The 114,029-nt window shown below is 57.1% G+C and carries 109 protein-coding genes (1 of these 109 running past the window's edge); 69 read left to right on the plus strand and 40 right to left on the minus strand.

From position 1 onward, the window contains the following. The 3 genes from CHB83_RS11895 to CHB83_RS11905 form a co-directional block, all read right to left on the minus strand. On the minus strand, positions 1-405 hold the 5' end (the start) of the coding sequence (locus tag CHB83_RS11895; RefSeq protein ID WP_089332774.1) for an ATP-dependent DNA helicase. It extends 1,020 nt beyond the left edge of the window; the window shows 405 of its 1,425 coding nt (coding positions 1-405); its start codon is at positions 403-405; its stop codon lies off the left edge, out of view. 177 nt (positions 406-582) lie between these two features. Continuing rightward, on the minus strand, positions 583-2,817 hold the full coding sequence (locus CHB83_RS11900) for a tetratricopeptide repeat-containing sensor histidine kinase (RefSeq protein ID WP_089332775.1): 2,235 nt from the start codon (positions 2,815-2,817) through the stop codon (positions 583-585). A gap of 102 nt (positions 2,818-2,919) precedes the next feature. After that, on the minus strand, positions 2,920-3,372 hold the full coding sequence (locus tag CHB83_RS11905; RefSeq protein WP_089332776.1) for a PaaI family thioesterase: 453 nt from the start codon (positions 3,370-3,372) through the stop codon (positions 2,920-2,922). A 133-nt stretch (positions 3,373-3,505) separates the two neighbouring features. On the opposite strand from CHB83_RS11905, the gene CHB83_RS11910 reads away from it, so the two are divergent. The 4 genes from CHB83_RS11910 to coaD all read left to right on the plus strand — a co-directional run bounded on the left by CHB83_RS11910 (position 3,506) and on the right by coaD (position 6,259). Further along, positions 3,506-4,114, plus strand: a complete 609-nt coding sequence (locus CHB83_RS11910; RefSeq protein WP_089332777.1) for a DUF4126 domain-containing protein — start codon at positions 3,506-3,508, stop codon at positions 4,112-4,114. A gap of 95 nt (positions 4,115-4,209) precedes the next feature. Next, positions 4,210-4,719, plus strand: coding sequence for an NUDIX domain-containing protein (locus CHB83_RS11915; RefSeq protein WP_089332778.1), 510 nt, complete (start codon positions 4,210-4,212; stop codon positions 4,717-4,719). Positions 4,720-4,839: 120 nt separating this feature from the next. Beyond that, positions 4,840-5,712, plus strand: coding sequence for a DUF3822 family protein (locus tag CHB83_RS11920; RefSeq protein ID WP_089332779.1), 873 nt, complete (start codon positions 4,840-4,842; stop codon positions 5,710-5,712). 73 nt (positions 5,713-5,785) lie between these two features. Then, complete coding sequence (coaD, locus tag CHB83_RS11925; protein WP_089332780.1) at positions 5,786-6,259, plus strand: pantetheine-phosphate adenylyltransferase; 474 nt, start codon at positions 5,786-5,788, stop codon at positions 6,257-6,259. Positions 6,260-6,282: 23 nt separating this feature from the next. Here the strand turns inward: coaD and CHB83_RS11930 are convergent, their stop codons facing one another. Together CHB83_RS11930 and CHB83_RS11935 are read right to left on the minus strand one after the other, a co-directional pair. Next, positions 6,283-6,735, minus strand: a complete 453-nt coding sequence (locus CHB83_RS11930) for a hypothetical protein (RefSeq protein WP_089332781.1) — start codon at positions 6,733-6,735, stop codon at positions 6,283-6,285. Positions 6,736-6,787: 52 nt separating this feature from the next. Further along, the gene (locus tag CHB83_RS11935; RefSeq protein WP_045687711.1) at positions 6,788-7,489 is read right to left on the minus strand and encodes an NUDIX hydrolase; all 702 of its coding nucleotides are present in this window, start codon (positions 7,487-7,489) and stop codon (positions 6,788-6,790) included. Positions 7,490-7,789: 300 nt separating this feature from the next. Here CHB83_RS11935 and CHB83_RS11940 point away from each other — a divergent pair, with 300 nt between their 5' ends. After that, positions 7,790-8,293 (plus strand): metallophosphoesterase family protein, encoded by a 504-nt coding sequence (locus CHB83_RS11940; RefSeq protein ID WP_089332782.1) that lies wholly within the window; start codon positions 7,790-7,792, stop codon positions 8,291-8,293. Between the two features lie 144 nt (positions 8,294-8,437). On the opposite strand, the gene CHB83_RS23815 is transcribed toward CHB83_RS11940, so the two are convergent. Further along, the gene (locus CHB83_RS23815) at positions 8,438-8,608 is read right to left on the minus strand and encodes a hypothetical protein (RefSeq protein WP_173664780.1); all 171 of its coding nucleotides are present in this window, start codon (positions 8,606-8,608) and stop codon (positions 8,438-8,440) included. A 96-nt stretch (positions 8,609-8,704) separates the two neighbouring features. On the opposite strand from CHB83_RS23815, the gene CHB83_RS11945 reads away from it, so the two are divergent. The 4 genes from CHB83_RS11945 to CHB83_RS11960 all read left to right on the plus strand — a co-directional run bounded on the left by CHB83_RS11945 (position 8,705) and on the right by CHB83_RS11960 (position 12,539). Further along, positions 8,705-9,736, plus strand: coding sequence for a threonine aldolase family protein (locus CHB83_RS11945; protein WP_089332783.1), 1,032 nt, complete (start codon positions 8,705-8,707; stop codon positions 9,734-9,736). 175 nt (positions 9,737-9,911) lie between these two features. Next, entirely contained in the window at positions 9,912-11,177 is a 1,266-nt protein-coding gene (locus tag CHB83_RS11950; protein WP_089332784.1) for a cation:proton antiporter, read from the plus strand. 28 nt (positions 11,178-11,205) lie between these two features. Next, positions 11,206-11,850 (plus strand): metallophosphoesterase, encoded by a 645-nt coding sequence (locus tag CHB83_RS11955; RefSeq protein ID WP_089332785.1) that lies wholly within the window; start codon positions 11,206-11,208, stop codon positions 11,848-11,850. 59 nt (positions 11,851-11,909) lie between these two features. Beyond that, positions 11,910-12,539 carry a DNA-3-methyladenine glycosylase family protein gene (locus tag CHB83_RS11960; RefSeq protein ID WP_045687715.1) on the plus strand — a complete coding sequence of 210 codons (630 nt, stop codon included), beginning with the start codon at positions 11,910-11,912 and terminating at the stop codon, positions 12,537-12,539. Here the strand turns inward: CHB83_RS11960 and CHB83_RS11965 are convergent. After that, on the minus strand, positions 12,536-12,823 hold the full coding sequence (locus CHB83_RS11965; protein WP_045687716.1) for a hypothetical protein: 288 nt from the start codon (positions 12,821-12,823) through the stop codon (positions 12,536-12,538). The genes CHB83_RS11960 and CHB83_RS11965 overlap by 4 nt on opposite strands. 12 nt (positions 12,824-12,835) lie before the next feature. Further along, positions 12,836-13,756: a DUF58 domain-containing protein gene (locus CHB83_RS11970; RefSeq protein WP_089332786.1), complete on the minus strand. Its 921-nt coding sequence runs from the start codon at positions 13,754-13,756 to the stop codon at positions 12,836-12,838. Between the two features lie 346 nt (positions 13,757-14,102). Here CHB83_RS11970 and CHB83_RS11975 point away from each other — a divergent pair, with 346 nt between their 5' ends. From CHB83_RS11975 to CHB83_RS11985, 3 genes are all read left to right on the plus strand, one after another. Further along, entirely contained in the window at positions 14,103-14,450 is a 348-nt protein-coding gene (locus tag CHB83_RS11975; protein ID WP_045687718.1) for a DUF3276 family protein, read from the plus strand. A gap of 281 nt (positions 14,451-14,731) precedes the next feature. Continuing rightward, entirely contained in the window at positions 14,732-15,829 is a 1,098-nt protein-coding gene (gene ychF / locus CHB83_RS11980) for a redox-regulated ATPase YchF (protein WP_089332787.1), read from the plus strand. Positions 15,830-15,855: 26 nt separating this feature from the next. Then, positions 15,856-16,065 carry an alkylphosphonate utilization protein gene (locus CHB83_RS11985; RefSeq protein WP_045687720.1) on the plus strand — a complete coding sequence of 70 codons (210 nt, stop codon included), beginning with the start codon at positions 15,856-15,858 and terminating at the stop codon, positions 16,063-16,065. 225 nt (positions 16,066-16,290) lie between these two features. Here the strand turns inward: CHB83_RS11985 and CHB83_RS11990 are convergent, their stop codons facing one another. The 3 genes from CHB83_RS11990 to CHB83_RS12000 all read right to left on the minus strand — a co-directional run bounded on the left by CHB83_RS11990 (position 16,291) and on the right by CHB83_RS12000 (position 20,782). After that, positions 16,291-17,730 (minus strand): M48 family metalloprotease, encoded by a 1,440-nt coding sequence (locus tag CHB83_RS11990; RefSeq protein WP_089332788.1) that lies wholly within the window; start codon positions 17,728-17,730, stop codon positions 16,291-16,293. Between the two features lie 126 nt (positions 17,731-17,856). Further along, positions 17,857-19,137 carry a cation:proton antiporter gene (locus tag CHB83_RS11995; protein WP_045687721.1) on the minus strand — a complete coding sequence of 427 codons (1,281 nt, stop codon included), beginning with the start codon at positions 19,135-19,137 and terminating at the stop codon, positions 17,857-17,859. Positions 19,138-19,432: 295 nt separating this feature from the next. Further along, positions 19,433-20,782: a type IX secretion system plug protein gene (locus CHB83_RS12000; RefSeq protein ID WP_055562257.1), complete on the minus strand. Its 1,350-nt coding sequence runs from the start codon at positions 20,780-20,782 to the stop codon at positions 19,433-19,435. A gap of 194 nt (positions 20,783-20,976) precedes the next feature. Between CHB83_RS12000 and CHB83_RS12005 the strand changes: the two genes are divergently transcribed. The 7 genes from CHB83_RS12005 (at position 20,977) to CHB83_RS12035 (ending at position 28,722) form a co-directional block, all read left to right on the plus strand. Next, positions 20,977-22,656, plus strand: coding sequence for an alkaline phosphatase PhoX (locus CHB83_RS12005; RefSeq protein WP_089332790.1), 1,680 nt, complete (start codon positions 20,977-20,979; stop codon positions 22,654-22,656). After that, positions 22,653-23,570 carry a leucine-rich repeat domain-containing protein gene (locus tag CHB83_RS12010; protein ID WP_143437124.1) on the plus strand — a complete coding sequence of 306 codons (918 nt, stop codon included), beginning with the start codon at positions 22,653-22,655 and terminating at the stop codon, positions 23,568-23,570. The genes CHB83_RS12005 and CHB83_RS12010 overlap by 4 nt, the downstream gene beginning before the upstream one ends. After that, on the plus strand, positions 23,570-25,393 hold the full coding sequence (locus CHB83_RS12015) for a cytochrome c peroxidase (protein ID WP_089332792.1): 1,824 nt from the start codon (positions 23,570-23,572) through the stop codon (positions 25,391-25,393). Before CHB83_RS12010 ends, CHB83_RS12015 begins: the two co-directional genes overlap by 1 nt. Positions 25,394-26,015: 622 nt before the next feature. Continuing rightward, positions 26,016-26,459: a hypothetical protein gene (locus tag CHB83_RS12020; protein ID WP_245855336.1), complete on the plus strand. Its 444-nt coding sequence runs from the start codon at positions 26,016-26,018 to the stop codon at positions 26,457-26,459. Further along, on the plus strand, positions 26,459-26,992 hold the full coding sequence (locus CHB83_RS12025) for a hypothetical protein (protein WP_089332793.1): 534 nt from the start codon (positions 26,459-26,461) through the stop codon (positions 26,990-26,992). Before CHB83_RS12020 ends, CHB83_RS12025 begins: the two co-directional genes overlap by 1 nt. Continuing rightward, positions 26,970-27,680, plus strand: coding sequence for a metallophosphoesterase (locus CHB83_RS12030; protein ID WP_045688269.1), 711 nt, complete (start codon positions 26,970-26,972; stop codon positions 27,678-27,680). Before CHB83_RS12025 ends, CHB83_RS12030 begins: the two co-directional genes overlap by 23 nt. Positions 27,681-27,750: 70 nt before the next feature. Next, positions 27,751-28,722: a hypothetical protein gene (locus tag CHB83_RS12035; RefSeq protein ID WP_089332794.1), complete on the plus strand. Its 972-nt coding sequence runs from the start codon at positions 27,751-27,753 to the stop codon at positions 28,720-28,722. Between the two features lie 125 nt (positions 28,723-28,847). Here CHB83_RS12035 and CHB83_RS12040 read toward each other — a convergent pair whose 3' ends face one another. Further along, positions 28,848-30,758, minus strand: a complete 1,911-nt coding sequence (locus tag CHB83_RS12040; protein ID WP_089332795.1) for an ABC-F family ATP-binding cassette domain-containing protein — start codon at positions 30,756-30,758, stop codon at positions 28,848-28,850. Positions 30,759-31,087: 329 nt separating this feature from the next. On the opposite strand from CHB83_RS12040, the gene CHB83_RS12045 reads away from it, so the two are divergent. Further along, positions 31,088-31,789, plus strand: coding sequence for a transglutaminase domain-containing protein (locus CHB83_RS12045; RefSeq protein WP_089332796.1), 702 nt, complete (start codon positions 31,088-31,090; stop codon positions 31,787-31,789). A gap of 67 nt (positions 31,790-31,856) precedes the next feature. Next, positions 31,857-32,399, plus strand: coding sequence for a hypothetical protein (locus CHB83_RS12050; RefSeq protein ID WP_089332797.1), 543 nt, complete (start codon positions 31,857-31,859; stop codon positions 32,397-32,399). A 113-nt stretch (positions 32,400-32,512) separates the two neighbouring features. Here CHB83_RS12050 and CHB83_RS12055 read toward each other — a convergent pair whose 3' ends face one another. Continuing rightward, positions 32,513-34,141, minus strand: coding sequence for an amidase (locus CHB83_RS12055; protein ID WP_089332798.1), 1,629 nt, complete (start codon positions 34,139-34,141; stop codon positions 32,513-32,515). 191 nt (positions 34,142-34,332) lie between these two features. Here CHB83_RS12055 and CHB83_RS12060 point away from each other — a divergent pair, with 191 nt between their 5' ends. Continuing rightward, the gene (locus CHB83_RS12060; protein ID WP_089332799.1) at positions 34,333-35,355 is read left to right on the plus strand and encodes an SMP-30/gluconolactonase/LRE family protein; all 1,023 of its coding nucleotides are present in this window, start codon (positions 34,333-34,335) and stop codon (positions 35,353-35,355) included. Positions 35,356-35,461: 106 nt separating this feature from the next. On the opposite strand, the gene CHB83_RS12065 is transcribed toward CHB83_RS12060, so the two are convergent. Beyond that, complete coding sequence (locus CHB83_RS12065) at positions 35,462-37,618, minus strand: DUF748 domain-containing protein (protein ID WP_179225520.1); 2,157 nt, start codon at positions 37,616-37,618, stop codon at positions 35,462-35,464. A 118-nt stretch (positions 37,619-37,736) separates the two neighbouring features. On the opposite strand from CHB83_RS12065, the gene CHB83_RS12070 reads away from it, so the two are divergent. The 3 genes from CHB83_RS12070 to CHB83_RS12080 all read left to right on the plus strand — a co-directional run bounded on the left by CHB83_RS12070 (position 37,737) and on the right by CHB83_RS12080 (position 39,524). Further along, positions 37,737-38,294: a DUF1572 family protein gene (locus CHB83_RS12070; protein WP_045688261.1), complete on the plus strand. Its 558-nt coding sequence runs from the start codon at positions 37,737-37,739 to the stop codon at positions 38,292-38,294. A gap of 21 nt (positions 38,295-38,315) precedes the next feature. After that, the gene (locus CHB83_RS12075) at positions 38,316-38,930 is read left to right on the plus strand and encodes a 2'-5' RNA ligase family protein (protein ID WP_052695160.1); all 615 of its coding nucleotides are present in this window, start codon (positions 38,316-38,318) and stop codon (positions 38,928-38,930) included. Positions 38,931-39,056: 126 nt separating this feature from the next. Continuing rightward, the gene (locus CHB83_RS12080; protein WP_089332801.1) at positions 39,057-39,524 is read left to right on the plus strand and encodes a hypothetical protein; all 468 of its coding nucleotides are present in this window, start codon (positions 39,057-39,059) and stop codon (positions 39,522-39,524) included. A 93-nt stretch (positions 39,525-39,617) separates the two neighbouring features. On the opposite strand, the gene CHB83_RS12085 is transcribed toward CHB83_RS12080, so the two are convergent. The 3 genes from CHB83_RS12085 to CHB83_RS12095 all read right to left on the minus strand — a co-directional run bounded on the left by CHB83_RS12085 (position 39,618) and on the right by CHB83_RS12095 (position 41,719). Next, on the minus strand, positions 39,618-40,379 hold the full coding sequence (locus CHB83_RS12085; RefSeq protein WP_045688259.1) for an SDR family oxidoreductase: 762 nt from the start codon (positions 40,377-40,379) through the stop codon (positions 39,618-39,620). A 72-nt stretch (positions 40,380-40,451) separates the two neighbouring features. Continuing rightward, complete coding sequence (locus CHB83_RS12090) at positions 40,452-40,871, minus strand: helix-turn-helix transcriptional regulator (protein ID WP_045688258.1); 420 nt, start codon at positions 40,869-40,871, stop codon at positions 40,452-40,454. Between the two features lie 95 nt (positions 40,872-40,966). Further along, positions 40,967-41,719, minus strand: coding sequence for an OBAP family protein (locus CHB83_RS12095; RefSeq protein ID WP_236705072.1), 753 nt, complete (start codon positions 41,717-41,719; stop codon positions 40,967-40,969). A 200-nt stretch (positions 41,720-41,919) separates the two neighbouring features. Here CHB83_RS12095 and CHB83_RS12100 point away from each other — a divergent pair, with 200 nt between their 5' ends. The 3 genes from CHB83_RS12100 (at position 41,920) to CHB83_RS12110 (ending at position 45,029) form a co-directional block, all read left to right on the plus strand. Further along, complete coding sequence (locus tag CHB83_RS12100) at positions 41,920-42,819, plus strand: helix-turn-helix domain-containing protein (RefSeq protein WP_089332802.1); 900 nt, start codon at positions 41,920-41,922, stop codon at positions 42,817-42,819. An 88-nt stretch (positions 42,820-42,907) separates the two neighbouring features. Next, positions 42,908-43,756 carry an SDR family NAD(P)-dependent oxidoreductase gene (locus CHB83_RS12105; RefSeq protein WP_089332803.1) on the plus strand — a complete coding sequence of 283 codons (849 nt, stop codon included), beginning with the start codon at positions 42,908-42,910 and terminating at the stop codon, positions 43,754-43,756. Between the two features lie 220 nt (positions 43,757-43,976). After that, entirely contained in the window at positions 43,977-45,029 is a 1,053-nt protein-coding gene (locus CHB83_RS12110; protein WP_236705073.1) for an N-acetylmuramoyl-L-alanine amidase family protein, read from the plus strand. Between the two features lie 51 nt (positions 45,030-45,080). Here the strand turns inward: CHB83_RS12110 and CHB83_RS12115 are convergent, their stop codons facing one another. Beyond that, on the minus strand, positions 45,081-45,410 hold the full coding sequence (locus tag CHB83_RS12115; protein ID WP_045688253.1) for a hypothetical protein: 330 nt from the start codon (positions 45,408-45,410) through the stop codon (positions 45,081-45,083). A gap of 119 nt (positions 45,411-45,529) precedes the next feature. On the opposite strand from CHB83_RS12115, the gene CHB83_RS12120 reads away from it, so the two are divergent. Next, the gene (locus CHB83_RS12120) at positions 45,530-46,213 is read left to right on the plus strand and encodes a hypothetical protein (RefSeq protein ID WP_179225521.1); all 684 of its coding nucleotides are present in this window, start codon (positions 45,530-45,532) and stop codon (positions 46,211-46,213) included. Positions 46,214-46,307: 94 nt separating this feature from the next. Here CHB83_RS12120 and CHB83_RS12125 read toward each other — a convergent pair whose 3' ends face one another. The 6 genes from CHB83_RS12125 to CHB83_RS12150 form a co-directional block, all read right to left on the minus strand. Further along, positions 46,308-47,279 (minus strand): deoxyhypusine synthase family protein, encoded by a 972-nt coding sequence (locus CHB83_RS12125; RefSeq protein ID WP_089332805.1) that lies wholly within the window; start codon positions 47,277-47,279, stop codon positions 46,308-46,310. Between the two features lie 134 nt (positions 47,280-47,413). Then, positions 47,414-47,908, minus strand: a complete 495-nt coding sequence (locus CHB83_RS12130) for an STM3941 family protein (protein ID WP_089332806.1) — start codon at positions 47,906-47,908, stop codon at positions 47,414-47,416. A 16-nt stretch (positions 47,909-47,924) separates the two neighbouring features. Continuing rightward, positions 47,925-48,461 carry an ATP-dependent protease subunit HslV gene (gene hslV / locus CHB83_RS12135; protein ID WP_045688249.1) on the minus strand — a complete coding sequence of 179 codons (537 nt, stop codon included), beginning with the start codon at positions 48,459-48,461 and terminating at the stop codon, positions 47,925-47,927. 203 nt (positions 48,462-48,664) lie between these two features. Then, positions 48,665-51,235 (minus strand): TonB-dependent receptor, encoded by a 2,571-nt coding sequence (locus CHB83_RS12140; RefSeq protein ID WP_089332807.1) that lies wholly within the window; start codon positions 51,233-51,235, stop codon positions 48,665-48,667. 303 nt (positions 51,236-51,538) lie between these two features. Next, the gene (locus tag CHB83_RS12145; protein WP_089332908.1) at positions 51,539-53,290 is read right to left on the minus strand and encodes a pyruvate dehydrogenase complex dihydrolipoamide acetyltransferase; all 1,752 of its coding nucleotides are present in this window, start codon (positions 53,288-53,290) and stop codon (positions 51,539-51,541) included. A 329-nt stretch (positions 53,291-53,619) separates the two neighbouring features. Next, positions 53,620-54,243: a histidine phosphatase family protein gene (locus tag CHB83_RS12150; protein ID WP_089332808.1), complete on the minus strand. Its 624-nt coding sequence runs from the start codon at positions 54,241-54,243 to the stop codon at positions 53,620-53,622. 207 nt (positions 54,244-54,450) lie between these two features. Between CHB83_RS12150 and CHB83_RS12155 the strand changes: the two genes are divergently transcribed. From CHB83_RS12155 to CHB83_RS12185, 7 genes are all read left to right on the plus strand, one after another. After that, complete coding sequence (locus tag CHB83_RS12155; protein ID WP_045688247.1) at positions 54,451-54,885, plus strand: hotdog fold thioesterase; 435 nt, start codon at positions 54,451-54,453, stop codon at positions 54,883-54,885. Beyond that, the gene (locus CHB83_RS12160) at positions 54,882-56,105 is read left to right on the plus strand and encodes a chorismate-binding protein (RefSeq protein WP_089332809.1); all 1,224 of its coding nucleotides are present in this window, start codon (positions 54,882-54,884) and stop codon (positions 56,103-56,105) included. The genes CHB83_RS12155 and CHB83_RS12160 overlap by 4 nt, the downstream gene beginning before the upstream one ends. 89 nt (positions 56,106-56,194) lie before the next feature. Beyond that, the gene (menD, locus tag CHB83_RS12165) at positions 56,195-58,171 is read left to right on the plus strand and encodes a 2-succinyl-5-enolpyruvyl-6-hydroxy-3-cyclohexene-1-carboxylic-acid synthase (RefSeq protein WP_089332810.1); all 1,977 of its coding nucleotides are present in this window, start codon (positions 56,195-56,197) and stop codon (positions 58,169-58,171) included. 73 nt (positions 58,172-58,244) lie between these two features. Then, complete coding sequence (menB, locus tag CHB83_RS12170) at positions 58,245-59,069, plus strand: 1,4-dihydroxy-2-naphthoyl-CoA synthase (RefSeq protein WP_089332811.1); 825 nt, start codon at positions 58,245-58,247, stop codon at positions 59,067-59,069. A gap of 198 nt (positions 59,070-59,267) precedes the next feature. Beyond that, positions 59,268-59,780: a hypothetical protein gene (locus CHB83_RS12175; protein ID WP_089332812.1), complete on the plus strand. Its 513-nt coding sequence runs from the start codon at positions 59,268-59,270 to the stop codon at positions 59,778-59,780. Between the two features lie 146 nt (positions 59,781-59,926). Next, a complete protein-coding gene (locus tag CHB83_RS12180; RefSeq protein WP_179225522.1) occupies positions 59,927-60,283 on the plus strand; it encodes a DUF6370 family protein in 357 nt (118 codons plus the stop codon). Positions 60,284-60,726: 443 nt separating this feature from the next. Then, positions 60,727-63,258, plus strand: coding sequence for a hypothetical protein (locus tag CHB83_RS12185; RefSeq protein WP_089332813.1), 2,532 nt, complete (start codon positions 60,727-60,729; stop codon positions 63,256-63,258). Between the two features lie 109 nt (positions 63,259-63,367). On the opposite strand, the gene CHB83_RS12190 is transcribed toward CHB83_RS12185, so the two are convergent. Continuing rightward, complete coding sequence (locus CHB83_RS12190) at positions 63,368-63,586, minus strand: hypothetical protein (RefSeq protein WP_045688668.1); 219 nt, start codon at positions 63,584-63,586, stop codon at positions 63,368-63,370. Positions 63,587-63,753: 167 nt separating this feature from the next. Here CHB83_RS12190 and CHB83_RS12195 point away from each other — a divergent pair, with 167 nt between their 5' ends. From CHB83_RS12195 to CHB83_RS12205, 3 genes are all read left to right on the plus strand, one after another. Then, positions 63,754-64,203, plus strand: coding sequence for a hypothetical protein (locus tag CHB83_RS12195; protein ID WP_055562535.1), 450 nt, complete (start codon positions 63,754-63,756; stop codon positions 64,201-64,203). 51 nt (positions 64,204-64,254) lie between these two features. Further along, complete coding sequence (locus CHB83_RS12200) at positions 64,255-65,379, plus strand: AMP-binding protein (RefSeq protein WP_089332814.1); 1,125 nt, start codon at positions 64,255-64,257, stop codon at positions 65,377-65,379. A 152-nt stretch (positions 65,380-65,531) separates the two neighbouring features. After that, on the plus strand, positions 65,532-65,966 hold the full coding sequence (locus CHB83_RS12205) for a hypothetical protein (protein WP_089332815.1): 435 nt from the start codon (positions 65,532-65,534) through the stop codon (positions 65,964-65,966). A gap of 73 nt (positions 65,967-66,039) precedes the next feature. Here the strand turns inward: CHB83_RS12205 and CHB83_RS12210 are convergent, their stop codons facing one another. Continuing rightward, positions 66,040-66,720, minus strand: a complete 681-nt coding sequence (locus CHB83_RS12210; protein ID WP_143437125.1) for a hypothetical protein — start codon at positions 66,718-66,720, stop codon at positions 66,040-66,042. Between the two features lie 186 nt (positions 66,721-66,906). Here CHB83_RS12210 and CHB83_RS12215 point away from each other — a divergent pair, with 186 nt between their 5' ends. Together CHB83_RS12215 and CHB83_RS12220 are read left to right on the plus strand one after the other, a co-directional pair. Beyond that, the gene (locus tag CHB83_RS12215; protein WP_089332816.1) at positions 66,907-67,368 is read left to right on the plus strand and encodes an ABA4-like family protein; all 462 of its coding nucleotides are present in this window, start codon (positions 66,907-66,909) and stop codon (positions 67,366-67,368) included. Positions 67,369-67,380: 12 nt separating this feature from the next. Then, complete coding sequence (locus CHB83_RS12220) at positions 67,381-68,256, plus strand: hypothetical protein (protein WP_089332817.1); 876 nt, start codon at positions 67,381-67,383, stop codon at positions 68,254-68,256. 126 nt (positions 68,257-68,382) lie between these two features. On the opposite strand, the gene CHB83_RS12225 is transcribed toward CHB83_RS12220, so the two are convergent. Continuing rightward, positions 68,383-69,927, minus strand: a complete 1,545-nt coding sequence (locus CHB83_RS12225; RefSeq protein WP_089332818.1) for a hypothetical protein — start codon at positions 69,925-69,927, stop codon at positions 68,383-68,385. Positions 69,928-70,360: 433 nt separating this feature from the next. Here CHB83_RS12225 and CHB83_RS12230 point away from each other — a divergent pair, with 433 nt between their 5' ends. The 17 genes from CHB83_RS12230 to CHB83_RS12310 all read left to right on the plus strand — a co-directional run bounded on the left by CHB83_RS12230 (position 70,361) and on the right by CHB83_RS12310 (position 88,461). Next, positions 70,361-71,266 (plus strand): branched-chain amino acid transaminase, encoded by a 906-nt coding sequence (locus CHB83_RS12230; RefSeq protein ID WP_089332819.1) that lies wholly within the window; start codon positions 70,361-70,363, stop codon positions 71,264-71,266. 73 nt (positions 71,267-71,339) lie between these two features. Continuing rightward, positions 71,340-73,064: a dihydroxy-acid dehydratase gene (ilvD, locus tag CHB83_RS12235; protein ID WP_089332820.1), complete on the plus strand. Its 1,725-nt coding sequence runs from the start codon at positions 71,340-71,342 to the stop codon at positions 73,062-73,064. Next, positions 73,021-74,784 carry a biosynthetic-type acetolactate synthase large subunit gene (gene ilvB, locus CHB83_RS12240; protein WP_089332821.1) on the plus strand — a complete coding sequence of 588 codons (1,764 nt, stop codon included), beginning with the start codon at positions 73,021-73,023 and terminating at the stop codon, positions 74,782-74,784. The genes ilvD and ilvB overlap by 44 nt, the downstream gene beginning before the upstream one ends. 118 nt (positions 74,785-74,902) lie before the next feature. Further along, entirely contained in the window at positions 74,903-75,535 is a 633-nt protein-coding gene (ilvN, locus tag CHB83_RS12245; RefSeq protein WP_245855337.1) for an acetolactate synthase small subunit, read from the plus strand. Positions 75,536-75,795: 260 nt separating this feature from the next. Continuing rightward, positions 75,796-76,863 (plus strand): ketol-acid reductoisomerase, encoded by a 1,068-nt coding sequence (gene ilvC, locus CHB83_RS12250; RefSeq protein WP_089332910.1) that lies wholly within the window; start codon positions 75,796-75,798, stop codon positions 76,861-76,863. A 70-nt stretch (positions 76,864-76,933) separates the two neighbouring features. Then, the gene (locus CHB83_RS12255; RefSeq protein WP_089332822.1) at positions 76,934-77,689 is read left to right on the plus strand and encodes a class I SAM-dependent methyltransferase; all 756 of its coding nucleotides are present in this window, start codon (positions 76,934-76,936) and stop codon (positions 77,687-77,689) included. 37 nt (positions 77,690-77,726) lie between these two features. Then, positions 77,727-78,998, plus strand: coding sequence for a threonine ammonia-lyase IlvA (gene ilvA / locus CHB83_RS12260; RefSeq protein WP_089332823.1), 1,272 nt, complete (start codon positions 77,727-77,729; stop codon positions 78,996-78,998). Positions 78,999-79,388: 390 nt separating this feature from the next. Next, positions 79,389-80,555 carry a 2-isopropylmalate synthase gene (locus tag CHB83_RS12265; protein ID WP_089332824.1) on the plus strand — a complete coding sequence of 389 codons (1,167 nt, stop codon included), beginning with the start codon at positions 79,389-79,391 and terminating at the stop codon, positions 80,553-80,555. Positions 80,556-80,714: 159 nt separating this feature from the next. Further along, positions 80,715-82,109 carry a 3-isopropylmalate dehydratase large subunit gene (leuC, locus tag CHB83_RS12270; protein WP_089332825.1) on the plus strand — a complete coding sequence of 465 codons (1,395 nt, stop codon included), beginning with the start codon at positions 80,715-80,717 and terminating at the stop codon, positions 82,107-82,109. Between the two features lie 62 nt (positions 82,110-82,171). Next, on the plus strand, positions 82,172-82,771 hold the full coding sequence (gene leuD / locus CHB83_RS12275; RefSeq protein WP_089332826.1) for a 3-isopropylmalate dehydratase small subunit: 600 nt from the start codon (positions 82,172-82,174) through the stop codon (positions 82,769-82,771). After that, the gene (gene leuB / locus CHB83_RS12280) at positions 82,759-83,883 is read left to right on the plus strand and encodes a 3-isopropylmalate dehydrogenase (RefSeq protein ID WP_089332827.1); all 1,125 of its coding nucleotides are present in this window, start codon (positions 82,759-82,761) and stop codon (positions 83,881-83,883) included. The genes leuD and leuB overlap by 13 nt, the downstream gene beginning before the upstream one ends. A 209-nt stretch (positions 83,884-84,092) precedes the next feature. Beyond that, on the plus strand, positions 84,093-85,037 hold the full coding sequence (locus tag CHB83_RS12285) for an alpha/beta fold hydrolase (RefSeq protein ID WP_089332828.1): 945 nt from the start codon (positions 84,093-84,095) through the stop codon (positions 85,035-85,037). A gap of 12 nt (positions 85,038-85,049) precedes the next feature. After that, complete coding sequence (locus CHB83_RS12290; protein WP_045689857.1) at positions 85,050-86,114, plus strand: sensor histidine kinase; 1,065 nt, start codon at positions 85,050-85,052, stop codon at positions 86,112-86,114. A 27-nt stretch (positions 86,115-86,141) separates the two neighbouring features. Then, positions 86,142-86,603, plus strand: a complete 462-nt coding sequence (locus tag CHB83_RS12295) for a DoxX family protein (RefSeq protein ID WP_089332829.1) — start codon at positions 86,142-86,144, stop codon at positions 86,601-86,603. 49 nt (positions 86,604-86,652) lie between these two features. Continuing rightward, positions 86,653-87,186 carry a flavodoxin family protein gene (locus tag CHB83_RS12300; RefSeq protein WP_089332830.1) on the plus strand — a complete coding sequence of 178 codons (534 nt, stop codon included), beginning with the start codon at positions 86,653-86,655 and terminating at the stop codon, positions 87,184-87,186. A 45-nt stretch (positions 87,187-87,231) separates the two neighbouring features. Then, a complete protein-coding gene (locus CHB83_RS12305) occupies positions 87,232-88,017 on the plus strand; it encodes a LytR/AlgR family response regulator transcription factor (protein ID WP_089332831.1) in 786 nt (261 codons plus the stop codon). A 12-nt stretch (positions 88,018-88,029) separates the two neighbouring features. After that, on the plus strand, positions 88,030-88,461 hold the full coding sequence (locus CHB83_RS12310; RefSeq protein WP_143437126.1) for a hypothetical protein: 432 nt from the start codon (positions 88,030-88,032) through the stop codon (positions 88,459-88,461). Positions 88,462-88,463: 2 nt separating this feature from the next. Here CHB83_RS12310 and CHB83_RS12315 read toward each other — a convergent pair whose 3' ends face one another. The 6 genes from CHB83_RS12315 to CHB83_RS12340 all read right to left on the minus strand — a co-directional run bounded on the left by CHB83_RS12315 (position 88,464) and on the right by CHB83_RS12340 (position 96,338). Continuing rightward, positions 88,464-89,261, minus strand: a complete 798-nt coding sequence (locus tag CHB83_RS12315; RefSeq protein ID WP_245855338.1) for a LytR/AlgR family response regulator transcription factor — start codon at positions 89,259-89,261, stop codon at positions 88,464-88,466. A 57-nt stretch (positions 89,262-89,318) separates the two neighbouring features. Then, a complete protein-coding gene (locus CHB83_RS12320) occupies positions 89,319-90,440 on the minus strand; it encodes a sensor histidine kinase (protein WP_089332832.1) in 1,122 nt (373 codons plus the stop codon). Between the two features lie 212 nt (positions 90,441-90,652). Next, positions 90,653-91,351 (minus strand): hypothetical protein, encoded by a 699-nt coding sequence (locus CHB83_RS12325; RefSeq protein ID WP_089332833.1) that lies wholly within the window; start codon positions 91,349-91,351, stop codon positions 90,653-90,655. A 259-nt stretch (positions 91,352-91,610) separates the two neighbouring features. After that, positions 91,611-92,384 carry a phosphodiester glycosidase family protein gene (locus CHB83_RS12330; protein ID WP_245855339.1) on the minus strand — a complete coding sequence of 258 codons (774 nt, stop codon included), beginning with the start codon at positions 92,382-92,384 and terminating at the stop codon, positions 91,611-91,613. 92 nt (positions 92,385-92,476) lie between these two features. Then, complete coding sequence (locus CHB83_RS12335) at positions 92,477-94,678, minus strand: TonB-dependent receptor (protein WP_089332834.1); 2,202 nt, start codon at positions 94,676-94,678, stop codon at positions 92,477-92,479. Between the two features lie 214 nt (positions 94,679-94,892). Then, entirely contained in the window at positions 94,893-96,338 is a 1,446-nt protein-coding gene (locus CHB83_RS12340; protein WP_089332913.1) for an aldehyde dehydrogenase family protein, read from the minus strand. 144 nt (positions 96,339-96,482) lie between these two features. Here CHB83_RS12340 and CHB83_RS12345 point away from each other — a divergent pair, with 144 nt between their 5' ends. Both CHB83_RS12345 and bla read left to right on the plus strand, forming a co-directional pair. Further along, positions 96,483-96,932 carry a DinB family protein gene (locus CHB83_RS12345; protein ID WP_052695459.1) on the plus strand — a complete coding sequence of 150 codons (450 nt, stop codon included), beginning with the start codon at positions 96,483-96,485 and terminating at the stop codon, positions 96,930-96,932. 115 nt (positions 96,933-97,047) lie between these two features. Continuing rightward, entirely contained in the window at positions 97,048-97,854 is an 807-nt protein-coding gene (bla, locus tag CHB83_RS12350; RefSeq protein WP_089332836.1) for a subclass B1 metallo-beta-lactamase, read from the plus strand. A gap of 92 nt (positions 97,855-97,946) precedes the next feature. On the opposite strand, the gene CHB83_RS12355 is transcribed toward bla, so the two are convergent. Together CHB83_RS12355 and CHB83_RS12365 are read right to left on the minus strand one after the other, a co-directional pair. Next, positions 97,947-99,242, minus strand: coding sequence for a tetratricopeptide repeat protein (locus tag CHB83_RS12355; RefSeq protein WP_245855340.1), 1,296 nt, complete (start codon positions 99,240-99,242; stop codon positions 97,947-97,949). A gap of 401 nt (positions 99,243-99,643) precedes the next feature. Further along, positions 99,644-100,048 (minus strand): hypothetical protein, encoded by a 405-nt coding sequence (locus CHB83_RS12365; protein WP_089332838.1) that lies wholly within the window; start codon positions 100,046-100,048, stop codon positions 99,644-99,646. A gap of 139 nt (positions 100,049-100,187) precedes the next feature. Here CHB83_RS12365 and CHB83_RS12370 point away from each other — a divergent pair, with 139 nt between their 5' ends. After that, positions 100,188-101,060, plus strand: a complete 873-nt coding sequence (locus CHB83_RS12370; RefSeq protein WP_045689517.1) for a helix-turn-helix domain-containing protein — start codon at positions 100,188-100,190, stop codon at positions 101,058-101,060. A gap of 175 nt (positions 101,061-101,235) precedes the next feature. After that, positions 101,236-102,357, plus strand: coding sequence for a hypothetical protein (locus CHB83_RS12375; RefSeq protein ID WP_089332839.1), 1,122 nt, complete (start codon positions 101,236-101,238; stop codon positions 102,355-102,357). A gap of 116 nt (positions 102,358-102,473) precedes the next feature. Here CHB83_RS12375 and CHB83_RS12380 read toward each other — a convergent pair whose 3' ends face one another. Further along, positions 102,474-103,139 carry a T-complex 10 C-terminal domain-containing protein gene (locus tag CHB83_RS12380; RefSeq protein ID WP_045689516.1) on the minus strand — a complete coding sequence of 222 codons (666 nt, stop codon included), beginning with the start codon at positions 103,137-103,139 and terminating at the stop codon, positions 102,474-102,476. A gap of 177 nt (positions 103,140-103,316) precedes the next feature. Between CHB83_RS12380 and CHB83_RS12385 the strand changes: the two genes are divergently transcribed. Both CHB83_RS12385 and CHB83_RS12390 read left to right on the plus strand, forming a co-directional pair. After that, on the plus strand, positions 103,317-104,543 hold the full coding sequence (locus CHB83_RS12385) for an MFS transporter (protein ID WP_218823173.1): 1,227 nt from the start codon (positions 103,317-103,319) through the stop codon (positions 104,541-104,543). Positions 104,544-104,578: 35 nt separating this feature from the next. Then, complete coding sequence (locus CHB83_RS12390) at positions 104,579-105,241, plus strand: head GIN domain-containing protein (RefSeq protein ID WP_179225523.1); 663 nt, start codon at positions 104,579-104,581, stop codon at positions 105,239-105,241. A 190-nt stretch (positions 105,242-105,431) separates the two neighbouring features. Here the strand turns inward: CHB83_RS12390 and CHB83_RS12395 are convergent, their stop codons facing one another. Continuing rightward, complete coding sequence (locus tag CHB83_RS12395) at positions 105,432-106,766, minus strand: erythromycin esterase family protein (RefSeq protein ID WP_089332842.1); 1,335 nt, start codon at positions 106,764-106,766, stop codon at positions 105,432-105,434. Positions 106,767-107,107: 341 nt separating this feature from the next. Between CHB83_RS12395 and CHB83_RS12400 the strand changes: the two genes are divergently transcribed. From CHB83_RS12400 to CHB83_RS12420, 5 genes are all read left to right on the plus strand, one after another. Then, positions 107,108-107,812 carry a LytR/AlgR family response regulator transcription factor gene (locus tag CHB83_RS12400; protein WP_089332843.1) on the plus strand — a complete coding sequence of 235 codons (705 nt, stop codon included), beginning with the start codon at positions 107,108-107,110 and terminating at the stop codon, positions 107,810-107,812. A 105-nt stretch (positions 107,813-107,917) separates the two neighbouring features. Beyond that, the gene (locus CHB83_RS12405) at positions 107,918-109,255 is read left to right on the plus strand and encodes a serine hydrolase domain-containing protein (RefSeq protein WP_089332844.1); all 1,338 of its coding nucleotides are present in this window, start codon (positions 107,918-107,920) and stop codon (positions 109,253-109,255) included. A 133-nt stretch (positions 109,256-109,388) separates the two neighbouring features. After that, positions 109,389-110,240, plus strand: coding sequence for a hypothetical protein (locus tag CHB83_RS12410; RefSeq protein ID WP_179225524.1), 852 nt, complete (start codon positions 109,389-109,391; stop codon positions 110,238-110,240). A gap of 68 nt (positions 110,241-110,308) precedes the next feature. Continuing rightward, positions 110,309-110,884, plus strand: coding sequence for a pseudouridine synthase (locus CHB83_RS12415; RefSeq protein WP_045689510.1), 576 nt, complete (start codon positions 110,309-110,311; stop codon positions 110,882-110,884). A gap of 423 nt (positions 110,885-111,307) precedes the next feature. Next, a complete protein-coding gene (locus CHB83_RS12420; protein WP_045689509.1) occupies positions 111,308-111,766 on the plus strand; it encodes a cold-shock protein in 459 nt (152 codons plus the stop codon). A gap of 91 nt (positions 111,767-111,857) precedes the next feature. Here CHB83_RS12420 and CHB83_RS12425 read toward each other — a convergent pair whose 3' ends face one another. The 3 genes from CHB83_RS12425 to CHB83_RS12435 form a co-directional block, all read right to left on the minus strand. Next, positions 111,858-112,991: a putative sensor domain DACNV-containing protein gene (locus CHB83_RS12425; protein WP_089332845.1), complete on the minus strand. Its 1,134-nt coding sequence runs from the start codon at positions 112,989-112,991 to the stop codon at positions 111,858-111,860. Between the two features lie 205 nt (positions 112,992-113,196). Beyond that, the gene (locus CHB83_RS12430; RefSeq protein ID WP_045689508.1) at positions 113,197-113,652 is read right to left on the minus strand and encodes a hypothetical protein; all 456 of its coding nucleotides are present in this window, start codon (positions 113,650-113,652) and stop codon (positions 113,197-113,199) included. A gap of 92 nt (positions 113,653-113,744) precedes the next feature. Then, positions 113,745-114,023, minus strand: coding sequence for a hypothetical protein (locus CHB83_RS12435; RefSeq protein WP_089332846.1), 279 nt, complete (start codon positions 114,021-114,023; stop codon positions 113,745-113,747). Positions 114,024-114,029 lie beyond the last annotated feature (6 nt).

A 114,029-nucleotide genomic window follows, 5' to 3' on the forward strand; every position in this document is an offset into this window, starting at 1 on the left:
TTCATCAGAAATCATGGATGCCTCATCCACAATGAACAGCGTATCCTGGGCCCGATTGGGCTGGCGCTGGAAAGTAAGCCCCTGGCTGGGCGTACCGCTGGTTTGGCGGTAGATCTTCTTGTGAATAGTGCTGGCCGCAACCCCCGAGTAGGTACTCATTACTTTGGCGGCGCGTCCTGTGGGGGCCATGAGCGTGTATTTGCGGCCCATGCGGTGTAGCCATTGCACCAAGGCACTCACCACAGTAGTCTTGCCCGTACCAGCGTATCCGCGTAGTACAAAGGCTTTGCGGCCGGGAAGCTGGTCCTTCAGGAAAACATCCAATTGCTGAAACAGCAACGCTTGGTCCTGGGTGGGCTCGTAAGGGAAATAGTCGCGGACGGAAGGGGTTCTGACAGAAAGCATAGCAGTGTAATCGGTAGAACAAAGCTACGCCGGTTTAAGCTCCGACGGCGCCTCCTGAATTTTTCTCCCCAAATCCTCCTAGCGGCGCTGGCGCTGCTAAGTTCTTACTTCACGGAGTACGTGCTGGCAGTACCTGATGTAGCTACGGAAGCTACTCTTCGCCACTTCAGGGGGACGTTAGGCGGGGAGACGTACCACAAATTCGGTGTACTCCCCTTCCCGCGAAGCTACGCTGAACGTACCGCCGTGGGCCTTCACAATGTCGTGGCTGATGGACAGCCCCAACCCAGTGCCTTCTCCAATGGGCTTGGTAGTAAAGAAGGGCTGAAACACCTTCGCTTGCACTTCCGACGCAATACCGGGGCCATTGTCGCGCACCCGCACTTCTACCCATCCTGGCTCAGCGTGAGTACTAAGGCTAATGGTAGGCTGGTAAGTGGAGTCGCCGGCCAGTTGGTGCTGGCACACGGCATACAGGGCATTGGTGCATAGGTTTAGCAACACTCGGCCCATATCGGCAGGTACTACGGGCACCAGCGGCAGATTGGAGGTCAGCTGCATATCAAACACAATGCTATCTACTTCTTCGGCAGGTACGTGGCTTTGGCAGGCTAGCTGCAGGTATTCAGAAATGAGTGCATTCAGGTTAGTAGGCTCGCGCTGTCCAGTGCCAGCCCGGGAATGCTCTAGCATGTCTTTGATGATGGAGGAAGCACGCATACCGTGCTGACTGATTTCTTGTAGGTTCTGCCGCAGCCCCGATAAGATTTCCTGCTCTAGTCCCGCGTTCTTTCCTGCGTCTCGGTGGTTTATATCATCCACCATACTGGTACTTACCTCGGCAAATTTCTTCATGAAGTTGAGGGGATTTTGCAGTTCGTGGGCAATACCGGCCGAGACCTCGCCCACGAAAGCCCATTTCTCAGACTGGACCAGCTGGTTCTGCGTCTTGCGCAGCTGCTGTAAGGTCTGCTTATGTATTCGCAACTGCCAGTAAATGAAGCCCCCCAAGCTACCTACTACTACCAATGCAATTAGCGAAACCGCCAGTAGTATGTTGCGCTGCTGTAGGCGTACTGCTTGCACTGCCCGCTCCTGCCGCAGATTGGCTATTTGCGCATTCTGTGCCTTTTCTATCCGCTCGCCGTCGTACTGCGCAACGTTGTAGCTGCCCCGGGCGGCATTGAGCGTATCAGAAAGAATGAGGTAGTCGCGGGCGTATTGCTGCGCAACGGCATCTTGCCTCCGCTTGCCATAAAAATCAAACAACCGGCGCATGTAGCGCCACTTCAGCACGGTGAGCTTAGCGGCCGTAGCTTCCTGTAACGCCCGTTGCCAATACTTTTCAGCTCGCTGGTAATCGTGGATAGATTCGTAATACTGCGCCCAAGCAGCATCCAGCTCAAACTCGCCTTGGCGGCGTCCCGTAATAGTCATGGGTAGGGAGTCTGCTAGATGCTGTGCTTCTTGCAGTACCAATACAGCTGGCTCAGGGTTGTGCATGGCCACTAACACCACGCTTTTCTGCACCAGTCCGTAGGCTTTTTCCTCCTGCCGGTTTAGGGAGGCCCGCCCCCGCACCGACAAGCCCAGATTGGCGTATTCAAGCGCTTTGGTGTAATTCTGCTGGAGTAAGTAAAGCTTAGAAATATTACGATAGGTATAGGCATCTACCCCTCTGCCACCCTGCTTGGCATACTCCTGCGCCAGCGTAATAGACTGCAATAAGTACTCTAGCGCCTTGCTAGTATTGCCCCACTCAGCATAATTGGCCCCGGCTACCTTCAATTCACTGATGTAGTAGCTGCGGTTAAAGTTCTTAAACAGCTCGGCCGACTGCAAAAAGTTGCTGATGGCCTGATCATAGGCCCCCTTACGGCGGTAGTACCCCGCCACGGACACGTAGCAGGCCGCCATGTTTTCTTGCGCATTATGAACGCGGTAATACGCTAACTTATCACGATAAAATTCAAATCGCTCTTCTATTTGATGGAGGCGGTTGAAGAGTGGTGCTATTTCAATGAGGATGGTAGGAATAGGATGACCAACGCGGTCAAATAGCTGTACGGCTTGCTTCACGTGGTGCAAGGCCTTGACGTTAGATTCGGGAATATTTTCGTCCCAATAGCGCATCGTCAGCTCCAACTGGCGGTACGGAGCGTCGTCGAGAGCGTGCAGCTGACGATTGAGCTTGTACAGTTCAGCAAATACGCCCAAAGCCTGCCGCCGCTCCCGGCTTTCATCCAAGCGGGTAATGTCGAGCAGATGTACAATCGTGCGTAGGCGGGCTGTATCGGTGCGTTGAGTAGCTAGGATATGATAGATAGAATCGGTTTCGGCATCCCAGTACCCGCGCTGTGCCAACAAAGGAATGCTGACTAGTAATAATAAAATGGTAATGAGATACTTCATACGCGAGAATATCGACCAGTGCTATCACGCCACACCGGCAAGCACGCTAACTCGTATGCCGACGCTACTGAGGCATACAGAGTGCAAGCACTAGCAAAAGTACTATTTTTCTCCGTCTTTACCCGCTGACTCTACTACTGCCATCGTGGCCGTAGCTTTGGCAATCAGCAGATTGTCGCACCACACCTCCGCCTCACAAAAATGCAAGCGGCGCCCCGCTTTTAGCACCCAGCCCACTGCCCGCAGGGTGCTTCCAATACCGGGACGGAGGTAGCTGGTCTTAAGTTCTGCTGTCACTACCCCCGTACCATCGGGAACTAAGGTTACGGCGGCAAATCCAGCTACCAAATCAGCCATGGTAGCTACTAGTCCTCCGTGCGTAAACCCACTGTGCTGCTGATGCTGCTGCTGTAAGGTAAGGGTAGCCTCCACGCGGCCGGGCTCAATCCGAGTGAGGTCGGCCCCAATATGATGCATAAAATGCTGGCGCTGCAACTTGAGGCGGATACGAGATTCTAATGATTCGTTGGGAGAAGCGGATTGTAAATCAGTCATACCTCGTAAAGATACTGGCCTAGGTGTAGGCCCACCAAATGCTGGGTTTGCGTATCTTACTAGGGCCTAGCAGGAATATTGTTTCCCTGCGCCGCTTCAGTTCTTCCCACGTATTTTGCTACTGCCTTTCTCTATGGAACAGTTCGATTATCTGCTGGCTGTTGCCCTGGGGCTGGGGCTGGCTGCTTGCAGTGGCTTCCGGGTATTTGTGCCCTTGCTGGCTGCAAGCTTGGCGTACCGCACAGGTTACCTGACGCCTGCGGCGGGGTTTGCCTGGCTAGGCAGCTGGCCGGCCGTGGCAGCACTGGGCACAGCCACTGTGGCCGAGCTTCTAGGGTACTACGTGCCAGTGGTCGACAATATTCTGGATACAATTATGGGTCCGGCATCTTTTATTGCGGGCACTATCCTCATGACGTCCGCGCTACCTGACATGGCACCCATGGTACGCTGGAGCCTGGGTATCTTGGTGGGCGGCAGCACCGCGGGCCTTATCCAAACGGGCACTACGCTGCTACGGGCAGGATCTACGGCCACGACTGCGGGCCTGGGTAACCCCGTCCTAGCCACCCTAGAAAACATACTGGCCATTGTGGGGTCCATCTTAGGGTTGCTGCTGCCATTGTTGATGGCCGTGTTGGCACTAGCGGGGGTAGTATGGGTAGGGAGTCGGCTGCGCCAATGGCGCCGACGGCGGGCGGCCCGTAGGGCGTCGGCAGTGTATCCGGAGCCAGCAGGCTAAGCATCTAAAGTGTGCTATATTTCAACCCGATGCCCCACCTTTGCCGTACGCAGGGGTCCGGCACCTGCATACTATAGGCCGGCCACTGCTTACTAATGGCTGACTTTCCTCCTTCTTCCCCCGATTCTTCTCTATTGCGTGCGTATGCCGGCCAAGCCCGGGTGCGCGTTTGTGGACTACTGGTGCGCGATGGTGCACTACTGCTAACTGCTCACCGAGGCATGCTGCCCAATAGTCTTCCGTTCTGGTCTCCGCCCGGTGGAGGGTGGCAATTCGGAGAAACCCTGCAAGAATGCCTACGCCGGGAGTTCCGCGAGGAAACTGGCCTGGACGTGACGGTAGGACGCTTTTTGCACTTGCACGAGTTCCGAAGCGCCAGTCTTCAGGCATTGGAGCTTTTCTTCGAGGTACTAGCGGTAGATGCTGCCGCGGTTCCGCAGCTAGGAACTGACCCTGAGCATACTACCTCTGACCAGCTACTAACCCAGGTAGAATTCGTTCGGCCCCGGCACTTAGGGCTGCTACTGCCTACCCAGGTGCACCCGGTTTTGCGCGACATTATCAGCCCCGATGACGTGTTCATTCCTCAGCTACGCTTTCAGTAGCTTAACGGGCAGCGGCCCTGATTCTGTGCTCTAGCAGGCCTCCTTTGCTGGGCTTTTGTACCTTTAGCGGCCCGTTATTCGCCTGCCATCGTGTCTGTGTCTGCTTTTCCCGTTGCTCCCATGTCTGCTGCTGTTTCCTTGCCTGCTGCCTTATACCGCTTGCGCGATGAAACGCTGGCCCCTGATCAGCTAGCTGCGTACAACTTATATCTTACGGCTGGCTCCACCGGACTGCGCGTGGGTGTGGCCGATGTGCGCCGTAATAAGTTCGTGGTGCTAGAAGATTACCCCGCCGTACCGGCCGTATCATTGGCTGCGCAGCTGCAAGCCCTTGCCACGCAGCACGACCTAGTAGGGCAAGCTGGCTGGAACCGCGTACGGCTGGCAGTGCAAAACCGCTATTTCACGCTGCTGCCCGCGCCTTTGTTCCGAACTGGTGATGAGAGTGCCTATTTACAGCTCCACCACACTCTCGATACCCAGCACGAAACTGTAGGGCACTATACCCACTCCAGCCTCGATATCGTCAGCATTTTTGCGGCGGAGAAAGCCTTGTCAGAGTGGTTTCACTACACCTACCCAAGCGGGCAGTTTCTACACCAAACCAGTGCCTTGCTTACGGGCGTAGTACACCAGAGCGAGCAGGCTGCCCCGCGGCGCATTTACCTCAGCATTGGGCAGCAGGAAGTGACGCTCCTGGCCGTGCGCGATAAGCGCCCGGAGTTCTGCAATGTCTTCCCGTTCAGCACGGCCGAGGACCTTATTTACTACACCATCTTGGTTATGCAAGAGCTACAGCTCAACCCCGACCAAGATGCAGTAGTAGTCTGGGGCGACCTGATGCACGACTCGGAGCTGTTTACGGTGCTGCGCAAATACATTCGCAACATCCGCTTCGGCAATCGTCCCTTCGACGTAGGCTATAGCTACCGCCTCAACGACGTTTTTGAGTACCGCTTTTTTGAGCTATACGCCCTGCATCTGTGCGAATAACTTATTAGCACGAAAAAGATCTGCGGCCTCTGGCATCAGCCATTAGTACTCTTTTTTCACTCCCTCTCCCATTCTGATGCGTATCGCTCTATTTCCCGGCTCCTTTGATCCTTTTACTAACGGGCACCTTGATGTAGTGCGACGTGGAGTGACGCTGTTCGATGAGGTAATTGTAGCCATTGGCAACAACAGCAGCAAACAACGCTATCTACCTATCCAGCAAATGGTGGGGTTGATTGAGGGAGTATTTCATAACGAGCCTAGAGTGACTGTACGCACGTACAAGGGACTTACCGCGGACTTTGCCCGTGAAACTGGAGCCCGGTTCCTGCTGCGCGGCCTGCGCAACACCACCGACTTCGAGTATGAGAATACCATTGCCCAGGCTAATCGGCACGTAAACCCGGAGCTAGAAACGGTTTTTCTGATTACCTCACCTGCTCTAGCGGCCATCAGCAGCACTATTATCCGCGAGATTCATCGGTTCGGGGGTAATGTGAACGACTTTGTACCGTTTTCGCTCCCTGCCTTCCAGCAAGACAACTAGCAGTAGGTAGCGGCAGCTGCTACCTACTTGCGGGCGACTATCCGCACCCCCAAAATAGCCTGGCTACTCTCCGGGTGAGCCACGGGCAGGATGATATAGTCTGGGTCCGTGAGGCTCAGATTGCCAGCGCGTAGCAGTTGGTCTTCGTCACTGCCAATGAGCACTAAGTCGCGCACTTTACGGGTGCGGGCATTAAACGTGACAACGATTGTGAGGCCATTGCGCTCGAACGTGTTGACCCAGTCTTCCCCGTTCGTCTTCTGCATCTGCTCACTAGTAGGCTCTATGCCAACTTCCTGATCCTTGGTTTCCTTCGGCGGCCCGAGGGAACGGCGCACTTGGTCAATGGTGTGCCCAATGAGCAGGGGCACATCAAGTGTAGCCGCCCGGGTCGATTCTGTACGGGTAGAGTTCGGATTGTTGTTCTCGGTTTTGGTTTGTGTGCCTGTGCAGGCGCCCAAGCCAGCTAGTAACATTAGGGGGGAAAGGTAATAGCAGGGGCGCATAAACAAACAACAAAACGTAACGCTACTTCATGGACTCGTGGTCGGCAGGGGCTTGGCCAGCTGTTTCGCTGAGGTAATGCCGTACGACCAAGGCAATGCTGGCATACGACTCGTCTAGAACAGCTAGTGCCTGCTGAGGCGTCATCCACCGCACTTCCTCAATGTACTCTTCAGCTTGGGGCTTCATCAGCGAGTCGTCTAGACACCGCATGATATACCAATTCGTTTTTTTGAGAATTTTGTTGCCGTTGTAGGCGTAGGAGTGCCAAGTACTAGGCAGCTTTTCTCCTAGTTCAATCTGAATGTTGCATTCCTCCTCTACCTCGCGCAAGGCGCCTAGGGAAGGATCCTCTTCCTTCTTAAGCTTGCCCTTAGGCAAATCCCACTTGCCAAGGCGAAAAATCATCAGCACTAGGCCATCTTTCACTACCAAGCCACCAGCTGCCTTCACAATCTTGAACTGATCCTTCAGGTGCAGGATCAGGCGGTTTTTCTTGCGGGCCAGCAGCGTCAACGAGCGTAGCTTTTTCAGCTTCTTCACTTCCATTAGCCGTAGCAGCCGGTCAATGAATACGTCCGTAACGTCACGTACGAGCACATCCCCTACTAAATCCTTGGAAATAAACTCATCCTCCGGATTTAGAATCAGGTCGTACTTGTGCTTGTATATCTTCTCGCTGTTCTTTTTGATAATCAGCGGAATATCGTTGATGAAAACGTTCATCGCGGGGGTAATCTGGAGGGCAAAAACTAAGACCGGTCTGCTGCAAAGCACAGCATATTTCCCCGAAAACGAAAACGTCTACTGGGTCGGGCAAGATACGGGATGTCTGCCGTTGTGTTGTGTAGATGTTAAGAGGAAGTGCTAAGCCAGGAAATGTAGCACTAAAGGAGGCTGCTTTTGGAGGTCACGCGTAGCACTTTTGCGCCGCCAGCAACCCACTACTGCTCACCCCATAACCTCGTATACGCGTATCCAGCCACTCTACCTGCTACCTACGCTGCTTGCGTTTACCTTCACCTCATGAAAAAAATTGGCCTACTCTCTGACACTCACAGCTACCTCGACGACCGGATTCTGCATCATTTGCGCGAATGCGACGAAATTTGGCACGCCGGTGACTTCGGAACGGCCGCCGTGGCAGAAGAATTATCCGTCTTAGCGCCCCTGCGCGGGGTATATGGCAACATTGATGGCCGCGACGTGCGCCTGACGCAGCCCTTGGTACAGAACTTTGAGCTGGAAGGCCTACGGGTACTTATGACGCACATTGGGGGCTATCCAGGCCGCTACAGCCCCGAGGCGAACCTGCTGGTGCGGCAAGAACGGCCCGGCTTGTTTATCAGCGGCCACTCGCACATTCTAAAAGTTATGCCCGATCCTCGGCTGGGCTTGCTTCATCTTAACCCAGGGGCAGCGGGCCGCCACGGCTTTCATAAATTGCGTACGATGCTGCGCTTTGAGGTAGAAAATGGCAAGGTGCAGCAGCTGCAAGCCATTGAGCTAGGGCCGCGAGTAGGAAAGTAGAAGATACCCCTAGCTGTTAGCCCATGGGGAGAACGGCCTACCAGGGCACAAAAAAGCGCCTTCTCGGCGAGAAAAGGCGCTTTTGAAATTTCTGACTGGAGCCCACCGACACCGGGGGGAGGGACGCCAGACGCGAAGTCCGGGTTAGGCGGCGGCTTCGGTCTTGGCTGCGCCCTGGGGGAAACGGGCTTTCAGCTCCTCAACGTCTACGTTCTTCAGAACGGGAGTGAGTAGCAGTTGCTTGATGATGCGCTGCTTGTTGTTAGCGCGGGCAATGTTCTTGCGGTGCTTCCGCTTCAGACGGGTAACGCTCATTTTTCCGGGTCGGTTTAGGTCTTTTGTAAATGAGGGGCAAAAGTAACGACTAAATTTGAAACCGGGAAACCTTTCCCATTTTTCCCTTCCAACCTGATGACTGATTCCTTGATTGATCTGCGCTCTGATACCGTGACGCGCCCTACCCCAGCCATGCTGGAAGCCATGTTCCGCGCCCCCGTCGGCGACGACGTATATGATGAAGACCCCACGGTGCGGGCACTAGAGCAGGAAGCTGCTGCCCGCTTTGGCTTGGAAGCCGGTTTGTTCTGTCCTTCCGGCACCATGACCAACCAAATTGCCATCAAGGCTCACACTGAGCCACTATCGGAGGTTATTTGTGAGCAGAACTCGCACATCTACCTCTGGGAAGTAGGCGGCATTGCTTTTCACTCGGGGGCCTCAGTAGCGCTACTGCCGGGCCGGCAAGGGCGTCTCACGGCCGCTCAGGTAGAAACAGCCATTCGGCCGGTTAACATTCACTACCCTACTACCAGCCTCATCTCGCTTGAAAATACCCACAACCGCGGCGGGGGTAGCTGCTACGATCTGGCCGACATTGCCGCCATTGCGGAGGTGGCCCAGCGCCACAGCATTCCCCTGCACCTAGATGGCGCCCGCATTTTTAACGCCTTGGTAGCTACGAGCCAGGATGCAGCAGAGTATGGCCGCCTGTTCGACACAATTTCGGTGTGCCTATCCAAGGGCCTGGGCGCTCCGGTTGGTTCGGTGCTGCTGGGCAGCAAGCAGTTCATTCAGAAAACGAAGCGGATTCGTAAAGTCATGGGTGGGGGTATGCGCCAGGCGGGCTACCTCGCCGCAGCAGGTCTCTATGCCCTCGAAAACAACGTGGACCGCCTAGCCGATGACCACCGCCGTGCCCGCCAACTAGGTAGCACCTTAGCTGCTCAGCCGTACGTGGCCGAGGTGCTACCGGTGGAAACCAACCTGGTTATTTTCCGCCTACAAGACACCCTTCCTGCCGAGCAATTCCTGTCGCACCTAGAGCAACAGGGTATTAAGGCCTCTTCATTCGGGCCCCAAATGATTCGATTCGTCACGCACCTAGATGTGGACGACGCCAAAATCAGCCGGGTAGAAGAAGTACTAGGCACCATGGGTCAGTAAGCTCCGGACAACACGTCCTTGCCAGACCGCGTACCGTTGACAGACTTGGGCTACTCCGAAGTACGGAGTGGTTTCCGATTAGCTAGCTGACCCAACGGTGCGCGGTTTCCTGGTATTGCAGGCGCGCTCAAACCTTGGTAATCAGCTTACTTCTTTCTGATTACTAACTGGTTGCATGGAGCTATATAATACGTTTGCAGTACTGCTTGTGGTAGCGGCCTTGTTTGGCTACGTCAACCACCGCTTCTTGCGGCTCCCCTCCACTATTGGCCTCATGATACTGGCCCTGCTCTCCTCGTTGGTAGCCATTGGGCTGGGCCGCTTGGGGGTCCCGTGGGTAGTAACGGTAAGTCAGCTGGTACAGCGCATTGACTTTCATACGGTGCTTATGCAGGTGATGCTTAGCTTCTTGCTGTTTGCTGGCGCCTTGCACGTAGACGTTCGCACTCTGGGCCAAGAAAGGCTTCCCGTTGCCATACTGGCCTCCGTGGGCACTCTGGTTTCTACGGTGCTGGTAGCGGGTGCTATGTATGGCCTACTCCCTTTGTTTGGGCTACCCACCGAGTTTATTTATTGCCTGCTGTTTGGTGCCCTCATTTCTCCCACCGACCCCATTGCGGTACTGGGCATTCTGAAAGAAGCTCGCATTCCAGCTTCTCTGGAAATCAAGATTGTGGGTGAGTCGCTCTTCAATGATGGTATTGCGGTAGTGGTCTTCGTGAGCTTATTTCAGATTGCTCAGGCTGGTACCAGCGGCGACCTAAACACCATTGGCATGCTGTTTCTGCGCGAAGCAGTAGGAGGCATGGCCTTGGGGGCAATGCTCGGCTACGCCGGTTTCTGGGCTCTGCGTAGCATCGACCACTACCAGGTAGAAGTGCTTATTACCCTGGCCCTGGTGACGGGGGGCACGGCGCTAGCTACGGCGCTCCATACATCTGGCCCCCTGGCCATAGTAGTGGCAGGCCTAATTGTGGGAGACAAGGGCAGACGGCACGGCATGTCGGACCTTACTCGGGAGTACCTGGATAAATTTTGGGAACTGCTGGATGAAGTGCTTAACGCCATGCTCTTCGTACTGATTGGCCTTGAGATGCTGGTGCTCAACATTAGCCGCACCGTGCTACTCGTGGGCGCGTTAGCAGTCTTGGTTGTACTGCTGGCACGGGCTATATCCGTAGGAGTACCCTTGGGCCTACTTCGCCGGCGCTATCACTTTGACCGCTCCACGTTGCGCATTCTTACCTGGGGCGGCTTGCGGGGTGGCATCTCCGTGGCGCTGGCCTTGTCCCTCACCCCAGCCATGCCCCGCGACCTATTGGTGGGCATTACGTATGTAGTAGTGGTGTTCAGCATCGTGGTGCAGGGGCTTACTATCGGGCCGTTGGTGAAGAGGTTAGGGCTCAGCACCACCGCTGATTCTTCGCCCGCTTCGCATTAGCGTCTATTGTTACACTTGTTGGTTGGGTATGAATCTGTTTGTGATTGGCGATGTGCATGGGTGTTTCCACACCCTACAGGAACTGATAAAACACTGGCAACCGGCTACGGAACTACTGGTGCAAACCGGCGACATAGTTGACCGGGGCAATTATTCCCTGGAATGCTTAGAGCTGGCCCGCACTCTTGAAACCCAGGGCCCAACTGTGTTTTTGCTCGGCAACCACGAGCACGAAATGCTGAAACACTACGCCCCTAATGGCCCAAACGCTAATTGGTTGCGTTGGGGCGGCCGCGTTACGGCCCAGCAGTATCAAGGCCGCCCGTCACTCTTACAAGAGCACCTAGCCTGGATCAAACAGCATCCTCTATTCTGGACAAACGAGCACTTGCTCATTAGTCATGCTGGCTTTGCCGATACACCCAATCCACTTGACCTAGATAACGCTAACGGCGTTTTGTGGCGGCGGGGGCCACTCACTAATAAGGGCAAACGCCAGATTATCGGCCACACGCCTACCCAAGGCCAGCCAGCGTTTGACCGCGTGGCCAACGTGTGTAACATTGACACCGGGGCGTATCTGGGGCAGAACCTCACGGCGCTGCGCTTGTCTGCTACGGGGGAGCTGCTCGACGAATTTTTCGTTCCTACGCTCCCTATCGATATTGCCTAGTGCTGGCAGGGTCACCCCTCCCTAACTGATAATCTGATAGCTTACCCGTCTCCTCGTCCATGCCTACCTCTCCTGATGCCCTGCATCACCTTGCCCAAGCCGACCCCGTGATGGCTCGGCTCATTGCGCAAGGGCAGCCTATCATTCCCGCTCCGCACGAAGACTTATACTTAGCGCTGCTTCGGGCTATCGTAGGCCAGCAAATATCTACCAAGGCAGCGGCGGCCATCTGGCGGAAGGTGCAAGCCTTATTCCCGCCCGATGGCTACCCCGAGCCAGCCGTCGTGCTACTGCTCACGGATGAGGACCTACGGGCTGCGGGCATTTCGCGCCAAAAAGCAGGCTACTTGCGAGCCATTGCCGACTTTGCCCAACGCAACCAGCTAGACCACGCTCACCTGAGCCAACTCGACGCCGAAAGCTTCACTACCCACCTCACGCAAATAAAGGGCGTAGGACGCTGGACTGCGCAAATGCTACAGATGTTTGCCTTAGACCAACCCGACGTATTTCCCGAGGGCGACTTAGGAATTCAGAATGCCATGCGCCGCCACTACGAGTTGCCCGAAACTGGTCGTGCCCTACTGCGCCGCATGACGGAGCTAGCCGAGCCCTGGCGGCCCTACCGCACCTTGGCCAGCAAGTACTTGTGGCAGTCTTTAGATAATACGCCGGCAGAGTCGTACTAGCTGATTGGGTCGGTGGGTGAAGGAGAAACTCCCGACTTAGGCCGGCGGGAGGCTCTTTCCGCTTGGCGGCGGGCGTCTTCTTCTGCCTCGGCCTGCCGGCTCTCCCGGCTTACGAGGGCCATAATCAAAAACACCGACACGAAAGGCAACACCAAGGCTATCAGCAGCCAGCGCCAACCCGAGCGGCCGTACATGCGGGCAACATAAACGGTTATAAGAGCCGGCAGCAACAACGCTAGTGCGGCGGCCAGGATGGTAATACCCGAGGGGTTGTGCAAATTCATATGGTTCTCTTCTTACCGTACTTTCCCGCGCTTCACTAGGTAAGCGTAGAGCACTTTATCGAACGGTTCACGAATATCGACGGGCACAAAATCAATCTTATACTGCCCGCACCGCAACGCTAGCTCGTGCTCGTATTGTTGCATGGCGGCGCGGTACTGCTCGCGCACTTGGTTGGGCTGCAACTTTACCAGTTGACCCGTTTCCAAGTCTTCAAACACGTAGGGCCGGTCAGAAAAGCTAAAGTCTGCTTCGGTGGCCCGATCCATCACGTGAAAGAGAAGCACCTCGTGGTGCTGGTGGCGCAAGTGTTGCAGGGCAGCCAGCGCCTCGGCCTGTTCTTCCGGAGCTCGGCCCAGCATATCTGAAAACAGCACCACCAAGGAACGCTTCGGAATTTGCTGGGCAATCTGATGAATAACTCCAGCTACATCAGTTGTGGCCTTGCGAGCGGACACCGTGCGTTCCAACAGCTGCTGTAGTGTAAGAAGCAAGGTGTGCCGATGCGTACTGGTGGAGCGCACGGGAGTTTGCAGCTCTACTTGCTCAGCAAACGTAACGAGCCCAACGGCATCGCGCTGCTTTTGCAAGAGTGTAGTAATAGCCGCCGCGCACAAAATAGAGAAACGCAACTTGTCGTGTCCCGGCGCTGGGTAGTACATGCTCGGGCTCACGTCTAGCAGCAGGTGGCAGCGCAAGTTGGTTTCTTCCTCGTAGCGCTTTACAAAGAGCTTATCCGTGCGGGCTAGCACCTTCCAATCGAGGTGGCGGGTGCTTTCGCCGGGGTTGTAGAGGCGATGCTCGGAGAACTCCACCGAAAACCCGTGGTAGGGCGACTGGTGTAGTCCCGTAATGAAGCCTTCTACGAGCTGCCGCGCCAGAAATTCTAAGTTTTCAAAGGAGCGGACCGCCGCCAAATCGAGGGGTTGAGCCATATAGGTTAGAAAGCAGGGAAGAACAAGGTACGCCAGAACCCGGACACTGCACCCCTACCCTGCTACATGCAAGAGAGTAGCGCCTGTATTTGTTCCCCGTGCTAACCCAATATGATTTTAGAAGGATATACAGAAAAAAAGATATAATCTTGTTTTTATCCCAGCTTCGGTTTTTGCCGTTTAAATGCATCCAGCGGCTTTTTTGAGCCATACGCGTACTTTTTTGTGTTTATTTGGCCGTAAAACAGTAAATTGCCAGACTTAAAATTTTTATATCTAACTGAAACGCTTTATTTTGCGCTGAACTTCAACCATCTTAGAATAATAAAATTTACCAGAAGGCCCTGTGGAAGACCGTCACGACCAGGAAGAAATTTACTCCCAACGCATTAAGGCTGGCAAGCGCACGTACTTTTTTGACGTAAAAGCCACCCGCGGCCAGGATTATTATCTGACCATCACAGAAAGCAAGCGTCGTTTGCGCGACGATGATACTTTCTCCTACGAGAAGCACAAGATCTTCCTTTACAAGGAAGACTTTTTGAAGTTCGTGGATGCCTTGCAGGATGCCGTAGATTACGTCCGTGAGGAGTTGCTAACCCCCGAGGAAGTGGCCGAGTTGGACCGTCCTCGCCCTGCCTACGACGCTGATGGCCGCGATGGTGGCTATAGCCGCGCTGAGGAGAATTATTAACCTTTTAATTCGGAAGTCTAGCGAAACACTGTCTACTACGCTGTTTTATTACCGCTTCCCACCGCACGGCGCGCCCGGTTTCAGCCATGGCGCGCCGTCGTGGTTTGTGAGGCACTTCACGTTACTTGTCCTTCTTTCACTGGTTGCTGCCACCGGCCGACGCCAGCGAAGGGAGGACAAGTTGTTTAGCCCGTGCTTTCCCCAAAAAAGCCCCGTACCTTTGCCCCTCGAAGTGGGCCGCGGGCCTACTTCACCATTCCACTACTTCACCATTTCAGTATATGGGTCTCCGCTGCGGTATCGTCGGCCTGCCGAACGTCGGCAAATCCACGCTTTTCAACGCTCTTTCCAATGCCAAGGCCGAGTCGGCCAACTACCCCTTCTGCACCATTGAGCCGAATGTGGGCGTGATTACGGTGCCCGACGAGCGGCTTCAGATTTTGGAAGCACTCGTAAACCCCAAGCGGGTACTGCCAACCATCATTGAGTTCGTAGATATTGCGGGTCTCGTGAAAGGTGCTTCTAAGGGCGAGGGTCTGGGCAATAAATTCCTGGCTAACATCCGCGAGGTGGATGCCATCATCCACGTGGTGCGCTGCTTCGACGACCCCAACATTGTGCACGTAGCCGGTGGCGTTGACCCAGTATTCGACAAGGATGTTATTGACACGGAGCTGCAAATCAAAGATTTGGAGAGCGTGGATAAGAAGCTGGCCAAGGCCGAGCGTAGCGCGAAGAGCGGCGATGCGCAGGCCAAGAAGGAAGTAGTAGCCCTACAGCGCTTCAAGGAGGCGCTGGAAGCGGGCCAAAATGCCCGCGCCGTGTCGGCTACCCCCGAGGAACTGGAAGCCGTAGCCGATCTGCAACTCCTCACCATTAAGCCGGTTATCTACGTGGCCAATGTGGACGAGGCCAGCATCACTACGAGCAATGCCCACACGGCAGCTCTCCAGGCCCACGTAGCCCAGGAAGGCGCCGAAGTAGTACTCGTATCGGCAGCCATTGAGTCGCAGATTGCGGAGATGGAAGACCCCGAGGAAAAGGAAATGTTTTTGGCCGAGTACGGCCTCACCGAGTCGGGCCTGAACCGCCTGATTCGGGCATCCTACTCCCTGCTCAACCTAATTACTTACTTCACGGCTGGCGTACAGGAAGTACGTGCCTGGACCATTCATAAGGGCGACAAAGCCCCCGCGGCCGCTGGTGTTATCCACTCCGACTTCGAGAAAGGCTTTATTCGCGCCGAGGTAATCAAGCTGGCCGACTACCAAGAGTACAAGACGGAAGTGAAGATTAAGGAAGCTGGTAAGATGGCCGTAGAAGGCAAAGAGTACGTGGTGCAGGATGGCGACATCATGCACTTCCGCTTCAACGTGTAACAACTGACGGGCTAACCTCTGGCATCATGGAAGTAAAAGATAGCAACGGCAACCTCCTCGCGGAAGGCGATTCGGTTACCATCACCAAAGACCTGAAAGTAAAGGGCATTGCGCAGGCCCTCAAGCGCGGCACCGTCATCAAGAACATCCGGCTTACCAACAGCCCCGCCGAGATTGAAGGCAAAGCCGGCGGAACCGTTCTGGTCATCAAAACAGAGTTCCTGAAGAAGGCATAACGCCGTTTCTCTCGAAGTTCTATAGGAAAAGCGCCCCGGTCGACTAGTGCGGCCGGGGCGCTTTGAGTTTATGCTAATAGGTGGGAGTCATCAACATCTAACTGAATAGCGCATCCGGTTGAACTGAACTCCGAAAAGGAACAGACGAGCATCCAATTGGTGATAGAAAAGCCACACCTCAAAACTTGAGGTCTGGCTTTTCTAATGCGTGTAACAGCCAATAAACTACTTGCCTACCACTTTAAACAACATGCCCGCCGTCATTTTATCGGTGGTTTTCATACCATTCAGAATGGCCATTTCCTCGTAGCGCTTCGACGGAACGCCATTGGCCGCAAGAGCTGAGGCCAGCGTTTGGCCAGCTTTGGCAGTTTTGATGCGCACGCGCTCAGGTTGGCGGTTGATCTTGTTGGCATCGGTGAGGCGACGGAAGCCCTGGGCCACATTCTGGAAAGTACCACCATAGGTGTTCAGCGTACCGGGGCCGCAGAGCCCAACCAAGGCGTAGAGCGTTTGGCCGTCTTGGATGACGTAGGACAAGGTGCTGGCCGTGATGCCCTGCTGGCCGGTTTGCTGATCTTGCCCTACCTGGTCACCTTGGATTACCACGGCAGGGAAGCTATTTACGGTGGTGCGGCTGGCTTGGGCATTTTGAAGCTTAAGCTGCTGGGCCAACGCCTGCGCCGTTTCATCCAAGGACTTATTGCCGGCGGGTAGGAGCACTATTACGGCTTTGCCGTTGGGCTCGGCCATCTGAAACTGGCTGGGCGAATTCTGCGACTTCCAACCCTGGGGCACAGGAAACTGGAATTTCAGGTCGGGGTGGTAGAAGACGCTATTTTCCACGTAGCCCTCGCGGGGGTTGTCGCCGTAGGGCAAGCCCTCAATCATGCGCAAGTACTGGTCGCGGTTGACGGCTAGCTGCCGACCGGCCTGCTGCTCGGCTTGCTGGGCCAACTTTTTCACGTTCTGGTACCGGTCGGCGGAGTTGGGGTGTGATGACAGGAATGTGGGCACTGTGGCGACACCACTGCTTTGCTCGGTGCGCTGCAAAGTCAGGAAGAAATCAGCCATAGAAGACGGATCGTACCCAATTTTACTGGAGTACTTCACGCCCAGCTTATCCGATTCGTTTTCGTCGTCGCGGCCGTATTTGAGCAGGCCGAGACCTACTACCTGCGAGGCCGGCTGAGCTAGGGCCGCAACGCGCCGTGAGAGTATGGAGCCCAGAATGAGGGCGCCATTGGCAATGGTGGAGCGGGTTTGCTGCTTTTGGCCGTGGCGGGCCGTAATGTGGCCTATTTCGTGGCCGAGAACTCCACTAAACTGAGCTTCATTGTTGAAGTGGGCCATGATGCCCCGCGTGAAGTACACGTGCCCGTCGGGGGTAGCAAAGGCGTTAATGATGGGTGAATCGACAATGGTAAACCCTTTGACATCAGCGGGACGGTCGGATATCTTGCCCATCTGCATGCCCTTGCTATCAATGTAACTCTGAAGCTTGGAGTTATCGAGCAGGCCAAACTGGGCAATTACCTGTGGGTCGGGTTGGGCACCCTGTACGGGTAGGGAGGTACGGGGAGCGGGTAGCCGGGAGCCTCCCAGAGGCAGGAGAAGCGCTAGCGTAGCGCCGGTACGCAAAACGGAGGTGAGGATGGGTTGCATGGAGAGAGAGCTAGTGGTGGTAACAGGAGTAGGAATACGCCTGCAACGAAGCGCGGCGGCTGCAAGGTTACAGAAGCGCTACTTCGCTTATCCATATAGACCAATTCCATGCCGATTTGGCCGCGTCTACTTTTCTGCCTCCTGACGCATCTGCTCTTCCAGCTCCACCGCAGTAAGGCGCCCGTGCCGACGGTCGAGCCAGTCCATCACGGGGGTAGCCAGCACGCCGTGCAGAACAATGGAGGTGAGCACCGTGAAGCCCGTGATGGCCCACAGCTCTTTGCCATCGGCAAAATGGGCTTCGTGCATAGCAAATGCCAGGTAGAAAAACGAGCCGATGCCTCGGATACCGAAAAAGGAAATTACCAGTCGCTCGGGCCACGACACGCGGCTTCGGCCCAGGGTCAGAATACCACCTAACGGCCGTAGCAACAGCAGCAGAAAGAGGCCTAGTGCGGCTCCGGTCCAGGTGAGAGGAGCCAGCAGGCCACGGATAATGGCCCCGCCAAACAGAATGAGAATCACCACAATAAGCAGGCGCTCCAACTGGTCGGTAAACTCGTGCATTTCGGTGTGGTACTCATGACTACGCTCGTGGGTGCGCAACGTCACGGCCGCCACGAATACGGCGAGGAACCCGTACCCGTGCAGCAACTCCGTGAGGCCGTAGGCGGTGAGCGTGACGGCCAGAGCTACAAAGCCGTAGGCATCGGGGTTTATCTGGACGCGGTGCGGCAAATCGAAGATCAAAAACGAAAGAACCTTGCCCGCCAGCCAACCAGCCAGTACGCCCATGCCCGTGCGGTACAGCACGTCCATCCAGGCCCAGTGCAGCAGCCGATCTGATAACGGCAATGCAGCTACGGGCAGCAGCACCAAGGCCAAATGCACAAACGGGAAGGCCAGGCCGTCGTTCAGGCCCGCCTCCCCGGTAAGGGAAAAGCGTACGTTGTCTTCGCCGCCTTCGCCCGGCTTTCCCACTTGCACGTCGCCGGCTAGTACGGGGTCGGTAGGGGCCAGCGTGGCGGCCAGCAGCACGGCCGAAGCCGGTACCAGCCCGCCCAGGCGCCATGCTACCACCGTGAAGATGGCAATGGTAATAACCATGAGTACTAGCACCAGCTGCAACGGAGCCCGCCACCGCCACAACGAAAACTTGCGGTCAATCTTAAGGCCCGTGCCCGTGAGGGCCACCGTTGCGCAGATTTCGGTGAGGTGCATGGTAAAGGTGGAGTGCTCCACCGGATTGGGGTTGGGCAGGCCTAGGGGCAGCCCAAACACCAGCATGCCTAGCCCAACAAACAAGATGGGGTAAGACAAAGGAAATTTTCTCAACAAGGATGGCAACCAGGCCACGCCCAAAATAGCCACGCCTAGTATTACCAGAATCAGATTATAGTGCGACATGCAAGCAGATCAGAGGGGAGTAAGACCTTTTCTTACGCAAGCCTCTCTCTGCCGGACACCTCTACCCTATCGTACGCTCACGCTTAGAGTAACTGACCTACCCGCCCGCCTGGCCCCTATGCTGCCGCTGGCGGTATCTCCATTCTATCCTACTGGCCTCTTCTCGATGGTTCATGCAAAGCTTCCCGGCCAACCTACTTTATGCCGGGCGTGTAATGCAAAAGCCCCCGGACACCACTTCAGTTACTTAAAGTGGTGTCCGGGGGCTTTTGAGTAAGCCGAGCAAGGAAAGCCTTTACGGATTCCGGCTATTGACATCGATGCTCTGGTAGCCGATAAGCAAGTCGGTACGCGTGCCCGGGGGGCGGTAATACACGAGCAAGTCATACTGGTTTTCGGTTTCCTGGTGGCTACCCTCCCAGTACACGCTATTGGCTCCCTGGGCAGTTTGCACGGCATAGAGGTAGTTGTAGTAACCCTGCTTGAGCAGCGCCCCGCCGGTGTACTCGCCGGTGGCTGCGTCGTAGGTTAGCTTGTACTCATCCTTCAGCTGCCAGTCGGACAGGGCGCCTACCACGTACACGGGCCCTGGCGCAGCCTGCGGCGCGCGCAGGTGAAACGCTACGTTGAGGTAGTCAGCATTGGTAGCACCATTGCCGTACTCCCGGCTTTCAATTACACGCTGTCCATTAATGTCCTCATATTGGGAGTATGACTGGCCGTTGCGGGTGGCTTCGGGTTGCAAATCGGCGGTGCGGGGCGAGGCATTGGCATCTACCCGCGCCACGCCTACTCCTACCGAGCGGAACGTGCGCAAGTCAAAGAAGCGAAACTCGCTCAGGGCGGGGAAAGCGTTTTCGAAGTTGAAGTACTGGTAGTCGAGCTGGCGTTCGGCATCGCGCACGAAGGTGGGGCGCAGGTTATACTTGGCATTGTCCCACCGGAAGTTTTGGCGCAACACCACCTTTACTTCCTGGGCCGGATTGATGAGCTGCATGTTATAGCGAATCCCAAAGTCGATCTGCTGTAGAGTATAGCGCTCCTGCCCCGCTACCGGAATGCCCTGCTTCATGCTGATGGCCAGGGCCCCTTGGTCGTAAACCAGCACCCGCCGCGACAACAGCGGCGTACCGCCCGTGCCCTGAACCACCCACAAGTAGTTGCCCGAGAGTTTCACCTGGGGCATCTGTAGCCTGTAATGGTAGTAGGGCACCTTGGTGGCATTGGAAGCCCGGTAGTCGGTGATAGTTTGCTCGTTGATTTCGTTTAGAAACTGCATGTCTGTCAGCACCGAGGGCTGCCAGTTCACGTCGCAGTGCACCAGTTTGGCCGTGAGGCGCTCCCCCTGGCTACCCAGCACATCAAACTCCAGCAGGACGGGCTGGCCCTGGGCTAGCGGCACAATGGGGGGGTTGAAGATTTCAGTAACCTGCCCGGTAGGCACGTAGCACTGCACGGTGCGCACGTTGGGGTTATACACGTAGTCCTCGTACCGCAGGGTCTTGTCGGCGTAGTACTCGGTGGCGGGAGCTTGCCCAACAGTAGCGGGCCTGCGGGCAGCGTTTGGATCAGTAATGGGCGTACCCAGCGGCACGCAGGCGGTGGCAGCCAGGGCTAGGGTAGCAGAAAGAAAACGGTAGCGCATAGCAACGAATGTAGGCGTTAGGCCCCAGATACCAGCGAAACTCAGGGCACGAGATAGTGTGATACGGCTCCATTCTAGCACTATTCCGGCATCTAGTAACCTTCTATTCATAATGCCTTCATGCAGGCTTGATCTAGCCATAAACCAGACAACACACTAGGTTTCGTACTTGCGGCGCACTTCACCCAACCCCTATGAAACCTACTTCTACTCTACTTTTAGCAGCTGTACTGAGCGGCGGGCGCGCACTGGCGCAGGCTCCATGCCCTACCCTACCGGCCGACCACATCAGCCGGTTTACATCCGTGGAGCCCTCCACTCAGCCCCAAGACCTACGGTTGCCGACTACCCATGCCTTCCAAGTATTGGCCCAAGGTGGTGATGCCTACACCAACGCGACCGAGGGCAATATGCTGGAATCGTTTGACTTTACGGGGTATGCCCCCATTAGCGGAAGCAGCACCAACGGCTACCTCTCTATCAACCACGAGGGCTCCGGCACTACCTCGGGCGTGAGTATGCTCAGCCTGAACTTTAACGCTGCCACCAAGCTGTGGAATACATCGGCCAAGCACCCGGTAAACTTTGGGCCTGTAGTCGGTACAATCAATAACTGCTCGGGCACTGTTACGCCCTGGAGCACTATTGTAACCTGCGAGGAAAATCTGGGCCCAACGAATCCCGTCGATACCAATAATGACGGGTACATGGACTCCGGCTGGAATATAGAAATCGACCCCGCGACCCGCGCAGTAAAGGACCAGGATGGCAACGGCACCCCCGATAAGCTCTGGATGATGGGCCGCCTGAAGCACGAGAACATTGTGGTGGCTCCTGATCTGCGCACGGTCTACGAGGGTGCCGATGACGGTTCCGCCAACAGCTTCGTGTACAAGTACGTAACCGACACCCCCGGTCAGCTTGGCAAGGGTAAGCTGTACGCTCTGCAACTGAGTGGGGCCATCGGCACGGCTACTACTGGCACCTGGATTCAGATACCAAACGCTACCCCCACGGAGTGCAACAACACCACGGTAGCGGCCAGAGCTCTGGGCGCTACCAGCTTCAACGGCGTAGAAGACATTGAAATCAGTCCGCTGACGGGCCAAGTCTATTTCACGGCTAAAGGCCCCGGTACTATCTACCGCTTCACCGATTCGGGTGCCGTAGGTACTACTGTCAGCAACTTCGAAATATTTGCCGGCAACTCTCCTACGGTAACCAACCAAGCCTATACCATCAACTACGGTTCGGGCTCTATCTCGGAACTCTGGCGCACCGGCAACGACAACCTGACGTTTGACTCTCAGGGCAACCTGTACGTGTTGCAGGATGGTGGCCGCAACCACATCTGGCTCATCAAGCCCTGCCACACCCAGGCTGCTCCCGCCGTAGAGCTGTTTGCCGTGACGCCCGCGGGCTGTGAGCCAACGGGTATGACCTTCTCGCCCGACGAGCGGTTCATCTTCGTCTCTATGCAGAGCCCAGATGAGAAGAACACGCTGGCTACCACTGATGCGGCGGGCCGGCCGGTTGTATTCAACAAGTCTACAGCCTTAGTTATTGGCCGCAAAGGCACCTTAGGCACCGCTACCGCCCTGGCTACTGCCAAACCCGAGCTACACAAGGCAGATGTGTATCCGAACCCCGTAAGCACGGAAGAGCTGACCATCCGACTTTCGAACCGCCAGCGCGAGGAGGCTACCGTAACGGTGTACAACGCCTTGGGCGCCCGCGTTCTAGACCAGTCGGCTACTCTGAACCAGGGAGAAAATACGCTGAAGCTGCCCGTGAGCAAGCTGCGCAACGGCTACTACAACTTGGTTATCAAAACGGCTACCACCACCACTACTCGTTCGTTCATTAAGCAGTGAGGCCCCGCTTAGTATTCTTTCTCTCCGTACTCGTTGTTGCCCTGCAGTCTTTGCAGGGCAACACTTGTTTGGCGCAGTGCGCCACAAAAATCTCTTTCTCTCTGACTACGGCCCTCACCCAACCAGCCTGCGTTACGGAGCTGAACCTGCGGGGCCAAAACTTGGAACTGCTGCCCCCGAGCCTAGAGCGGTTGCAGCGGTTGCGCCTGTTGTTTGCCCACGAAAACCACCTGCGCCATTTGCCCAGCAACCTCGCGCAGATGGACAGCTTGCGGGTGCTGTTCGTGAACAAGAATAGCCTGCTGGACTTGCCCCCAGCTATTGGCAACCTACATCGGCTGCGGCAGCTGCAAATAGAGCAGAACATGCTTACGGAGCTACCGCCTAGCATTGGGGGGCTCGACAGCTTACGCTACCTCATGGGCGCCTACAACAACTTTACCTCTCTGCCCGAGCAGCTAGGGCAACTGGCGCGGTTAGAGTACTTTGATGTCTCGCACAATCAGCTGCTGTTTCTGCCCGCTTCCCTGGGCAGCTTGCGCAGCCTCCGCTACGTGTACCTGAACGACAACAAGCTGCAAAGCCTGCCAGCACACTTTGCAGACCTTACCCAGTTGGAAGAACTGAATCTGTCCAACAATCAGTTAGAGGAGCTGCCGGCCAGCCTTGGTAGTTGCCAGAACCTTAAGGTGCTTATCCTGTCCGGCAACCAGCTCAAAACGCTGCCGAAAAGCCTGAGTAAGTTGCAGGCCTTGGAAATGCTCATCCTCAACGACAATCAGCTCACGGCCCTGCCCCGTTCCCTGCGCAAGCTCAAGAAGCTGAAAACTGTCATTGTGAAGCAAAACGCTTTTACCCCGGCGGCCCGGCGCCAAGCCGAAACGGCACTACCGGGCGCTAAACTCTACTTCTAATGCCCTCCCGTTTGATTCGCTACTCGGCAGCTAGTGGCCGCTTATGGCTGCTAGGCTTTTCGGTGCTGCTGTTTTCGTTTGCTCTCCTGCGCAAAACGCCCGCCGAGCAGGTGAAAGTGTACTACGATGCTCATTTGCACCAACTGCACAATGCCCTCACCCACTTCCAGGAGCGTGCCTACCAGGCCGACACTATTGTACTCCGCACCGAGTTTGCGGCTTGCCGGCGGGAATATAAGGCCTTGGAATTTGCGGTGGAGTACTACTACCCGCACGCGGCGGGCCGCATCAACGGGGCGGCCTTACCCGAGACCGAGCCAGGGGAGCCGGGCGAAGTAATTCCGCCTAGTGGATTTCAGGTGCTGGAAGAATACGTGTACGCCGCCCCCGACGAGCGCGCTACCCGTGACCTTATTTATCAGGAGCTCGACAACCTGCTGTTCCAAGTGCGCCAGCTAGAGCAGCAGGCGCCCCACTTAAGCTTTTCCGACGCCGAGGTATTCAACGCCGTACGGCTGAACCTGTACCGCCTAGCGGCCAAGGGCATTTCCGGCTTCGACTCACCAGCGGCGCACGCCTCCTTGCCAGAAGCCGCCGTTACGCTGCAAGCCACGCGGGAAGTGCTGGCTTTGTATGAGGTGCCCGCAGCCCTGACTTCGCAATTGCGCCGCTGTGAAGCCACCATAGCGGCCCCCAGGCAGGACTTCAACTCCTTTGACCGAGCTCGGTTTTTTACGCGCTGCTTCAACCCAGCGCTGGCCGCGCTGCACCAGGCGCAATTACAGCTACGCATACCTTTCGTGCGGGACCGACGCGCCGTGCGGCCAGATGCGGCGAGCTTTTTCGTAGCTGATGCCTTCAACTCTTCCTTCTTCGCCCCTACCGATGCGGCGGCACCTACTCCCGCAGTGCTAGCCTTGGGCCAGGCTTTATTCAAGGAGCCTGTGCTATCTGGCAAAGCGGGGCGTTCTTGCGCCAGCTGCCACGAGCCCAGCCGCGCCTATACCGATGGGCTGCGCGTGAACAGTTCTCTCCTGGCCGATGCTGGCCTAGAACGCAATACGCCTACCCTCCTCAACGCGGCCCTCCAACCCGACCAGTTCTACGACAGCCGGGTGCATTTTCTGGAAGACCAAGTGCACGCCGTGGTAACCAACAAGGCTGAAATGGGGGGTCAGCTCAGTCAAGCACCTGCTCTACTCCGCAAGAAGGCAACATATGCTAAGCAGTTTGCCAAGGCATTCGACAAGGAGAAGCAACCCATTACCGAGCGCAACATCCGGCGCGCCGTGGCTGCCTACGTCCGGTCCCTAGTCGGCCTCAACAGCCGCTTCGACCAGTTTCTGCGCGGCGACACGGCGGTGCTGAACAACCAGGAAATTTTGGGTTTCAACGTCTTTATGGGGAAAGCGCAGTGCGGCACCTGCCACTACCTGCCCCTGTTCAACGGCACCGTACCACCCCTCTACGACAAAACAGAAAGTGAAGTGCTCGGCGTGCCGGCCACCACCGATACCCTGCACCCAAGGCTGGATGCCGACCCTGGCAAGTTTTTGCTTTATGGCGTGGCCCACCAGCGGCACGCCTTCAAGACGCCCACCGTCCGTAATGCTGCCCGCACCGCGCCCTACATGCACAACGGCGTGTACCAGACCCTGGAGCAGGTGCTCGACTTCTACAACAAAGGCGGTGGTGCAGGCCTGGGCTTAGAAGTACCTAACCAAACCTTAGCCGAAGACCGCCTAAACCTGAGCACTACCGAACAGCAGGCCATCGTTGCCTTCATTAAGGCCCTGAACGACACGCGGGAAGTGGCGTATTGACTTTGACGCAAAAAGCTTTTGCTAGCTACTTTCAGCACTTCACCTTGCAGCGGTTATTCGAGTTATTCTAACTCAGTACAGGAGCCGTGTGGTAGTAACGCGCCCCGTAGCAGTACTAGAATTCTGGCACTGTTACGGGGCGCGTGTTTCTTGTAACTTCTGAAGCTACAAAACTGCCCTTACTAGGCTGCGGTGACAGAAAACGATTTATAATAGGCTATAAGCACAAGGCCAGTATTCCCCGACTGCGCTCGGAATGACGGCCCGTATTGGGCAGGCGCCAACAAGGCCTGGGATAAAGACTCAGCAGGCGAAGTCTGGCCTTCCGCAGCCACTGTGGACCAGTAGAATACAAGCTGCGCCAGCCAGTACCGGTTTTCAACTACTCGCTTGGCAGTTGCTGAAAATTACATTTACTTTGAAACACAAAGTTCTTTTACAAAAAGAACTACTTCCTTCCTCTATCCAAGAAATCCGAAAATGGAAAAGCAGGCGCCCCTACCCGTGCCTTCACACTATTGGCCGTAACACTTCCTAACCCGCGTAATTCTTTTATAAAATGCTCTCGCTCAAATCGTATCGGTCTTATATTTCCTTGATCTTACTCTTTGTCCCGCCTGTCTTGTTTGGCCTTCTATTGGTGGTGTTTCAAGGCAACGACAAGTTGAGGCTTACTCGTGAGCTGCCTTACTTACCCTGGCAATTCTTGGTTATGGGTGTTGCAGGGGCCATTGCTACGGCCGGTGGCGTACTAGACTGGCGCTACCACCGCAACCCGCTCAACTTAAAAATTCCTAAAAAAGAGCGGGACGCCGAAGCGGCGGCGCTGGGCCTGGGCGGCGTGCCAATGTTTGTGCTGATGTGGCTGGCCATGATGCAGTCCAACCCCGCCACCTGGCTAATCCCCATCTTACTGGTGTTGATATACACCGTAGTGGCTATCAGCTACGATGAGTTCGTTTTTCACATCAAACGTTGCGGGCCGCTGGAAACCGCCTATCATCGGATGCTGGTGTTTGGCAACGGAGTTGCCTGGTTGGCCTGGTTTCATTTTATCTTCTGTTGATGACGGTCGGGCGCTTGCTAAGCGAGAGTAAAAGGCAGTTCGATAAGCGGCCAGCGCAAGTACAGCAGGTTTTTTCCAGCAATATGTTTGCCGTGGGTGCCCGCTGGATGTTCGAGAAGCTGCACGAAGACGACGAATTGGGAGCTGTAGCGGTATTTGATCCTTCTATCAATTTCAGGTATTACGGCTATTTGAAGTACGGCACTAGCTTGCTGGCTTTCCTAACTTCTTGCTTCGCCTTCGGAAAGCTGCACTTGTTGCTGATGCCGCTGGCGGTACTGGTTTTTTATGTATTCGAAGTGCATTTCCTGTTTTTGTTTCCCTTGCTGCTTGACCGGGTCGAGAACCCCATCCTAACAAGCATCAAACAGACCTACCTAACTGGCTTCATTAAAGCCCTGCTTTGGGTGTTCATCATAGCCATGTACATGCTGTCGGGGCTGCTGAACCCTCGAAATCCGTGGCGCAAATGGCATATCGGCTGTTTATCAATTGTACTCTGGTATAGGTATGAAGTTAGAGATAGGGTATAACCATGACTTTGAGGTGCGGGAAGAAACCTACCTGACCGCCACTGGACCCAACTTCACTGTCCTCTACCTCTCCGATCTGCACCTGACTCGTTGGAGCGGCCCCACCATCAGCAAACTCGAACAAACCATTACCCGGTTGAATCCTCGAATACTGTTGCTCGGCGGCGACTATGTGGATTGCGCCAAAGGCCTCCCGCACTTCGCCCGGCTCATGGAGTTCCTGGCGAACCGGGAGTTGGTATTTGCAGTGGCAGGAAATCATGACGTTTTCTTTGGCGTAGAGCGGCTGAGACAGTTGGCCGAACGCAACAACCTGGTATGGCTGACGGATACGGCGGCTGACATTACGCTCGATGGTCACCAGGTCCGGATTTCCCCTGCCCCCACTACCGAGCGGGTTGAGGGTTTGGGTTTTAGCATTCTATGCCTGCACAAGCCCCTTGACATAACCACGCTAGGTTGCCCTCCCGAGTTGGTATTCGCCGGCCATTTACACGGTAGCCAGTTTGTGTTTTGGCAATCCACCAAGGGCCTTTTTCCTGGCAGAGTATTCTACCGGTGGAATATTTTAAAAACCACGGTCGGCCGTAGCCTCTACCTCATCAGCAAAGGCTTAGGCGACACGCTACCAATACGGTACAATTGCAAGAAGGACGTTGTTTTCGTGACCGTCAAGCGCTTAGCCTGAATTCAAACATTCAGTCCAACAGCTATCAGGTACAAGTAATTAAAGCCTCCTACTCCTATTTACAAGCCCTATGAAATTCTTACTTGCCGTTACCCTGGCCGCCGTGTACGGATTGCTAATTCGGTTATTGTTTGGCTCCGCGAATGGCTTGCTGGAAATTATGAGTGTCACCTTCCTGTTTTTGGTGCCCTCGCTCATCGGATTTCTAACGGTTATACTGATGCCAGCCAGAAAAATAACTTCTGGCACCGCGGCCTTCTTTACGCCCTGGCTTACCAGTTCAGTACTGCTGGTAGTTACTATACTGCTGAATATGGAGGGTACTATCTGCTGGCTGATGGCTTTCCCAATTTTCGCGGTAGCCGCCGGCGCTGGGGGCGTATTGGCCTACTGGCTGCGCAAGCCTAAACCCAAAGACCTGAACGCAAACAACTGGCAACGGCCTAACACGCTGCAGGTGTCCTTGGTGTTTGTTGTGCCATTGCTACTGGGTGCCGTTGAGGGAGAAAAAGCGTTAGCACCCAAGCAAATGGTCATTGAAAGGGCCGTAATCATCAACGCGCCAGCTGCGGACATTTGGAAGAAGCTAATTAGCAACAAGCATCTAGGCCAGCACACAAACAAAACGTCTTTTTCGACGCTGCTCGGCTTTCCCAAACACGTGAGCACTACCCTGGACACGCTGCTTGTTGGCGGCACCCGAATGGCTTATTACGAAAAAGGCCTGTACTTCAAGGAAACCGTAACCCAGTACCAGCCGGAGCGCCTGCTCGTGCTACGCGTCGATGCCAATCCCAACGCCACTCCTGCGGCTGTCATGGATGAGCACATCTTGATTGGAGGCAAGCACCTCGACATTCTGGAAGATGTGTATGACTTGCGCCCTCTACCTGGGGGCCGCACCCGGCTGGCACTCTCAAGCCGGTTTTACATTAACACCCCTTTCAACTGGTACGCTGGTATCTGGGCGCACTACTTAATGACTGACATCTTGGAGGGCGAGCTTAATCTGATTGCGGAACAAGCACCGACTACCCTGTAGGTAGGGTAAAGCAGAAGAGTTGCGAGAAAGGCGCCCGAGCGCAAAGCCCGAAAACCTTGAAAATAAAACGCCCCGCCGAAAGCACGTAGCTTTCGGCGGGGCGTTTTACTATGCGAAACTGCTGGCTACATCTCGGCCAACATTTCCCAACGGTCGTTAAGTTGAGCCAGTTCTTTCTTCACCTGCTCAAATTTTACGGTCGCGTCTTTTAGCTGAGCGGTGTTTTGGTAAATCTGGGGGTCGGCGAGTTGCTTTTCATAAACGGCCAACTCCTTTTCACGCTCATCAATCTTGGCCTCTACCTCTGCCAGCTCCTTCAACGCCTTTTTCTGATCGGGTGAAGGAGTTTTGGCGGGCGAAGCTTCCACTTTTTTCTCCTCCTTGGGCAGCGGCTTAGGTGCAGACGGCGAAGGCAGGCCCGCTTTCTTGGCTGCCTTTTCCCGGTCTTCCTGCCACTGCTCGTACTCGGCGTAGGTGCCGGGGTATTCCTTCAGTTGGTAGTCTTCGATGTACCAGATCTTGTTGGCCACGTTCTCCACAAAGAACCGGTCGTGGCTGATGACGATGTAGGTACCTTCATACTGATCTAGGGCCTGAATCAGGATGTTCACCGACTGCATATCCAAGTGGTTAGTCGGTTCGTCAAGCAGCAGGAAGTTAGCTTCCGAAATCAGGGTTTTGGCCAGGGCCACGCGGCTTTTCTCGCCCCCGCTGAGCACCTTGATTTTCTTGTACACCTCGTCGCCGGTGAACAGGAAGGAACCCAGCACTGAGCGCAATTCCATTTCGGTGCGCTTCGAGCCGGCCTCAATCATCTCCTGCAGAATCTCGTTCTCAATGCGCAGGCTTTCTAGCTGGTGCTGCGCGTAGAACGACATGATGACGTTGTGACCCAACTGGTGGTTGCCGTTGGTGGGCGCCTCCTGGCCCGCCACCAAGCGCATCAGCGTGGACTTGCCCTTACCGTTGGCCCCAATCAGGGCAATTTTGTCGCCCCGCTCGATGTGCACGTGGGTGTCTCGGAAGATGAGCTTTTCGCCGTATTTCTTGCCCACGTGCTCCATGCGCAGAATGTGGCGGCCGGGAGTCACGGTGAAGTTGAATTTGATGTTCACGCGGGCATCGTCGGCGGCCACATCCTCGATGCGCTCCAGCTTATCCAGCGCCTTCACACGGCTCTGGGCCTGCTTGGCTTTGCTGGCCTTGGCCTTGAATCGCTCAATAAACCGCTCGGCTTGCCGAATTTGAGCTTGCTGGTTTTCGAAAGCGCCTTTCTGGATGGCGTTGCGCTCTTCCTTCTCTTCGAGGTAGAACGAATAGTTGCCCGCATACGGCACCAGCTTGCCGCCCGTCACCTCCACGGTGGTGTTGGTGGTACGGTCCAGGAACTCCCGGTCGTGGCTCACAATAATAACGGCTCCTTCGTACCCGGCCAGGTAGTTTTCTATCCACTTGATAGACGGCAAGTCCAAGTGGTTGGTGGGTTCGTCGAGGAGCAGCAAGGAAGGCTGTTGCAGCAGGATTTTAGCCAACATCACGCGCATGCGCCAGCCACCCGAGAACAGTTTCAGCGGCCGTTGCAATTCCTCCGTGGTGAAGCCCAGACCTTCCAGGATTTCTTCGGCGCGGGCCTGCATGGTATAGCCGCCCAGCGCCTCGAAGCGCTCCTGCAGATTGGCCAGCTTCTCTACCAAGTCGTCGGTATAGTTGGTTTCAAACTCCAACAGCACCTCGTCGATTTTTTTCTGCACATCCAGTGCCTCAGCAAAGGCCTGCATGGCCACGATCAGAATTGATTCGTGGGAGTCGTAGCTGAGCAAATCCTGGTTTAGAAAACCCAGGCTTACCTCCTTACTCATGGAGATACTCCCCCCATCGGGCTTGTATTCGCCCACCAGAATACGCAGCAGCGTGGATTTGCCCCGGCCGTTCAGCCCAATGAGGCCAATCTTATCCTTGGGCTTGATATGGAGGCTGGCTTTGTCGTAGAGCGTACGCGAGCCGAAATGAAAGTCGAGGTCGGTAATGGAAATCATCCTACTTTGCTATGAAGCTGCAAAGGTACGAGGTTTAAGTAGAGGAGCTTTATGTACGCTGCCCTAAAGAATACAAGATACCCGTTGGGCACCCCCTCCTGATACTAGAGCTGCCGTACTGTGCTGTTGAAACTTGTACGAGCGTTTACATGTCGGGCATAGAGAGGGGCAGTACCAACCAAGGCCCCTTACCTCTCCTGATAGTACCGGCGCCCTAGCACTGGGCTGCCAAGCACCATCTGCGTACTCATCCCTTACGTATCTGCTGATGGTAAATACTTGTTATATAACAAGATATACAGGTTTAGTTCGTTGGCGCAAAGAGTTGCATGAAACACTTTATTCTCTGGGTAGCACTGTTCCTGCCGCTGGGCGCTTCAGCCACAGATACGCTGAACATCCGGCTGTACCGGCACGCGCTGGAAGCTCCCGAAACCCGAAACGTTCCTAGCTTGGTTACCTACCTCGTGGAAGCCGCGCGTACTAAGCAGGAGCGGGCTGAGGTTATCTTCTACTGGATAACGAGTCACATTGCCTACGACCTTAGCTCGCAGGAGTACAGCACCTATGCCCACGTGGCGGCTGAGACGACCTTGCGCCGACGTAAGACTATTTGCTCGGGCTACACGCAGCTATATGCAACCATGGCGAGCTACGCGGGCTTGCAGTGCCGCACCATCATTGGCTACACCACTACCCCGTATCAGAGCGGCTCCCACGCCTGGAATGCCGTACTGCTTGACAACCGGTGGCGCTTAGTAGACGCTACGTGGGGTAGTGGCGGCACGGTAGCCGGAACAGCTACCTTCGTTCAGCAACTAGACCTGCGCTACTTATTTGCGGACCCCGACTTTCTGCTTACCACGCACCTGCCCAACGATAGTCGCTGGCAATTGGCTGCCAACCCAATCAATCTGGGTATTTTTCGGGGGCAGCTTTGGCAGCGCAAGCGAGAAGTCCTGTATCAAGACGAAGCATACTTGGCCTTCTCGCAGCGCACAGCCCTCCTGCTAGAAAAGAATCTTAACTGAGCTGCTTCCGCGGGCCCTCCCTACTAGGCAGTACTAACCGCTTGGGCCTACCCTCGTACATCTGCGCATGAACCGTCGTCTTTTCCTACCCTTCGCTCTTCTCCTAAGCCTTGCCGCCGGTTGCCGTTCCGAGCAAGAAACCGCCGTGGCGGAAGCCCGCGACACCGTTCCATCGAACCTGAACCGGGAGGTTTCGAAAACCGAAAAAGTAGGCAAAACGGCCCGGAGCCATGCCTACATTAAGCGCTTCTACCAAGAACAAGGCGACTACTTTGTAACGGTGGATTACATTCAGTACCTAACTGGCAATGCCGCCATAGCTGCCGCCCGCCGCCGGGGCGACGCAGCCGCGGACGTGCAAAACGGCGACACGGTGTACTCTGTCTTCAATGACTACTACATCATCAACGACGACACCAAGCAACGCATCTTGCAGCTGAGCCCGGAGGCCGCCTTTATGCTGTGGGATAAGTCGGCGGCACTCCGCCGCTACACCGCTACTCCCGCCGAAGTAATGGCCCTCGATACGGCTCTTCTGCGCTACGCCCCATTCATTGTGGAAACCAAGCGGGGAATCGTAACCAACCTCACGGAGCAGTTTATCCCGTAAGCTTGCCCCCTTTTCAACCCACTGCGGGCCGTACCACCTAGTTGTAGTTCCCGGCATTTGCGCCAGTATAGAACCACAGCTAGGGCGTACGGCCCGCCTTTTTAGGCTACCCCCTACCCTACAAACGGCGCCTTGAACGTTGGCGCGGTGCGTTTCTTAGATGCTTGCTCGTAGGCGTACGCCAGGGTCAACAATGGGCCCTCCTGGTAAGCGCCACCCACAAATGAGAGGCCCACGGGCAGCCCGTGCACCTGGCCCATGGGCACCGTAATGTGTGGGTAGCCCGCCATAGCTGCCGGCGATGAGAAGCCCGGCCCACCTCCGGAGTCGCCGTTAATCAAGTCGATGCACCGGGCGGGAGCATTGGTAATGGCTACGAGGCCGTCGAGCTTGTTTTCGCGCAGTACCGTGTCAATAGCGGTGCGGGCGCCCTGGTGCGATTTGCGCAGGGCGGCCTGGTACTTGGCACTTTCCAGCCCCTCCAGCTTGTCGGAAGCTTCCAGAATTTCCTGCTGGAAGAAGGGCATGGCTTTGGCCTTGTTCTCGGTGTTGAAGCGAATGACGTCGGTGAGGGTTTTTACGCCCGCCCCGGCCGTAGCCAAGTACTTGTTTACCCCGTCTTTGAACTCGTAGAGCAGCACGTCGTACTCCGCTTCGCCCAGCGGATCGGTCAGCTTTTCTACCTCTACTTCCACCACAGTAGCGCCCTGCGCCTTGAGCAGTTCCACGGCCTGTTTCAGCAGCGGAATGGCATCGGAGGCTCCCTTCAGGTGACCCTTCTCCACGCCTAGGCGCTTGCCTTTGAGTCCGTTCGGGTCCAGGAAGGTAGTGTAGTCGGGCTGGGTTTTGCCGGCGCTTTCCTTGGTTACGGCGTCTGCCGCATCTTCCCCGGCCAGCGGGCCCAGCAGAATAGCCGCGTCGCGAACGGTACGCGTCATGGGCCCTGCGGTGTCCTGGGTGGCCGATATAGGGATGATGCCGCTCCGGCTCCATAGGCCCACGGTAGGCTTGATGCCAACCAAACCACTGCACGAGGCCGGCGACACAATAGAGCCATCGGTTTCGGTACCAATGGCCAGGGCGCACAGGTTGGCCGAGGCCGCCGCACCCGAGCCGGCGCTAGAGCCGCTGGGCGTTCGGTCGAGGATGTAGGGGTTTTTGGTTTGGCCGCCGCGGCTGCTCCACCCGCTGGTGCTGCGCGTGGAACGGAAGTTTGCCCATTCGCTCAGGTTGGTTTTGCCCAGCACAATAGCCCCAGCCTCGCGCAGCTTTTTAATAATAAACGCATCCTGCTGGGCTTTGTGGCCCGCCAGCGCTAAAGAGCCGGCAGTAGTTTGCTGTTGGTCGGCCGTGTCAATGTTGTCTTTGATGAGCACCGGAATACCGTGCAAAGGTCCCCGGAGCTTGCCGTTTTTACGCTCTTGGTCCAGCTGATCGGCCAGCTTCAGGGCGTCGGGGTTGGTTTCAATAACGGAGTTCAGCTTGGGGCCTGCTTTATCGAGCTGCTCGATGCGCTGCAAGTACAGCTCCGTGATGCGGCGCGCTGTGAGCTGCCCACTTTTCATCTTCTCCTGCAAGTCGGTAGCGGTGGCTTCGTGCAGTTCAAAGCTGGTGTCAGCGCCATCTGCGTCGGCTTCCTCAGGTTGGTTATTGTTGGGGGTAGTAGAGCAGGCGCCTAGAGAAACGGTAGATAGGGCCAGGCCGGCTAACGAGCCGTTACGCAGGAAAATTCGACGATTCATGCAGCAGTTCAGATTTAGGCCCTCAAGATAAAAGCCAAAGGACGGCCAGCAGCTATTCTTTCGGGTAAAAGAATTCTGCTACCTGTGCCGCGGCCGCCAATGGCAGAAAATGCCCGTCATTTTACACTTACCCGGGTGCTAGTCTGAGCGTATGTAGCTGAACACTACATCTTCACTCCACTGCACTCCTCATGTCTATTCTATCCGCTTGGCCCCGCGCTACTTCGCAGCTCACTTCGGGTGCCCTCCTGCTCCTCGTCTTGCTAGCTGCCCCCGGCTGCTCCGACGATGACGACGACCCGGTTACGGATGCGGAGGGGCCCGACTTGGTGAGCTTCACGCAGCCCAACCTGTATCCTGAGGGGGTACAATACGACGCTAAAAACAAGTACTTCCTGGTTGGCTCGCAAACGGCCGGGGCCGTGGGCATGGTGCACGAAGATGGTCACTACATGCAGTTTGCCGACAATGCTGCCCTAGTTTCCAGCATTGGAATGAACTTGGATGAAGGCCGCAACCGCCTGCTGGTAGCCGTGTCAGACCCAGGCTATAATGCCCAACGCACCGCAGCTGCCACGCAGCGCAAGCTCGCGCGCCTGGTCATCATCAACCGCGACAATGGGCAAGTGACAAGCACCGTAGACTTGGGCGGCTTAAAGCCCGGCCAAAACCACTTCGCCAACGACATTGCCGTGGATGCCCAGGGCAACGCCTATATAACAGACAGCTTTTCGCCGGTCATCTACAAAGTGGATGTGCAGGGTGTGGCTAGCATTTTCCTGGAAAATGCACAGCTAGCGGCTCCTGCGGGTTCTTTTGGGCTCAACGGCATTGTCTACCATCCCGATGGATACTTGCTGGTAGCTAAATCCGACGAGGGCGCCATCTTCAAGATTCCCCTGACTAACCCGGCTGGGCTTACCAAGGTCACGATTAGCCAAGATTTGAAGGGCATTGACGGTATGCTACTTCTCGACAACACTACCCTGCACGTGGTAACCAACGCCCAAGCCAAAGTGTACCGGCTAACTACCGCCACTGCCTGGACTGCGGCCACGGCTACGGGCACCTTCACCACGCCGCCTCAATACCCCACTACCCTGGCCCGCCGATCTGCCGCCGAAACCTATGTACTGTACTCTAACCTGAATGCGCTGCAAGCCAAGCAAAACCCGCCGGTATCCCAGTTCAGCATCGCAAAAGTGAAGTTCTAGGCCTTTTGGCGGCAAACCATGTAAGCCCCTACTGCTCATGCAACACCAAAGGTGCTAGGCGAGTAGTAGGGGCTTTAGATTGGAACTGTAGTGCCGGAGCAGCGGCTTATTCGCCTTCACTCAAGTTACGGGCTATCTTCTTGGGAATACCTACGCTGTTGAGTGCGCCGCTTACCAGGCCCTGCCGCCACAGCGTAAACACTGAGTAGCGAAGCTCCCGGCGCGACAAAATCTGGCCTTCTTTGAGCGGCTTACCAGGTTTGCGCGGGTTGTTGTCGCGGACGGCAATGCCGTTGATCAGCGACGTTTCTACGCGCTTCAGCAAACCGGCCTTGTTATTTTTGTTGAGCAATTGCAACTTCAAATCCGTGTACTCGCCCCACATGGTACCCACAGCTTGCTGCTGATCTAGGCGCATCTGAAACCGGATGCGCTGCACGGTGCCGCTACGGAAAGCCACGCCACGCGTGGGAATGGTCATGGGGTTCAGAATACCCAGCGAGGCCGTAGTAAACACCCCGCTTAAGGTGTGCCTGCCGGTGGGGTCGAGTAAGTTGGCCCGCAAGCTCAAGCGGGCAGCACATTGGTTTTGCAGCCGGCCACTCGCCTCGCCCGTGAGCGGATGGGCAGCACTCATGCGGCGCGGGTCGTTGCTGAAGTTGCGGAGCGTAACGGCCAGTTGGTTAATGGACAGGGTGCCGGGCTGAGGGTCACGCGGGGAGCGGTACACCATGTTCACCGTACCCCGCCGAATGCGTACCCGGTCAATGGAAATCTGGAAGGGTAACGCGGCTAGGGCCTCCGGCGTCGCCACCGACTGCTTGGGGTTCTGCGCAAAACGACCATCGCCGGTGGTGTGCACCAAGCCGTTACGCAGGGTCAGTTGGCGGGCAATAAGCTGATGGTCGCGCAAGGCCTTGTGGTAGTTGAGCCCCGCTACGGCTAGCTCCGACAGCCGCACCACGATACGCGATACAGCATGTTTTTTCCGGCGGGACATTTTTACTACGTCCATGGTGGGCGTAAGGCCCAGGTTGGTCAGGTGGAGTTGCTGGGTGCGTGTATCGGCCCGCAGTGCTTGCCAGGCTAGCGTATAGTAGGGTGCATCAAGCGTAGCGCGCATGCGGCCGGTCTGCACCGCCCAGGCACGGGCATAATACAGTGTACTATGGTTACGCGGCAGCACCTGCACATCGGTTGCTTGCAGGCGCACATTGCGCAGAGTGGGCGCTTGGTCTAGCCCGTCAAGGCGCATGGTCTCGTTGCGGAAAAGCATGTGCCCCAGGCGGAATTCTGTGAAATATGCGGCTAGTAGCTCGTGCAGGGGCGGCGGCGGTGTGGCGGGCAGGGTCAGGGCCAAGTGCGTCAGTGTGAGGCGGAGCGAATCGGCCCGAAACCGCCGCCGCGCCAGCCCTGCCACATCCAGACCCGTCAGGGCCAGGTGTGGCACCACCGTTTGCACGCGGATAGCGGCCGTACGCTGGGCGCTGATCGGCGTGCCCGGATGTACCACCGCCGAATCCAGCGTGAGCTTCCCTGTTTCCGAGGACACTTGCCCCCGCACAAGGCGTAGCGTATGGCCGGGCACTTGCACTACCAAGCCTCGCACTTGCCCGGCCACTGCGGCCGCGTAGCCTAGGCGGCCGGAGTCGGAAGCACCGGCAGCGTTTAGCAGCACGTCACGCAGCACCACAGTGCTTTGGCCTACCTGCACCGTGGGGTGCAGTAGCTGTCCATAGCGTACCTGCGTATGACGCACAGCTAAGCTCCTCAGACGAATGCCCGCCACCGGCAGCCGGACATGTAGCGGTTGGGAAGAAGCTGTTTTGGGGAGGGCTGCCAGATGGAGGTTCAGAGAATCGAGCCCGATACTATCTATGGGTACTAGGTTACGGCGGAGCAGTGCTACCAGCCCCACCCCTACTACATCCAGCCGGCCCAGGCGCAGCTGCAAACGGGGCAAGGAAGCTGTATCGGGCGAAGTGCCAGCGGCGGTGCGCAGGCGGATGTTGCGCAAGTGTACTGTTCCTTGCCAGAGCTTGGTGTCCAGACTGCCAATGCGTAAGAGGTAGCGGCCCTGGCTTTGCCGGGCTACTTGCTGCTCGGCTTGCCGGCGCAGCCAGGGGTCAAGGAGCTGGCTGGCAGCTAGGAGTAGCCCACCTAATACCAGCCCAATACCTAGCAACCACCATAGCCAGCGGTGCTGGGTAGGGCGCTTGGGTGGGGGCGGCTGGTGTATAGGAAGCGCAACAGTTGGCAGCACGGCAACGAGAATAAGCCTATGTAAACGGGGGCGGCGGGGCGAAGTTGGTAGTGCATTGGGGCCGGAACCCCTATCTTCGCTAGTATCGTAGGGAAGTGTGCGCCTAACCATATCTGATATGCCTGATTCTACTGCGCTGGCTGAGGCCCTGCTGGCGTCTTTCCGCCACAGCTTCCGTACCTATAAGAACCTGTCTGATGGGGCCCTGGCCCAGCTCAGCCCCGAGGAGTGGCTGCACGTAGCGGCTCCTGGCAGCAACAGCCCCGCCGTCATCGTACAGCACGTAATTGGCAACCTCCGCTCCCGCTTCACCGATTTTCTAACCACTGATGGGGAGAAGCCTACCCGGCAGCGCGACCAAGAGTTTGTGCAACCTGACTCGCTAACAGCAGTGGCTACGTTGCAACAGCAGTGGAACCCCGCCTGGCAGATTCTGTTTGACTTGCTCGACACCCTTCAGCCCGCCGACTTGCTACGTACCGTGACCATCCGGGGCGAAGCGCACACGGTGCTGACCGCTTTGCAGCGGCAGGTGGCCCACTATGCCTCGCACGCCGGGCAACTGGTGCTGCTGGGCAAACAAATACGAGGGCTCAATTGGCAAAACTTGAGCGTACCCCGTAATCAAAGTGAATTGTTTACCGCCGCCGTGCAAGCGCGCGCCAACCACTCGTAAGTGTTACCAGTATCTGATTCCATGCTCGCCATTACTTCTCTTCTGAACAGCCAGAGCGCCGAGCGGATCAACCGCCTCATCAAGAACCTGGAAACCGAGTTTGGCCTCGACGACGTGCAGGCTACCCCCGATCCGCACATCACCTACCAACTGGCGGGGGTGCGCAAGCTCTCGGCCCTAAAGCAAGTACTGCGTGATGTAGCCCGCACCACCCGGCCGTTTGTGGCCCACACTACTGGCCTGGGGGTATTTCCGGGTCCCAATCCCGTCATCTATATTCCGGTGTTGCGCTCCGACGACCTCAACCTACTGCACCACCGCATTTTGCAGGCTACGGCCCCGCTGTGTCTGCGCACCGACAAGTTCAGCGGCCCCGACTGCTGGCTGCCCCACATCTCGCTAGCCTTGCATGACACCACACCCGAGCTGCTGGGGCCGGTACTACAGTACCTCAACCAGCAAACATTCAACCTGAAGCTCGTCATCAACAACATCGCCATTCTGCGCCAAGAAGGTGAGTTGTTTGTGCAGGAGAAGAGCTTCCCGTTTGAGGCCCATAAGCACGACATCGTTCCTACCCTGTTTGAGGAGTCAACCACCCAAACTCAGGAAGATAACCAGGGCTTGTCTTGCTGACATGGGTAGGCGGCCTAGGCAGCCCCAACCGACCAACGGCATTGTTCGCGCATTTTTCGGCGACGTAGGGCAACAATTTCAGCCCCGCCCCCGACCTTTGCCGCTCTCAATCACCTTTTCTTTTGTATGACTTCATACTCCATAATTCTTGCGCTACACTCCTGGACGCGCTGGCTCGTTCTCATTTTCGGGCTGATTGCCGTATTCCGGGCTTTCGCCGGCCGCCAGGGCCGCCCCTGGACCGGCGCCGACAATGGCATGGGTGCCGCCTTTGTGGGCTCCATGCACTTGCAACTGCTACTAGGCCTTATTCTGTACTTCGCGTTGAGCAAGGTAGGCCTGAAGGCTTTTGATCAAGCGGGTGCGGCCGTGATGAAAAATGCAGGCAGCCGCTTCTTCGCCGTAGAGCACTTAGTAGGAATGATTCTGGCTGTAGTAGCTGCGCAAGTTGGTCGCACGCTGTCCAAGAAAGCCGTTGATCCTGTTGTGAAGCACAAAAAAGCCTTCACGTGGTTTCTGATTGCCCTGATACTGGTATTGCTGATGATTCCGTGGGGCATCTGGAACCCAGCCCGCCCCCTGTTTCGGTTCTAACCCGTACTGATGACTACACAAAAAAGCCTCCTGGAACTCACTCCAGGAGGCTTTTTTGTATTCTAGCCGGTAGAAGCCTACTGAGAGAGCAGGCTACACAAACATTCCGCCCGAAGCTTCTAGGCGCTGGGCATTCAGCCATTGGCCTTCTTCGGAGCAGAGAAAAGCCACCACACCGCCAATATCCTCAGGTTGTCCTACCCGGCCCAGGGCCGTTTGCGACGCTACGAACTGGTTTAGGTGGGCGTCATCGCGCACCCGCCCCCCGCCAAAGTCGGTAGCAATGGCGCCGGGTGCTACCACGTTGGCCGCAATACCGCGCGCCCCCAGCTCCTTGGCTTGGTAGCGGGTCAGTACTTCAATGGCTCCTTTCATAGTGGCGTAAGCTGAGGAGCCCGGCAGTGCAAAGCGAGCTAGGCCTGAGGAAACGTTGACAATGCGCCCACCGTCGGCGAGCAGCGGCAGGGCTTTTTGCGTTAAAAAGAAGGGGCCCTTCAAGTGAATGGCCACCATCTCGTCGAACTGGGCCTCAGTGGTGTCGGCGAAAGGAGCGTAGAGTGCTACCCCGGCATTGTTGATGAGGAAGTGAAACTGCTCGGCCTGGAAGGCGTCGTGCAGGGTAGTGCGTACCTGGGCAAAGAAACCGTCGAAGCTGTTGCTGTTGGCTACATCCAGCTGCAATGCCGCCGCCCGCCGGCCCAGGCCCTGAATTTCGGCTACCGCGGCAGCGGCTTCATCCTTGTTGCTGTGGTAGGTAAGCAGAACGTCGGTGCCCTTACGGGCGAGGCTCAGGGACATATCTCGGCCCAGGCCGCGGCTGCCGCCAGTTACCAGGGCTATCTTGTTTGTACTCATAACTTTCTTGGTTGAGGTGAACGGGGCAAAGGTGCCGCGCTGTGCTCCAGAAAGTATGGTGAGTAGTTCAGTTTAAATGGTGACAGTTTCCGAATGGGCGGCCCGCTGCTCGGCCCACACTTGCTCGCGGTACTGCTTGGGGGTGCACCCCGCAAAGCGTTTGAAGAACTTGGTGAAGTTGGACGGGTCGTAGGTCAGATTGGCGGCAATATCGGCCACGGAGCGCGCCGGGTTACGCAACAGTTCCCGCGCAACCTCCAGCAGCCGAGCCTCAAAATAATAGCAGGGCGGGTGGCCCGTTGTAAGCTTGATGGTATTACTTAGGTGCGTGGGGTGAATGTGCAGCTGATCGGCCAGGTCACGGATTTCCAGCATTTCCGTTGCCCGTCCGGCTACCACATCCTCAATATGCTGGTCGACCGCGCGCAGAAAGTCAGCCGTTATTTCGTGCTGGCGGGCCAAGAGTTTCTTAGGAATTGGAGTTGTTGCCATACCGTGAAGAAGCAAAAAGCTTCGGAATTGTTGTAGCCCCCGGGTTCCTGCTCTGCTCTTGTCTCGGCTGCCGCGGCCAGTAGTGGGCCCGTGCTTTAGTGCTGGTGCCCACTGCCTGCCTTGTCGGAGACTACGAACTGCCGTACCTCACCCTTTTCCCAGGCATCGGCGCCGGACAATACGGGGGGTGCCTGAATATCGGCCCGCTGCTGGCGTTTCTTGGCGCTGGAAACGCCCAGGCGTCGGTCGCGCTGCCCTACCATAGCCGTGTCCGTTTGGCCATCTTTGGTAAAGCCCATCATCAACTGCGGGCTACCGTAAGGAAGCTCTTTGTCGCGGTCGGTGTGCCAGGTATGGAGGGTCTTGCCGTAGGTGCTCACTACCTGTTCCATCAGCTCATGCTCGGCCGCGTCGGGTAGGCCCGGCGCTACCAGCGTCCCCGATTTTACTTCGTAGGCGTGGCTGTGCCAGAGCTTTTTTTCCTCTGCAGGGAGCTTCTCAAACAGCCGCCGCGACACGATGTATTCAATACCCATAATCTTGGCGCCGGGGCCGTTGCCATCGTAAATCACGCACTGGGTCACGTCCTCATTTAGTTTCTGGCAGAAGTGGTGCGCCTCCATTTGGGCTTTCTGGTTGCCATTATAGAAGTGAAATCCATCAAGGTAGATGTCGAGCTGACGTAGTGGAGCTTTGCCCTGAAGGATATCGGCCCCGGCTTCCAGCACAGTTGTCTTGGCTGATTTCTCGGCGCCCGGCGCTTGCACGGGCGACTTAGTGTTTTGGTCGCCGCAGCTTGACACCAGCACCAGCAGCAGACCGCCGGCCAGAAAGGATTGCATCGTCATATCGGTAGTAGGTAGTATTCTAGGACGTACGCGCTGGTGCAGGCCGTGTTATGGCCGCGCTTGGCTTAGGCGGCCAACAAGTGCCTGTTCATTGTGAAAGAGCAGGATGCCACCAGAGAATAGTATACGCAACCTCACCTCTCCGCTACCCAGCCTACCCTAGTACCATGCCCGCCATTTGATTTACGTAACTTTACTTCATGCACAAGTCTCATAGCCTCCACGACTTTTACCAGCAGAAAATCCATTGGCTGCCCGATACCCTACGGCAGGATATTGGCCACTTCAACGTGTTTCGGCTCGATGACTTTGTGGGACCCAGGGCTTGCCACCTACCCTACAGCCGCAAGGACTTCTACAAGATTACCCTTGTTACGGGCCGGAGCAACTACCACTACGCCGACAAAACCCTTGAAATCAGGGGCAACGCGCTGCTGTTTGCCAACCCTATGGTGCCCTACGACTGGGAACCGCTCGACGACGACCTAACGGGCTACTTCTGCATTTTCACGGAGGCCTTTCTGCAGCGGCATCTTGTTGGGGGCGTAGAGCTACCCATGTTTCAGCCCAGCGGGCAGCCCTTGTATACGCTCACTAATGAGCAGCTTCTTGCTACTCGCCAGCTATTTGAGAAGATGACGGCGGAAATAGATTCCGACTACGCGTTCAAGTACGACTTACTGCGCAACTACGTCTTCGAGCTAGTGCACAGCGCCATGAAGCTACAGCCTGCTACCACACTCTACCGGGGCAGCAGCGCCGCTACCCGCATTGCTTCCCTGTTTGCCGAGCTGTTGGAGCGTCAGTTTCCCATCGAAACGCCAGGGCAGCAGGTGCGCCTGCGCAATGCCCACGCCTTTGCCGGGCAGCTAGCCGTTCACGTCAATCACCTCAACCGCGCTCTGAAGGAGGTAACTGGCAAAACCACTACCCAGCTCATTGCGGAACGCCTTATACAGGAGGCCTACGCCTTGCTCAAGCACACCGATTGGAACGTATCGGAAATCAGCTACTGCTTGGGATTCGAGGAGCCGGCGCACTTCAACAACTTTTTTCGGAAGCACGCCCGCACCACACCTACTGCGCTACGCGTTGTTTGATTTTCGCAAGCATCTGTTTGATTATAGTAAACCCCTGGGCCTGCCCTGAATCTAGCTTTGCCCTACCCTATACAAACAGATCAACCGTATGAAGACCAATAACATCTGGTTTGTGACCGGCGCCTCCAAGGGCCTCGGCCTGACCTTAGTACAGCAACTTCTGGCCCGCGGCTACGCCGTGGCGGCCACCTCCCGCAACCTCGAACAGCTCAAACAAGCCGTGCCACCTCATGCGGGCCGCTTCCTGCCCCTGCATATGGACCTTGGCAACGAGGAAAGCATACACCAAGCTATTGCCACCACCATCAGCACGCTAGGTGGCCTTGATGTGGTAGTAAACAATGCCGGCTACGGCCAAGTGGGTGCCCTAGAGGAGCTATCAGACCAGGAGGCGCGGGGCAACTTCGACGTGAATGTGTTCGGGTTGCTGAACGTGCTGCGCCACGCTACTCCGCACCTACGCAGGCAGGGGTCCGGCCGCGTGTTCAATATTTCCTCCGTCGGAGGCTTCACGGGTAGCTTTCCGGGCTTTGGCATCTACTGCGCCACGAAGTTTGCCGTTGCAGGCCTCACGGAATCGTACGCGGCGGAGGTGCAGAGTTTTGGCGTGCAAGCCAGCGTGGTGTACCCTGGCTACTTCCGCACCAACTTCCTAACGTCCGATTCGCTCGGCACGCCTACCCACCCCATAGCGGCCTACCAATCGGTGCGGGAAACGCAGGAACAGCACGAGCAGCAGATCAACGGCAATCAGCCCGGCGACCCAGTCAAAGCAGCCGCCACCCTGATTCAAGTCAGCGAAGCTACCACTCAGCCCGTGCATCTATTTTTGGGCGAAGATGCCTACCAACTTGCCGAGCAAAAAATGGCTGCGGTACAACAAGATATGCGTCAGTGGCAAGCAGTGGCTACTGCAACCGGATTTACGGTGTCCTAACCCCTGCCCTTTCACAGCGCCTAAAAAAGGCCCGCGGCGTAGCTGCGGGCCTTTTTTGTTCGTATTGTGAAGATTTACTGCCTTTTTTGTAGTAGCGTATCTCATTTAGCGGCTTCTTGGCTTCTCCAGCCCGAGGCAGTTTGGTTAAGGTATGCGTGGCCCCACCCTAGCTAGGCTGGGGCTAGCCTTTCTTTGATTTTCTCACCTCACGTTCCTGCTTTTGCGCTCAGTTGTCCTCATCGCTCTGCTCTTTCTGATTTCCACGGGAGCCTTTTGCCAGGCCAAATATCGGCGGGCAGTTGCCAAGCCAGGCGACGGAGTGAATACGCTGCTCTACCGCAACGGCTTGAACCCAAACCAGCACCTGCGGCAGTTTCAGCAGCTCAACAGGGCTAATCTTACCAAGCGCAACGGCCTCATTATCGGACGGACGTACTTGCTTCCCCACCGTTCGGCGCCGAAAGTTGCCGCCCGAAAACCGGCTGCCCGTAGCACGGCCTCGCGCGCCGCTACTTCGCACGGACTGAGCACTACCCCCATGCTGCCCTCCAAGCTCTTCGGACCCAAGTACAGCCCCGTACCTGTCCGCGACCGGGCCCTGCGCGGGGCAGTGTACTACCTCTCGCCCGGCCACGCCGGCCCCGACCCCGGCGCCATTGGCCAATATGGCAGCTACAAGCTGTCGGAAGACGAGTACGCCTACGATGTGACGATCCGGCTGGCTCGGGTGCTGATGGAGCACGGTGCTACCGTGTACATGATGGTGCAGGACCCTAACGACGGTATTCGCGACGAAAGCGTGCTGAAGATGGACTACGACGAGCTAACCTACCCGCAGCAGCGCATTCCGCTCAGCCAGCTCGGCCGCCTGCGCCAGCGCATTACGCAGGTAAACAAGCTCTATGCCCGCCACAAAGGTGCCTACCAGCGCCTACTGAGCCTGCACGTAGACAGCCGCAGCGCCGGTCAGAACATTGACGTGTTCTTTTACCACCACCAGAACAGCCAGGCCGGCTTGCGCCTGGCCAAGAACATCCATAAGGTGTTTACGGCCCGCTACAAGCGCGCCCAGCCTACCCGCCCCTATTCCGGCAATGTGTCGGTGCGCAGCAGCCTCTACGAGGTGCGCACCAGCCACGCCCCGGCCGTATTCATGGAGCTGGGCAACATCCGCAACAGCAAGGACCAGCGCCGCTTTGTGGTGGCCGATAACCGCCAGGCCCTTGCCAACTGGATCTATGAGGGCCTGCTGGCCGACTATACAGGTCGTTGAGTTGTGAGTTGCCGGTTGTCAGTTACCGGACACTGTTGCACTGGCAACTGACTACGGGTTCATGAGCAGGAAAAGCAGGTTGTGGTACAGAATGCCTTGCTCTCCGTCGTGGATGCCGTCGAGGCCGGCGTCTTCCATTAGCGCCTCAATTTCCTCGTAGTCCTGCAGAAAGTCAATTTCTATATCGTTGGAGTCCGGCACCTGGGTATGCGCCACGTAGCGGCGGCGCTTTTCCAGCGTGATAAACAGCTTTTGTGTTTTTGTTTGGGCAATGAGCAGCGCCGGATGCTCCTGAATGGTGCCGTCAGCCGCTTTCGTGTAAACGGTCGTTTTTTCGTCTGGGGCGGCGTGCTGCAGGAAGCTAGCGGGGTCTAGAGGCATGGTAGGGAGGCAAGGTGATGGTGCCGTAAAGATAGGCCCGTAGGTATACCTCTGATTTTGTCCTACTAAATCAGCGACCGGATGGCATTACCTTATGCCAGTAAAACAACACCGCAAACGTGGCCGCATATATTCGTGGTTTCATGCTGTTCTCTTACCTAGCTTTCGCAATGCAGGCCACACAATCTGAGCGTTTTCCTGCTAAGCCGGAGCCCTTTGGATATAAGTTGACATGGCTAGCCGTCAGAGATGCCGACCCATTTGAGCTTTTGCACGCCGTAAATGTTGACCAAGGCACTGTTTTTTCGGCTAATTGGTATGGTGGCTTAGACAAAGTGTACCGATGGAACGCAACTTTCATCACGCCTCCTGTTGATGACTGGACTTTTGTCATCAACCCTATTTTGAGCGGGCTTTCAGATGAGAAGACTTTGACTTTCTTACAAAAGCTAAGCGCCCAGTTTGCTGAAGTACAGTTCTATGGTAACCATCGGGTGGCTAATTATGGTGCTTGGGGACGTTTTGTTAATGAAGAGGCCATCAGACTTTTCAGTACCGGTGAAGCCATTGAGCTAGACCAAGGGCAACGGACAGAAATTGAAGAACAAATCATTGAGAAGGGGAAGCAGTCATTTATAGAGGACAGTCCCGATGACTTGGAGCAACTTGCTGATTCGTTCTTTCTAGGTGATGAAGACGACGTAATGGAAATGGCTGGTTTGTGGAGTATAAATCCACAAACTCTGGACAATCAGCCGGAGACTTTCGCATTAGGGCTACTGATTGTTCCTAAGATTAGTTAGTAAGCTTGATTACCAGGCAGACTTACCAGTCAAATTAAAAAAGCCCGCCGCTGAAATCAGCGGCGGGCTTTTTACTTATTGCTTCAGGCAGCAATTACTGGCCTAGCACCATGGCAAATACAAGCGGCGCAACGATGGTAGCGTCCGACTCGATGATGAACTTGGGCGTATCCTGACCCAGCTTGCCCCAGGTGATTTTCTCGTTCGGTACGGCACCGGAGTAGGAGCCGTAGGAAGTCGTCGAGTCCGAAATCTGGCAGAAGTAGCCCCACAGCGGCACCGAGGTGCGCTGCAAGTCCTGGTGCAGCATAGGCACCACGCAGATGGGGAAGTCGCCGGCAATGCCGCCACCAATCTGGAAGAAACCTACTTTGCTTTCCTCGGTAGCCTGGTTGGTGTACCAGTCGGCCAGGTAAATCATGTACTCGATGCCGGTACGCACGGTGTGTACGTTCTTGATATCACCGCTGATAACGTGGCCCGCGAAGATGTTGCCCAGTGTAGAGTCTTCCCAACCGGGGCAGATGATCGGCAGGTTTTTCTCAGCGGCAGCCAGCATCCAAGAGTCCTTGGGGTCAATCTGGTAGTACTGCTCTAGCTCGCCCGACTTCAGGATCTGATAGAAGAACTCGTGAGGGAAATACCGCTCACCAGCTTTGTCGGCTTGCTCCCAGAACTTCAGTACCGAGTGCTCCAGGCGGCGCATGGCCTCTTCTTCCGGAATGCAGGTATCGGTTACGCGGTTCATGTGGCGTTCCAACAGAGCCTGCTCGTCGGCAGCCGTCAGGTCGCGGTAGTGCGGTACCCGCTCGTAGAAGTCGTGGGCTACCAGGTTGAAGATATCCTCTTCCAGGTTGGCACCGGTGCAGCTGATGATTTGCACCTTGTCCTGACGGATGAGCTCGGCCAGCTGGATGCCCATTTCGGCGGTGCTCATGGCACCAGCCAGGGTAATCATCATCTTACCACCTTCAGCCAGGTGCTTGTTGTAGCCTTCGGCGGCATCAATCAGAGCAGCAGCGTTGAAGTGGCGGTAGTGGTGCTTGAGGAAGTTCGTTACGTTCATTGAGTCGTGTGTTCTGTACTTATGGGTGTGCGGTTTACAATCAAATATTAGCTCGGAATCGTTCAATAAGGTTGCCCTATATCGTAGATTCTGAATAGCGTGCTATTGTGGCTGGGTTGCTCACAAAAACAGGCCTAGGATGAAAGCTGAGCAGCAGCGCTTTGCTTCAGGATGTACTCCAGTAGCTGCTCTGGGTTCAAGTCAACGCCGCTCAGGTTAATGGACAACGGCGTAAACCCCAATGCCGCGTTGGCGCTAGCCAGCTTGCGCTTCAAAGGTGGCAGACGGTTCAGGTAGGCCTGTTCATCTTGCACCTGTAGGCAGATGAAGTACTCGTGGTTGATAGACCGTACGTAGGCATCAGTGATGTCGGTCCAGGGAATGAGGCCTACGCCTAACGTGCGGTCCAGAATACCTTCGTCAGTAATTTGAAGGCGAGGCCGGGTATCAAAAAACTGCCAGGCCCCAACGGCAGCACCGGTGCCAAAGAATAGAATGGTTACTAGCCCCTGGCCCCAGTAGCCCTTGCTCACAATCATGAATACCCCCATGGCTACAAAAGCAAGCGCCCCTAGGGTGAGCAGCGCATGCCGCTTGCGCGAGTTGTAGTAAATCAGGTCTTCAGTCATGACGCGTGGGAGTGGCCTAGCTAGGCTGCTCAATCATCAGGTTGTGGTTGGTGTAGATGCAGATGTCGGCGGCAATGTGCAGGGCATCTTCTACCATTTGGCGGGCGGTAAGGTGAGGCGCGTGCTTCTTCAGGGCCAGCGCGGCAGCTTGGGCGTACATGGCCCCCGAGCCGATGGCGGCTACGTCAGAATCGGGCTCCAGCACGTCGCCGGTGCCGGCAATGATGAGTAGCTCGTCTTTGTCAGCCACCACCATCATGGCTTCCAGCTTGCGCAGGTATTGGTCTTTGCGCCATTCCTTAGCCAGTTCAATGGCCGCGCGGCGCAGCTGACCGTTGTAGCCGCTTAGCTTTTCTTCAAATTTGTCGAGCAACATGAACGCGTCGGCAGTGGAGCCAGCAAAGCCGGTCACTACTTTGCCGTCGTGTAGCTTACGAACCTTGCGCACGTTGCTTTTGGCTACGTGCTTATCCATGGTCGCTTGGCCGTCGGCGCCAAGAGCAATTTCACCGTTGTGGCGGATGCCTAGCACGGTAGTGGAGCGAATTCTCATTCGGGTACAACTGTTTCGTGAATCTATAGAGCCACAACATTTTGCGTCTCCCCCGCTCGTTGGCGTGCGTACGCCTGGGCACCTAAGAACCATCGTGCTAACGGAGCGCCCACGGGCGGGGCTCTCCCCCTCGGAGAAAAAGGAAATCAGCTGCCGGATAGACCACCGGCAGCTGATTTCCTTTTTCTAACACAAAATGGTGCTTAGAAACGGGCCTGCAATTTAGCAAAGTAAAATCGGCCGTTCGAGCCCATTTGTACGGGGTCCCAAGCGCCGCCCGTTTCCGTAACCTGTGGGTTGAAGAAGGAGGGGTACTTATTGAACAAGTTGGAACTGCCTACCGAAAGCTGCAAATGACTGGTGAGAGCATAGCTCAACGACAGATCAGTAGTAGTGCGGGAATCATATACCTGCTCCATGCCATCGTAGTCGATGAGTTTCACCTCCGCAAACCGCACGAACCGTAGCAAGGCTCCGAAGCGGCCCATCTGGTAGTCGAACGTGAGGTTGATTTTGGATGGTGGCGCGGAGGCCTTTACGAAGGCCTGCTCCCGGGGACCAAAAAAGTCGTCTTCCCGCCCGGCCAGTCGGCCAGAAGTCTGCACCCGGTCGATACGCAGGCGGTTGAAGTTAGCGGCTAATGTGGAGTTCAAACGGCCGGTATTCAGCCCCAGCGTATGGCTCAGCACCACATCCAACCCCAACGACTTGGTAGAAGCCGCGTTGGCAAAGAACTGCGCCTGGCCCACATTCAGGGCCTGCAAATCGGCCCCAATGACGGGGTCGTCGGCCGAGAACTGACTGGTTAGCACTACCCGATCGTCAATTTTAATGTAGTATCCGTCCAGCGTCAAGCTCAGCGAGGAACCAATCCGGCTGGTCAACCCAATATTGGCGCTGTTGGACGTTTCCTGCTTGAGGCTTGGAATCCCCAGTTTGCGCGTAACGGCGCTGTTGTTGCGGGCCAGCAGCACTTCCACGGGTTGGCCCTGGATGAAGTTAGTGAATGTGGAGTTGAAGTTGACCTGCGCTAACGAAGGGGCTCGGAACCCAGTGCTATACGTACCGCGCAGGGTCAGGAACTCGGTTAGGTTGTAGCGGGTAGAAACTTTGTAATTGAGCGTGCTCCCAAAGTCGCTATAGTGCTCGTAGCGAAGTGCAGCAGCTACTAACCAGCGCTGGGTTACATTTAATTCGGCATCAACATACGCACCCAAATTATTGCGGTTGGCCTTGATAGCGTCGGTAGGTTGGTAGCCTGGGAAACCCTGAGAGCCGGCTGCTTCCCGAAGCGAATCGGGTGTTCCGGCGGGGTCATAGTTGCGGTAGGAAGCTTCTTCACCGGCAAATAGGGAATACCACTCCTGCCTGAACTCGGCTCCTACGGCTACGTTGAAGCCTTGTAGTACTGTTTTATAATTGCGCGTTGCACTCAGCCCTATCACATCTTGCTGCAATTGAAAGCCACCCGCTTTAAAGGAGGTAGGTGAGCTGGCTCCCAAGGAAGCATTCAGGGTATTCTCCACGCCGTATTCAAAGCGGTTAGACCCAAAGTTGTTGCTCAGGTCTAGTTCCCAGGCGCCTAGCTTGGTCCGTAGCCCTACTACCGCGGAACCGTCCCAGATGTCGCTGGTGATGATAGGGTCAAACCCGTTGGGGTAGATGGCCGGCACGTTGCGGTCATCGTCGGCAAAGCGCGTCCAGGCGTAGGAGTCGCCTCGGCGCTTATTTAGCCCGCCAAAGGCGTACACCTGGGCATTTTGACTTACCGGGAAGCTGGCATTAAGGTAGGCCGCCGCGTTTTTCACTTGCGGGTCGCCGTATTCCCGGCGGGCTATTCCATCGGGAGAAGGTACGTTGGCACGTTGCGTGTGCTGGCGCTGATTGTAGTCGAGGGTGGCATTTACGAAGCCGCCTTGCTTGCCTATCCCGATGCCGTAGTTAACGTTGGCGTTGAAATTGCCGCCGTCAAATTTCTGGTCATCGAAGCGGTATTTTGCGTCGTAGGCCCCGTAGTTGGTGCTTACGGTCAACTCGTCAACCGTCTTCTTGAGCACAATATTGATAACGCCCGCAATGGCGTCGGAACCGTACTGAGCCGCTGCACCATCGCGCAGAATCTCAATGCGCTCAATGCTGGCCGCCGGAATGACGTTCAGGTCGGTACCGGTGTTGCCGCGCCCCCGCGACCCAAATAAGTTCACCAGCGCCGACTGATGCTGGCGCTTTCCATTCACGAGCACCAGGGTTTGGTCGGGCCCGAGGCCGCGCAGGGAGGCGGGGTCCACGTGGTCGGCCCCATCGGAGCCGGTTTGGCGGTTGGAGTTGAACGATGGCGCCACGAATTGCAGCAGCTGGTTTACATCAAGCTGCCCGGTTTTGGCCGTCACCTCCCGAATGTCAATCACATCCACCGGCGAGGGAGAATCGGTGGTGGAGCGGTTCTGGCTGCGCGAGCCCACAATCTGTACCTCGCCCAAGCCCGTAGAAGCGTCGGCCAGCGTCACGCTTACTTCGCTTCCAGTTGCTGTTACCTCTTGGGTAGCGTAGCCGATGGAGCTGACCACCAAGCGGGCACTCGTCGTTCGGGTCCGTAGCGTAAAGCGGCCGTCGTTGCCGGTAGCAGTACCGTTGTTGGTGCCCTTCTCCACTACCGTAGCCCCAATAACTGGCTTGCCCGCACTATCCACAATCTTTCCCGTCAGTGCCTGTTCTTGTGCAAAGGCACTAACACTAGCTACACACAAGGTTATTGCCAGTATATTTTGCTTCATACTTCTTACTCGATTGAACGCTTTACAATCGGGTGCCGCCGGCGTAGCTCCCACCATCGGTAAGTATAGAGCATTTCAAATAGAATCTTGCTATCGGAACAGTAGGTTGCAGAATCTTCCTACCCTGGCCTGAGCAGAAAGGAGGCCTACCCACTCTGCTATTGCAGCCACTGGGTCGGGGGTTTCGTAAAGGCGCTGTGCTCCCGCGCTACCCTTGCTTTCCAGCGGATGCTACTAGGCTACAACAAAAAAGCCGGCCCAAGTGGGCCGGCTTCTCTGGTACTAAATCTTTATGGGCACTGCTCAGATGAGCATGCGCATGGGGTCTTCCAGCAGGCTTTTCAGCGTCTGGAGGAAGGCGGCACCAGAAGCACCATCCACCACGCGGTGGTCGCACGAGAGAGTGACTTTCATCACGTTGCCAATGGCCAGTTGACCGTCTTTCACTACAGCCGTTTGCTTAATACCACCTACTGCCAAGATGCAAGCATCTGGGGGGTTGATGATGGCCGTGAATTCTTCGATGCCGAACATCCCCAGGTTGGAGATAGTGAAGGTGCTACCTTCCCACTCACTTGGCTGGAGCTTCTTGCTCTTGGCTTTGCCGGCCAGCTCTTTTACCTCGTTAGCAATAGTCGAAAGACCTTTGCCATCGGCGTTACGCACTACGGGCACTAGCAGTCCTTCGTCCACGGCCACGGCCACCCCAATGTTTACCACCTTGTTCTGACGAATTTTGTCGCCAAGCCAGGAAGAATTGATGGTTGGGTGCTGCTTCAGGGCCACTGCTGATGCCTTGATGACCATGTCGTTGAACGACAGCTTCACCGGCGACAGCGCGTTGAGTTGCGTGCGCACTTCCATAGCGCGGTCCATCAGGATTTCCATCGTCAGATAGAAATGCGGGGCCGTGAACAGGCTCTCCGACAGACGACGCGCGATAACCTTGCGCATCTGCGATACGGGGGTATCTGTATAGGTACCTTCGGCGGCCACCGGAGCAGACGCGGCAACTGGGGCCGGGGCCGGAGCCACGGCTTGCGGCTGCTCGGGCAGGGCGGCCTGAATGTATTCCGACTGGGTATTGGTAGCCTGGGCAGACTGAGAAGCGGCGGGCTGGGCAGCAGGAGCGGCCGAAGGCTGGGCGCTTTCCAGGTCGCGGGAAACAATGCGGCCGTTTTCGCCGGAGCCTTTCACCGTGCTCAGGTCAATGCCTTTGTCTTTGGCAATGCTCTTAGCGAGTGGCGAGGCAAAGATGCGGCCACCGTTCTGAGCCGGGGCAGCTTCGGCCGGCGCGGGGGCTGAGGTAGTAGCAGCGACGGGGGCAGCTTCAGCAGCGGCCGGAGCGGGAGTGGCACTGCCACCCGACTGGCCACCGAGCAGGGCCTGCACATCGGCTCCTTCTTCACCAATGATGGCCAAAACACCGTCTACTGGAATAGCTTCTCCCTCTTTCGGGCCGACGTACAGCAGGGTGCCGTCTTCGTAGTTATCTAGCTCCATGGTCGCCTTATCGGTTTCCACTTCCGCCAGGATGTCGCCAGACTTTACTTTGTCGCCTACCTTCTTGAGCCAGGAGGCAATAGTGCCTTCCGTCATCGTATCGCTCATTTTGGGCATGCGGATGATAGTCGCCTTCTTGCCGTTGCCGGCTGGGGCAGCCGGCGCAGCGGCCGGAGCCTGAGCTGCTGGGGCAGGCGCGGGCGCGGTGGCAGGTGTGGGAGCCGGAGCGGGGGCTGCTTCTTGCTTAGGAGCTTCGGCTGGGGCAGGCGCCGGAGCGGCTCCACCGCCGTTGAGCAGGGCCGAAATATCTTCGCCCTCTTTGCCCACAATAGCCAGCAAACCGTCTACGGGCACAGCATCGCCTTCCTTCGGGCCGATGTGAAGCAGGGTGCCGTCCTCGTAGTTTTCGAGTTCCATCGTAGCCTTGTCGGTTTCAACTTCGGCCAGGATATCCCCGGATTTTACTTTGTCGCCTACTTTTTTGAGCCACGAGGCGATGACCCCTTCAGTCATCGTGTCGCTCATTTTGGGCATTTTTATGAGTTCGGCCATCTGCGTCTTCGTTGGGTTGAGTGGGGCCAAAATTAGCCCGAATTTTTGGGGGTGCAAACTAAACCCCATCTTCTACTACTGAGCGCAAAACAGCGAATCTTCGCCTGAGTAAGCGCCCACTAGTTTAGCCTATACCTCTTTAGGGAAGAGTTACAGCCAATACTATCCTAATCACTTGAAAGTTACCCGCTCGGCCAATCCCTTGCAGCCCGCTGGGGGCTGTGTGCTACGTCTCTGTCCTCTTGGCGATTAACCAAAGCTACCCTTGTACCTCTAGGGGCTAACCTACTCCCTACCTCGTTCAGCTGCAGTTAGCCGTTGCGCTGCCTTTAACGAGCTTCTTGCAAGTGGCGCGTATCCAGGAAGCTGCGCACGGTGAACATGGAGCCGGTATAGTCGAGCTGGTATAGACACAGATTATGATGCTCAAAAGAATCCATTTGGCTGAGGGGGTAGCCCAGCAATTGGCAGAGCAGTACTCGCATGGCCCGGCCGTGCATGCACACTAGCACTGTTTCTTCCTCGGGACGAGAGGTAAGCAGTTCTATTGCGGGTCGTTGGCGGGCGGCTACATCGTCGGGGCTTTCGCCCCCTTCCATGCGCGCGTGGGTACGGCCCGCCCGCCAGTCCTGCAGCACGTTGTGGTACTCCTCGTCTTCCTCCGGCGTGATGCGTGTGCCCTCGCGGGTGCCCCAGCAAATTTCATTGAAGCCAACATGCTGCTCGTGCGGCAACCCCAGGTCCAAGAACCCCTGCACCGACTGGTGGGTGCGCTGTAACAGGGAGGTGTAGACTTTATCGAAGGGGACGTGGCGATACGCCGCAAAAAAGCGCGCTGCCTGCCGCTGGCCCGCTTCGTTTAGCGAAGAATCGACGCCGCTGCCCTGCACGATGCCGCGCACGTTAAAATCGGTTTGCCCGTGGCGGATAAGGTAGATTTTTTTGACGCTCACTTTCCCGCTAGTTTTGCTGTTCCTGCCAGTAAAGTACGGTCTTTTTGCACGTGCGGACGCGTGCTTACTACTATAGTTTTTCATTCTGCCCTTGCTTCTACCTGGTAAGGACGTCGGAACATCCTGCCCCGATCTTGTTACTATCCAATTGAGGTGGCCGGCGCCCATGTGCACTACGGCTACTTATTGCCCTTACCGCCCTCCCTTATGACACTGGAGCAACTTAACCAGTGGGTGAGCAACCGCCCTACCCTAGCCGACGCCCTCGGTATTGAACTCACCGCCCTCACCGACGAATACTTGGAAGGCCGGATGCCCGTGGATGGGCGCACCCACCAACCCATGGGCCTGTTACACGGCGGCGCTTCCGTGGCCTTGGCAGAAACACTAGGCAGCGTGGCCGCCGCCACCAAAATAGACCCGACCAAGCAGGCTTGCGTGGGCCTCGAAATCAATGCCAACCACCTCAAGGGCGTGCGCGACGGCTACGTGCTGGGCCGCGCCACCGCCTTGCACGTAGGGCGCAGCACTCAGGTGTGGGAAATTCGGATTACGCACGAAGAAACGGGGGCCCTAGTGTGCATCAGCCGCATTACCATGGCCGTTATTGATTTGCCTGCCGCCAAGCCTCAACAGGCATGAGCAGCTTACAGCGCATTGCCTGGCGGCCCCAACTGCCAGTTGCGGACCGCTTACGCCGACTAGTCGCGTTGGCTCTGACGAGCGGCCGACCGGTGGCGCTGTGGCGGCTGCCCGGCGCCCAACACCCTAGGCTGTGCTTAAGCCTTAAGGTCGACGCTGCGTACGTAGGCTTGCCCCCGGCCCTGGAGTCTACGGCACCGGCTGGGTTTGCCTTTTTCCCTTTCCGCGACTCCGACCACAACCCACCGCTCTTCTTCCCGGCCGATTTGTTTTTCGACTTGGCTCGGCCGGAAGAAATCTTAGTGAGCCCTTCGGCAGCGGCGCGCTTACCCGAGCTGCGCCAGCGCTTCGCGGCACTGCCGACGGCTACTGAGCTGCCCTGGCATGTAAGCCAGCAGCCCATTCCTACCCCTGCCTCCCAGGCCCAGTACGAAGCGCTGGTAGCCGCCGGAGTAGACGCTATTGCAAGCGGCACCGTACAAAAAGTGGTATCGAGCCGGGCTGTGCGGAGGCAACTCCCGAGCAACTTTGATGCGCTAGAAGCCTTTGAGGAACTACAGGAGCGCTACCCCAATGCGTTCGTGTCACTTGTGAGTGCGCCGGGGGTAGGAACCTGGCTGGGCGCTACCCCAGAGGTGCTGGCCGAAATTACCGAAGACCATGTGTTCCGCACCATGGCCCTGGCTGGCACTCAGCCCCTGCTGCCAAACCTCACGCCAGCTACGGCGGCTTGGGCGCATAAGGACCTGGAGGAACACGCCATGGTAGCCCGCTACATTGTAAACTGCTTTAAACAGTTGCGCCTGCGCGAGTACGATGAACGAGGGCCGCGCACTGTGGTAGCCGGTCAGCTCCTGCACTTGCGCACCGACTTTGCCGTGCACCTAGACCAAGTGCCGTTTCCTACGCTGGGCACCGATATGCTGCGGCTGTTGCACCCCACTCCTGCCGTGGGCGGCGTGCCCAAGCAGCCGGCCCTGGATTTTCTGCGGCGTCATGAGGGCTACGACCGGGCCTATTACGCCGGTTTTCTCGGGCCGGTGAATCTGCCAGATGTTGGAGTGGCCCGCCTGTACGTAAATCTGCGCTGTTTGCAGCTGCGGCCTCAGGAAGCCATTTTGTATGCTGGTACGGGTCTAACCATCGACTCCGACCCCGCCCGCGAATGGCAAGAAACCGAATTGAAGCTACGTACCGTAGGAGCCATCTTACACGAATGAGTTGATTGGTTGAACCCACGTAGCAGCTCAGCCCCTGCTTTACCGTAGACTGCTCGGCACCTCACTCTTGACTCCCTATTTCGCTACCCATGTCTTCTCTCCAAGCTGTTCATAACATTCCTGAAATTTGTGCCCAGCTGGGCGTTACGGACGTGGTGCTTTCGCCGGGCTCCCGTTGCGCGCCCCTCACAATTGCCTTTGCCCGTCACCCAGACATTACGGTACGAACGGTGCCCGATGAGCGAGCGGCAGCATTCATTGGCTTGGGGTTGGCCCAAACCCAGCGCCGCACAGTAGCCTTGGTCTGCACCTCTGGTACGGCTGGCCTAAACTATGCTCCGGCCGTTGCGGAAGCGTATTTTCAGCAAATCCCATTGGTGGTTTTCACCGCCGACCGCCCCCCGGAGTGGATAGACCAGCTCGATGGCCAGACGATTCGCCAGGCCGATTTGTACGGTGCCCACGCCAAAGGAACGTTCAGCTTCCCCGCCGACGCTTCACACCCCGATGCGCAGTGGCACGCCACCCGCCTTGTGTCGGAAGCTATTGGCTTGGCGGAACAGTATCCGGCCGGACCAGTGCAGGTGAATGTACCCCTGCGGGAGCCGTTCTACCCTAAGGCTGGGGAGGAACTGCGCTTCGAGCCTGTAAAGGTAACCCGCGAGCTGCCCGGCCGCTCTCAGCTACCCGCCTCGGTACTGGCTGAGCTACGCGACGCTATTCGCACGACGAGCCGCGTGCTAGTAGTAGCCGGCCAGCACCCCGCTGCTCCCGATTTGCTGCGTGCGCTACGCCAGTTTTCGGCGGCGTACCAAGTGCCTGTGGTGGGCGACCTGATTGCGAACCTGCACTTGCCAGCTGCGTCTGATTTCGACCAGCGCGTGCGCTTTTTGGGGCGCCAAGATGTGTTTATGGCTGTTCCAGAACCGGGCCTCAAGGAAGCGCTAAAACCAGAACTGCTCATCACCTTCGGGCAGTCGCTTATTTCCAAAGCCCTCAAGCTTTACCTGCGGCAGGCCAAGCCGGCCCAGCATTGGCACGTGCAGGCGGCGGGGGCAGTGGCCGATACGTTTCAGTCGCTGACGAAGGTAGTACGGATGGAACCTGCCGATTTCTTTGCTGCGGTACTAGCCGAAGAGCAGTCAAGCTCCGCCGGTAGCACAGGCGTCACCGAAGCACTCGAGCCAGGCGCAATTCCTAGTGCCACCCCCGTCTCAGCTGATACGCTTTCGGTAGCTGCCGCCCGGGCCGAGGGGTCGGGCTTCGAGCCCAGCAACCCGGTTGCTCAAGACGCAACCCGGGTGGCACCGGCTCCTACCCTAGCTGAGCCGGTACGTTTGACCTGGCCTGCCAGTGCCCGCCACCTCAGCGCTGCCGATACCCTAGCTAAAGCGGCTTATCTCAAACCTTGGCTAGCCGCTGAAAACTGGGCCACGGATTTCTTGCAGCAGTTTATGCAGCAACCCAACCAGCCGTTTAATGAGTTTACGGCCATCTACCAAACGCTGCACCAGGTACCCGACCGCGCTGCTTTGCATCTGGCAAACAGCATGGCTGTGCGCTATGCCAACATTTTGGGGGTACCGGCGGGTCGTATGATCGAAGTATTCGCCAACCGAGGAACCAGCGGTATTGATGGCTGTACCAGTACAGCCATTGGCGCGGCCCTGGCCCGACCAGATCGGCCGGTAGTGCTGCTCACTGGCGACGTGGCTTTTTTCTACGACCGGAATGCCTTTTGGCACAACTACGCTACCCCGAACCTGCGCGTGGTGCTGCTGAACAATCACGCGGGCGGCATTTTCCGCCTCATTGACGGCCCTCGCCAGCAGCCCGAACTAGAAGAGTTTTTCGAAACGCGCCAGGTTCTCACGGCCGAAAATACCGCCCGCGACTTCAACCTGCGCTACGTTGCCGTTTCATCCTTCGCCGAGCTAGAGTCGGCGCTACCCACTTTCTTTGCACCAGAATCTGGCGCGAGCCTACTTGAAATTACCACCCACAGTCCTACCAACGCTGCCTTCTTTGAACAATACCGCGCGGCGGTAAAGTCATCTTTTGCTTAATGGCTTACGCCCGTCGTCTGTCGCTTATGCGGGATGACGGACAGTAGCGGACGTTTTTCTTACTCTACCTAATATGGCCGAACAACTCACCTGGACCCCCATCAAGGAGTTCCGCGAAATCCTTTTCACACAGTCTGGCGGTATCGCCAAGATCAGCATCAATCGTCCGCAGGTTCACAACGCCTTCACGCCCCTCACGGTGCAGGAGATGATTGAGGCCATGCACATCTGCCGTGACCGAACCGACATTGGCGTGGTTATCCTCACGGGTGAGGGTGGCAAGGCTTTCTGCTCGGGCGGCGACCAGAGCGTACGTGGCCACGGCGGCTACGTGGGCGACGATGCCATGCCTCGCCTTAACGTGCTGGATCTGCAAAAGCTTATCCGCTCCATTCCCAAGCCCGTGGTAGCCATGGTAGCAGGCTGGGCCATTGGCGGCGGCCACGTTCTGCACGTAGTCTGCGACCTGAGCATTGCCGCTGACAACGCCCGCTTCGGCCAGACCGGCCCCAACGTAGGCTCCTTTGACGGGGGCTTTGGGGCTAGCTACTTGGCACGCGTGGTGGGACAGAAGAAGGCGCGCGAGATTTGGTTTCTCTGCGACCAGTACGATGCCCAGGAGGCCCTTGATATGGGCCTCGTGAACAAGGTAGTCCCCCTCGACAAGCTGGAAGAAACTACCGTGGCGTGGTGCAACAAAATTCTGGAAAAGAGTCCCTTAGCTTTGCGGATGCTGAAATCGAGCTTCAACGCGGAGCTTGACGGGCAGGCTGGCATTCAGGAGCTAGCCGGCAATGCTACCCTGCTATACTACCTCTCTGAGGAAGCCAAAGAAGGCAAGAACGCCTTCCTAGAGAAGCGCAAGCCCGACTTCTCGAAGTACCCTAAGTTCCCATAAGCGCAGACATATTCCCCAAAGAGGCCCACACAGCATAGTGTGGGCCTCTTTTTTGTGTAAACCCTAACTGCTTAGCAGCTATTTTTTTGGTCTACGCTATGGAATCTAAGCCTATATTACGTCGGCACTAGAGCGGGCGTATCAACGACAGTTCAGCATCTGCGCACAAGAGTGCTACTCCTATTTTACCAGAAGTTAATGGCCGAGTACCTAGTAAACTCTACCGATGCCCTAACCTTCACGGTGCTAGCGAATGCTACCGTGCTGGGCACCTTGAAGTACGCAGAGTGGTTTTCCTTCGAATCCGTTTTGACGCTGACCGATGGCACCTCACTTCGCATTGAGCCCAAGGGCTTCTGGGGCACCACTGTTGAGGTAAAGGACCAGACAGCGGTAGTGCTCAGCTTCAACATGCACTGGAACGGTAACATCGTACTAAAATCCAGGCTAGGCGGCACAAACAAAGCATTCGTAGTTCAGAACCGGGGAGTGCTCAAAAACGACTTCGTGCTGGTTGATAAAGAAGGCCACGAGTTGCTCACCATCCGGCCTACTCTTAAATGGAACAAAGCCAACTATGATTACACGGTAACCAGCACCGAGATTTTCGAAACCCTGGAGGTGAAGAACATTCTCCTGCTAGTAGCCATCCACTGCACCAATTACTATATGTCCATGATGTTTGCATCGGCTATGATTGCTACTATGTAAGCTTTACCAGGAGGCCACGCCACCCCATACCATCCTTTCCGGCGAGTGCGCACTGGGGGCCACGGCTTCTTCATAAGCAGAACGAAGCAAATACTTGGGCCGTATATTCGAGCCTATCAATTGGACTGATCACCTTTTTCTCCGGTATGAAAGCACTGCTGTTTGCCCTGGTTATGAGTACTGCCGCGGTGTCGGTGGGACACGCCCAAGCGGTCCAAAGCCAGCCGGCTGCTCCTAGCACCCCAAAGCAGGTGCAGTTGGTAGAAGCCGCGTGCGGTCAGTGCCGGCTGGGCCTCCCAGGCAAGGGATGCGACTTAGCCGTGCGCATGAACGGGAAAGCTTATTTCGTGGATGGCACAACCATTGATTCCCACGGCGACGCGCACGCTCAAGATGGCTTCTGCAGCGCCATTCGTACGGCGCAAGTGCAAGGAGAAATAGTAGACAACCGCTTCAAGGCAACCTATTTCAAGTTGGTGCCAGAGACCACCAAAAGCAAGTAGGCAGCCAGAACCCTCTACCTCTTGCAGCCTATGAAGCGCTACTTATGCGCTATTCACCTCACAGGCTACTTACGTCAGCTATTGGGCCTCCAACAGCTCTCTTGGGGCCAATGCCCAAGTAAAACCAACGCGCAGTGCCACCCAAGTTGGGTAGCGCTGCGCGTTGGTTTTTAAGAATAAATCATCGACCCGCACACCGCGCAAGCTTCGTACTAGCTATTCCCTGGTTGGTTTGAATATGGGTTACTTACGAGTAGGTGCTAATTTTTATGGCCGCGTCTGGCAATACAAGTTGCAACTATCATCGTTTAGCCGTGACACATTAAGTACTTCGTCGAACATCCGTATCTGTGCTTTGCGCTACATGCGGTTCATACTTTCCACTAGTGCCTTTACACTTTTCTCTTAAAAGAAGCGGCTGGACACTCGTTCTCTGGTTTCTTTTGCGCCCAGCGCTACTACCTGCTGCCCCAGCCGCCAAAGATGTACCCAACTATCGCGTGCGGGTGCGCATACTTAGTGTGCAAGGCAAAGCACCCGCTCCAACCCAGCAATTTGATTTCTCACTGACGGGTAATCCCCAGGGCGCGCGCTTTTCTGGTCCGGCTTGGAGCAACTGGATACCCTCTACCCGAGCCGGTATTGACCAGATTCTGGCAACGTACAACAACGCCAATAACCCGTTCTGGCAGGTAACCACCGGCTTATCAGTAACGCCGGTAGCAGTTGCGCCCTTTCCATCCGTTAAGCTCCAAGTACAGTCTGCCATAGAGGGTGGAGAGGTTAGCACTACGCCCGCGGAGCTGTTTGGCCCCACCGTGGGCCTTATTTTGTGGCAGAGCGCAGACAAGAAAATTCATATTGACACCTACACCGGGCATGGCCGGCGCGTGTACGACCAAGCGCTGAAAGCGGCTTTTCTTCCCGAAAACCAACGCCCCAAGAAGATTCTGTTCGGAGAGCGGTACATCGGCTCAGATAATGATGTACTAAGCTGGCATGAAGGAATAAAGCGGCTGTGTGGTATCGGGTTTAACACCTTGCATCCGGTACCGGCAGCGCTTACTTCCACTGTGCGGGCTGCAGGCATCCGGAAAATATGGGGGGCCGTTTATAATCCACCTGGGTACGCGTTCAACTTCACTCCACAACGACACACGGAGTTCGTGAAGTTTGTTCAGGACCAAATCGCGCCTCAGCTGGCTTCGGGTTGGACAAAGGAAGAGATTGGCTTTTGGGTCACCAGTGATGAGCCTGGTTGGTACTATCCAGCCAGGTACGATGAGTTCAACAAAGATCCAGCGGCCCTAGCGGCATTTCATAGCTACTTACGGGCGCGGGGCCTTACCCCTGCTGCCCTGGGCAAATCGGATTGGAACCAAGTTGAACTCATTGGCCGGCAGCAGTACCGCGACCTGCCTTCGCGCCGCCTGTTCTACTGGTCAAACCGCTTTCTACCTTGGGCATCCGCTCGCTTTTTTGGGGAGGTAGCCAAAGCTTACGAGGAAGTAATCAGGCCTAAGGTGCCCGTGCTGGTTAACTTCAATAACTTCATGGGCTTGGCGTATCAGCCAGGTCCCGTAGGAAACAACAATCAAGGCAGCAACCCCAATGCAGCAATGGGCCAGCACGACTGGCTTGAGTTTGGCCGGGAACGGGGAACAACGGCCATTGCTACGGAAGACTGGTTTGGGGATGACATGGCCCCGCAATGGTCGTTCTACGCCTCTCGCCTGCGAGCGGCTTCTGAGCTAGGACAAGTAGGGATGGGAGCCTTGGTAATCCCCCGAGTCTCGGGCCAGCGCCCGGCTGGGATGGCGCAGAAACTGCTAGCCCTAGTAGGCCACGGAGCCAAAACCATCCAGTTTTTCACTTATGGGCCCGAGTATGCCTTTCCGGGAAACTGCTATTCAGAGAACCTAGCCGTTTTCAAACCTCTTGCTACTGGCATGCGACTGGTAGCTAAAGCAGAAGACCTCCTGTTTCCGGGGAAAATGAAGACTTCGCCGGTTGCCATCCTAACCCCCCAAAGTTCGCCTTTATGGGATTTAGAGGAATATAAGAATCCGCCCCGGATTATTGATGGCACCAACCCGTACATGGATGCTGGCCGCATGGGGTATATGGTGGAGATGCACGGCCTTTTTCTGGCCTTGCAGCACAGCGCCATTCCCGTTCGTTTCGTGGATGAGCAAAAGCTTACGGAGCCTGATTTTCAATCCACGAAAGTGTTATACGTAACCGCCCCCGAGTTACCTGCCGAGGCGGCAGAAGGTGTGCTTCGATGGGTGCAGAAGGGTGGCACCTTGGTTATGGCTGCCGGAACAGCAGGCTTTGACCGGTACCACCAACCCCTGCAAACCCTAGAGCAAGCAGCGGGCGTACGGCCGGCAGCCCCCATTCGGATGCCTGCTTTTCAGTATGCCGACGCGAAAGTAACTGGGCAGCTTACCTCCACTACTACTGCTTTGCCCGTGTTTGGGGAGAGAGAAAAGCTTGAATTATTAACCCGCGGAGCCAACCAGGCCCGGCTGGCGCTTCGCTTCACGGATGGCACTCCTGCCCTCACGGAAACGAAAGTAGGCAAGGGGCGGATTCTGCGTTTTGCCTGTTATCCAGGTCTTTCCTATCGTCATTCCGCAACCGAAAATACAAATGGACTGCCCAGTGGCTTCTCAGAAGGCTGGCGCCAGCTGATTGTCCAGCCCGTTCGGGATGCGGGAGCAGAGCTACCCGTTCACGTTAGCAAGCCCCTGGTTGAAGCGCCCGCACTCTATAGTTCCACTGGAGTAGCCGTAACCCTCTTAAACTGGCGGGGAACGGCGCAAGAAGTACGGGTAACCGTGGCCGCAGACCGTCCTGTGCGCCGGGTACAATCGGCGGAGCGGGGTCCGTTACGCTTTCAGCAAAGTGGCAATAAGGTCACCGTTGACCTTCCTCTCGGGGACGTAGATGTCCTACAGATGTACTATTGAGGCATACTGAAGTCTACTACCATTTTGCACAGCTACAAAAAGCCCCACGCCTCCTTTTCTACTAGAAATGGAACGTGGGGCTTTCTGACTATAGCTAGGTGCTTACTCGTTAAAATATCGACCCATAGGCGGCACAGCCTTCGCACCAGCCAAAGAAGTTGCGTAGCCGCTCGTTCTTGATGCGCTTCTTTAGCAGCTTACGGGCCTTGCGGGCGGCCTCCTTAACGGGAGACGCAGTTGGAGCGGCTACGTGGTTGCGGAGCGTGAGGTAGCGCCGAAATACAAACGTACGGACCAGGGCAAACGGACTCGGTGCGGTGGGGTGCATGGCGTTTGGAGGTTGATGACTCTTTTAAGATACAACTTTATCTCACTAAAAGTCAACGACAACCTGATTACGTGCTTTGCTAGGGAGCTTTGCCAAGCTACGCAGTTATATAGGTGCGGCAGCGCCGCCAACGCTATTTCCTATCTATTCTTCTTAGTCTACCAGCCATGACAAACGCGGAATTTCACTTGGCCATTGGGCGCATTCGGCGTCTTCACTGGATGCATTTTCCCGTGCAGGCGCTTGTCATGCTGGGCGTGGTGCTGGGCGCTAGTAGCCAGGTCGGCGTAGGCTCTGGGAGCCAAACGCACTTGGCCTCGTGGCCTGCGTTGGTGCTGCTGGCGGCCTTGGTGCCCGTAGTAAGTATGCTGCTCTACATCATTTCTCGGCGCCTACGACCCAACATACGACGGCTAGCCGAGGAAAATATGCGTATTTACCAAAGCCGAATCTTCCTTCGCAACAGCTTACTTAGTTTGCTTGGCTTGCCGCTGCTGGCTTCCTACTTCCTCACGCGGGAGGTGCTAGAGCTGCTAGCCTGTGGTGCGCTGCTGTTGGGAATGTGCTTGGCAACGGTTCCTACAGCCAAAGAGTACCAACGCTGGCTGCTTCGCTAGAAGCCCGCTTCTGTGCTTGGTTTGATTTGCTGCCTTCTCTATTTGTTTTCCATGACTGCCGACTCCGACCTCCTACCTGTTTCCTTACTTCTTAACGGCCGCGAATTCTTCTACGCCGACATCCAGCAATATCCTGCCAACTCTCCTACCGACCTGAACGGCTACGAAGCCCGCGTACTCGACTTCTGCCGGCAATGGCTGAATGGAGCCCAGGAGTTCGGGCTGCGCACCTCGGGCTCTACCGGCCAACCGCAGTCCATTACAATGTCGCGGCGGCAACTGGAAGCTTCGGCCCGCCGCACGGGCGACTACTTTGACCTGGGCCCCGGCGACCGAATGCTGGTATGCTTAAACTGTGAGTTTGTGGGCGGACTGATGATGCTGGTTCGCGCTTTCGAGCGGCGCATGCACCTAACCATTGTCGAACCACAGGCCGACCCGTTGGCACTTGTGCCCCCCAAAGCAGAGTTCGATTTCACATCTTTTGTACCCCTGCAATTGCGGGCGGTGCTAGCGGCTGGTCATACCTCCCGGCTAAACCGCATGAAAGGTATTTTGGTGGGCGGGGCAGCAGTAGAGAAGAGTTTGGAACGCGAAGTGCAACAGCTGCGAGTGCCCGTGTACGTAACCTACGGCATGACGGAAACGGCCTCGCACATTGCTCTGCGCCGCCTCAATGGTTCCGCGCCCACTCCCTACTACCACGTTCTGCCCGGCATTCACGTGGCCCAAGATCAGCGCGGGTGCCTCACCGTGCGCGCCGACGTAACCCAAGACCAGCTCATCACCACCAACGACCGAATTCAACTGGTAGATGCGCACACGTTTGAATGGTTAGGCCGCGCCGATTTTGTCATCAATAGTGGTGGGGTGAAGGTGCAGGCTGAGAAGGTAGAACTAGTACTGGAGGTAGCTCTTACTGAGCTCAACCTTGGACGTCGAGCCTTCGTGGCTGGCCGGCCCGACAAACGCCTAGGCGAGCAGGTGACGGCCTATTTGGAAGGGAAGGCTCTCTCCACTACGCAGCAGCAGCAACTACAAGAGCTTCTTAACCAGCGCCTCGATAAGTACGAAGTGCCACGGGAATACGTAGCTGTTCCGGCCTTCAGCACTACTGCATCGGGTAAATTAGACCGTCTTTCTACCATTCGCAGCTTAACAGCGGCACCACTCTAGCGCAACGGCGGCAAGACTTTAGGTGGCTATGTATGGGTAGGCGTGTGGACAATTGCTGCCTGCGCCTACCCATACATAGCCGTTGAATTCTATATTCTGCCCAGAATGCTATAAGATTGTCAGATGCTTTTCACTCTCCCTTGCTTTTGTGCATGAAACAACTCCTTACCTCTCTATTACTGGCCGGTGCCATGGTAGCTTCCCAGCACTCTGCCTTCGCTCAGCAGGCGCCCTCCGTACGGCCGCTACAAAACGAACCCGTACGTTATGAGTACTGTGAGCTGATGCACACGGGGGCGTTAAGCAAAGGCAAACCCGAAAAGACCAAGACCGATGACATTTACGTGGACTTCGGCTATGGCTATGAAAAACTAGGAGGATCGGAGCAGATGAAGCGGGAGGCCGGCAAGATGGATGTATTTGCTACCCCCATCAGCGCCGTAAACTACATGGGCAGCCTGGGGTGGGAGATTGTGCAGATTATGGAGACGCCTACCACCCCGGGCAGCAACGATGCGGGCCGCTACGTGCGCCGCTACATGCTACGCCGCCTCTTAACGGCCAAGGCAGTAGCCGTGCCCCGCTAGCCCAAGGCGCAAGACTCTTACGCACCCCCAGCTTCATGTCTTTAGAAAGCTTGAAGCTGGGGTTTTGTAGGCCTTACTTTGCCGGCATCAAGCCTTGTTGAGAAAATAGGCGTTCGTGTCCGCGCACGACTTTGATGAAGTCTCCCAGAAACAGCTTGACGCGCCCCGAGAAAATAATACCACTAAGCTGGTCATCAGGGCGTTTTCCGGTGAAGGCAATTTGCCGGTAGCCGGTCCCTGCTCCTACCCCTACCCACCGGAAAATGCGGTAGTGCGCCGCTACGGAGGGTTCTAGGATGTAGAGCACCCGCGAGCTGCTGCGTTGCACACTGTTGTTGGGCAGGTAAAACTTGGTATAGTAACTCCCCACGCCCAGTTGCAAAGGGGCACTTACTTCCCACCGTGGGTTCCCAATAAATACGTACTCGCCGTACGCTACCATGTAGCGAAAACGAACGTCGTCGCGGGTGCCCGCGGGCATGCCTTCGGGTAGCGGAATGCGCGTAGGCACGCCCCCAGAGAGGCGGTAGAACCCCAGCCCGGCCCGCCAGCGGCCCCGCCACTCGATGCCGCCCTTGAGCCCGTTGATGCCGACTACTTTGCCATTCAGAATAGAAAACCGCTGGTCGAACTGAAATACTGCCCGGCGGTGACTCTGCCGCACAAAAGTAGAATCGTAGGCGGGTGCAGCGGAGGGTTCAGTGGCCCACACGGGCAAGGCAGCCAGCAGCGGCGGCAGTAAGAGCACAGGCAAACGAAGGGTACTAGTAATTTCCACGGCGCGAAGGTACAACTGTGGAGTGCGGAATGTACTAGCCACCCACGCGGCTCACCCCACCCACTTCGGCGGTTGGCCACTTGCTCTTGGCGCTTCACCCTGGTTCTTACTGCTTAGTGCTGGATTTCCGTGCATGTTTGCGTGTCACCTAGCCCTTGCCCCATGTCCGTCACTCCCAACTTTTTATTTTCTCTAGCTAACCCGCTTGCTATGGTAGGCTGGGTATTGCTGGTAGTAGCCCCCCGCTGGTCGGGCACGCGCCGGTTGGTACACAGCGGGGTGCTGCCTCTGCTGTTGGCGTTGGGTTACGCCTTGCTTATTGGCTTTCATTACCTCAGTGCCCAGGCAAGCGAAGGTGGGTTTGCCTCGCTGGCTGAGGTAGCCAAGCTATTCCACGACCCGTGGGCCCTGCTGGCTGGCTGGGTGCACTACCTGTGCTTCGATTTGTGCCTCGGCATTTGGGAAAGCCTTGACGCTCAACGGCGCGGCGTAGCGCACTGGCTGCTGGTGCCGTGCCTGCTCCTCACCTTCCTCCTTGGCCCCGTAGGGCTGCTTGTATACAGTATTGTGCGGCGCCTCCGTGGCCGCCACGCTACAGATTCAGCTCTATCCCTTCCCCTTTAACCAAGCAGTAGTATGTCTACCAGTCTGCCGCTGAAAACACCAGCTACTCTTGCCGGCACATCGAGCAAGCCGCGCACAGCCTCCGCCCTAGCCGTAGTAGCCGATTACCTACGGGTGCTGCATCGGGTTAACCCAGTATTGTCTTGGGCGGGTTGGGCGCACGTCGCACTCCTGCTGGTATGCCTTGCACTACTCCCCTTCGACCACCGAATGGTTACGGGCCTACCTGTGTGGGTGAAGCCAGCCAAGTTTGTACTTTCAGACCTGCTGTATATCTGGACGCTAGCGTGGCTCCTGGCCGACTTGCCTGCTCCGGCTCAGCGCGCGGTTCGGCGCATTAGTTGGGCCGTGGCCGTGAGTATGGGAGTAGAAATCCTGTGCATAGTTGTGCAAGCGGGGCGCGGCACTACGTCCCACTTCAATGGCGCTACCGCTACCGACGGCATGATCTTCAGCCTGATGGGGTTGTTCATCATGGTCAACACGGTAGTTATCATTTGGGCGGTATTCTTGGTATGGCAGCATCGGCTCCACGGCTCCGAGGCCTACGTGTGGGGCGTACGGCTGGGGCTAGCCTTATTTCTGGTAGGTAGTGTGGTGGGTGGCATGATGGTTCACCTCAACCAACACACCGTGGGCGCCCCCGACGGAGGCGCGGGCCTGCCTGGCCTGGGTTGGAGCACCCGCGCCGGCGACCTGCGCATTGCCCACTTTCTGGGCCTGCACGCCTTACAAGCTATACCCCTGTTGGGGTGGGCTTTAGGTCGCCGCCAGTTGCAACCCCAACGCGCTGTTTTGCTCACGTGGGTGGGAGCCGCCTTGTACACTACGGCAGTAGGGCTGCTGTTTGCGCAAGCTATGCACGGCATACCCTTTATACGATGGTAAGCCAGCCAAAAACTGAGTGTAGTTTATTCAAAAGCCCAGGGGAGCTGCCAGTTGTGTACCTGGCAGCTCCCCTGGGCTTTTGAATAAGCGTCGCTGTGCTAGGGCTCACACGGCCCGGTAAGTTGGCTACTTCAGCTTGCTAAACTTACGCCGAATTATCTCCTGCACGGGCACATTCTCAATTTTGCTTTCCAGCCAAGAAATGATGTCTAGGTACAGGAAGGGACGCCGCTCAAAAGGATTTTCTGCAATGCGAATAAGCTTGTCTTTGAGCTGAATGAATGCATCCTTGAGCTGGGAAGGCGCTACGTCGCCGAGGTTGCGAAGAAACTGAAAAATGGCCACCTGCATCTGCTGCTGGTCGTTCATCTTGCCCAGGAAGCGGTATACGGAGCGCACTTGGTACTCCAAGGCTTCGTCGCGGCCGGCTTCGTAGTGCGCAATGAGGTTGAGGATGCGAGCAAAGCACTGAATATCCTCGCGCAGACTGATATCCTTGAAGTAGATTACCTTATTGAGGTACTCAATAGCTTTGTCGGGCTGTCCGCTACCGAAGTAGAGGCTGGCAATCTTATAGTAAAATACCAAGCGGCGGTGCGAGTCTAGCTGCAGCCGGAAGTGGTCGAGCCCGGCCAGCAAGTCGGGTACAATAGTTAGGCCCTCCGTAAACTGCCCGCGCATGAAGTAGCCGTTCAGCCGGTTGGTGTAGATGTACAGAAACAGCAGCATCTCCACGTTGGGGCTGGTACGCCGGTCGGGGTCAGCCGAAAAAGCTTCTAATTGCGCCAATACCTGAGCAAACTTACTATAGTACAGTAAGTTGTGCGAAGTTATTAGCAAGTTGTGCAGCCCCTTGAGGTAGAGCATATTCTGCTGCTCTCGCATGATGGGATGGTGCTCAAACAGATCGACCCACTTTTGAGCGTAGCGGAAACACAGTCGAAAATCCTGTGTGATGGTATAGTACCACACGTGCGCTTGGTAGTAGTACAGCTGCTCAAAGAAGCTGGCCTGTCTGAGGTCCAGCGGGGGTAGCTCCTTGCGGAAAAAGGCCGTGGCCCGCTCATAATCCTGCTGATTGCGGGTGTGCCCTATTTTGAGGTACAGCCCGTACATGCGCAGCGCCAGGTTCGATAGTTCGTGCTCCCGGGCTACGTGGCTTACCGTGACAGTTGCTTCCTCTGAAAGCTCCTTAGCCCGGTCGCGCAAACTACGTGTAATATACTGACCTTCAATCATTTTCTCGAAGTCAAGCACCAGTAGCACAATGTGCGGCATGCCCGCTTGGTGGGCGGCGGCTTTCACTTTCTCCAGCATCCGCAGGCTCTGCTGGTAGAGGCCGCGGTTGTAGAGTACACGGGCGTAGTCTAGCTGCTCGTGCAGTTGAATATCTAAGTTCTGCCCCGCGTGGTACATGCGCAAGCTGGCTAAGAGCTGCCGATACAGGTTAGCCTTGAGGTTGGCGACTTGTACTTTCTTAATGGCGGGCACTCGCGCTAGTACCCGTTCCTCGTCGTAGCGCTCCATATCGTCGAGGGCGTCGAAAAGCTGTAGAAACTTTAAGCCATCGGTGGAGCCCTGCCGGTTGGCGAATAACCGGAAGTGCCGCTTTTCGGTGCGGGTCAGGGACTTAATTAGTTGAAAAACCGGGTCGCTACTTTCGCTGGGCATTGTAGTTTACCAAAAGGCAAGTGTTTGAATGTAAGCATATTACAGACAATAGTTTCTAAATTAGAAATAGTAGATAAGCTGGAAAAAAGTTTTCATAGCCTAGTACTGCCGCTGTACTTGCACTCAGTTAGCCGGTGTAAATATGCCATGCACGACTGTTTAAAACGCTCTGCTTACCGAATAATTTCTTTCGTAGCGCCGAGCTTTTATCCACTGATCATCCGAAACGAAAGTTCTCACCTTCTTTTTGCGCTTTTACCCGCTCACCTAGCTTATGCAGCCGATTCTGCTACCCGTCGTGCTCGTCATTGTTCCGCCGCTCCTGGGCTGAAAGCTACCGTTTTGTTTCCTCTACAAATCAGCCTTTCCAAGCCCTAAGCGCAGAAAGGCTTTTTAGTACCCCTTTTTCATTTCTCCCTTCTCCCAAATCACAATGTACTTCACCAGTAACACCGTCGCTTTTCTGGATGGCGAGTTTGTGCCAGCCGAGCAGGCCACCTGCGGGGTCTACGCCCAATCGTTACACTACGGGTATGCCGTGTTTGAAGGTATTCGGTCCTACAACACACCCAACGGAGCGCAGATTTTCAAGGCCGAGGAGCACTATGAGCGGCTGCATTACTCGTGCAAATCTGTGGGGCTGCCCCTGGAGTACTCGGTGGAGGAACTAACGCGCATCAGCTACGAAGTACTGGAGCGCAACAATCTGACTGACGCCTACATCCGCCCCCTGGTGTACGCCGCTACTCCCAACATGAGCCTCAAGGTGGCGACCACCAGCAACGTACTGATTGCAGTGTGGGAATGGGGTAAGTACCTCGGCGACCAGCTTCTGCGCCTTTCCGTTTCGCCCTACCAGCGCCCCAACCCCAAAGCAGTGCCTATTGAGGCGAAGGTATCGGGCCACTACGTCAACTCCATCATTGCCAGCTCCGAAGCCAAGGGCCGCGGCTATGATGAGGCGCTGCTGCTCGACATGAACGGCTACGTAGCGGAGGGCCCCGGCGCCAACTTCTTTTTCGAGCGCAATGGGGAGCTGTTCACGGCCCCGGCTGGCAGCATCCTGCGCGGCATCACCCGCAACACCATCATTGATTTGGCCCGCGAAGCCGGTATTACGGTGCACGAGCAGTTCTTCACGCCAGATGAGCTGCGCACGGCCTCGGCAGCCTTCATGACGGGCACGGCGGCGGAGGTTATCGGTGTTGCTTCGGTAGACGACGTGACCTTTGATACGCCCTTCCAGCAAACCATTGGGGGCATGTTGGCCAGCCACTACCACGCCCTCGTGACCGGCCAAACGGCCACCCGCGCCGCCAGCTTCGCCAAGCAGCAGTAGGTGGCGCACCCGGCGTCGACGCGTGCGTGGCAGAACCCCTACTAGTACCTCCAGAACCCGCCAACTCTTTCCAATGGCCCTGAATAAATATAGCCGCATTTACACCCAGGACGACAGCCTGCCGGCGTCCCAAGCCATGCTCATTGGCTCGGGCCTTTCAGATGCTGATCTGCACAAACCCTTCGTGGGCATTTGCTCCACCGGTTTTGAAGGCAACACCTGCAACATGCACCTCAACGGCCTGGCCGACCAAGTGAAGGTAGGCGTGCAGGAGCAGGGCCTGGTGGGGCTGCGGTTTAACACCATTGGCGTTTCGGATGGTATTACCAACGGCACGGCCGGCATGCGCTACTCCCTGGTTTCCCGGGAAATCATTGCCGACTCCATTGAGGCCATGGCTGGAGCACACAACTACGATGCCTTAGCCTGCGTGATGGGCTGCGACAAAAACATGCCGGGCGCCCTTATTGCCATGGCGCGCCTGAACCGGCCAGCCCTGATGGTGTACGGGGGCACTATCAAAGGCGGCACCTTCAAGGGGCAGCAGCTCAACATTGTATCGTGCTTTGAGGCCTACGGCAAGAAGCTGCAGGGGCAGATATCGGACGAGGATTACCGAGGCATCATCCACAACGCCTGCCCGGGTCCGGGAGCGTGTGGGGGCATGTATACGGCGAATACTATGGCGGCGGCCATTGAAACGCTGGGCATGAGCGTCCCGTTTTCCTCGTCCTCCCCGGCCGTCAGCGCCGAGAAGCAGCAGGAGTGCCTCACGGCTGGTGCCTACCTGCGCCGCCTGCTCGAACTCGACCTCAAGCCCCGCGATATTCTGGTGCGCGAGGCCTTCGAAAACGCCCTCGTGATGACCACCGTGCTTGGAGGCTCTACCAACGCAGTGCTTCACCTCATTGCTATTGCTCATGCGGCCGGCGTGCCGCTGTCCATGGAGGACTTTCAAGCCGTTAGCAACCGTACTCCGGTGTTGGCCGACCTCAAGCCCAGCGGCAAGTACCTAATGGAGGATCTATCGGCCCTGGGTGGGGTGCCGGCCGTGATGAAAACCCTGCTAAACCAAGGGCTTCTGCATGGCCACCTACTGACTGTGACGGGCCAAACCCTGGCCGAGAACCTCGCTGATGTGCAGCCCCTGGGCGCTGAGCAGGATTTGCTACGCCCCCTGGATAATCCCATCAAAGCTGATGGCCACATCCAAATCCTGTATGGCAACTTGGCTTCCAAGGGCGCGGTAGCCAAAATCACTGGCAAGGAAGGTCTTCGCTTTGCGGGGCCGGCCATCGTGTTCAACTCCGAAGAGGAACTAAACGAAGGCATCACCCAGAATAAAATCCAGCCCGGCCACGTGGTCGTGATTCGCTACGTAGGGCCCAAGGGCGGACCCGGCATGCCGGAAATGCTCAAGCCTACCTCAGCCATTATTGGGGCGGGCCTGGGCGACAAAGTAGCCTTGATTACGGACGGGCGCTTTTCTGGCGGCACCCATGGCTTCGTTATTGGGCACGTGTGCCCGGAGGCCTACGACGGTGGTACCATTGCGCTGGTAGAAGATGGCGACTGGATTGTGCTGGACGCCAGCACCAATACCATGGATGTGCAGGTAGATGACGCCTTGCTGGAGCTACGCCGCCAGCAGTGGCAGCGGCCCCGGCCCAACGTGCTACAAGGCGTGCTGCTGAAGTATATCCGCACGGTTAGCGACGCAAGCCGCGGCTGTATCACCGATTATCAGGAAGACTATGTACACGAACCAGCAACCCCAGCCCGTGCCAACCTCGCCTGAAATAGCCGTAGCCGCTACGGAATCGGCCACCCGTACTTTGTCGGGCGCTGAGGCCACCCTGCTGGCCCTGCTGGCGGAAGGCGTAGACACCGTATTTGGCTACCCCGGCGGCGCCATCATTCCAATTTATGATGCCCTCTACGACTTCAAGGAGCAGCTAAACCACGTGCTGGTGCGCCACGAGCAGGGCGGTATTCACGCGGCGCAGGGTTACGCTCGGTCGTCGGGGAAGGTGGGCGTTGTATTTGCTACCAGTGGCCCCGGTGCTACCAACCTTGTCACCGGCTTGGCCGATGCGCAGATTGACAGCACCCCGCTGGTGTGCATCACCGGGCAAGTATTCGCGCACTTGCTGGGTACCGATGCCTTCCAGGAAACCGATATTCTGAACATTACCACGCCCGTTACGAAGTGGAACCACCAGGTAACGGACGCCAGTGAAATTCCGGCGGCGCTGGCCAAGGCCTTCTACATTGCCCGCAGTGGCCGCCCCGGCCCGGTGCTCATCGACATTACCAAGAACGCGCAGATTCAGAAAGCCGACTTTGAGCCCTACCAGCCTTGCAACCACATCCGCAGCTACCGGCCGCAGCCACTGGTGCGCCCGGAGTATATAGCGCAAGCGGCTGAGCTCATCAACAAAGCCAAACGGCCGCTAGTGCTCTGGGGGCAGGGTGTGCTACTAGGCAAAGCGGAGCAGGAATTTGCGCAGTTCATTGAGAAAAGCGGTATCCCGGCCGCTTGGACCATTCTGGGGGCTGGCGCGCTACCCACGGGGCACCCGCTGAACGTGGGCATGCTGGGCATGCACGGCAACTACGGCCCCAATGTGCTGACCAACGAGTGCGACGTGCTCATTGCCATTGGCATGCGCTTCGACGACCGGGTGACGGGCCGCCTCGACAAATACGCCAAGCAGGCGCAGATTATTCACCTCGACATCGACCCCACGGAAATCGACAAGAACGTGAAGGCAACGGTGCCCGTGTGGGGCGACTGTATGGAAACCCTTCCCCTACTTACCCAGCTAGTGGAGGCCCGCACCTACCCCGAGTGGCGGCAGCGCTTCCTAGACCACGACGCCGAGGAAATAGCCGCCGTTATTCAGGAGGAGCTGTTTCCGACGTCTGACGAGCTGACCATGGGCGAGGTAATTCAGCACCTGAATGAGCTAACCCAGGGCAATGCCATCATTGTAACCGATGTGGGCCAGCACCAAATGGTAGCCTGCCGCTACGCCAAGCTCAACCACACGCGCAGCAACATCACCAGCGGGGGCTTGGGCACTATGGGCTTTGCGTTACCAGCCGCTATTGGGGCCAAGTACGGCCGGCCCGACCGCACTGTGGTAGCCGTCATTGGCGACGGCGGCATTCAGATGACAATTCAGGAGCTGGGCACCATCATGCAAACGGGCGTGAACGTGAAAATCCTCCTGCTCAACAACCAGTTTCTGGGCATGGTGCGCCAGTGGCAGGAGATGTTCCACGACCGGCGCTATTCCTTCGTGGACATTGCCAGCCCCGACTATGTGACCGTAGCCAAGGGCTACAGCATTGCCGGCCGCCGCGTGGACACCCGTGCTGAGCTACATGCCGCTCTCCAGCAAATGCTGGAACACCCCGGCTCTTTCCTGCTGGAAGTAATGGTAACCCGCGAGAACAACATCTTCCCCATGGTGCCACAAGGCTGCGGGGTTGGAGAAATCAGGTTGAAGTAGAACGCTTTGAAAGCCTAGCAGAACGTCATACTGCGCTTGCCGAAGCATCTCTATTGCTTTGTTGCACAGGCCCAGGCCAGTAGTAGTAAGAGGTAGAGATGCTTCGACTGTGCTCAGCATGACGGACTATTTAGTCGCCCATAATATGACCCAGCAACCCATCGACCGGCAGGAGTACAACATCACGGCCTACACCGAGAATCAGGTGGGGCTGCTGAACCGTATTGCCATCATCTTCTCCCGGCGCAAAATCAACATCGAGAGCCTGAACACCTCTCCTTCGGAAATTGAGGGTATTCACCGCTTCAACATTGTGGTGGTGGAAACGGAGGAGGTAGTGCGCAAGATTGCCCGCCAGATTGAGAAGCAGGTGGAAGTCTTAAAGGTGTACTTCAACCCCAATGAGGACGTCATCTGGCAGGAAATGGCGCTCTATAAAGTACCTACCGATATCATTGCTGAGCGGGCCCTGGTAGAGCGGCTGCTACGGGAGCACGGGGCCCGGGCCGTAGTAATTCGCAAGGATTACACGGTGTTTGAAACCACTGGCCACCGCGAGGAAACCGACAAGCTGCTGACGGTGCTGCAACCCTACGGCCTCATTGAGTTTGTGCGCTCAGCCCGCATTGCCATCATCAAAGGCAGCGAGGGTTTCCACCACAAGCTCCGCGAGTTTGAACGCATAGAGCCCGGCCAGGAAGTAAGCGAAAACGACTACCTCAACAGCCGAGATAAGGTGTTTACGATGTAGGACACTCAGTGCCTACAGAACGGTCCTGCTGAGCCTGCCGAAGCAGTTTCACCACTTCAACCGCCTGCCCTACCGAGCTTGATAGGACATCTGGCCTGCACCATTGGATTGCAACACCCCATCAGCACGCGAGATGTCTCGACAAGCTCGGCATGATGCACGAAAGCGGCAAAAACAACCACTTAATAGCCCAGGGTTTAAACCCTGAGCCAGTGAACAACAACGACACATTTTCATCTTCCAACCCAATACCCAACATCATGGCAACCATCAACTTTGGCGGCGTAGAAGAGCACGTAGTTACCCGCGACGAATTTCCCTTGGAGAAAGCCCGCGCGATTCTGAAAGATGAAACCATTGCCGTAATTGGCTATGGTGTGCAGGGCCCCGGCCAAGCACTAAATCTACGCGACAACGGCTTTAACGTCATCATTGGGCAGCGCCGTGACTCGGCCTCCTGGCAGAAGGCCGAAGCCGATGGGTGGGTAGAAGGCGAAACCCTTTTCGACATTGAAGAAGCCGCTGAGCGGGGCACTATCATCGCTAACCTGCTTTCCGATGCTGGTCAGATTGCGGTGTGGCCCACCCTGAAGGCTAAGCTGACAGCAGGTAAGACCTTATACTTCTCCCACGGCTTCGGTATCACCTTCAACGACCAAACGAATATCATTCCGCCGGCAGATGTGGACGTAGTTCTGGTAGCTCCCAAGGGTAGCGGCACCAGCCTGCGCCGTCTGTTTGTGGCTGGTGGCGGCCTCAACTCGTCGTTTGCGGTGTACCAGGATGCTACTGGTCAGGCGTACGAGAAGGCGGTAGCCCTGGGCATTGGCGTAGGCTCGGGCTACCTGTTCGAAACCGACTTCAAAAAAGAAGTGTACTCTGACCTCACCGGCGAGCGGGGCGTGCTCATGGGTGCCTTGGCTGGCATCATCGAAGCCCAGTACCAAGTGCTTCGCCAGCGGGGCCACTCCCCTTCAGAGGCGTTCAACGAAACCGTGGAAGAGCTTACCCAAAGCCTCGTGCCGCTGGTAGGCGAAAACGGCATGGATTGGATGTTCAGCAACTGCTCCGTAACGGCCCAGCGCGGCGCCCTCGACTGGAAAGGCAAGTTCCGCGAGGCAACTCTGCCCGTGCTAAATGAACTGTACGACAGCGTAGCGTCGGGTGCCGAGGCGGCGCGCACCATCCAGCGGGGCTCTACTCCCGGCTACCGCCAAGAGCTGGAAGCTGAGCTGAAAGAAGTGCGCGACTCGGAGCTGTGGCAGACGGGCGCTACAGTGCGCGAGCTTCGCTCGAAGGCAACCGAGAAGGTAGAAGAACTTAGCTAATCAACGACGAATATCTGTGAAGGCTGGCCGCAACGCCAGCCTTCCGGCTTTTCAACCTCCACCCCTTACTATGCAGTGGAACGCCAACTCATACACCCAGAAGCACGCCTTTGTCTTTCATTATGGTGCAGGTTTGGTTGATGTACTAGCACCCCAGCCTGGGGAAGTGGTTCTGGATCTGGGGTGCGGGTCGGGCGAGCTGACGCAGGAAATAGCCAGCCGCGGGGCAGCCGTAGTGGGCTTGGATGCCTCAGCCACTATGCTTACGAAAGCCCAACAGCAGTTTCCTGGTCTCGATTTTCAGTTGGCCGACGCTACCTCGTTTGAGCTACCAAGCCGCTTCGACGCCGTATTTTCCAACGCCGTGCTGCACTGGGTGCCCCAGGCCGCGGCAGTTATTCGGCAAGTGCACCACCACCTGAAACCAGGCGGCCGGTTTGTGGCCGAGTTTGGTGGTCAGGGCAACGTAGGCCGCATCGTACAAACTTTGCTGGCGCAGTTACACGGCCACGGCTACCCCCAGGCTCAAGCTGATTGGTGGTATTTTCCCACGGTAGGTGAGTACACTGCCTTGCTCGAACAGCAGGGCTTCCGGGTGCGGCTGGCCCAGCACTACGACCGGGACACGCCCCTAGCCGACCCCAAAAGGGGCTTGCTCGACTGGATTGAGCAATTCGGCGACAACTTTTTTCGGGGTGTACAGCCCGCTGATACGGCGGCAATCCTAGCCGCAACCGAGGCCGAATTACGGCCCACGTTATTCCGAGAGGGGCAGTGGGTTGCGGACTACAAACGCCTGCGCATTGTGGCCGAGACGCGGCGCTAACTCAGCCAGCCCTTCCGGCCTTACTTCAGTTTACCCTATGGAACAAGATACCCTCACCTCCGCCCCGGCGGTACGCTTAGAAAACGTGGAACGCGCCGCGCGCACCCTGGATGGCGTCATCTACAAAACGCTGCTGCAGCACAATCTGGGCTTGTCGGATGCGTATGGCGCGCAGGTGTATTTAAAGCGCGAAGACTTGCAGGTGGTTCGTTCCTATAAAATTCGCGGGGCCTACAACAAGATTGCCGGCCTCAGCCCAGAGCAGGTGTCGCGCGACGTAGTATGCGCTAGTGCCGGGAACCACGCCCAGGGCGTTGCCTACGCTTGCCAGCTGCTGGGTATTCGCGGCCACATCTTCATGCCTGCCAACACGCCGGCGCAGAAAGTGAGCAAGGTGCGCCTGTTTGGTAAAGAGCAAGTGGAAGTAGTCCTCATTGGGGCTACGTTCGATGACACCTACCACGCGGCCAAGGCTTTCTGCGACGAGCGAGGCAGCAGCTTCGTGCATCCCTTCGATGATATGGCCATTGTGGAAGGTCAGGCCACTGTGGGCTTGGAGGTTCTGCGCGACGCGCCCAACGCTATTGACTTCGTATTTATGCCCATTGGCGGCGGGGGACTGGCTTCCGGCGTAAGCAGCGTATTTCGGCAGCTCAGTCCGGCTACCAAGCTCATTGGCGTGCAGCCCCTAGGGGCCCCCTCTATGCAACAGGCCCTGCAAAAAGGCCAGCGTCAAGCCCTAGAGCACATTGAGAGCTTTGTAGATGGGGCGGCCGTGAAGTGCCCCGGGGAGCTGACGTTTGAACTGTGCCGGGAGCTACTGGACGAGGTAGCCCTAGTGCCGGAAGGCCAGGTGTGCGAAGACCTGCTGAAGATGTACAACGAGGAGGGCATTGTGCTGGAGCCAGCCGGCACGCTCAGCGTCTCGGCCCTGCACCAGTACGCCGACCAAATTCGGGGTAAGACGGTGGTATGCGTGCTTAGTGGCTCCAACAACGACATTACGCGCATGGAGGATATCAAGGAGCGGGCCATGCGCCACCAGGGCCGCAAGCATTACTTCTTGGTCACCTTCAACCAAAAGCCCGGGGCCCTGCGCCGCTTCGTCAACAACGTGCTGCAAGAGGGCGACGACATCATCCAGTTTCAGTACATCAAAAAGAATAATAAGGAGAAAGGTCCGGTCTTCATCGGCATTGAAGTGCAACGCCCCCACGACGTAGAAGGCATTCAGCAACGCATGGCCGCCGAGGGTTTCGGCTACGAATATTTGAACGGCAAGCAAGATTTCCTGAGTCTGCTGGTGTAGAGCACTGGGGTTAATGCATAGCACTGTCTTCTTATTTGGAGGGCAGAGGTACTCGGGTGCGTAGGTGGTACGGAGAACAGCTTTCCGTATGTCCTATCGAGCGAGTACAGCCTTGGCTCTAGTGCGTTACTGAATCTTGGCCCTTCTCATTCAAGTAGGGAAGCGTGGTTTTCTGTCGTTTGCTACTCCAGCCTGCCCGGTATCCGTAGCCCGCGGTTCTTTTGCTTGTTGGCCGTCGTATCCACACAAATGTTTACCCTTTGTATATCAACTAATTACAAACCAGTAATCAAGTTTTAGAAATAGTAGGCGTGCCGACAGACTGTTTTCACGGCCACGTCTAGGCCATGTACTTGCGGGTAGCATTTTAGCTGATAGAACCCTTACGACATGGCAACTCAGAAAATCCACATCTTCGACACGACCCTGCGCGACGGGGAACAGGTGCCGGGCTGCAAGCTGAACCGGGACGAGAAACTGCTGATTGCCCGACAGCTAGAGCTACTCGGCGTCGACGTGATTGAGGCAGGTTTTCCGGTGTCAAGCCCCGGCGACTTTGCGGCGGTGGCGGCCATTGCGGCGCAAACGCGCCATGCTACCGTCTGCGGCCTTTCGCGGGCGGTAGAAAACGATATTATTACGGCGGCCGAAGCTCTCAAATCGGCCCGGTACCCGCGCATTCATACAGGCATCGGCACCTCGGAGTCGCACATCAAGTTTAAGCTGTGCACCACGCCGGAGAAAATAGTGGAGCGGGCCGTGGCGGCCGTGAAGCTGGCCAAGTCCTTCGTGGAAGACGTGGAGTTTTACGCCGAAGACGCGGGCCGTACCGATAATGAGTTTCTGGCCCGGGTTTGCGAAGCGGCTATTAAAGCCGGCGCTACCGTGCTCAATATTCCTGACACCACTGGCTACTGCCTCCCCAGTGAGTACGGCGCCAAGATTAAGTACCTGGCCGACAATGTGCGCGGCATTGAGCACGTGCGCCTTTCTACCCACTGCCACAACGATTTGGGCATGGCGACGGCCAACTCCATTGCGGGCGTACTCAACGGAGCTCAGCAAGTAGAGTGCACCATCAACGGGGTGGGCGAGCGGGCTGGCAACACGGCCTTGGAAGAAGCCGTGATGGTACTCCGCCAGCACCCCTACCTCAACTTCGAGACGGGCATCAATACCAAATTGCTCGCCGAAACGTCGGCCATGGTGTCGCACCTCATGTCGATGCCGGTGCAGCCCAACAAGGCGATTGTGGGCGCCAACGCGTTTTCGCACTCTAGCGGCATCCACCAAGATGGGGTCATCAAGCACCGCGAAACCTACGAGATTATTGACCCACGCGAAGTGGGCATGCCTGATTCTGCCATTGTGCTCACGGCCCGCTCTGGCCGCGCCGCGTTGGCGTACCGTCTCCAGAAGATTGGCTACGACTTTGACCGCAACGCCCTCAATAAAGCCTACGCCTCATTCCTGGTCTTGGCCGACCGCCAAAAGGAAGTCGTGGATGAGGATTTGCATGTGATGGTGGAACAGGAAAACCTCATTATCGTCGAATAACCCTCCCCTTGCCTACTCCCTAGCCCATTGCATACAACATGGGCTAGGGAGTAGGCATTTTACCGCCCCCAGGCTCAGGTGCCGGGCGCCTAGGCCCAGCAACATTTACCCCCCATAATAAGCAGAAGCCTACCCTAGCCTCTGCCCCACCCCTCTCTCATGGCTAAGACCTTATTTGATAAAATCTGGGACGCGCACGTGGTGCGTGAAGTAGCCGGCGGCCTCACGGTGTTTTACATCGACCGCCATCTGATTCATGAAGTGACGAGCCCCCAAGCCTTTGACGAACTGACGGCCCGCGGCCTGACCCTGCACCGCCCCGAGCAGATTGTAGCCACGGCCGACCACAACGTGCCAACGCGCTACCAAGATCAGCCCATTCAGGACCCCTTGTCTCGCTCGCAAGTAGATAAGTTGACGGAAAACTGCGCTAAGTTTGGGGTAGAGCTGTACGGCTTGGGCCACCAGTACCAGGGCATTGTGCACGTAATTGGGCCGGAGCTGGGCATTACCCAACCGGGCCTGACCATGGTATGCGGCGACAGCCATACTTCCACCCACGGCGCCTTCGGTACTATTGCTTTCGGCATTGGCACCAGCCAAGTGACCCAAGTAATGGCCTCCCAATGCCTGCTGCTGGATAAACCCAAGCGCATGCGCATTACGTTGGATGGCGACTTGCGACCCGGCGTAACGGCCAAAGACCTGATTCTATACGTGATTTCTCAGCTGGGCACCGGCGGGGCCACTGGCTACTTTGTAGAGTACGCGGGCAGCGCCATTCGGGCCCTGAGCATGGAAGGCCGCATGACCATCTGCAACATGAGCATTGAGATGGGCGCCCGCGGGGGCCTCATCGCCCCCGATGCTACCACCTTCGACTACGTGAAGGGCCGCCGTTTTGCCCCCCAGGGCGAAAACTGGAACCGGGCCGTGGCTTACTGGCAGACGCTGTACTCAGACGAAGATGCCATATTCGATGCCGAGCAGCATTTCGATGCCTCGGCCATTCAGCCCATGATTACGTATGGCACCAACCCGGGTATGGGCATTCCGCTGGCCACCAGCATTCCGGTGCTGACGGGTGGCAGCGAGGCTACGAGCTTCGATAAGTCGTTGCGGTACATGGGTTTCCAGCCCGGCGAGTCGCTGCTGGGCAAGGAAATCAATTACGTGTTCATTGGCAGTTGCACCAACTCGCGCATTGAGGACTTGCGTACGGTAGCGGCCTACGTGAAGGGTAAGCAGAAAGCCGCACACGTGGAGGCCATCATTGTGCCCGGCTCTAAGCAGGTAGAGCAGCAAGCCATTGCCGAGGGCATCGATAAGGTATTAGCCGAAGCAGGCTTTGAACTGCGCGAGCCGGGCTGCAGCGCCTGCCTAGCCATGAACGACGACAAAATTCCGGCTGGTGCCTACTGCGTTTCAACCTCCAACCGCAACTTCGAAGGCCGCCAGGGTCCCGGCGCCCGCACCCTGCTGGCTAGCCCACTCGTAGCGGCCATTACCGCCGTAGAAGGCCGCCTAGTAGACATCACCCAGTATTTGAACTAGAACTAAGCCCCCTTCTCATCTGAGGAGGGGGGCTAGAAGTAGTCTCTCACATCTCCCACCCCATGGAAAAATTCCAAACACTGCGCTCCGGTGTAGTGCCCCTACCGATAGAAAATGTTGACACCGACCAGATTATTCCGGCACGCTTCCTGAAAGCGACTACCCGCGAAGGATTTGGTGCCAACCTGTTTGCCGATTGGCGCTACGCCGCCGATGGGCGGCCTAACGCCGATTTCGTGCTGAACGACAGCCGCTACCAAGGCCACCAGATTTTGCTGGCGGGCAAAAATTTTGGGTGCGGTTCTAGCCGGGAGCACGCCGCCTGGGCCCTTTACGATGCTGGATTTCGGGTAGTCATCAGCAGCTACTTTGCCGACATCTTCCGGGGCAATGCCCTGAACACGGGCTTGCTGCCGCTGCAGGTTTCTGATGAGGTGCTACAGGGCTTGTTTGCGGTAGTAACTGCCGATCCGCGGGCTACCCTGGCGGTGGATTTACAGGCCCAAACGCTAACCGTACCGGGCTGGGCCGAGGCTATTCACTTCGAGCTGGACCCTTACAAAAAAGAGTGCCTGATCAACGGGTACGACGATATTGATTTTCTCATCAGCCAACAGGCGGCCATTACGGCCTACGAACAGCAACGGTCATGGGTATTCTAAGCAAACGAATTGTGGTGTTGTCGGGCGATGGGATTGGTCCGGAAGTGTGCGGCGAAGCTGTGCGCGTGTTGAAAGCCGTGGGCGACCGGTTCGGCCATGAGTTCACCTTCGACTACCAGCTGATGGGCGCCTGCGCCATTGACGCCACCGGCTCTCCCCTGCCCGAGGAAACCCTTGCCGCCTGCCGCCAAGCCGATGCTGTGCTGCTCGGCGCCATCGGCGACCCGAAGTACGACAACGACCCCACGGCCAAAGTGCGCCCCGAGCAGGGTCTGCTGGGTCTGCGCAAGTCCCTGGGCCTCTATGCCAATATCCGCCCCATTACGGCCTACGACCAACTGCTGGAACACTCACCCCTCAAAGCTGAACGCATTCAGGGAGCTGATATTCTCATTTTCCGGGAGCTGACGGGGGGAATGTACTTTGGAGAGAAAGGGCGCTCCGAGGACCGCGCCTGGGCCTATGACCACTGCACCTACCACCGCGACGAAATTGTGCGCATTGCGCACCGCGCCTTTAAAGCGGCCGAAACGCGCCGTCACAAGCTCACGCTGGTAGACAAGGCTAACGTACTGGAAACGTCGCGCCTGTGGCGCGAAACCGTGCAAAGCATTGCCCCCGAGTATCCCAGCGTAGCCCTGGATTACCTGTTCGTGGATAATGCGGCCATGCAGATCATTCTGAACCCGCGTCAGTTCGATGTTATCCTGACGGAAAATATGTTCGGTGATATTATTTCCGACGAGGCTTCGGTTATTGCGGGCTCCCTAGGGCTGCTGCCCTCCGCTTCGGTTGGCGATGGGGCAGCGCTGTTCGAGCCCATCCACGGCTCTTACCCCCAGGCTAAGGGTAAAGGCATTGCCAACCCCATTGCAACCATTCTTTCGGCCGCCATGCTGCTCGACCACTTCGACTTACAAGAAGAGGCCGACTGCGTGCGCGACGCCGTACAGCACGCTCTCGACCAGGAGGTAGTAACGCCCGAACTAAACTCCTCCACCCTGTATAGCACCGAGCAAGTAGGCAACTTCATTGCCTATAGCGTGCTGGACATTGCTGATTGTGAGGTGCACCGCAACAACATCAAGCTGGGCATGAGCACCATTATTTAAGAGAAAGTACCGGAGAGGGGTACGTTAGCCCAGGTAGTCGGCCTAATGCCGGCGGCCTGGGCTTTCTTCTTGCGGGCATTACACCGCCCTGGTCTTACCGCTTCACCCGGCCGCGCCTACGCTTCACCCGGCTTTGACTAGAAACAGAGGGACCTATTTCAGATGTTTGACGCAGTTACTCGCTCGTCCTACCGTATCCCTACTGTGTCATGACTGCCTTCCGCTACTTTTCCCTACGCGTCCTATTCGTTTGCTTTTTGCTTCTGACTGGGGCTGCGTCGGCGTCTGCCCAACACAAGCTGGCGCCACCTACGTCTACCACCCTGCTCACTTCCGACTCGGTGCGGCTGTTTGTGCGGGTAGCGGGGCAAGGCACGCCGTGCGTGTTTGTGCACGGAGGGCCTGGGGCAGGCAGCTACTCTTTTGAGAAGCTGGGCGGCAACCGGCTGGAAGCACAGCTGCGCATGATATACATTGACCAGCGCGGCAGTGGACGCTCAGCTAGCTCGCCACGAAAAGATTACTCCGTGGCCCGCATGGTGCAGGACCTAGAGGAGCTGCGCCAGCACCTTGGCTTAGAAAGGTGGGTAGTGATGTCGCACTCCTTTGGCGGCACCATTGCCACGGCCTACGCTACCCAGCACCCCGCGCGGGTGCAGGCGCTGGTACTGGTGAACAGTGTGCTCAACCCGCCCGCAAGCCTGGAAAGCATGCTGCACTATGGCACCTCCCTGCTACCTACTACGGAGCAGCCCAACGCTAGTATCCCCATGATGCAGCGCTTTGGTATGGTAATGGGAGCCTTGCAGCGGCGACAAGTGGCCTACCAGCTTCAGTATTCCACCGACTCGTTGGCGGCCCGCGCCAGCCGCGTAGTCCGCGCCGTGCCCGCCAACCAGGACTTTGCTACCCAAGTATTCAGCGGGCAGCTACCCGATTACGGCCAGGACTACGGTCCTGCTACCGCTCAGCTGTCCATGCCTGCGCTGGTTATCCTCGGACAGGACGACCGCACGACGGGCACCACGCCCCAGTCGTTCCGGTTTCCTCGGCAGCAGGTGGTAGTGCTACCCGGCAAGCACTACTCCTTTCTGGAGCAACCCGCTCGGTTTCAGCAAGTGGTCAGTAGCTTCGTGCAAACGCTTTCCCGCTAGCCGTCCTGCCTCATGCCCGCATCTACCCCACCCGAGCCCCCGCGCCCCATCCGCCTGAACGACCGGCTGTTTCTGCTGGTTGGCATTCCGGTTATGGCCTTGCTGGCACTGTTGCCCCGGGGGCTGCTGAGCATAACATCGGCGTGGCAGGTGGTAGTAGCGTGGCTGATTTCGCTAGTATTTACTACCGTGTTCTGGGTTCTGGGCCGCACGCTATGGCTGCAGCTATTCCGGCGCTTCCCCAGCATGAGCCAAACCCACAAGCGCCTATGGCTGCTGGGGCTCGGTAGCCTTGTGATTACTATGGGTGCCACGGCCGTACTCCTTATAACGACCAACAAGCTGATGGGCGGTAGTGGAGAGCTACCCTTTCCAGATTTGCTGCGCGAATTTGGCCTCAACCTCATCCCAACCGTCATTGTTCAGCTGGTGTACGAAAGCTCCAACTATTTCCGGCAGTGGGCAGAAAACGTACGCCGGGCCGAGCAACTCCAAAGTGCCGGGGTGCAAAGTCAGCTCGAGGCTTTGCAGAGCCAGCTTGATCCGCACTTCCTGTTCAATAACCTGAACACCCTTTCGGCCCTCATTGAGCCGGAGAATGAGCCAGCGCAGCAGTTTGTAGAGCAGCTCTCCGATGTGTACCGCTACGTGCTTCTCACCCGCGACAAGACCACCGTTTCGCTGGCCGAGGAACTGGCCTTCGTAGATACGTTTCTGGCCTTGCACAAGGCGCGGTTTCGCGACAATCTGCGGGTGGTACGGGCCGTGCCAACGGCGGCACTACCCTTGCGAGTAGCGCCTCTGAGCGTACAGCTGCTCGTAGAAAATGCCCTCAAGCACAACGTAGCTTCCCAACAGCATCCGCTCGAACTACGCCTTACCGCCGACCTGGCAGGTGGCTATGTTGCCGTGGAAAATACGTTGCGCCCGCGCACGGCAGGCTTGGCCCCTGGCACTGGCACCGGCCTTCGCAACGTGCGCCACCGCTACCATTTACTGCAAGCACCCCAGCCAGTAGAAGTCAGCGAAGGCAACGGCTGGTTTCGGGTGCAGTTGCCGTTGCTGCCGCCGTCTTAGAATACGTATCCCTTTATTCTTTGCCCTATGAAACCTCTTCTCGTACTCCTGGTATCGTTTGGCGTGCTAGTGGGCGGCACGCATCTTTTCCAAGGACAAGCCGATTTTGTACTGGCGGGCAATGGTGCCATGGCGGCCATGTTAGCTTTCACCGCAATAGGGCATTTCGCTTTCACCCAGGGCATGATGCGGATGTTGCCGGAGTTCCTGCCAGCTAAAAGGGCGTGGGTATACGTGACTGGAGTGCTAGAAATTGCGGCGGCTATTGGCCTATTGGTGCCCGCACTCCGCGTAGGAACTGCGGGCTGCCTGCTTGTCTTCTTCCTCCTAATTCTGCCAGCCAATATCCTGGCTGCCCGCCGAAACCTTAACTATCAGACTGGCGCTACTGATGGCCCCGGCCCTGCTTACCTCTGGTTTCGGGTTCCGCTCCAGTTGTTCTTCATGGCCTGGGCGTGGTACTTTGGCTGGTACCTGCCCGTAGTATAGTTTTTCCCGAGTTCGGAAAAACGGTGTTTTTCCTTTACACATTGCTTTTATGTCCATACAGTCTGTCCACGTTCCACTGGTTATTCTTGGTAGTGCCCGCTCCGACGGCGACACACAGCAATGGGTTGCGAAGGTGCTTGCCGACGTTCCGCATACCGTAGTAGATTTACTGAAGTGGCCCATAGCGCCCTACAGTTACCCCCACGACTATCCCACCGAAGACACTTTCCTGCGCCTCACCGACCTCATGCTTCAGCATCCGGTTGTGGTATTTGCTACGCCAGTTTATTGGTACAGCATGAGCGGGAGAATGAAGAACTTTTTTGACCGGCTCACCGACCTGGTGGAAGAGCCACACAAGCAACTAGGCCGACAGTTGGCCGGCAAGCATGCCTTCCTGCTGGCGGCGGGCTCCGATGAGGAGTGGCCCGAGGGATTTGAGGAGCCATTTCGGCGCACGGCCGAGTACTTCGATATGCACTTTGAAGGCAGCTTGTACCACTCCTCAAAACTGCCGTTTCCCACGGAGGCCGCTCACCAATTAGCTCAGCACATCAACCGCTGCTGTCAGCAGACACGGTAGCGCGCCCCTACTCCACCATCTCGCTTTTCACCCGTTCTCCATCTGATGACCGTTCTGCTGCTCGAAGATGAATACCCGGCCGCCGAGCGGCTCCAACGCCTGCTCCTGCAAGCCGCACCCGAGGCCCGCGTGCTAGCGGTGCTCGACAGCGTAAGCAGTGCCGTGCACTGGCTGAGCACTAACCCGGCCCCCGACCTGATCCTCTCCGACATTCAGCTAGCCGATGGGTTGAGCCTGGAAATCTTCGATCAGCTCATCGTGCGCAGTCCTGTCATCTTCACTACCGCCTACGACGCTTACGCCATTCGGGCCTTTAAAGCTAATAGCGTGGACTACCTGCTGAAACCCGTGAAACTGGCCGAGCTACAAGCGGCCCTCGCCAAGCTGCGCGAGTGGCGCGCCGTACCGGAGGCGGCCAGCACGCCACCGGCGGCCGAATCGGCTGAGCGCCTGGAGCGCCTGCTGGATGCTCTACCCCGCCCCGACCGCCAATACAAGACTCGTTTTCTGGTGCGTAGCGGCGAGCAGCTACTACCCGTAGCGGCTAACCAGGTGGCCTGGTTTCAGAGCCGCCACGAAACCACTACCCTCGCCACCACCGACAACCGTCGTTTCGTGGTAGACTACACCCTAGAGCAGCTTGAAAACCTGCTGGACCCCGCACAGTTCTTCCGGCTCAACCGCCAGTTCATTGCCCAGCTACCCGCCGTGCAGCGCCTGCACCCGCACTTCAACGGCAAGCTGCTGCTGGACCTGCACCCCGCCCCCAGTGAGGAAGTGCTGGTAAGCCGCGAGAAGGCCGCAGCGGTGAAAAGCTGGCTGGAAGGGTAATATCATACGGCTATGAAATCTTCCCGGGCTTGGTTTTCTGTTGCTGTTTCGTGCTTGCTAGGGGGTTGTCAATCAAATGCTACTTCTCCGGCTACCTCAATACCAGTTACTAAAGCAGGAAGCCTTAAGGTATTAGAAGGCACTTGGGTTGGGCACACAGAAAGTGGCTTTACGCTTCTTAAGATTGATTCTGACTCGACTGGCACATATACCGGCTACATAGATCGGGAAAAGAAGACTGGGAAAGACGCCCGAATACCTAGGCACTGGCTTTATGAATCACCTATTCGGGTGAAATATGTAGCTCTCAACCAAGAGCCTAATGTGTTCATCGAGACACAACGCTTTCGTTTTGACTATGCTTTGAGGGGTGATACCCTACAAGAAATTGACAAAATGGGCTTACAGGGCACCCTGGTGCGCGTAAAACCTGAACAGCAGTAGCTTTACCGATCCAGCCAGGCCTTGAACGCCGACACTTTCTCGCGGCTCACCAGCACGGTATCGTTGTCGGGGGCGGTGGGTTTGAGGATGGTTTGGAGGCGGGAGTTGGTGTAGTGGATGATGTCGTGGATGGCTTCGGCGTGAGCCAGGTAGGCGCGGTTGAGGCGGAAGAACTCGGTGGGGTCGAGCATGCCTTCCAATTGCTCCAGGGTGTAATCAACCACAAACTTGCGGCCCTCATGGGTGTGCAGCAGGGTCACTTTTTCGAGGCTGGCGAAGTAGGCAATCTGCTCCACCGGAATGGCCTTCAGGTGCTCCCCCACCCGCACCACAAAGCGCGACTTGTACTCTTTAGTCGGCTGGGCCTGGCGTAGCACCTGGGCCAGCAGGTTGGCATCGAAGGCGGGGGTAGCAGCTCGGCGCTGGCGCTCCAGCTTAGCCAGGGCCGCCGCGAGTTCTTCGGGGTCGATGGGCTTGAGCAAGTAGTCGACGCTGTTGACCTTAAAAGCGCGCAGGGCGTACTTGTCGTAGGCCGTAGTGAAGATGACAGGACTGGTAATTTCTAGGCGCTCGAACAGCTCGAAGCTTAACCCATCTGCCAGGTGAATGTCCAGAAACAGCACATCGGGCGCGGGGCGAAGGCCTCGCAGCAAGGCCTCCGCTTCCGCCACCGACTCTGCCGTGCCAACCACGTCCACCGGCTGGGGCTGCTTGCGCAGGAGCTCCGTCAGGCGACGGACGGCCAGGGGCTCGTCTTCAATAAGCAGGGCGCGCAGTGGAGCAGTAGAGGTGAAGGCCATAGACGAAAATGTAGTATGTTTCTCTTGCATTGAAAACCCAGGGATGTAGCCAGCTTACTAGTGCAGCTCCAGCACGGGTAGCACCACCCAAAAATCCGTTTCGGTCTGTTCTACGCGCACGGGTTGGCTGGTAAGAAAGGCGTAGCGGGCTTGTAGATTCTTAAGGCCCAGCCCCGTGGATTCTCCTTCGGGTAAGCGTCGAGGGCGGCGGTTGTTGCGCACTGTAAGTGTGCGGGCATCCTGGTTCAGCTCAACGCGGATACGAAGTGGGTCGCGCTGGGAGGTGGCATTGTGCTTGAGCGCATTTTCTAGGAGCAGCTGCACGGCCAGCGGTGGTACCAGCAGGGTTTCCAGTGCGGCAGCCGGAAGGCTCATTTCTACCTGCACGCCCTCACCAAGGCGGGTTTGTTGCAGGTAGAGGTAGGCCTCGGCAAACCGTATTTCCTCCCCAAGCGGCACCACTTCCTGCTCCTGGCTATCGAGCACGTAGCGGTACACCTGACTAAGCTGCCGAATAAAGCGTGACGCGCGCGCCGGGTCATTTTCCTCCACCAGCGAGGTCAGGGCATTCAGAGCGTTGAAGAGGAAGTGCGGGTCTAGCTGGCGGCGCAGGGAGTCGGCCTGGGCCTGGGCATTTTCCTTTTGCAGGCGCTCGGCCTGGGTAGTGGCATCGCGCCAGCTCAGTAAAAATGAGCGGCTGTGCAGAAACAACGACACTACTACGGTAATCAGCAGGGGCATGACGAAGGGCCGCCAGGTAATGGAGCTTAGGGGCCGATGGTGGTACCATACATTAAAGCCCGTCGTGACGATGAGAATTACAATCAGCGACAGTACCAACGACATGGAAAGCGTAATCAGAAAGCGCTTGATAGGCTGAATGGTCCAGTCGACGCGGCGGTTCAGCCATTCGCTCGGAAAGCCGTTGGCCAGCCACAAGCCAGTAGTGTAGAAGAAGTTGTACCCGAAGGTGACTAGAAAATCCTCGCTCATCACGGAGCAGCCCCGGCAGAACACCAAGCTCATCACCACCGACAAAGCCAGCATCAGGCCCAGCATGAATACCCACTTGCGGTGGGGGTAGTGCCGCCCTAGGGTGGTAAGGGACTTTTTCCGGGCGCTCAGCTCATCGTCTGAGGTGAGAGCCGGGCGCTGCGAGGAAAGGGCTGATTCAAGCATAAAAGGAGCCGCCAACGGGCAGGTAAATCAAACGAAAAGATATCAACTCAACTACTACTTCGCAAAAGACGCCGGGCAGCCAAGAAGGCACGCTTACGGCAGGTGCACGACTTACATGATGCGCTGCGGCAGCCGGCGGCACTCAGCCGAAAACCAGGCGGGTAGTTTCGGCTGGGCCCGCCGGCTGCCGCGGTACTTCCCGGCCGCCCCGGCTAGTTAGCCGAAGCCGTTTCGTAGCTTTTCAGACGGCCGTTTACTTGCCGCTCGCCCCAGTTGGGTGCCAGCACCGAAGCTGGCTTGAAGGCAGTAAAGCGGGTTTTAGCTTCCTGAAAAAGTGGCTTGGCTACGTCGGCCCCACCGCCGAACATGGAAGGCGTGTAGTACACGTTGTTGGCTTGCACCAAGTAAATGCGGGGGTTGGCGACGTTGATTTTCTTGGCCTGAGCCAGCGTTTCGGTCACCATTTTCGAGTATTTCATGGAGCGCAGCATGGGCGAAATGCTTAGGCGAGCCTGGTAGATGTAGGCCTGTACCACCAGCAGTTCCGATTCTTCCCCGCCCAGCTTGCGGGCCTGGGCCAAAGCAGCTTCGGCCTGGTCGAGGTACTTGTCCTTCACATCATCCTCTTCCTTGCTTACAAAGGCTGTAATAACGCGGGCATAGGCCTGGTAGTAGCGGGGCAACCAGTCTTGGGGAGCTACCGTAGCCGCGCGCTCCAACTTGGCATCGGCCTGCTTTAACTTAGCTGGGTCGCCGGTGCTCATTAGGTCCTGAATGGTAGCGGCCATCATGCTGGTGTAGGCTTCGGCTTGGGTAGTGGCCGCGGGGGTAGCAACGCGCTGCTGCGCTACTGCGGCGAAGGAGGAGAAGGAGGCGGCTACCAGGGCGAGGGTGAACAGGGCTTTTTTCATGACGAGGAAAGGTTTGTGGTGGTTGATGATTCAAAGGTGGCCCCCTCCTGCCCCGAAAGAAATTTGCCGTTACCGAACCGTCGGATTTACCGGATGAAGCGTAACCGGCAGCTACCAGACGAAAATTACTACCCCTTATTCCCTTTCCTCGCCGCCTTTACCCAACCGAAAACAGCACGCGCCACCCCTGCGTAACGGTGGCGCGTGCGGAGTTTCTCCACCCTCTGCCTAGCCTCAACCGGGCCGAGGCAAGCGGGTACTAACGAGTTGGTTCCGTTACGCCGATGATGACGCCGAAGTCTCCGTCTGTCTGGGTCCATTGCTTCTCAGGCAGGTACGTGCGCGACACAAACCCATCGAGGTAAAGAGCCGTCTGGCAGCCCTGCCGCTGGAAATACATGGCGAAATCGTAGAAGCTGACTTTCTCCTTCGACATGGCAAACAGCGCATCGCCATTGGGCAGTAGCCCTACCCCACTGCGGATATGCAGGTTGGCGGAGTGCGGCTTAAAGGCCGGGTGCACTCGCCCATTCAGTACCAGCAGCGGCCCCGACTGCGTGGCATAGTGCACCTGTGGCACCTTGGAAAATGCTGTGGTGGAAACAATGCCGGGCTGCCCGTCGGCCGTCAGATAGAACACGCCGTTTGGCTTCAGGTAAAAGTTACCCACCCCCTGGGCCGCATCCAAAGGGGTGCGCACTACCCCTTGCTCTAGCAGCAACCCCAGCGGAATATTCCCGGCCTTGTACATGCCGCCATTAGTTGCAAACAGGAGCCGCTGCCCATGGGCCGCCAGCCACTCTCGGAGCCGCCGAATGCTACGAAACTTTTCACCCCGCTCATCTTGCCAATACAGGCGTACTGTCAGTTGGCGTGGGTTTACTTGGTAACTAATGTAGTGGTCGGCGGCAGGAGCAGAAGATGAACTGCTTTTTCCGCACTGCGCCATACCTAAAACCCCGAGCCCGGTCACCCATAGAAGCAGGCGGCCGGTCTTGGGGTGCTGACTATCCCAGAATGTTTTCCAACGCATGAATAAAGTAAATACAGCGGCAACTTACGCCCCTACTTTCTACCGCACGCTCCTACTGACTACAAGAACCGGAGTTAAAATAATGCAGGTCTCTACTCCGGCCGCTCGTTCACATCGGCGGCGCGGTTTTTATTGATTGAGATGAACAGAGCCACGAACAGCATGCGAGGCGCAGTAGGAGTTACGGCTACGCGGTTGTAGCTGCCTACCTCATTAGGCTGGGATGCGTAGCGGTAGCCATAGATGTTCTGGCGGCCCAGCACATTGCTAGCGGCTACGTGCACAATGGTATACTGCCCAAATAAGCTGGTGATATAGCTCGCATTCAGGCTCAGGTCCTGGTAGGTGGGTAGTATACCCTGGTTGTAGCCGTGCTCGGGGCCGTTCAGGTCGTTATAGCGACGGGGGCTGCCGTAGCTGTAGGTAGCGCCCAGCAGCGTATGCAGGCGCCCTACCCAGTATTTCCCTACTACCGACATATTGTGGCGGGCAGCAAACGTAGGCACGGCTGCTACTGGGTCTTGGCGATACTGACGCTTGGTGTCCAGAAAGCCGTAGCTGAAGTAATATTCCAGGTTTTTGATGCTTTTACGGTCGCGCCAGAGCACATCCAGGCCGCGGGCGTAGCCGGTGCCGCCGTTGTTGTAAGCAGCAGCCTTGCGAGGGTGCTGGCCATCGTAGCGGGTAAGGTGAGCGTACGTTTTGTAGTAGGCTTCTACTTGCAGCAGTTGCTGGTCGTGGGTGTATTGGTAGGTCAGCACCGAGTGGGTAGCCTGCTCGAAGCGCAGGGCAGGTTGCACCAGCAGCAAAGCATTATCGGGGGTTTGGTAGAAGCGGCCATAAGCGCCCGACAGAGAACTGCGCTCTGTGGTTTGGTAGGCTAGCGCCACGCGAGGGGCCGCATTCCAGCGGTTCAGCAGCGCCGAATACTCGGCCCGACCACCTACCCGCCCCGCCAGCCGGTCGCTGAGCTGAAAGTCTGATTCGGCAAAAACGGCGGTTCGTTTCTCCAGAAAATCGGCGGTATACACTGGTGCTTGTGCTGCATGCGGCTGCACTTGCTGGGTTACGTGTTGCGCGAGGCCTTCGGCTCCTACTTTCACATTCCAGCGGGTCGCCGCCGAGTCGTTGATAAGCACTACGCGGCCTACGAGGGCTTGCTCTAGGGTGTGCAGGCGCACGGTGTCGGGGGCCACGTGCTGGTGGTCTTGGCTGATGCCTACCCCCGTTTGCAGGCTCCACCCCCGGCACAAGGGGCTGCGAAACGTAGTATTGAGGAAGCCATTGCCGTTGCGCATGGCTACCGTTTGCCGGCCCGCGGGCTCGGGGCTGGGCTGCCCAATGGTGAATTGCTGCTGGCTCCAGGTGCCATACACCTTTAGCATGCCCACTTGTCCGGTTTGGTGGCGCAAACTCAGGGAAGTACTTAGTCCGCGCGGCGCCTGAAGCCACGTCACATTTTGCGGCACGAGGCGCTGGTATGGCGCGAGGTTGGTGTAGTCGAGGGTGGCAGCTAGAGACGTCCGTTTCCAGCGCTGAGTCCGCGAGGCACCGAGAAACAAGGAGCTAACCGACAAGCCCGTTTGCGTTTCGGGGGCCAGGTCCGTGGAGTTCAGCAGCAGCACCCCCGACAGCGCCTGCCCGTACAGGGCCGAGTAGCCGCCCGTGCTAAACACAGTACCCCGAAACAAGCTGGGCGAAAACCGCCCCCTGGCTGGTACGGCGGCCACCGTGGCATTGTAAGGGTTTTGCACCGGCAGCCCATCCATGTACACTTTAGTTTCGGTAGCGGCCCCTCCCCGCACAAACAGCATTCCATCTTCTCCTACCCGGGTGGTGCCGGGCAACGTGTTGAATGCGGCAGCCACATCAGCCAGGGCGCCCGCGGTGGTTTGGATGTCGCGGGTGTTAAGCGCGGCCGAGCGGTGCTCGTCGCTGGCCTCGAAGGCACCTGCCGTAACCACCACCGACCCCAAAGCGTGCGGAGTGCTCTGTAGCACTAGCTCAAGGCGGGCAGGTGCGCCACCCAGGGTTACGGGACGCTCAACGGTCAGGAAGCCAAGTAAGCTGGCTTGGAGCACGTAGTTGCCAGCCGCTTGCTGAGTTTCGATGCGAAATCGGCCCAGAGAATCCGTGCTGGCACCGTCGAAGGTTGCTTTCAGGAAGACGTTGACTCCGGGCAGAGGCTGCCCCGCCTTATCACGGACGGTGCCAGTGAGCAAGAGTGTAGATTGGGCCAGCAGGCTTACGGTTGAAACCAACAGCAGGAGGCACAGGAGGAACAGACGTTTCATGGAAGTAGCGGCGTAGTGACAAGCCAAAAGTGGCTCGCGACTAAGGCGCCTGAAACTTGTTCTTACTGAAGTGTCGAATAAGGTAGATGAAGTGCTTCCGCGGCGCTACACCACCTCAGCAGCACCACTGGCACCGCTTTAAACAGACCATTTCGTACCGGGTGAAAACGCACGCCCTTCACCAATGCCTCGGCGCTGGTTACCACTAGGCCTCCTAGAAAAACCGCAGCAGCCACCCCACCATTTTCTTTACCTGGGCGGTGTAGGGCGGGTACAGCGCTTTCATGGCCGTGCGCCCCACACGCTGCTTCAGCACCGATTTCTCATTGCTGAAGCTAAGAAAGCCCGCGTGCCCGTGCGCCCGGCCCAGGCCGCTATTGCCAAGCCCTCCGAAGGGCAAGTCGGGGTGGGCGAGGTGCAGGATGGTTTCGTTGACGCAGGCGCCACCCGCCGGAATGTTCTGAAGTAGGTAGCGCTGGTTGTCGGCGCTTTGAGAGAAAACGTACAAAGCCAACGGGCGCGGCCGGGCATTCACCTCATCAACGGCACCCATGAGCGTGCGGAAGGTGCGCACGGGTAGCAGAGGCCCAAAAATCTCCTCCTGCATAATGCGGCTGGTGGGAGCTACGTCCGTTAGCACAGTGGGCTCAATAAACTGCTGCTCCGCATCTACTAGGCCGCCCAAGGCAATAGTGGCCCCGTGCGCCTGGGCGTCTTCCAGCAGGCCGGCTACTCTCCGAAAATGTCCCTGGTTTACAATGCGAGCGTAGGACGCTGAGGCCGCCACGCCTTCCCCGGCAGGGTCATAGAAGCGAGTTATGACAGCCTGAATTTCTTTCAGTAGCTGTTCCTGCACCGCTTCGTGCACTAGCAGATAGTCGGGCGCCACGCAGGTTTGGCCGGCATTAATGCCCTTGCCCCACACTATTTTCTCGGCGGCATCCCGCAAGTCGGCAGTTTCATCTACTAAAGCAGGGCTTTTACCCCCGAGTTCCAGGGTTACGCTGGTCAGGTGCTCGGCGGCGGCTCGCATTACAATCTTCCCCACTTGGGGGCTACCTGTAAAGAAGATGTGGTTGAACGGCAAAGCCAGCAGGTGCGTGGCCGTTTCCTTGTCGCCTTCCACTACGGTTACTTCGGCGGGGTCGAAGATTTCCTGACACATTCGGGCTAGCAAGGCGGCTACCGTGGGCGTCATCTCCGAGGGCTTGATGATGCAGGCATTGCCCGCCGCCAGCGCCGAAATCAGTGGGTCAATGGCCAAGTAGAAGGGATAATTCCAGGGCGCAATTAGCAAGCACACCCCCTTGGGCTCATACTGCACCCAGCCCCGGGTACCCACCAACGACATGGGCGTGCCCACCTTAGTGGGCTGGGTCCACTGCTTTAGGTGGCGCAGGGTGTGCTTAATCTCCATCTGCGACGACCATATTTCGGTTACGTCGGTTTCGGCGGCGGGCTTGCGGAAGTCGGCATAGAGGGCCTGCTGAATGGCCGCGCGGTTTTCCTCCAGCCAATGGCTGAGTTTGCGCAGACGGGCAGCCCGCGGCTCCCACCCTTCCTTGCGTAGGGCCTCGGCACGCGCCTGCTGCCGGGCAAACACTTGGCCGATGAACGTGGCGTCGTTGGTAGATGTGGAAGCGGAAGTGGTGGGGTTCATAGAGGCAGGGTGAAATACCATTCGCTAATTTTAATATTATCTAACCCATTTCTACTCAGATGCCCCATCTTTACAGTGCCGAAGCACCCCCAGCCTGTTTGGCTATCGGAAACGGCCGAAGTCTCTAAGCAGACGCAACGAACTATGCATCATGTCAGTCAGCGAATCCGAGAGTTGCTAGAGTTGCTAGCTACCCACTGGCCTGCTTTTTCAGAAATGGAATTGGAGTATACGCCAGCGCCCGGCAAATGGTCCCGAAAAGAGACCTTGGGCCACCTTATTGACTCGGCCACGAACAACCACCTGCGGTTTGTGCAAAGCCAGACCATGCCAGAGCCCTTGCTCGTGGTGCCCTATCCCCAGGAACAATGGGTGCGTTTGTCTCGGTACCAGCACACGCCTTCCGCCGATTTGCTTCACCTCTGGCAGCTCTACAACCAGCAGCTAGCTCGCCTGCTTGAGAACCTGCCCGCTGCCGCCGCCTCGCACCGCTGCGAGTTCGACAACGGCTACGGCGTATCATTGCAGTGGCTGGCGGAAGATTACGCCGTGCATATGGAGCACCACATTCAGCACATTCTGAGCCGGGTTTAAACCAGTAACTTACCGCAGCAAAGTAGGATAGTTCTTAGCTGGCAGAAAAGTTGAGCCCAGGGCGGCACTATTTCAAGGCTGAATTGCGTTTAGGAAGCTTGTGTTTTGCTTTCTGATGCGTAGTACCTTCTCGATTTCTAGTGCCCGGCGCGGACGCGCAGCCCGGTTGTTGTGTTTACTGAGTGTTTTTCTTGTTGCTGGTGGCAGTGCCCAGGCCCAGAAGTTGGCCCCGCCCGTGCGGTTTCGGCAAGTAGCTCCCGATGTGTTTGTTCACACCTCCTACCACAAGTCTGCGGGTACTACCGCACCCGTAGCGGCTAACGGCCTCATTGTGCGGACCAGCACGGGGGCTCTGCTCGTGGATACCGGCTGGAACTCCGACCAAACTCTGCAAATTCTGCGCTGGGTAGCCGATAGTTTGCACCAGCACGTGCGCATGGCCGTTGTTACCCACGCCCACGAAGACCGCCTGGGTGGTATTGCGGCGCTGCGGGCCAATCACATCCGCGTGCTAGGGAGTCCGCTTACGGCCAAGCTTGCCTTGGCGCAGCAGCTTGATGCTCCTACCCCATCCATTCAGCCTTACACGCTTATTCGGGCGGGCCGCACCCGGTTGGAAGTGTTCTTCCCCGGTCCGGGTCATGCTCCCGACAATGTAGTGGTGTGGCTTCCGCGCCAGCGGGTATTGTTTGGCGGTAGCCTGCTCAAGGATGCTACTGCCACCACCCTCGGCAACATTGCCGACGCCGACTTGAAGCAGTGGCCAGCGGCCGTGCGCAAGGTAGCAACCCACTACCCCAAGGCGCAGGTGGTAGTGCCCGGCAATGGCGCCCCCGGGGGCCCCGAGTTGTTTACGCACACGCTTCGGCTGCTTCGGCCCGGTAGCAACCCCCAGACCCGCACTGCCCTGAATAGCAAGTAGCCCCTCTAGCTTCGTTCCTCCAACGAAACGACCCGAGCTCAGCAGCCACCTGCTGAGCTCGGGTCGTTTCGTTGGAGGAGTAGCACGAACTGTTAGCTAGCCTTAGCTGCTTGGCGCTGATTGCTCACTTTGGTTTTCTTTTTGCTGCCGCTCTTCTGCTTCTTGAGGTAGGCCGTGGCCTCATTGTACGCGTCCGATTTGCGCTCGGCCTTGGTTTGCACCTCTTTATAGTAACGGACGGCGCGTTCCGGGTCCTTCTGCTTCTGCGCAATACGAGCCAAATTCAGCAAAGAATACAGATAGAAACCCTGCTTGGTGTCGCCGGTGCTTTCCGAGAATACCACGCAACGCTGGTAGTAGTCCTGGGCTTTCACCAAGTCGGCCCGCTGAATCTGCATAATGCTGCCGAGGAAGTAGGTAGCATAGCGCCCGCTAATGCCCTCGTAGCCGGGCATGCCGCGGTTTAGCTTGTCGAGTATATCGAGGCTTACCCGCTCGCACTCTGCCAGCTCGCCCTTCTGGTAACACATAAGGGCATAGAAGCGCTGGAAGTAACCGTTATCGGGGTAGGTAAGCGCCATTTGGCGGGCCACTGGAAACGCTTCGTCGGGCTTGTTTTCCTGATTTTGCAGAATTTTCATCAGAAACACCTTCGACTCGTTGGCGGTGTAGAAACCGTTCTGGGCTACGCTACGCAACTGTTGTAAGCCCAGCTGGCGGTTACCCTTCGGGAAAAACAGCAGCACAGGTTTGAGTAGCGGATAGTTATCCGAAATCCAAACGGCGTAGTAGTTGATGAGCGCCTGCCCAAACATAAACTCGGGGCTGAGGCCGTTGGCCTCCTGGCTTTTCTCTAGGTAGTCGAGGGCGCGCTTGCTAGACAGGGTAGCCTTGCGCCAATTGTGGCGCTCTGCGTTGAGGCGCGCATCAAAGCCATAGGCGGCCGAGAGGAAAAAGCAGGCCTCGTAGTTTCTGGAATCTTGCCCGTACTGGCGCTCGGCCTTGGTAATGGCCGTATCCATGTAGGCGAAGAAAGTCTTATCGTACTGCTCGGTGGTGATGTTAGTGGGCATAATCTTCCACCACGTATTCAGCCCCAGCAAAAAGTACGGCATGGGGTGGTTGGGGTAGCGCCGTCGCAGAGAACGGAATTGCTTCTCCGACTTGTCGTACTTGAAGTTGTAGAGGTTTTGAATAGCGCCCTCCAGCTCCGTTTGAATATCCTTGTCGAGCAGCAGCCAGCCTTTGGTATCTACCGCATTGGGGGCAATATCCACGTTGCTGAGATCCACCTGGCGGGCGGGCTCGGGGTTAGTAGGAGTGGGCTGCTGCGCATAGGCACTAAGCCCAAATAGCAGCAGGTAGCAGAATAAGAGATGACGCATCATTAACTACTTGAACCCTTAATGTTAGGGAAAAGGTCGGAGTTGTACGGCTGTCAGACCGAATTGATATGGCTAACCAGAGAGGAAGCTGCGCTGTTCAGCTTCATCTGCGCGCTACTCAACGCAGGATTTTATAAAAAAGCTACTTACTATCAGGCAATAACGACTTTTTCCGAGTTAGCTGTACTATTGCCCATTTTGGCGCTCCTATTTTTCTCAAACCAGCCCGGGACACGGCTGGTTCACCGACGCAAAAACAAGGGTGGCCTAGGCACAAAAAAAAGAGGCTGAAGCTCCCACAGCCTCAACCTCTTTTAGCGTTTACCGGGCGCCAGAAGCATCCGGGAAACGGCCAGCGGCTTAAATTCCCACCCAAAGCCGCTGGATATATATGCTACCAACCCCTAGGGGCGAGCAGCCGACTGGCTTTTTTGCAGCCAGCTAAATGCGTTAAACTGCCCTGCTGTCAAAATACGGGCCATATTTTCAGTGTAGCGCTCTTCTACCTGGACCCGGGCCGGACGCGCAGCTAGTGCACCATCTACGTGGGCGGCCAGCATTTCGGGCGCCGCAGCCAGCGAATCAAGCTGCTGTAGGTACTGCTGGGTGCACTGCCGCACGGCGGCGCGCTGGTTGCGGCGCAAGTTTAGGGCGTGCGTCAGGTAGGCGCTCATGTGCGTGCTGCGCTCGGTTACGGTTTCGGTGGCCACCGGCCGCGCGGGGCGGGCCGTACTCCGCCCCATGGGTGCCCCGGCAAGCAGAATAAGCAGCAGGACGAAGGCTTGGGAGTACGTGCGTAACAAAGTCATAAGGGCATGCAAAATGGTAGTGCAAGGTCGGAAGAACCAGGAGGCGCTACCACCACTTGATTGGCTTGTTCCGGTGCTGTGTTGACTATTCATATTATCTGTGCGTATCTTGCTTGTAAGTCTGGCACTACCACCCCGCATGAAGCTCCAATTCGAACCCATCCAGCCCACTATTGACAGCTCCTTTACGCTGTTACACTACACTGAGGTTCAACAAGGTGGGCTTTTGTGGCATTATCATCCCGAGTACGAGTTGGTGTACATCCCCAAGGGCACCGGGCGCCGCCACATTGGGCAGCACATCTCCCGCTTCGAGGATGGTGAGCTCGTGCTGATTGGTCCTGATTTGCCCCATCTGACCTTTAGCTACGGTAAGCCGGCGGGAGTGCCTTTTGAAGAAATTGTGGTGCAACTGCGGGCCGATTTTCTGGGCGAATCGTTTTGGCAGCGCCCCGAGCTGGCCGACATTCGCCACCTGCTGGCGCGCTCCCACGAGGGCTTGTCGTTTGGGGGCAGCACGCGGGCAGCCATCGGCCAAGATTTGCGCCAGCTCTTGCACGAGCCGCCCTTTGCGCGCCTGCTCACGCTGCTGCGCGTGATGCAAACCCTGGCCCAAGCGCCCGCCACCGATTGCACGCCCCTGCACGCGGGCCACGCCGGGCTGGGGCGCCAGGGAAAGGAGCAGCAGCGCCTGAGCCGCGTGTACCAGTACATTGAGCAGCACTACCACCGCGCCTCCTTGTCGGTACAGGAGGTAGCGGAAGTAGCCTACCTCTCGGTGCCAGCCTTCTGCCGCTACTTCCGTCAGATGACCCGCCTTACCCTCACCGACTTCCTGCAGGACTTTCGGGTAAGTCACGCTTGCCGTTTGCTGCTGGAAGAAGAAGAACTTTCGGTAACGGAGGTGTGCTACGCCACGGGTTTCAACAACGTGTCGCACTTCAACAAGACGTTCCGACGCCATACCAATCAAAGTCCTACGGAATACCGCCGCCAGCGGCTGGCTCAGTAAGCGCACGGAAACATCAACTCGCGTGGGCGGATCGAAAAACAAGCATCAACGCATCCGGTTGGGCCTCCCTATTCTGCGGTTTTAGCAGCCGCTAGGTTTGTTGAAGTAGTACTACGCGCTGGCTGAACGTCTGCTAGTCGTTTGGGTGTTAGGCAGAAAATTCCTGTTTTCATCTATGACTGCTTTTTCGGCGGCCCGGGCTGTTTGGTGCGGGTTGTTGGTTTCGCTACTGCTTGTGCTGATAGGGGCCGGGGGGCCAGGGCCACAGGTTCCCACCTTGGCGCTGCAAGCCGCTAAGCTTCCCTTCACGCCCACCCACTTCTACATAGCTACCATTCGCGACGAGCGGCCCAACCGTAGCGCCGTGGCGTGGCTAGTACCAACTACTAGTAAGGCGGGCACCCCACTTGCGCCGGCTCGGCCCGTGGACCTGCAAGGGGGAGCCTTGCCTGCCATTCAGCAGTTTGTGCGGCAAAGTCTACCCCGCAACCCCGCCCTTCGGCCTGTTCAAATTCGGGTGCGGGAGTGCCGGGTGCAGGAAACGCCCGCCCCCGGCGGCTTGGTGGAAGGACGCATTGCAGTGGTTATGGCTTTCGACTACCAAACACCCGACCGGGCCGTGTTTCTGACGGAATACCGCGGGGGGGCCCGCTACATGCGCTCCGCCACCGACTTGGCACCCGTAGAGCCTGCTTTGCGTCAATCATTGGCGGGGGGCCTCTCCTACCTCCAAGCCTGGATTAGCCAAGCTGCTACCCGCGACGTGCGCCTGGCTACGGCCGTCCATCCTACCTTCCGCTACGAAACTCGGCGGACCGAGCCCGACACCTTATTCTACGACGTGAAACGGCCTCTGGTCTGGTCGGATTTTACTGGTCAGCCCCGGCCGCGCGGTCAGTACGCCGCGGCGGTATTTCCCGGCTTTGCCTACCAAGGCCGCCCGCGGGTAGTAAATGGCGTGGTGCAGCTCGACTTGCAGCTGAGTATTTTTGTGGTGCGCAGCTCCTCCTGGGTAGCACCCGGCCAGCAAACCGATTTCAACCTCAACCATGAGCAGCGCCACTTTGACCTGGTGCGGCTGGTAGCCGAGCGATTCCGGCGCAAAGCCACCCCCGATAGCCTGACGGTGGAAGACTATAACAGCATCCTGCAACTGCAATACCTCAAGTCTTTCACCGAAATGAACCACTTACAAGATCAGTACGACGCCGAAACCCACGGCGGCACCGATGTAGCAGCGCAGGAACGCTGGAACCACCGCATCGACGCGGAACTGCGCCAGTACGGTGTGAAATAACGCTAGCGGTCAAGCTGCCCCCTATCGCCTGTCAGCAGAAAGCCCTGGGAGCTGGCTCCAACCATCTTGGTTGGAGCCAGCTCCCAGGGCTTTTCTTGGTGCCTATGGGTGGCTAGTTAGTCTTTTACTTTCCGCTCACCGTCATCGTCAACTTTTACTTTGCGGCCGCTGGCATATTTGGTTTTCCGCTCGCCGTCTTTATCTATTTTCACCTTGGTACCGTTGGCGTACTCAATTTTCACGTCGCCACCATCACGCTCATACTTCACAATGGCCGGGCCCCGACGACGGGCGGGCGCTGCCGTCTGGGTAGTGGTGGTAGTGGTGGTAGCCGTAGAAGCCGTGTAGGGCGTACCATCGTAGTAGGCCCCGCGGTTGGCGGCGTAGGTAGTGTACTGAGGCTCCGTCACGATGCTTTTCACCGAGCGGTCAGTCTCGTCGTTGATGCTACGCAGTGCGGCGTAACGGCCCGTAGTATCGCTGGTGTACTGGCTGTCCACTTCGTTGAGGCGGCGGCCACGGGTATAGTACGTTTTCTGGATGCGCGTTACCACTACCGTATCCGTCAGCTTCAGGTCATCGGCAATGCGAGAAGCCAGTTGGTCGGCCTCGGTGCGGTAAGCCGTTGAGTCGGTGCTGGTGGCGGGCACAGCGTCGTTTACTACCACGGCCGTGTCAGCCGAGGGGGTAGTAGCTGCATCTTCGGCGGCGGGCTTGTTTTGGCTGCAGGATGCTATTGCAACGCTGGCCGCGCACGAAAGGAAAAGCAAGGTCTTTTTCATGAGAGAAAAGTCAGAATTGGATATAGCCCGGAAGCTATGATTGCGCTGATACGGTGACGATAGCGCTAGGGTTGTGCTCCTCCCCTTGAGGCTACTAGGCTGCTACCAAACTGAAGCCCCACTATGGGTTTGCCTAGGTTTGGATGGTAGCTTTGCGAGGGCTGCTAACGGCCAAGCATGATGAGCGACAGGATAGTAGATGCGGCAGCGCAACGGGCCCGGGTGGCCATTGCGCTGTTCTTTTTTGTATCGGGGTTCGGGTTTGCCACCTGGGCCTCGCGGATTCCCACTATTCAGCAGCGCCTAGGATTGGACGAAGCCCAATTGGGCGGCGTGTTATTTGCTCTGCCGCTGGGGCTAATGCTCACGCTTCCTATTACGGGCTGGCTGCTGCAGCGCTTCAGCAGCCGACAGGTGATGATGGTAGGCGCCGTGCTTTATAATGCCGCGCTGGCCCTGCTGGGGTTTGCCCAGCACACGTGGCAGCTTGTAGCACTGCTATTTTGCTTTGGCTCGTCGCGCAACCTGCTCAACATTTCAGTGAATGCGCAATCGGTGGGGGTGCAGCGGCTTTACCCGCATTCCATCATCACTACCTTCCACGGGGTGTGGAGCGTGGCGGGTTTTGCGGCCGCCGCCGTGGGGTCGGGGCTGGTGCAGATGGGGGTGCTGCCCAACTACCACTTTGTGGGGGTGGCTGTAGTGCTTACGGCCGTGGCGGTGTACTTCTTTCCTAATACCCTTCCGCTGCCACCGGCCCAGGAGGAACGCAAGTCGGGATTTTCTCTGCCCGATAAGTCGCTGCTGAAGTTTGGAGTCATTTCCTTTGCCTGCATGGCCTGCGAGGGCACCATGTACGACTGGAGTGCTATCTACTTTCAGAAAGCAGCACACGTGCCCAAGGAAACGGCTACCCTAGGCTTTGCGGCCTACATGGTAGCCATGACTACCGGGCGCTTCGGGGGCGACTGGCTGGTAAGCCGCTTTGGGGTGAAGCCTATGCTACACTACAGTGGCCTTCTGATTACGGTGGGAATGAGCCTAGCGGCCCTGGTGCCCACGGCCCTAGGGGCGGGCGCGGGGTTTGTGCTGGTGGGGCTGGGCGTATCGTGCGTGGTACCGCTGGTATTTGGGCTGGTAGGGCGTACAACTACCTTAAACTCCGGGACGGCCATTGCAGGTATTTCGACCATCGGCTACTTCGGATTTCTGGTGGTGCCGCCCCTAGTAGGGTTTGTTGCGGAGGCGGCCAGCCTACGGTGGTCGTTTGGGCTGGTGGCGGTGCTGGGTGCAGTGCTGGTGCTGCTGGTGCGGTTGCTGCCCAACCCGGATGAGGAAGCGCCCGAAAAAATTCCGGCGAGCCGGGCAACGGTAGCGGCAGCAGCAGCATCTGAGGAGGTATAATGCCCTTGACTCCACCTTCTTACTTCTACTTCCCGATGAATGCTTCTCTCCTCCGCAAGACGTTCGCAGTAGCAGCCCTGTGCGGCGCTACGTCCGTGCTCACCGTATCGGCCCAGCAGCTGCGCCCGGTGGGCTCTTTTGAGCGCATCAAAACTAGTGGGGCGTGTGATGTGCAGCTAACCCAGGGCGCCACCACCGAAGTAAAAGTGCAGGCCGAGGGCGGCGCGGAGCAGTATATCAAGACGGAGGTGCAGAATGGGGCACTCATGATTTTCCGGGACCCCAATGCGCCGCGCAACGTCTTCAACAACAAAAAAGCGGTGGTGTACGTGACCTGCCCCCGCCTTACTAGCATAGAAGCCAGCGGCGCCTGCGACGTAGTAAGCAAATCTACTTTCGCGGCCGAGGCCTTCACCATCAAAGCCAGCGGAGCTTGCGACATCAACTTGCAGCTCAACGCTACCACCCTAAACGTGCAAGCTTCCGGGGCCAGCGACATTCGGTTGGCGGGCCGTGTGGAGCGCCAGCAAGTTCAAATCAGCGGCAGCAGCGACTACCAAGCTACCAACCTGAAAAGCCACAAAGCCAACGTGCAAGCCTCCGGCTCCAGCGACGCCTACGTGTTTGTAGATGGCGAGCTATCCTCCCACGCTTCCGGCGCCAGCGACATTCACAACGCGAGCCGCACCTCGAAGTAACCGCCTCGCCTTAGCCCGCTTAAGCTGACCCGGCTAGCAGCCAGATGAGCAGGCTAGTTGCGCAAAGGCTTTCCGGCCGGAGTATGCACCTAGCAAAAGGGGCGGCCATTCTGAGAATGGCCGCCCCTTTTATTCAATCATGCACTTACGATACGTCACCTTAATACACCACCTTGGATAGAAGCTTGGGCTAGCGCAAGGGAGTAGCGGCTGTGGTTTGGCGCACAAAGAGCAGGGCATCGTAGGCTTCCGAGAGCTTGAAGTTGGCATAGTCATTTTTGCCACTGGAAGGGGCGTACCCCACGAAACGGTGGGGGCGCTTGAGGTTTTGGGCGCCTAGGGCTTGGGTTTGCAGGTAGAAGACGGGGGCCGCCACAGCGCCTAGCGTTTGCTCCCAGGAGCCGGCCAGTGGAGCTTCCAAGGAGTAGCTAGCCATGGGGCTGGTGCGGGTAATGTGGCGGTCGGTGGTGGCGGCAAAAGTGCCGGTGGCCGTGCTCGTACCCAGCACGAAGTACTTGCCAGGCAGCATGCGCTCAATAAAGGCTCCCGTACCGCCCCCGTTGTTAGGATCATCGGCCATGGCAATCTTGCGAGACACGTGCGCATCGTGGGCCCACACAATTACTTTATCGTTTTGGCCAGGCACCAGGGAGCGAGTCATTTCGGCCATTAGGCTGTCGCGAGAAACGTCGCGCTTCAAGACGGTAAACTGGTAGAACACGTCGAAGCCCATTTTGGCGTCCAGCGCAAAGGCCTGGGCTTTTTCCCGCTGCTTACGGGGCAGACGAGCAGTAGGCAGGGCTTTCTGGATTTTGTCGGCCACGTAGTAGCCTTCCAGGCCGCTGGACAGCCAGCGCTGCCGCGGAAACTTATAGCCCTTGGTGTTGAGGCCCGCCCACACCGAGTCTTGCAATTGCGCGGCTTTCGTAAGCTGGCTGGTGAGGTCTTGCAGGCCGCTCTGGGGGTAGCGGGCGGCCAAGGCGCTCAGCTCGTGGGCCTCGGGCAGCACGTAGGCCGCATCAATCCCCCGCACCTGCAACTGACGACGGTGCTGGCGGTTGTAGCCTTGCAGCCAGGTAAGCAGCTCAGCTGTTTCCTGGTTTTGCCAGATGCTGTACAGGTGGGCCTTCATGAGGGGAGCCACGGCGGCTTTTGGCTTGCGCAGGCCTTCGTTGAGCTGGTAGGTGTCGGTATAATCGTTTTCCAGGGCTACCTGCTTGAAGCCGTACTCCTCCATCAGAATCCGCGTCAGCCAGAACCGCAGCCGGTAGAACTCGGCCGTGCCGTGCGTGCCTTCGCCCATGGCTACCACTTGCTTGTCGGCCATCTGCTTCACCAAGGGTAGCACCGCGGCCCGGAAAGACTCGAAGCTCTGGGTGTTGACGGGGTTGATTAGGCTGGCTGGCAGAACGAGGCGGGCCGTATCGGGGGTAGTAGCGACGGGGGCACTAGGCTGGGCCGTGGCAACCAGGGAAGCGGTAGCAAGCAGGGCCGTAGCGAGCAGGGAGCGGAAGGTAGTTTTCATGGGTACGGAGGGTAGTTGGTGCCGGGGAAAGGCCAGTCGTTCAGCGACTAGCAACGACACAAAGGAATAGGCCCTGGAGGCCGAAAGGAAGCTTTATTAGACCAAGCCGGGCTTAGTTCCGACCAATGCAGCAACCCCTTTTTTTAGTCGAAAAAACACCCGGCTTAGTCGAAATAGCACCGCCGGGGCGCAGCATCACCCGCGCAAATCTGCCAACTTGCTCCAGGCAGCGCCGCCCACCCAACCGGCGCCGTTGCCTTGCCTGCTCCCGCATACACTTATCTGGCTCCCCTGCTGGCTACTACTAGACCTCTTCCACTTTCCACTACCTCCCTTTCCCAATGACGACTACCCCCGCCCCTGTTCGGTGCCTGATTGTGGACGATGAGCCCTTGGCCCACCAGGTGCTCACCCAGTTCATAGGCCAAACGCCGGGCCTCACCCTCACGGGGAAATGCCGCAATGCCATGGAGGCCTACGAGCACCTGGCGCAACAACCCGTGGACCTACTGTTTCTGGATATTGAGATGCCCTTGATGACGGGGCTGGACTTTCTGCGCAACCTGCGCTACCCGCCCAAAACGGTGCTCACCACGGCCTACCGGGAATACGCCTACGAGGGCTACGAGCTAAACGTGCTCGACTACCTGCTGAAGCCTTTTTCCTACGAGCGGTTCCTAAAGGCCGTATCTCGCCTTCCTGCCTTGCAGCCCCTACCCCACACCGACGATACGGCCGAGAAATACCTGCTGGTGAAGGAGCGCCAGGGCTTGTTGAAAGTCCCCCACCGCGACATCATCTATGTGGAAGGCTGTAAGGACTATGTGAAGCTGATGACGGCCACCAAAACCTACCTCCTTCACCAAACCATGAAGGAAATGGTAGAAATTCTGGGGCCTAGCTACCTGCGGGCACACCGTTCCTTCATTGTGGCGGCCGCTCATATCAAGCTTCTCCAGCCCGACCAAGTGCTGTTGCAGGACAATACCCTCATCCCCATTGGCAACTCCTATAAGGCCGATCTGCTGGCTTTCTTCAAAAAGTAATCCGTTCAGGATAAGCACCTAGCACTCACACAAAAAGCCAGCTGCTATGGCGTAGTTGTGCCATATTCTCAGTAACTCAGCACCTCATTCCATCTTCCTTGACTTATGCTTATCAAACACTATGTATCCCTGCTAGCCCTCAGCGGCCTGAGCCTTCTGAGCCACGCCCAATCATTCAACAAAGCCAAGCTCGATAGCCTCCTGACTACCCTCGCCAGCCACGACAAGGCCATGGGTAGCCTCACCATCTCGCAGAACGGGGCCGTGGTGTACAGCAGAGCCATTGGGTACGAGAGCCTCAATGGCACCACGAAAACGCCCGCTACACCCAGCACCCACTACCGTATTGGCTCCGTGACCAAAGTATTCACGGCGACCCTCATTTTTCAGCTCATCGACGAAGGAAAGCTAACTCTGGACACCCCCCTGGCTACGTACTTCCCTCAGCTTCCCAATGCCCAGCGCATCACCATTGGGCAGTTGCTCAGCCACCACAGCGGCCTGCACAGCTTCACCAACGACGCCACCTATAGCACCTACTTCACCCAGCCGAAAACCCAGGCCGAAATGCTGGCCATGATTGGGCAAGGCAAGCCCGACTTTGAGCCGGGCGCTAAGTTTTCGTACAGTAACGCGGGATATGTAGTACTGGGCTACGTGGTGGAGAAAATTACAAAGCAGCCGTACGCCCAAGCTTTGCAAAAACGCATAATCAACAAAATCGGCCTCAAGGACACGTACTACGGCGGCAAAACCGATCCTAAGCGCCACGAAAGCTATTCCTACCGCCTAGCCAGCAGCTGGCAGGCTATGCCCGAAACCGACATGAGCATTCCGGGCGGGGCGGGAGCCATCGTTTCAACCACCACCGACCTGAACCGGTTTGCTGAGGCGCTGTTTGCGGGCAAGCTGGTTTCCGAGAAAAGTCTGGCCCGCATGCAAACCATCACCGACAACGGCTTTGGCATGGGATTGATGCGCATGCAATTTGGGGCGAAGCGCGCCTATGGGCACGGCGGTAGCATTGATGGCTTTGGCACCTCCCTGGGTTACTTCCCCGAGGAAAAGCTAGCAGTAGCGTACATCTCCAATGGGCAGTCTTACCCCCTCAACGACGTCATGCTGGGCGTTCTTTCCATCTACTTCCAGCAACCCTACCGCTTACCCGACTTCGATGCCAAAGCTCCTACCCTAGCCGCTACCGACCTGGTTCCCTACGTGGGCACCTACGCCAGCACTAGTATTCCGCTGAAAATCACGGTATCGGCAGTGGGGGCTACGCTACAGGCTCAGGCTACGGGCCAGCCCGTTCTGCCCCTCACCCCGGTTACCAAGGATGTGTTTTCCTATGATGCGGCGGGCATTCGGCTGGAGTTTGCGCCCAGCCGCCACGAAATGTTGCTCAAGCAAGGTGGAGGCTCTTTTCTCTTCACGCTAGAGTAGCTGGCGAAGTCGCTTCCCCATTTGCATGGTCTTCTCTCTGGCAGCGGAAATTGTACCGCTGCCAGGAGCTTTCTGCGTATCTTGGAGGTTCAAGTGATGTGCCTAAGTGGGCACTCTAGCTTGTTTGGACTTTTTGATGAAGTACTTGCTGTTTGTTTGGGGGTGGCTGTTGCCGCTGGTGTTGCTGGCCGAGCCTCCGCTGGAGCCTTTGCAGATTGCCAAGCAATTTGTAGCTCCCACGGGCTGGCCCGAGATGAAAAGCTACTTGAGCGGAGAGGCGGCGGGCCAAGCTCGGCGCCAGAGCCTGGGGCAGCAGATTCCTACTACCCTGCAACGGCACTGCGAGCTACTGGAGCAGCGGGAGCACACGGCCGTGGTAGCCGTGGAGCTGCGCGACTCCGTGAGTCGCAACGACTTCTATCTGCATTTCCGCCGCGACTCTGCCAGCGCGACCATACCCTGGAAGCTAGCCGCCATTCGCAGCTTGGGCATGACGCAGCTTGGCCCGCCCATGCTCAAGCTCCTGGCCGAAATGCCTCCCGCCGAAGCAGCCCAGTACAACCAGAAGCACCCCGACGCCAGCCGTGACTTCATGCTTGGCAACATTCAGCTCTGGATTGGGTCCGACGCCAACATTGCCGAGCACTTCGCCCGCCACCAGCCCGAGTTTCAGCGGGCCGCGGACTTAGTGCAAAGCCGCTACTTTACCCCTACTCTCCCCGATACAGCCCTAGTGCGTACCGAGCAGGCCGCCAATGCCGATGCCGACGTGCTGGCCGCACTGCGTCCCCTCTACATTAGCCGCGTTACCCGCCGCAACTTGGGCTGCGCCAACTGCCTGGAGTTCCTGATTGGCGGCGTCACTGATAATACTGTGGGCCTGCTCTACCAGCCCGTAGCGGCCAAAGTTCCCCCCATGAGCCCCAACCGCATTATTGTTATGAAGCCTCTGGGCAACGGCTGGTACCTCTACAAAACTACTTAGCGCGTGAAAGAGCGTAGCTTTGCTGGCCCACGGCTGCCTTTTCTTGTTTCCGGCCGTGGCTTTCGCTCATGCCGCACCGTCATTTTTTGCTGTACAAACCCTACGGCTACCTCAGCCAATTCACCAGCGAGTTTGAGCGGGAGCAGCGCAAGAAACGTTTTTTGGGCGAGCTACACCCCTTCCCGGCGGGCACAATGGCCATTGGCCGCCTCGATGAGCACAGTGAAGGCCTGCTCCTGCTCACAACGGATGGGCGCGTAAGCGAGCAAATTCGCAGCAAGCACGTGGAGAAGGAGTACTACGCCCAGGTAGATGGCCTCATCACCGACGACGCCCTGACCCAATTGCAGCAAGGAGTGGAAATAGGCTTGCGCGACGTACGCTACCAAACCCTGCCTTCGCAGGTACGCCGCCTGGACGAGCCTCCTACCCTACCGCCCCGGGGCCGCAGTATTCGCTCCGACCGTCACGGGCCTACCAGTTGGGTGTCTATTATCGTCACGGAAGGTAAGTTCCGGCAGGTACGCAAAATGACGGCCGCCGCTGGCTTTCCCACGTTGCGCCTGGTACGCGTGCGTGTGGGCAACATTGAGCTGGCTGACTTGCAGCCCGGCGAGGTACGCGAGCTAAACGAGTTGGGGTAGCCGGCCGCAATTCTAGCCTAGTGTCAGGAACATACTGCGGTTTTGTATTTTCTGGGCACCAACCGCGGCGTAACCCCATTGTGTCTTTGCCGCGCCCCTGTAAATCTATTTACAGCATCGGCGGCCTGTAGCTCGCAAGAGAAGCTATTGGCATGCTTTGGCCGGGTGCCAAGGGTCTGCAATTAGGAAATTCAGATGAACTAATAAAGTATTCCCGATATTTGTACCTGGGCAGGCCAAAACAGTTATATATAATCTACTGCCCCACTATCCGATATCTGCTTACCCTGGCCCTACAGTTCTGGCTGGCGGTCTTGTATCCTAGCCTGAACTATACTTTTCTACTACCTGTTTTTACTTAGCGACACGCACACGTATTCACACTCCGCCCTGCGGAATAAACATATCACTCACGAAAATAGAATGGCCAAATCGCAAGCGACCTTTGGAAAAAAGGAAAATGAAAAGAAGAGACTAAAGAAGCGCCAAGACAAGGAGGAGAAGAAAGAGGAGCGGCAGGCTAACGCCAAGAAAGGCCAAGGTCTGGAAGATATGCTCGCCTACGTTGACGAAAATGGCAACATCACGTCGACCCCTCCCGATCCGACCAAGAAGAAAAAGGAAATCAAGGTGGAAGACATCCGTATCGGGGCTATGCGCCAGGAAGATATGGAGCAGGTCGACCCCATCCGCAAGGGTATCGTTTCCTTCTTCAATGAGTCGAAGGGCTACGGCTTTATCAAGGACTCTCAAACCCAGGAAAGCATTTTTGTGCACGCCAACGGGTTGATAGACCAGATCAAGGAAAACAACAAAGTAATCTTTGAAGTAGAAATGGGCCAGAAGGGCCCCAGCGCCTTCGGGGTGAAGCTGGATAAGTAAGGTTTCTACTTTTGCCTACATACGCCACGCGGCGGCCTCAACTCTTGGGGCCGCCGCGTGGCTTTTTGGTAGGTACTGATGGGGAGCTAGGTTACAGCAGCAGCACATCAATGCGGTGGCCGTGCACCATCTGCAAGGTTTCTGACCAGGCAAATACGGTGAAGAACCCATCCTGGGAGGCAACCAGCGCCACGGAGTCGCGCTGGTCGTGCACGAACTGGGCGGCGGCCAGGTGGCGGGTTCCTCCGTTTTGCGCCGGGTGCAGGAAACGGGCCTGGCTATCAATGACGGGCTCCGTGAGCACCATTTTATCCACGGGCACGCTGGTTTCGGCCCGGGCCACCTTGGCACCAAAGGCCAGCAGGTGGTAGTCCTGGGTGATAATGGTAGCGCCATCAACGGCCGTGAAGCCCCCCACAATTCCGATAGCGCGGCGTACTTCCTCCTGCCACTTCCAGCGGGTTTGGTCGGCGCCCCGGTCTTCGGCAATGCCGCCGTAGGCAGGCACTACGGGGTAGGTAATGGGCTGCACAATGGACTCTTGCCAGGCCGTAGACTGGTTGGGCACAATCAGCACCAACCCTCCCCGACCGTGGGCTCGCATGACGGCGGCCAGCTCTACCATCACATTGTCGATTTCGCCGCGGGTAGTGGGTAGGCCCTGATCAGGCAGGAAACCTTGCAAAGCCGGGCAGTCGGCCACGGCCACATTGTCTTCGTCTACTAGTTGCAGCTGGTCGCCGCGCAGGATGGCTACGTTCACAAACTTGCCAAACCCATCGGCGCGGCGGTGCTTAACTACCAGCAGGCCCGGCTCTACTACTTCCAGCACAAAGCACAAAGGCGGAATGCTGGTGGCAGTGCCCCACACATACAGGCCGTCTTCGTCGTACCACACGCCCAAGTGAATACCGGGCTGCTCCACGGCCGGAGCCAGCTTCAGCAAATTGTAGGGCATGAGGCGGCGGCGCTGCCCAAACACCACGGGCAAGGTAGTTTGGGCAGGCTCGAGCAGGGCCAAAGAAATCCGGGGCGGGTGCCCTTCCTCCCGGCGCAAACTGGCCCAGAAGGCCGCGTCAATCATGACTTCTACCAACCCGGCCGGTGGTATTGGGGCTAGCTGCTCTACATCTTCGGGGCGGGCGTCGGCGCGGTGCCGGGCAAAGTGTTTGGCAATCATGGGCGCTACCACGCGCGCCGCCAGATAGGTAGGTTCGGAAAGCATAGCTAGCAAGTACGTAGCTTTTGAGCTGTGAAGCTATTGCGAGGCGAGGTCAGGTAGCCATCACACAACTCAGATGAGTAGTTGGCTCAACAGCAGGCCACCCCCGATTGTTTGCCGGCTGGTGCCGTACCTACCCAAGCCGTGCCAGCCCCACCGGCTACAGTGGGTAAGTGCAATGCCGCAGCCAGAAGTTTGTACTGCAGGCTTACCGGTACTCGGAGGAGGCCTCGCCGAAACCGGGCGGGCGCCGGGGCCGGTGGCGCTCCTTCCAGATGCGGCGGGCAACGACCAGCACGGCCAGGGCAAACAGGGCAATGCTTACTAGTGCTGCCAGCAGGTAGCCGGGCAGGGGAGCCAGCGTCGGCACCGCGCTTGTGGTTTGCAACAGGCCCGCTGCCAGCCGCAGCGTGCGCACCGAAAGAAATTGGGTGTAGGCCAGCAGTACCCAGCAGAACACGCCGGCAGCCACGGCCAGCTTTTTCGTGCGCACAAAAACGGCCGTTAGCAGCATGAGCAGCACGTACAGGCCCACGCCGGCTATCATCCCCCCAATGCCACCTATTTGGAGCAGGGTATACTTGTCTTCCCGTTCCCCCGCGTAGGTCACCATCGGCCAGAGCAGCCCTACGGTCGTCAGAATACCCTTGGTCAGATGCTTCATCACAGTAAGAGAAAAAGGCCCCGAGCTAGCATGCTGCTCCGGGCCTTTAGGTCATCAGGCACTGCAAATACGTTGTGGACTAGCTAAACAGACTAGAGAGTACCAGCGCCTTCCATGGAAGCCAAGCTTTCTTCGGCGGCGGTAGCATCGGTAGTGACCTTGGGAGGCGTTGCGATAGTGCTTTTCCGGCGCTGTCCCAGGTAGCCAAGGCCCACGGCCACTAGCGCGGCACCACCCAGCACTTTCTGGGCAGTAGTAAGCTTGGCTAGGCCAGTACCCTTACCTATTTTTTTCAGCGACTTGGAAGCGCCACCCAGCAGGGTGTTCTTACCGGTCTTCTTTTTCTTGTCCTTGATTTTATTCTTTTTCATGACGCA

Source organism: Hymenobacter mucosus (assembly GCF_900188255.1).
Taxonomy (GTDB): Bacteria; Bacteroidota; Bacteroidia; order Cytophagales; family Hymenobacteraceae; genus Hymenobacter; species Hymenobacter mucosus.

Coding starts and splice junctions, on each gene's coding strand:
- CHB83_RS11900 (WP_089332775.1), bottom strand. CDS start 2,817: ATGAAGTATCTCATTACCATTTTATTATTACTAGTCAGCATTCCTTTG.
- CHB83_RS11905 (WP_089332776.1), bottom strand. CDS start 3,372: ATGACTGATTTACAATCCGCTTCTCCCAACGAATCATTAGAATCTCGT.
- CHB83_RS11910 (WP_089332777.1), top strand. CDS start 3,506: ATGGAACAGTTCGATTATCTGCTGGCTGTTGCCCTGGGGCTGGGGCTG.
- CHB83_RS11915 (WP_089332778.1), top strand. CDS start 4,210: ATGGCTGACTTTCCTCCTTCTTCCCCCGATTCTTCTCTATTGCGTGCG.
- CHB83_RS11920 (WP_089332779.1), top strand. CDS start 4,840: ATGTCTGCTGCTGTTTCCTTGCCTGCTGCCTTATACCGCTTGCGCGAT.
- CHB83_RS11930 (WP_089332781.1), bottom strand. CDS start 6,735: ATGTTACTAGCTGGCTTGGGCGCCTGCACAGGCACACAAACCAAAACC.
- CHB83_RS11935 (WP_045687711.1), bottom strand. CDS start 7,489: ATGAACGTTTTCATCAACGATATTCCGCTGATTATCAAAAAGAACAGC.
- CHB83_RS11940 (WP_089332782.1), top strand. CDS start 7,790: ATGAAAAAAATTGGCCTACTCTCTGACACTCACAGCTACCTCGACGAC.
- CHB83_RS23815 (WP_173664780.1), bottom strand. CDS start 8,608: ATGAGCGTTACCCGTCTGAAGCGGAAGCACCGCAAGAACATTGCCCGC.
- CHB83_RS11945 (WP_089332783.1), top strand. CDS start 8,705: ATGACTGATTCCTTGATTGATCTGCGCTCTGATACCGTGACGCGCCCT.
- CHB83_RS11950 (WP_089332784.1), top strand. CDS start 9,912: ATGGAGCTATATAATACGTTTGCAGTACTGCTTGTGGTAGCGGCCTTG.
- CHB83_RS11955 (WP_089332785.1), top strand. CDS start 11,206: ATGAATCTGTTTGTGATTGGCGATGTGCATGGGTGTTTCCACACCCTA.
- CHB83_RS11960 (WP_045687715.1), top strand. CDS start 11,910: ATGCCTACCTCTCCTGATGCCCTGCATCACCTTGCCCAAGCCGACCCC.
- CHB83_RS11965 (WP_045687716.1), bottom strand. CDS start 12,823: ATGAATTTGCACAACCCCTCGGGTATTACCATCCTGGCCGCCGCACTA.
- CHB83_RS11970 (WP_089332786.1), bottom strand. CDS start 13,756: ATGGCTCAACCCCTCGATTTGGCGGCGGTCCGCTCCTTTGAAAACTTA.
- ychF (WP_089332787.1), top strand. CDS start 14,732: ATGGGTCTCCGCTGCGGTATCGTCGGCCTGCCGAACGTCGGCAAATCC.
- CHB83_RS11985 (WP_045687720.1), top strand. CDS start 15,856: ATGGAAGTAAAAGATAGCAACGGCAACCTCCTCGCGGAAGGCGATTCG.
- CHB83_RS11990 (WP_089332788.1), bottom strand. CDS start 17,730: ATGCAACCCATCCTCACCTCCGTTTTGCGTACCGGCGCTACGCTAGCG.
- CHB83_RS11995 (WP_045687721.1), bottom strand. CDS start 19,137: ATGTCGCACTATAATCTGATTCTGGTAATACTAGGCGTGGCTATTTTG.
- CHB83_RS12000 (WP_055562257.1), bottom strand. CDS start 20,782: ATGCGCTACCGTTTTCTTTCTGCTACCCTAGCCCTGGCTGCCACCGCC.
- CHB83_RS12005 (WP_089332790.1), top strand. CDS start 20,977: ATGAAACCTACTTCTACTCTACTTTTAGCAGCTGTACTGAGCGGCGGG.
- CHB83_RS12015 (WP_089332792.1), top strand. CDS start 23,570: ATGCCCTCCCGTTTGATTCGCTACTCGGCAGCTAGTGGCCGCTTATGG.
- CHB83_RS12025 (WP_089332793.1), top strand. CDS start 26,459: ATGACGGTCGGGCGCTTGCTAAGCGAGAGTAAAAGGCAGTTCGATAAG.
- CHB83_RS12030 (WP_045688269.1), top strand. CDS start 26,970: ATGAAGTTAGAGATAGGGTATAACCATGACTTTGAGGTGCGGGAAGAA.
- CHB83_RS12035 (WP_089332794.1), top strand. CDS start 27,751: ATGAAATTCTTACTTGCCGTTACCCTGGCCGCCGTGTACGGATTGCTA.
- CHB83_RS12040 (WP_089332795.1), bottom strand. CDS start 30,758: ATGATTTCCATTACCGACCTCGACTTTCATTTCGGCTCGCGTACGCTC.
- CHB83_RS12045 (WP_089332796.1), top strand. CDS start 31,088: ATGAAACACTTTATTCTCTGGGTAGCACTGTTCCTGCCGCTGGGCGCT.
- CHB83_RS12050 (WP_089332797.1), top strand. CDS start 31,857: ATGAACCGTCGTCTTTTCCTACCCTTCGCTCTTCTCCTAAGCCTTGCC.
- CHB83_RS12055 (WP_089332798.1), bottom strand. CDS start 34,141: ATGAATCGTCGAATTTTCCTGCGTAACGGCTCGTTAGCCGGCCTGGCC.
- CHB83_RS12060 (WP_089332799.1), top strand. CDS start 34,333: ATGTCTATTCTATCCGCTTGGCCCCGCGCTACTTCGCAGCTCACTTCG.
- CHB83_RS12070 (WP_045688261.1), top strand. CDS start 37,737: ATGCCTGATTCTACTGCGCTGGCTGAGGCCCTGCTGGCGTCTTTCCGC.
- CHB83_RS12075 (WP_052695160.1), top strand. CDS start 38,316: ATGCTCGCCATTACTTCTCTTCTGAACAGCCAGAGCGCCGAGCGGATC.
- CHB83_RS12080 (WP_089332801.1), top strand. CDS start 39,057: ATGACTTCATACTCCATAATTCTTGCGCTACACTCCTGGACGCGCTGG.
- CHB83_RS12085 (WP_045688259.1), bottom strand. CDS start 40,379: ATGAGTACAAACAAGATAGCCCTGGTAACTGGCGGCAGCCGCGGCCTG.
- CHB83_RS12090 (WP_045688258.1), bottom strand. CDS start 40,871: ATGGCAACAACTCCAATTCCTAAGAAACTCTTGGCCCGCCAGCACGAA.
- CHB83_RS12095 (WP_236705072.1), bottom strand. CDS start 41,719: ATGACGATGCAATCCTTTCTGGCCGGCGGTCTGCTGCTGGTGCTGGTG.
- CHB83_RS12100 (WP_089332802.1), top strand. CDS start 41,920: ATGCACAAGTCTCATAGCCTCCACGACTTTTACCAGCAGAAAATCCAT.
- CHB83_RS12105 (WP_089332803.1), top strand. CDS start 42,908: ATGAAGACCAATAACATCTGGTTTGTGACCGGCGCCTCCAAGGGCCTC.
- CHB83_RS12115 (WP_045688253.1), bottom strand. CDS start 45,410: ATGCCTCTAGACCCCGCTAGCTTCCTGCAGCACGCCGCCCCAGACGAA.
- CHB83_RS12125 (WP_089332805.1), bottom strand. CDS start 47,279: ATGAACGTAACGAACTTCCTCAAGCACCACTACCGCCACTTCAACGCT.
- CHB83_RS12130 (WP_089332806.1), bottom strand. CDS start 47,908: ATGACTGAAGACCTGATTTACTACAACTCGCGCAAGCGGCATGCGCTG.
- hslV (WP_045688249.1), bottom strand. CDS start 48,461: ATGAGAATTCGCTCCACTACCGTGCTAGGCATCCGCCACAACGGTGAA.
- CHB83_RS12140 (WP_089332807.1), bottom strand. CDS start 51,235: ATGAAGCAAAATATACTGGCAATAACCTTGTGTGTAGCTAGTGTTAGT.
- CHB83_RS12145 (WP_089332908.1), bottom strand. CDS start 53,290: ATGGCCGAACTCATAAAAATGCCCAAAATGAGCGACACGATGACTGAA.
- CHB83_RS12155 (WP_045688247.1), top strand. CDS start 54,451: ATGACACTGGAGCAACTTAACCAGTGGGTGAGCAACCGCCCTACCCTA.
- CHB83_RS12160 (WP_089332809.1), top strand. CDS start 54,882: ATGAGCAGCTTACAGCGCATTGCCTGGCGGCCCCAACTGCCAGTTGCG.
- menD (WP_089332810.1), top strand. CDS start 56,195: ATGTCTTCTCTCCAAGCTGTTCATAACATTCCTGAAATTTGTGCCCAG.
- menB (WP_089332811.1), top strand. CDS start 58,245: ATGGCCGAACAACTCACCTGGACCCCCATCAAGGAGTTCCGCGAAATC.
- CHB83_RS12175 (WP_089332812.1), top strand. CDS start 59,268: ATGGCCGAGTACCTAGTAAACTCTACCGATGCCCTAACCTTCACGGTG.
- CHB83_RS12180 (WP_179225522.1), top strand. CDS start 59,927: ATGAAAGCACTGCTGTTTGCCCTGGTTATGAGTACTGCCGCGGTGTCG.
- CHB83_RS12190 (WP_045688668.1), bottom strand. CDS start 63,586: ATGCACCCCACCGCACCGAGTCCGTTTGCCCTGGTCCGTACGTTTGTA.
- CHB83_RS12195 (WP_055562535.1), top strand. CDS start 63,754: ATGACAAACGCGGAATTTCACTTGGCCATTGGGCGCATTCGGCGTCTT.
- CHB83_RS12200 (WP_089332814.1), top strand. CDS start 64,255: ATGACTGCCGACTCCGACCTCCTACCTGTTTCCTTACTTCTTAACGGC.
- CHB83_RS12205 (WP_089332815.1), top strand. CDS start 65,532: ATGAAACAACTCCTTACCTCTCTATTACTGGCCGGTGCCATGGTAGCT.
- CHB83_RS12215 (WP_089332816.1), top strand. CDS start 66,907: ATGTCCGTCACTCCCAACTTTTTATTTTCTCTAGCTAACCCGCTTGCT.
- CHB83_RS12220 (WP_089332817.1), top strand. CDS start 67,381: ATGTCTACCAGTCTGCCGCTGAAAACACCAGCTACTCTTGCCGGCACA.
- CHB83_RS12225 (WP_089332818.1), bottom strand. CDS start 69,927: ATGCCCAGCGAAAGTAGCGACCCGGTTTTTCAACTAATTAAGTCCCTG.
- CHB83_RS12230 (WP_089332819.1), top strand. CDS start 70,361: ATGTACTTCACCAGTAACACCGTCGCTTTTCTGGATGGCGAGTTTGTG.
- ilvD (WP_089332820.1), top strand. CDS start 71,340: ATGGCCCTGAATAAATATAGCCGCATTTACACCCAGGACGACAGCCTG.
- ilvB (WP_089332821.1), top strand. CDS start 73,021: ATGTACACGAACCAGCAACCCCAGCCCGTGCCAACCTCGCCTGAAATA.
- ilvN (WP_245855337.1), top strand. CDS start 74,903: ATGACGGACTATTTAGTCGCCCATAATATGACCCAGCAACCCATCGAC.
- ilvC (WP_089332910.1), top strand. CDS start 75,796: ATGGCAACCATCAACTTTGGCGGCGTAGAAGAGCACGTAGTTACCCGC.
- CHB83_RS12255 (WP_089332822.1), top strand. CDS start 76,934: ATGCAGTGGAACGCCAACTCATACACCCAGAAGCACGCCTTTGTCTTT.
- ilvA (WP_089332823.1), top strand. CDS start 77,727: ATGGAACAAGATACCCTCACCTCCGCCCCGGCGGTACGCTTAGAAAAC.
- CHB83_RS12265 (WP_089332824.1), top strand. CDS start 79,389: ATGGCAACTCAGAAAATCCACATCTTCGACACGACCCTGCGCGACGGG.
- leuC (WP_089332825.1), top strand. CDS start 80,715: ATGGCTAAGACCTTATTTGATAAAATCTGGGACGCGCACGTGGTGCGT.
- leuD (WP_089332826.1), top strand. CDS start 82,172: ATGGAAAAATTCCAAACACTGCGCTCCGGTGTAGTGCCCCTACCGATA.
- leuB (WP_089332827.1), top strand. CDS start 82,759: ATGGGTATTCTAAGCAAACGAATTGTGGTGTTGTCGGGCGATGGGATT.
- CHB83_RS12285 (WP_089332828.1), top strand. CDS start 84,093: ATGACTGCCTTCCGCTACTTTTCCCTACGCGTCCTATTCGTTTGCTTT.
- CHB83_RS12290 (WP_045689857.1), top strand. CDS start 85,050: ATGCCCGCATCTACCCCACCCGAGCCCCCGCGCCCCATCCGCCTGAAC.
- CHB83_RS12295 (WP_089332829.1), top strand. CDS start 86,142: ATGAAACCTCTTCTCGTACTCCTGGTATCGTTTGGCGTGCTAGTGGGC.
- CHB83_RS12300 (WP_089332830.1), top strand. CDS start 86,653: ATGTCCATACAGTCTGTCCACGTTCCACTGGTTATTCTTGGTAGTGCC.
- CHB83_RS12305 (WP_089332831.1), top strand. CDS start 87,232: ATGACCGTTCTGCTGCTCGAAGATGAATACCCGGCCGCCGAGCGGCTC.
- CHB83_RS12310 (WP_143437126.1), top strand. CDS start 88,030: ATGAAATCTTCCCGGGCTTGGTTTTCTGTTGCTGTTTCGTGCTTGCTA.
- CHB83_RS12315 (WP_245855338.1), bottom strand. CDS start 89,261: ATGGCCTTCACCTCTACTGCTCCACTGCGCGCCCTGCTTATTGAAGAC.
- CHB83_RS12320 (WP_089332832.1), bottom strand. CDS start 90,440: ATGCTTGAATCAGCCCTTTCCTCGCAGCGCCCGGCTCTCACCTCAGAC.
- CHB83_RS12325 (WP_089332833.1), bottom strand. CDS start 91,351: ATGAAAAAAGCCCTGTTCACCCTCGCCCTGGTAGCCGCCTCCTTCTCC.
- CHB83_RS12330 (WP_245855339.1), bottom strand. CDS start 92,384: ATGCGTTGGAAAACATTCTGGGATAGTCAGCACCCCAAGACCGGCCGC.
- CHB83_RS12335 (WP_089332834.1), bottom strand. CDS start 94,678: ATGAAACGTCTGTTCCTCCTGTGCCTCCTGCTGTTGGTTTCAACCGTA.
- CHB83_RS12340 (WP_089332913.1), bottom strand. CDS start 96,338: ATGAACCCCACCACTTCCGCTTCCACATCTACCAACGACGCCACGTTC.
- CHB83_RS12345 (WP_052695459.1), top strand. CDS start 96,483: ATGCATCATGTCAGTCAGCGAATCCGAGAGTTGCTAGAGTTGCTAGCT.
- bla (WP_089332836.1), top strand. CDS start 97,048: ATGCGTAGTACCTTCTCGATTTCTAGTGCCCGGCGCGGACGCGCAGCC.
- CHB83_RS12355 (WP_245855340.1), bottom strand. CDS start 99,242: ATGATGCGTCATCTCTTATTCTGCTACCTGCTGCTATTTGGGCTTAGT.
- CHB83_RS12365 (WP_089332838.1), bottom strand. CDS start 100,048: ATGACTTTGTTACGCACGTACTCCCAAGCCTTCGTCCTGCTGCTTATT.
- CHB83_RS12370 (WP_045689517.1), top strand. CDS start 100,188: ATGAAGCTCCAATTCGAACCCATCCAGCCCACTATTGACAGCTCCTTT.
- CHB83_RS12375 (WP_089332839.1), top strand. CDS start 101,236: ATGACTGCTTTTTCGGCGGCCCGGGCTGTTTGGTGCGGGTTGTTGGTT.
- CHB83_RS12380 (WP_045689516.1), bottom strand. CDS start 103,139: ATGAAAAAGACCTTGCTTTTCCTTTCGTGCGCGGCCAGCGTTGCAATA.
- CHB83_RS12385 (WP_218823173.1), top strand. CDS start 103,317: ATGATGAGCGACAGGATAGTAGATGCGGCAGCGCAACGGGCCCGGGTG.
- CHB83_RS12390 (WP_179225523.1), top strand. CDS start 104,579: ATGAATGCTTCTCTCCTCCGCAAGACGTTCGCAGTAGCAGCCCTGTGC.
- CHB83_RS12395 (WP_089332842.1), bottom strand. CDS start 106,766: ATGAAAACTACCTTCCGCTCCCTGCTCGCTACGGCCCTGCTTGCTACC.
- CHB83_RS12400 (WP_089332843.1), top strand. CDS start 107,108: ATGACGACTACCCCCGCCCCTGTTCGGTGCCTGATTGTGGACGATGAG.
- CHB83_RS12405 (WP_089332844.1), top strand. CDS start 107,918: ATGCTTATCAAACACTATGTATCCCTGCTAGCCCTCAGCGGCCTGAGC.
- CHB83_RS12415 (WP_045689510.1), top strand. CDS start 110,309: ATGCCGCACCGTCATTTTTTGCTGTACAAACCCTACGGCTACCTCAGC.
- CHB83_RS12420 (WP_045689509.1), top strand. CDS start 111,308: ATGGCCAAATCGCAAGCGACCTTTGGAAAAAAGGAAAATGAAAAGAAG.
- CHB83_RS12425 (WP_089332845.1), bottom strand. CDS start 112,991: ATGCTTTCCGAACCTACCTATCTGGCGGCGCGCGTGGTAGCGCCCATG.
- CHB83_RS12430 (WP_045689508.1), bottom strand. CDS start 113,652: ATGAAGCATCTGACCAAGGGTATTCTGACGACCGTAGGGCTGCTCTGG.
- CHB83_RS12435 (WP_089332846.1), bottom strand. CDS start 114,023: ATGAAAAAGAATAAAATCAAGGACAAGAAAAAGAAGACCGGTAAGAAC.